The organism is Stenotrophomonas forensis, assembly GCF_028752115.1.
In the GTDB taxonomy this organism is placed as follows: Bacteria; Pseudomonadota; Gammaproteobacteria; order Xanthomonadales; family Xanthomonadaceae; genus Stenotrophomonas; species Stenotrophomonas forensis.
Genome location: NZ_CP082270.1, coordinates 3,345,539 through 3,459,201, shown reverse-complemented (window position 1 = coordinate 3,459,201; position 113,663 = coordinate 3,345,539). Strand labels below are relative to the sequence as shown.

General features: G+C 66.4%; 101 protein-coding genes and 4 tRNA genes (1 of these 105 cut by a window edge). 67 read left to right on the top strand and 38 right to left on the bottom strand.

Going from position 1 to position 113,663, the window contains the following annotated elements; genetic code table 11:
• The 9 genes from K5L94_RS16045 to K5L94_RS16005 form a co-directional block, all read right to left on the bottom strand.
• On the bottom strand, positions 1–917 hold the 5' portion of the coding sequence (locus tag K5L94_RS16045) for a phytoene desaturase family protein (protein WP_274510858.1). Its footprint begins 667 nt before the window's first position; only the first 917 of its 1,584 coding nucleotides appear in the window; the start codon lies at positions 915–917; its stop codon lies off the left edge, out of view.
• A gap of 76 nt (positions 918–993) precedes the next feature.
• A complete protein-coding gene (locus K5L94_RS16040) occupies positions 994–1,488 on the bottom strand; it encodes a VOC family protein (RefSeq protein ID WP_053450418.1) in 495 nt (164 codons plus the stop codon).
• Between the two features lie 124 nt (positions 1,489–1,612).
• Entirely contained in the window at positions 1,613–3,622 is a 2,010-nt protein-coding gene (locus tag K5L94_RS16035) for a M13 family metallopeptidase (protein WP_053450417.1), read from the bottom strand.
• 158 nt (positions 3,623–3,780) lie between these two features.
• Positions 3,781–5,883 (bottom strand): M13 family metallopeptidase, encoded by a 2,103-nt coding sequence (locus K5L94_RS16030; RefSeq protein ID WP_053450416.1) that lies wholly within the window; start codon positions 5,881–5,883, stop codon positions 3,781–3,783.
• A gap of 194 nt (positions 5,884–6,077) precedes the next feature.
• A complete protein-coding gene (locus K5L94_RS16025; protein ID WP_053450415.1) occupies positions 6,078–6,908 on the bottom strand; it encodes an SEL1-like repeat protein in 831 nt (276 codons plus the stop codon).
• Between the two features lie 135 nt (positions 6,909–7,043).
• Complete coding sequence (locus tag K5L94_RS16020; protein ID WP_274510857.1) at positions 7,044–9,053, bottom strand: alpha/beta hydrolase family protein; 2,010 nt, start codon at positions 9,051–9,053, stop codon at positions 7,044–7,046.
• A gap of 107 nt (positions 9,054–9,160) precedes the next feature.
• A complete protein-coding gene (locus K5L94_RS16015; RefSeq protein ID WP_053450414.1) occupies positions 9,161–12,070 on the bottom strand; it encodes a TonB-dependent receptor domain-containing protein in 2,910 nt (969 codons plus the stop codon).
• Between the two features lie 466 nt (positions 12,071–12,536).
• Positions 12,537–15,359: a TonB-dependent receptor domain-containing protein gene (locus K5L94_RS16010; RefSeq protein ID WP_274510856.1), complete on the bottom strand. Its 2,823-nt coding sequence runs from the start codon at positions 15,357–15,359 to the stop codon at positions 12,537–12,539.
• Positions 15,360–15,719: 360 nt separating this feature from the next.
• On the bottom strand, positions 15,720–18,527 hold the full coding sequence (locus tag K5L94_RS16005) for a TonB-dependent receptor plug domain-containing protein (protein WP_049457781.1): 2,808 nt from the start codon (positions 18,525–18,527) through the stop codon (positions 15,720–15,722).
• A 213-nt stretch (positions 18,528–18,740) separates the two neighbouring features.
• On the opposite strand from K5L94_RS16005, the gene apbC reads away from it, so the two are divergent.
• Both apbC and dcd read left to right on the top strand, forming a co-directional pair.
• On the top strand, positions 18,741–19,595 hold the full coding sequence (gene apbC, locus K5L94_RS16000; protein WP_006459367.1) for an iron-sulfur cluster carrier protein ApbC: 855 nt from the start codon (positions 18,741–18,743) through the stop codon (positions 19,593–19,595).
• A gap of 78 nt (positions 19,596–19,673) precedes the next feature.
• Positions 19,674–20,246: a dCTP deaminase gene (gene dcd, locus K5L94_RS15995; protein ID WP_053450411.1), complete on the top strand. Its 573-nt coding sequence runs from the start codon at positions 19,674–19,676 to the stop codon at positions 20,244–20,246.
• 75 nt (positions 20,247–20,321) lie between these two features.
• Here the strand turns inward: dcd and K5L94_RS15990 are convergent, their stop codons facing one another.
• Genes K5L94_RS15990 through K5L94_RS15980 form a run of 3 tightly spaced genes read right to left on the bottom strand, consistent with a single transcriptional unit; the run spans position 20,322 to position 21,595 of the window.
• Positions 20,322–20,489 carry a LiaI-LiaF-like domain-containing protein gene (locus K5L94_RS15990; protein WP_005410498.1) on the bottom strand — a complete coding sequence of 56 codons (168 nt, stop codon included), beginning with the start codon at positions 20,487–20,489 and terminating at the stop codon, positions 20,322–20,324.
• A gap of 15 nt (positions 20,490–20,504) precedes the next feature.
• Positions 20,505–20,927 carry an HIT domain-containing protein gene (locus K5L94_RS15985; RefSeq protein ID WP_006459301.1) on the bottom strand — a complete coding sequence of 141 codons (423 nt, stop codon included), beginning with the start codon at positions 20,925–20,927 and terminating at the stop codon, positions 20,505–20,507.
• On the bottom strand, positions 20,924–21,595 hold the full coding sequence (locus K5L94_RS15980) for a dienelactone hydrolase family protein (RefSeq protein WP_053450410.1): 672 nt from the start codon (positions 21,593–21,595) through the stop codon (positions 20,924–20,926). The genes K5L94_RS15985 and K5L94_RS15980 overlap by 4 nt, the downstream gene beginning before the upstream one ends.
• Before the next feature lie 204 nt (positions 21,596–21,799).
• On the opposite strand from K5L94_RS15980, the gene rimO reads away from it, so the two are divergent.
• Both rimO and K5L94_RS15970 read left to right on the top strand, forming a co-directional pair.
• The gene (rimO, locus tag K5L94_RS15975) at positions 21,800–23,161 is read left to right on the top strand and encodes a 30S ribosomal protein S12 methylthiotransferase RimO (protein WP_006459296.1); all 1,362 of its coding nucleotides are present in this window, start codon (positions 21,800–21,802) and stop codon (positions 23,159–23,161) included.
• Positions 23,158–23,985 carry a DUF3025 domain-containing protein gene (locus tag K5L94_RS15970; RefSeq protein WP_164087272.1) on the top strand — a complete coding sequence of 276 codons (828 nt, stop codon included), beginning with the start codon at positions 23,158–23,160 and terminating at the stop codon, positions 23,983–23,985. Before rimO ends, K5L94_RS15970 begins: the two co-directional genes overlap by 4 nt.
• 114 nt (positions 23,986–24,099) lie before the next feature.
• Here the strand turns inward: K5L94_RS15970 and greB are convergent, their stop codons facing one another.
• On the bottom strand, positions 24,100–24,606 hold the full coding sequence (greB, locus tag K5L94_RS15965) for a transcription elongation factor GreB (protein WP_049458814.1): 507 nt from the start codon (positions 24,604–24,606) through the stop codon (positions 24,100–24,102).
• A gap of 79 nt (positions 24,607–24,685) precedes the next feature.
• Positions 24,686–26,191 carry a helicase HerA-like domain-containing protein gene (locus K5L94_RS15960; RefSeq protein ID WP_164087271.1) on the bottom strand — a complete coding sequence of 502 codons (1,506 nt, stop codon included), beginning with the start codon at positions 26,189–26,191 and terminating at the stop codon, positions 24,686–24,688.
• Between the two features lie 123 nt (positions 26,192–26,314).
• Here K5L94_RS15960 and K5L94_RS15955 point away from each other — a divergent pair, with 123 nt between their 5' ends.
• Together K5L94_RS15955 and K5L94_RS15950 are read left to right on the top strand one after the other, a co-directional pair.
• Entirely contained in the window at positions 26,315–27,922 is a 1,608-nt protein-coding gene (locus tag K5L94_RS15955; RefSeq protein WP_180878480.1) for a transglycosylase SLT domain-containing protein, read from the top strand.
• A gap of 23 nt (positions 27,923–27,945) precedes the next feature.
• Complete coding sequence (locus tag K5L94_RS15950; protein WP_274510855.1) at positions 27,946–28,293, top strand: ribonuclease E inhibitor RraB; 348 nt, start codon at positions 27,946–27,948, stop codon at positions 28,291–28,293.
• Positions 28,294–28,384: 91 nt separating this feature from the next.
• On the opposite strand, the gene asd is transcribed toward K5L94_RS15950, so the two are convergent.
• Together asd and K5L94_RS15940 are read right to left on the bottom strand one after the other, a co-directional pair.
• Positions 28,385–29,227, bottom strand: coding sequence for an archaetidylserine decarboxylase (gene asd, locus K5L94_RS15945; RefSeq protein WP_274510854.1), 843 nt, complete (start codon positions 29,225–29,227; stop codon positions 28,385–28,387).
• On the bottom strand, positions 29,224–29,874 hold the full coding sequence (locus K5L94_RS15940) for an SCO family protein (RefSeq protein WP_006381470.1): 651 nt from the start codon (positions 29,872–29,874) through the stop codon (positions 29,224–29,226). The genes asd and K5L94_RS15940 overlap by 4 nt, the downstream gene beginning before the upstream one ends.
• 122 nt (positions 29,875–29,996) lie before the next feature.
• Here K5L94_RS15940 and prmB point away from each other — a divergent pair, with 122 nt between their 5' ends.
• The 13 genes from prmB to K5L94_RS15875 all read left to right on the top strand — a co-directional run bounded on the left by prmB (position 29,997) and on the right by K5L94_RS15875 (position 48,374).
• On the top strand, positions 29,997–30,926 hold the full coding sequence (gene prmB / locus K5L94_RS15935) for a 50S ribosomal protein L3 N(5)-glutamine methyltransferase (RefSeq protein ID WP_274510853.1): 930 nt from the start codon (positions 29,997–29,999) through the stop codon (positions 30,924–30,926).
• On the top strand, positions 30,923–32,026 hold the full coding sequence (gene aroC, locus K5L94_RS15930; RefSeq protein WP_008264593.1) for a chorismate synthase: 1,104 nt from the start codon (positions 30,923–30,925) through the stop codon (positions 32,024–32,026). The genes prmB and aroC overlap by 4 nt, the downstream gene beginning before the upstream one ends.
• Positions 32,019–33,056 carry a 2-hydroxyacid dehydrogenase gene (locus K5L94_RS15925; RefSeq protein ID WP_053450403.1) on the top strand — a complete coding sequence of 346 codons (1,038 nt, stop codon included), beginning with the start codon at positions 32,019–32,021 and terminating at the stop codon, positions 33,054–33,056. Before aroC ends, K5L94_RS15925 begins: the two co-directional genes overlap by 8 nt.
• A gap of 92 nt (positions 33,057–33,148) precedes the next feature.
• Positions 33,149–34,177: an aspartate-semialdehyde dehydrogenase gene (locus K5L94_RS15920; protein ID WP_274510852.1), complete on the top strand. Its 1,029-nt coding sequence runs from the start codon at positions 33,149–33,151 to the stop codon at positions 34,175–34,177.
• 104 nt (positions 34,178–34,281) lie between these two features.
• Positions 34,282–36,291, top strand: a complete 2,010-nt coding sequence (locus tag K5L94_RS15915; protein ID WP_274510851.1) for a motility hub landmark protein FimV — start codon at positions 34,282–34,284, stop codon at positions 36,289–36,291.
• A gap of 26 nt (positions 36,292–36,317) precedes the next feature.
• Positions 36,318–36,680, top strand: a complete 363-nt coding sequence (locus tag K5L94_RS15910; protein WP_053511610.1) for a VOC family protein — start codon at positions 36,318–36,320, stop codon at positions 36,678–36,680.
• A gap of 32 nt (positions 36,681–36,712) precedes the next feature.
• Positions 36,713–37,483: a tRNA pseudouridine(38-40) synthase TruA gene (truA, locus tag K5L94_RS15905; RefSeq protein WP_053450399.1), complete on the top strand. Its 771-nt coding sequence runs from the start codon at positions 36,713–36,715 to the stop codon at positions 37,481–37,483.
• On the top strand, positions 37,480–38,136 hold the full coding sequence (locus K5L94_RS15900) for a phosphoribosylanthranilate isomerase (protein WP_053450398.1): 657 nt from the start codon (positions 37,480–37,482) through the stop codon (positions 38,134–38,136). Before truA ends, K5L94_RS15900 begins: the two co-directional genes overlap by 4 nt.
• A gap of 187 nt (positions 38,137–38,323) precedes the next feature.
• The gene (locus K5L94_RS15895) at positions 38,324–38,995 is read left to right on the top strand and encodes an OB-fold-containig protein (protein ID WP_053450397.1); all 672 of its coding nucleotides are present in this window, start codon (positions 38,324–38,326) and stop codon (positions 38,993–38,995) included.
• Complete coding sequence (locus tag K5L94_RS15890; RefSeq protein ID WP_053450396.1) at positions 38,995–41,013, top strand: flotillin family protein; 2,019 nt, start codon at positions 38,995–38,997, stop codon at positions 41,011–41,013. The genes K5L94_RS15895 and K5L94_RS15890 overlap by 1 nt, the downstream gene beginning before the upstream one ends.
• Before the next feature lie 85 nt (positions 41,014–41,098).
• Positions 41,099–46,507, top strand: a complete 5,409-nt coding sequence (locus K5L94_RS15885) for a DNA repair ATPase (protein WP_274510850.1) — start codon at positions 41,099–41,101, stop codon at positions 46,505–46,507.
• A complete protein-coding gene (locus tag K5L94_RS15880; RefSeq protein ID WP_180878474.1) occupies positions 46,504–47,211 on the top strand; it encodes a hypothetical protein in 708 nt (235 codons plus the stop codon). Before K5L94_RS15885 ends, K5L94_RS15880 begins: the two co-directional genes overlap by 4 nt.
• A 44-nt stretch (positions 47,212–47,255) precedes the next feature.
• The gene (locus K5L94_RS15875; protein ID WP_053450393.1) at positions 47,256–48,374 is read left to right on the top strand and encodes a toxic anion resistance protein; all 1,119 of its coding nucleotides are present in this window, start codon (positions 47,256–47,258) and stop codon (positions 48,372–48,374) included.
• Positions 48,375–48,487: 113 nt separating this feature from the next.
• Here K5L94_RS15875 and K5L94_RS15870 read toward each other — a convergent pair whose 3' ends face one another.
• On the bottom strand, positions 48,488–49,372 hold the full coding sequence (locus K5L94_RS15870) for a LysR family transcriptional regulator (RefSeq protein WP_274510849.1): 885 nt from the start codon (positions 49,370–49,372) through the stop codon (positions 48,488–48,490).
• 97 nt (positions 49,373–49,469) lie between these two features.
• On the opposite strand from K5L94_RS15870, the gene trpB reads away from it, so the two are divergent.
• From trpB to K5L94_RS15840, 6 genes are all read left to right on the top strand, one after another.
• Positions 49,470–50,687, top strand: coding sequence for a tryptophan synthase subunit beta (trpB, locus tag K5L94_RS15865; RefSeq protein WP_274510848.1), 1,218 nt, complete (start codon positions 49,470–49,472; stop codon positions 50,685–50,687).
• Positions 50,684–51,373, top strand: coding sequence for a hypothetical protein (locus tag K5L94_RS15860; RefSeq protein ID WP_053450391.1), 690 nt, complete (start codon positions 50,684–50,686; stop codon positions 51,371–51,373). The genes trpB and K5L94_RS15860 overlap by 4 nt, the downstream gene beginning before the upstream one ends.
• Before the next feature lies 1 nt (position 51,374).
• Positions 51,375–52,184 carry a tryptophan synthase subunit alpha gene (gene trpA / locus K5L94_RS15855; RefSeq protein WP_274510847.1) on the top strand — a complete coding sequence of 270 codons (810 nt, stop codon included), beginning with the start codon at positions 51,375–51,377 and terminating at the stop codon, positions 52,182–52,184.
• Between the two features lie 214 nt (positions 52,185–52,398).
• Positions 52,399–53,274: an acetyl-CoA carboxylase, carboxyltransferase subunit beta gene (accD, locus tag K5L94_RS15850; RefSeq protein ID WP_005410473.1), complete on the top strand. Its 876-nt coding sequence runs from the start codon at positions 52,399–52,401 to the stop codon at positions 53,272–53,274.
• A complete protein-coding gene (gene glmM / locus K5L94_RS15845; RefSeq protein ID WP_164087263.1) occupies positions 53,274–54,635 on the top strand; it encodes a phosphoglucosamine mutase in 1,362 nt (453 codons plus the stop codon). The genes accD and glmM overlap by 1 nt, the downstream gene beginning before the upstream one ends.
• Positions 54,636–54,896: 261 nt before the next feature.
• Complete coding sequence (locus K5L94_RS15840) at positions 54,897–55,379, top strand: RcnB family protein (protein WP_049456111.1); 483 nt, start codon at positions 54,897–54,899, stop codon at positions 55,377–55,379.
• Positions 55,380–55,428: 49 nt separating this feature from the next.
• Here K5L94_RS15840 and K5L94_RS15835 read toward each other — a convergent pair whose 3' ends face one another.
• Genes K5L94_RS15835 through K5L94_RS15825 form a run of 3 tightly spaced genes read right to left on the bottom strand, consistent with a single transcriptional unit; the run spans position 55,429 to position 59,321 of the window.
• A complete protein-coding gene (locus K5L94_RS15835) occupies positions 55,429–56,286 on the bottom strand; it encodes a polysaccharide deacetylase family protein (RefSeq protein WP_274510846.1) in 858 nt (285 codons plus the stop codon).
• The gene (locus K5L94_RS15830) at positions 56,279–57,424 is read right to left on the bottom strand and encodes a glycosyltransferase family 4 protein (RefSeq protein ID WP_164241476.1); all 1,146 of its coding nucleotides are present in this window, start codon (positions 57,422–57,424) and stop codon (positions 56,279–56,281) included. Before K5L94_RS15830 ends, K5L94_RS15835 begins: the two co-directional genes overlap by 8 nt.
• 19 nt (positions 57,425–57,443) lie before the next feature.
• Positions 57,444–59,321 (bottom strand): DUF3413 domain-containing protein, encoded by a 1,878-nt coding sequence (locus K5L94_RS15825; RefSeq protein ID WP_053450386.1) that lies wholly within the window; start codon positions 59,319–59,321, stop codon positions 57,444–57,446.
• 151 nt (positions 59,322–59,472) lie between these two features.
• Between K5L94_RS15825 and K5L94_RS15820 the strand changes: the two genes are divergently transcribed.
• The 28 genes from K5L94_RS15820 (at position 59,473) to K5L94_RS15685 (ending at position 89,013) form a co-directional block, all read left to right on the top strand.
• Positions 59,473–60,450: an isopenicillin N synthase family dioxygenase gene (locus K5L94_RS15820; RefSeq protein WP_053450385.1), complete on the top strand. Its 978-nt coding sequence runs from the start codon at positions 59,473–59,475 to the stop codon at positions 60,448–60,450.
• A gap of 664 nt (positions 60,451–61,114) precedes the next feature.
• Positions 61,115–61,870, top strand: a complete 756-nt coding sequence (tpiA, locus tag K5L94_RS15815; RefSeq protein ID WP_053511568.1) for a triose-phosphate isomerase — start codon at positions 61,115–61,117, stop codon at positions 61,868–61,870.
• Between the two features lie 31 nt (positions 61,871–61,901).
• Entirely contained in the window at positions 61,902–62,339 is a 438-nt protein-coding gene (gene secG / locus K5L94_RS15810) for a preprotein translocase subunit SecG (RefSeq protein ID WP_274510845.1), read from the top strand.
• A gap of 51 nt (positions 62,340–62,390) precedes the next feature.
• Positions 62,391–62,475, top strand: a tRNA-Leu gene (locus K5L94_RS15805).
• A 111-nt stretch (positions 62,476–62,586) separates the two neighbouring features.
• Positions 62,587–62,943: an NADH-quinone oxidoreductase subunit A gene (locus tag K5L94_RS15800; protein WP_008265012.1), complete on the top strand. Its 357-nt coding sequence runs from the start codon at positions 62,587–62,589 to the stop codon at positions 62,941–62,943.
• Complete coding sequence (locus tag K5L94_RS15795; RefSeq protein WP_005410463.1) at positions 62,934–63,488, top strand: NuoB/complex I 20 kDa subunit family protein; 555 nt, start codon at positions 62,934–62,936, stop codon at positions 63,486–63,488. The genes K5L94_RS15800 and K5L94_RS15795 overlap by 10 nt, the downstream gene beginning before the upstream one ends.
• Before the next feature lie 33 nt (positions 63,489–63,521).
• Positions 63,522–64,271, top strand: a complete 750-nt coding sequence (locus K5L94_RS15790) for an NADH-quinone oxidoreductase subunit C (protein WP_005410462.1) — start codon at positions 63,522–63,524, stop codon at positions 64,269–64,271.
• A complete protein-coding gene (locus tag K5L94_RS15785; RefSeq protein ID WP_008264464.1) occupies positions 64,268–65,575 on the top strand; it encodes an NADH-quinone oxidoreductase subunit D in 1,308 nt (435 codons plus the stop codon). The genes K5L94_RS15790 and K5L94_RS15785 overlap by 4 nt, the downstream gene beginning before the upstream one ends.
• A gap of 97 nt (positions 65,576–65,672) precedes the next feature.
• On the top strand, positions 65,673–66,200 hold the full coding sequence (gene nuoE / locus K5L94_RS15780) for an NADH-quinone oxidoreductase subunit NuoE (RefSeq protein WP_006381132.1): 528 nt from the start codon (positions 65,673–65,675) through the stop codon (positions 66,198–66,200).
• 4 nt (positions 66,201–66,204) lie between these two features.
• A complete protein-coding gene (gene nuoF / locus K5L94_RS15775; RefSeq protein WP_006458704.1) occupies positions 66,205–67,545 on the top strand; it encodes an NADH-quinone oxidoreductase subunit NuoF in 1,341 nt (446 codons plus the stop codon).
• Positions 67,542–69,776, top strand: coding sequence for an NADH-quinone oxidoreductase subunit NuoG (gene nuoG / locus K5L94_RS15770; RefSeq protein WP_274510844.1), 2,235 nt, complete (start codon positions 67,542–67,544; stop codon positions 69,774–69,776). Before nuoF ends, nuoG begins: the two co-directional genes overlap by 4 nt.
• On the top strand, positions 69,773–70,867 hold the full coding sequence (nuoH, locus tag K5L94_RS15765; RefSeq protein ID WP_006458641.1) for an NADH-quinone oxidoreductase subunit NuoH: 1,095 nt from the start codon (positions 69,773–69,775) through the stop codon (positions 70,865–70,867). Before nuoG ends, nuoH begins: the two co-directional genes overlap by 4 nt.
• Before the next feature lie 4 nt (positions 70,868–70,871).
• Positions 70,872–71,360 (top strand): NADH-quinone oxidoreductase subunit NuoI, encoded by a 489-nt coding sequence (nuoI, locus tag K5L94_RS15760; RefSeq protein ID WP_005417924.1) that lies wholly within the window; start codon positions 70,872–70,874, stop codon positions 71,358–71,360.
• A gap of 9 nt (positions 71,361–71,369) precedes the next feature.
• Entirely contained in the window at positions 71,370–72,026 is a 657-nt protein-coding gene (locus tag K5L94_RS15755; RefSeq protein ID WP_006458640.1) for an NADH-quinone oxidoreductase subunit J, read from the top strand.
• Positions 72,023–72,328, top strand: coding sequence for an NADH-quinone oxidoreductase subunit NuoK (gene nuoK / locus K5L94_RS15750; protein WP_005410454.1), 306 nt, complete (start codon positions 72,023–72,025; stop codon positions 72,326–72,328). The genes K5L94_RS15755 and nuoK overlap by 4 nt, the downstream gene beginning before the upstream one ends.
• 7 nt (positions 72,329–72,335) lie before the next feature.
• Positions 72,336–74,516, top strand: coding sequence for an NADH-quinone oxidoreductase subunit L (nuoL, locus tag K5L94_RS15745; RefSeq protein WP_274510843.1), 2,181 nt, complete (start codon positions 72,336–72,338; stop codon positions 74,514–74,516).
• A gap of 23 nt (positions 74,517–74,539) precedes the next feature.
• Positions 74,540–76,048, top strand: coding sequence for an NADH-quinone oxidoreductase subunit M (locus K5L94_RS15740; protein WP_008268294.1), 1,509 nt, complete (start codon positions 74,540–74,542; stop codon positions 76,046–76,048).
• 15 nt (positions 76,049–76,063) lie between these two features.
• Complete coding sequence (gene nuoN, locus K5L94_RS15735) at positions 76,064–77,524, top strand: NADH-quinone oxidoreductase subunit NuoN (protein WP_049456506.1); 1,461 nt, start codon at positions 76,064–76,066, stop codon at positions 77,522–77,524.
• A 127-nt stretch (positions 77,525–77,651) separates the two neighbouring features.
• Positions 77,652–77,728, top strand: a tRNA-Met gene (locus K5L94_RS15730).
• Between the two features lie 82 nt (positions 77,729–77,810).
• Positions 77,811–77,887: transfer RNA gene (locus tag K5L94_RS15725), tRNA-Met, on the top strand.
• Between the two features lie 367 nt (positions 77,888–78,254).
• The gene (rimP, locus tag K5L94_RS15720) at positions 78,255–78,845 is read left to right on the top strand and encodes a ribosome maturation factor RimP (protein WP_053450381.1); all 591 of its coding nucleotides are present in this window, start codon (positions 78,255–78,257) and stop codon (positions 78,843–78,845) included.
• Between the two features lie 4 nt (positions 78,846–78,849).
• Positions 78,850–80,361, top strand: a complete 1,512-nt coding sequence (gene nusA, locus K5L94_RS15715; protein ID WP_006458580.1) for a transcription termination factor NusA — start codon at positions 78,850–78,852, stop codon at positions 80,359–80,361.
• Positions 80,362–80,453: 92 nt separating this feature from the next.
• Entirely contained in the window at positions 80,454–83,099 is a 2,646-nt protein-coding gene (gene infB, locus K5L94_RS15710) for a translation initiation factor IF-2 (RefSeq protein ID WP_053511689.1), read from the top strand.
• A 124-nt stretch (positions 83,100–83,223) separates the two neighbouring features.
• Positions 83,224–83,607 carry a 30S ribosome-binding factor RbfA gene (gene rbfA / locus K5L94_RS15705; RefSeq protein ID WP_005410447.1) on the top strand — a complete coding sequence of 128 codons (384 nt, stop codon included), beginning with the start codon at positions 83,224–83,226 and terminating at the stop codon, positions 83,605–83,607.
• Between the two features lie 105 nt (positions 83,608–83,712).
• A complete protein-coding gene (truB, locus tag K5L94_RS15700) occupies positions 83,713–84,621 on the top strand; it encodes a tRNA pseudouridine(55) synthase TruB (RefSeq protein ID WP_274510842.1) in 909 nt (302 codons plus the stop codon).
• A gap of 174 nt (positions 84,622–84,795) precedes the next feature.
• Entirely contained in the window at positions 84,796–85,056 is a 261-nt protein-coding gene (gene rpsO, locus K5L94_RS15695; protein ID WP_005417886.1) for a 30S ribosomal protein S15, read from the top strand.
• A gap of 151 nt (positions 85,057–85,207) precedes the next feature.
• Positions 85,208–87,316 (top strand): polyribonucleotide nucleotidyltransferase, encoded by a 2,109-nt coding sequence (pnp, locus tag K5L94_RS15690; RefSeq protein WP_006458359.1) that lies wholly within the window; start codon positions 85,208–85,210, stop codon positions 87,314–87,316.
• Positions 87,317–87,450: 134 nt separating this feature from the next.
• On the top strand, positions 87,451–89,013 hold the full coding sequence (locus tag K5L94_RS15685; protein ID WP_274510841.1) for a winged helix-turn-helix domain-containing protein: 1,563 nt from the start codon (positions 87,451–87,453) through the stop codon (positions 89,011–89,013).
• Here the strand turns inward: K5L94_RS15685 and K5L94_RS15680 are convergent.
• Together K5L94_RS15680 and K5L94_RS15675 are read right to left on the bottom strand one after the other, a co-directional pair.
• Entirely contained in the window at positions 88,982–90,049 is a 1,068-nt protein-coding gene (locus K5L94_RS15680) for a serine hydrolase domain-containing protein (RefSeq protein ID WP_274510840.1), read from the bottom strand. The two genes, K5L94_RS15685 and K5L94_RS15680, sit on opposite strands and share 32 nt — an antisense overlap.
• Positions 90,050–90,262: 213 nt before the next feature.
• Positions 90,263–91,258, bottom strand: a complete 996-nt coding sequence (locus K5L94_RS15675) for a tetratricopeptide repeat protein (protein WP_274510839.1) — start codon at positions 91,256–91,258, stop codon at positions 90,263–90,265.
• A gap of 222 nt (positions 91,259–91,480) precedes the next feature.
• Between K5L94_RS15675 and K5L94_RS15670 the strand changes: the two genes are divergently transcribed.
• A complete protein-coding gene (locus K5L94_RS15670; RefSeq protein WP_274510838.1) occupies positions 91,481–92,674 on the top strand; it encodes a glycoside hydrolase family 18 protein in 1,194 nt (397 codons plus the stop codon).
• A gap of 37 nt (positions 92,675–92,711) precedes the next feature.
• Here K5L94_RS15670 and K5L94_RS15665 read toward each other — a convergent pair whose 3' ends face one another.
• From K5L94_RS15665 to K5L94_RS15650, 4 genes are read right to left on the bottom strand one after another with little or no spacing between them, the layout of a single operon-like run.
• Positions 92,712–94,271 (bottom strand): PepSY-associated TM helix domain-containing protein, encoded by a 1,560-nt coding sequence (locus K5L94_RS15665; RefSeq protein WP_053510958.1) that lies wholly within the window; start codon positions 94,269–94,271, stop codon positions 92,712–92,714.
• A 10-nt stretch (positions 94,272–94,281) separates the two neighbouring features.
• The gene (locus K5L94_RS15660) at positions 94,282–94,545 is read right to left on the bottom strand and encodes a hypothetical protein (RefSeq protein ID WP_271260488.1); all 264 of its coding nucleotides are present in this window, start codon (positions 94,543–94,545) and stop codon (positions 94,282–94,284) included.
• Complete coding sequence (locus tag K5L94_RS15655) at positions 94,545–94,841, bottom strand: hypothetical protein (protein WP_040007368.1); 297 nt, start codon at positions 94,839–94,841, stop codon at positions 94,545–94,547. Before K5L94_RS15655 ends, K5L94_RS15660 begins: the two co-directional genes overlap by 1 nt.
• A 7-nt stretch (positions 94,842–94,848) precedes the next feature.
• Positions 94,849–96,975, bottom strand: a complete 2,127-nt coding sequence (locus K5L94_RS15650) for a TonB-dependent siderophore receptor (protein ID WP_274510837.1) — start codon at positions 96,973–96,975, stop codon at positions 94,849–94,851.
• A 362-nt stretch (positions 96,976–97,337) separates the two neighbouring features.
• Here K5L94_RS15650 and thrS point away from each other — a divergent pair, with 362 nt between their 5' ends.
• The 9 genes from thrS to K5L94_RS15605 all read left to right on the top strand — a co-directional run bounded on the left by thrS (position 97,338) and on the right by K5L94_RS15605 (position 105,145).
• Positions 97,338–99,239: a threonine--tRNA ligase gene (thrS, locus tag K5L94_RS15645; protein ID WP_274510836.1), complete on the top strand. Its 1,902-nt coding sequence runs from the start codon at positions 97,338–97,340 to the stop codon at positions 99,237–99,239.
• Positions 99,240–99,287: 48 nt separating this feature from the next.
• A complete protein-coding gene (infC, locus tag K5L94_RS15640) occupies positions 99,288–99,830 on the top strand; it encodes a translation initiation factor IF-3 (RefSeq protein WP_080357233.1) in 543 nt (180 codons plus the stop codon).
• Between the two features lie 266 nt (positions 99,831–100,096).
• Positions 100,097–100,294, top strand: coding sequence for a 50S ribosomal protein L35 (gene rpmI / locus K5L94_RS15635; protein ID WP_005410436.1), 198 nt, complete (start codon positions 100,097–100,099; stop codon positions 100,292–100,294).
• Between the two features lie 11 nt (positions 100,295–100,305).
• Complete coding sequence (gene rplT / locus K5L94_RS15630; RefSeq protein WP_005410435.1) at positions 100,306–100,665, top strand: 50S ribosomal protein L20; 360 nt, start codon at positions 100,306–100,308, stop codon at positions 100,663–100,665.
• Between the two features lie 193 nt (positions 100,666–100,858).
• Positions 100,859–101,854 (top strand): phenylalanine--tRNA ligase subunit alpha, encoded by a 996-nt coding sequence (locus tag K5L94_RS15625; protein ID WP_005417865.1) that lies wholly within the window; start codon positions 100,859–100,861, stop codon positions 101,852–101,854.
• An 85-nt stretch (positions 101,855–101,939) separates the two neighbouring features.
• The gene (gene pheT / locus K5L94_RS15620; protein ID WP_274510835.1) at positions 101,940–104,336 is read left to right on the top strand and encodes a phenylalanine--tRNA ligase subunit beta; all 2,397 of its coding nucleotides are present in this window, start codon (positions 101,940–101,942) and stop codon (positions 104,334–104,336) included.
• 27 nt (positions 104,337–104,363) lie between these two features.
• Positions 104,364–104,663, top strand: a complete 300-nt coding sequence (locus K5L94_RS15615) for an integration host factor subunit alpha (RefSeq protein WP_005410432.1) — start codon at positions 104,364–104,366, stop codon at positions 104,661–104,663.
• The gene (locus K5L94_RS15610; RefSeq protein ID WP_005410431.1) at positions 104,644–105,000 is read left to right on the top strand and encodes a MerR family transcriptional regulator; all 357 of its coding nucleotides are present in this window, start codon (positions 104,644–104,646) and stop codon (positions 104,998–105,000) included. Before K5L94_RS15615 ends, K5L94_RS15610 begins: the two co-directional genes overlap by 20 nt.
• Positions 105,001–105,068: 68 nt before the next feature.
• A tRNA-Pro gene (locus K5L94_RS15605) sits at positions 105,069–105,145 on the top strand.
• A 65-nt stretch (positions 105,146–105,210) separates the two neighbouring features.
• Here the strand turns inward: K5L94_RS15605 and K5L94_RS15600 are convergent.
• Complete coding sequence (locus tag K5L94_RS15600) at positions 105,211–105,660, bottom strand: GNAT family N-acetyltransferase (RefSeq protein WP_053450369.1); 450 nt, start codon at positions 105,658–105,660, stop codon at positions 105,211–105,213.
• Between the two features lie 86 nt (positions 105,661–105,746).
• A complete protein-coding gene (locus tag K5L94_RS15595) occupies positions 105,747–106,250 on the bottom strand; it encodes a DUF3011 domain-containing protein (protein WP_274510834.1) in 504 nt (167 codons plus the stop codon).
• A 241-nt stretch (positions 106,251–106,491) separates the two neighbouring features.
• Between K5L94_RS15595 and K5L94_RS15590 the strand changes: the two genes are divergently transcribed.
• On the top strand, positions 106,492–106,884 hold the full coding sequence (locus K5L94_RS15590) for a hypothetical protein (protein ID WP_337999986.1): 393 nt from the start codon (positions 106,492–106,494) through the stop codon (positions 106,882–106,884).
• 24 nt (positions 106,885–106,908) lie between these two features.
• Here the strand turns inward: K5L94_RS15590 and K5L94_RS15585 are convergent, their stop codons facing one another.
• Positions 106,909–107,601, bottom strand: a complete 693-nt coding sequence (locus K5L94_RS15585; protein ID WP_053450367.1) for an aspartate/glutamate racemase family protein — start codon at positions 107,599–107,601, stop codon at positions 106,909–106,911.
• A gap of 154 nt (positions 107,602–107,755) precedes the next feature.
• Here K5L94_RS15585 and K5L94_RS15580 point away from each other — a divergent pair, with 154 nt between their 5' ends.
• Both K5L94_RS15580 and K5L94_RS15575 read left to right on the top strand, forming a co-directional pair.
• Complete coding sequence (locus K5L94_RS15580; RefSeq protein ID WP_180878453.1) at positions 107,756–108,397, top strand: LysE family translocator; 642 nt, start codon at positions 107,756–107,758, stop codon at positions 108,395–108,397.
• A gap of 94 nt (positions 108,398–108,491) precedes the next feature.
• Positions 108,492–108,665, top strand: a complete 174-nt coding sequence (locus K5L94_RS15575; protein WP_006380555.1) for a DUF1328 domain-containing protein — start codon at positions 108,492–108,494, stop codon at positions 108,663–108,665.
• A 22-nt stretch (positions 108,666–108,687) separates the two neighbouring features.
• On the opposite strand, the gene K5L94_RS15570 is transcribed toward K5L94_RS15575, so the two are convergent.
• From K5L94_RS15570 to K5L94_RS15555, 4 genes are all read right to left on the bottom strand, one after another.
• Positions 108,688–109,020, bottom strand: coding sequence for an SMR family transporter (locus tag K5L94_RS15570; RefSeq protein WP_006457753.1), 333 nt, complete (start codon positions 109,018–109,020; stop codon positions 108,688–108,690).
• Positions 109,021–109,033: 13 nt separating this feature from the next.
• Entirely contained in the window at positions 109,034–109,603 is a 570-nt protein-coding gene (locus tag K5L94_RS15565; RefSeq protein ID WP_274510832.1) for a TetR/AcrR family transcriptional regulator, read from the bottom strand.
• An 86-nt stretch (positions 109,604–109,689) separates the two neighbouring features.
• A complete protein-coding gene (locus tag K5L94_RS15560; RefSeq protein ID WP_053450363.1) occupies positions 109,690–109,923 on the bottom strand; it encodes a DUF1653 domain-containing protein in 234 nt (77 codons plus the stop codon).
• Between the two features lie 12 nt (positions 109,924–109,935).
• Entirely contained in the window at positions 109,936–110,220 is a 285-nt protein-coding gene (locus K5L94_RS15555) for a hypothetical protein (RefSeq protein ID WP_274510831.1), read from the bottom strand.
• A 396-nt stretch (positions 110,221–110,616) separates the two neighbouring features.
• Between K5L94_RS15555 and K5L94_RS15550 the strand changes: the two genes are divergently transcribed.
• Positions 110,617–110,874 (top strand): hypothetical protein, encoded by a 258-nt coding sequence (locus tag K5L94_RS15550; protein WP_274510830.1) that lies wholly within the window; start codon positions 110,617–110,619, stop codon positions 110,872–110,874.
• Here K5L94_RS15550 and K5L94_RS15545 read toward each other — a convergent pair.
• From K5L94_RS15545 to K5L94_RS15525, 5 genes are all read right to left on the bottom strand, one after another.
• Positions 110,843–111,430: a response regulator gene (locus K5L94_RS15545; RefSeq protein WP_274510829.1), complete on the bottom strand. Its 588-nt coding sequence runs from the start codon at positions 111,428–111,430 to the stop codon at positions 110,843–110,845. The genes K5L94_RS15550 and K5L94_RS15545 overlap by 32 nt on opposite strands.
• Before the next feature lie 96 nt (positions 111,431–111,526).
• Positions 111,527–111,982 carry a pilin gene (locus K5L94_RS15540; RefSeq protein ID WP_274510828.1) on the bottom strand — a complete coding sequence of 152 codons (456 nt, stop codon included), beginning with the start codon at positions 111,980–111,982 and terminating at the stop codon, positions 111,527–111,529.
• An 85-nt stretch (positions 111,983–112,067) separates the two neighbouring features.
• Complete coding sequence (locus tag K5L94_RS15535; RefSeq protein WP_274510827.1) at positions 112,068–112,532, bottom strand: pilin; 465 nt, start codon at positions 112,530–112,532, stop codon at positions 112,068–112,070.
• Positions 112,533–112,701: 169 nt separating this feature from the next.
• The gene (locus tag K5L94_RS15530) at positions 112,702–113,148 is read right to left on the bottom strand and encodes a pilin (RefSeq protein ID WP_274510826.1); all 447 of its coding nucleotides are present in this window, start codon (positions 113,146–113,148) and stop codon (positions 112,702–112,704) included.
• A 110-nt stretch (positions 113,149–113,258) separates the two neighbouring features.
• Complete coding sequence (locus tag K5L94_RS15525) at positions 113,259–113,621, bottom strand: hypothetical protein (protein ID WP_008266506.1); 363 nt, start codon at positions 113,619–113,621, stop codon at positions 113,259–113,261.
• Between the last annotated feature and the right edge of the window lie 42 nt (positions 113,622–113,663).

Sequence of the window (113,663 nt, the reverse complement as noted above, 5' to 3'; positions counted from 1 at the left end):
TGTTCGTAGAGCAGTTTCGGGTTGACGTTGGCGATCACCGCGCGTGCGCGCAGGGTTTCGCCGTTGGCCAGTTCCACGCCCACCGCGCGGCCCTGCTCGATCAGCACGCGCTGCACGCCGGCCTCCACGCGCAGTTCCGCACCGGCCGCGCGCGCCGAGGCGGCGATGGCCTGGCTGATCGCGCCCATGCCACCAATCGCGTGGCCCCAAGCGCCCTTTACGCCGTTGCACTGGCCGAACACGTGGTGCAGCAGCACGTAGGCACTGCCCGGGGTATACGGGCTGGCGTAGTTGCCGACGATGCCATCGAAACCGAACAGCGCCTTGATCGGCTCGCTCTCGAACCAGCGGTCCAGATACTCCGCCGCCGACAGCGTGAACAGGTCCAGCAGTTCCTGCCGTAGCGAGGGATCCAGCGTCGACAGTTCGCGCCCGAGACGACCCATCTGCCACAGTGCGGGCAGGGCTCGCCAACCACCTGCAACGCCAATATCCGGCGGTGCGCGCAGGGCCCACGCGCGCAGCACGTCGGCAAAGATCTCCAGGCGTGCCTCATATTCGGGCAGGCGCTGCGCATCCCGCTCGGAGAACTTCGCGACTTCGGCCTGGGTGCGGCCGGGTGCCGAGAGCAGATAGCGGCCATCCGGCAATGGCAGGAAGTTGTTGGCGGGGCGCGCGACGATGCGCAGCCCGTGCGCATGCAGTTGCAGGTCGTCGATCACCTTGGGCTGCAGCAGTGACACCGTGTACGACGCCACCGAGTTGCGAAAGCCCGGATGGAATTCCTCGGTGACCGCCGCACCGCCGAGAACGCCACGACGTTCCAGCACCAGTACCTTCTTTCCGGCGCGCGCCAGATAGGCCGCGCAGACCAGGCCGTTGTGGCCACCGCCAACGACGATCGCATCCCAGGTCATCAGCGCCTCGGAAAAAGGGGACGGAGGGGATTAAGTCGCAATTCGCATTGCAGCGCAGGCAGTGGGGGAAAACGACTTAATCCCCTCCGTCCCCTTTTTTGATCGCCGCCTCAATGGTGGCGATGTCGATCTTCTTCATCGGCATCATCGCGTTGAAGGCGCGCTTGGCCAGTGCCTTGTCCTTGCTGGTCACCGCTTCGATCAGCATGCGCGGGCTGATCTGCCAGGAGATGCCCCAGCGGTCCTTGCACCAGCCGCATTGGCTCTCCTGGCCGCCGTTGCCGACGATCGCGCTCCACAGGCGGTCGGTCTCGGCCTGGTCTTCGGTCTGGATCTGGAAGGAGAATGCTTCGCTGTGCTTGAACGCGGTACCGCCGTTGAGGCCGACGCAGGGAATGCCACAGACGGTGAATTCGACGGTAAGCACATTGCCTTCCTTGCCGTCAGGATAGTCACCGGGCGCGTGATGCACGGCGGTCACCGCGCTGTCGGGCAGGATGCTGGCGTAGAAGGTGGCGGCCTCGAGCGCGCCGTTGTCATACCAGACGCAGATCGTGTTCTTGTGTGCCATGTCAGGGCTCCACGATGGACGAAGCAGCAGCGATAGCATGCCCGGTGTTAACCCCGGATCGTGCTGCACCCGCAAAAAAAAGGGCGCCCGAAGGCGCCCCTGTGTTACCGATTCATCAGCAGGCTCAGCGCCAGACCTTGATCTGCTCGGCCTCGCTGCGCTGCATCGGCTGGCCGGCCTTGCAGCTGAAGGTGGCACCGAAGGCCGGCAGGTTGGCCAGCGTGCCATTGCTGCGCCACAGGCCCGGCGCGCGGATGTCGGCGGTCAGGCGGCGCACGGCTTCGTTCGGCGACAGCTGCTGTGCCCACAGCGCCGACCAGGCGCGGAAGAAGCCCTGCTGCTGTGCCTGCTTGGCCTTCGGTTCCTGTGCGGTGTACGCGGCCCAGGCCAGTTCCAGGCCAGCGATGTCGGCCAGGTTCTCTTCCTGGGTGAGCGTGCCGTTGACCTTGGCACCCTTCACGCCGGGGAAGTCGTAGGCGCCGTACTGTGCGGCCACGCGGTTGCCGAGCAGGGTCCAGGCGGTCTTGTCGGCCGGGGTCCACCAGCTGCGCAGCTCGCCCTTGGCATCGACCAGTGCACCCTTGGCATCGATCGCACGGGTCAGCTCGTGGCCGACCAGGCCACCGAAGCTGCCGAACTTGTCGGCGGCGTCAGCCTTGGCGTTGAACACCGGGCCCTGCAGGATCGCGGCGGTAACGATCAGGCGGTTCTGCGCCAGGTCGTAGGCCAGCGACGGCTGCTGCGGCAGCACGTCCCAGCGACGGTCGGCGTTGCCCTTGCCGATGCGCTTCATTTCCTCGCGATGGCGCCAGGTCGAAGCGATCAGCATGTTGCCGCCGAACGAGCCACGGCCCATCGGCTGCACGCTGTAGTCCAGGTCGCGCAGCGGGGTGCCGATCTCGATCTTCAGCGCGGCCAGCTTGGCCTGCGCTTCGGTCTTGGCTTCGGCGCTCATCCAGCTGCTGTTCCTGACCGCTTCGATCTGCACTTCGCGGACCTTGTCGACGATCCACGCCGCCTGGCGACGGTCTTCGGCCGACAGGTAACGCGCGGCGTACTCGCGGCCGACCATCGGGCCGGCGGCCACGTTGATCGCGTCCAGCACGTCTTCCCAGCGCTGCGGCGGCAGGGTTTCGCCGCGCAGCACGCGGCCGCGGAATTCGAACTCGGCGTCGCGGTAGGCCTTGGACAGGTACGGCGCCATCGCGTCACCCACGCGCCAGCGCAGGTAGGCCTTCCACTGGTCCGGCTTGAGCTTGGTGACCATGCCGTCGAGCTGCTTGAACAGGCCCGGGTCGGCCAGCGAGACCAGGTCGTCATCCACGCCCTGGGCCTTCAGGAAGGCATCCAGCTGCAGGTTGCGGTAGCGGCTGTTGAGCTCCTTGGTGGAGATCGGCGCGTAGTTGTTGAACGGGTTGTTGATGCCGGCCAGCGACTGCGCATTGCGTGCCAGCTCGGTTTCCAGCGCGATCACCGACTGCGATTCGGCATCCAGCTTGGCGGCGGGGGTGCCGGTCAGTGCCAGGATCTGCTTGACGTAGGCGCGGTAGCGACCCATCAGCGCCACGGTGTCGGCGTCGGTGCGGGTATAGAACGCCGGGTCCGGCAGGCCCATGCCGCCCTGCATGAAGTAGCCGATGTGGCGATCCAGCGCCTTCAGGTCCACGTCGGGGCCGAAGTTGAAGGCCACCGGAATGCCAACCTGGTGCAGCGCGGCGATCGACGCCGGCACGTCCTTGGCCTTCTTGATGGCGTTGATGCGGGTCAGCAGCGGGGCGATCGGGTTGGAACCGTCGGCTTCCACCGCGGCTTCGTCCAGGCCGCTGGCCCAGAAGTCACCCAGCAGCTTCTGCACGTTGCCCTGCGGCGACTTCATCGCGGCATCGAGCAGTTCGCGCTGCTGCTGGCGGCTGCGATCGACCAGCTGTCCCAGTGCGGTGGTGGCACCGGTCTGCGGTACGGGGTTGGCCTTCAGCCAGCCTGCGTTGGTGGCGTCGTAGAAGTCGCTGCACTGGGCACTGACAGCCGGGGCGCGGGCGGCCTTCTTCTTGGCGGCGGCAAACGCATCGTGGGTCGGGACCAGGGTCGCCAGGCTGATGCCCAGGGCGATGGCAAGCGGACGGAAGTTGGGCATGTGGAACGAATCCGTGATGGATTGAGGGCGCGCGCACTATAGCAAGCCGGGCATCGACGCGGCATGCAGGCATCACGCTGCGTTCGCAGGGCGCCGCCAAAAACAAAGGCCCGGGAAATCCCGGGCCTTTGCAGGTCTGCCGCAGCGTCAGCCGTGGCTTACCAGATCACCACCTGCTGCTCGCCAGCGCGGGCCATCGGCGAACCGGCCTTGCACTGGAACGCAGCGGCGAAGGTCGGCAGGTTCGACGGCGCACCCATGGCGCGGAACTGCGCCGGGGCATGCGGGTCGGTGGCCAGGCGGACCTTGGCGTTTTCCGGGGTGTACTTGGTGCGCCACACGGTGGCCCAGTTGAAGAAGAAGCGCTGGTCGCGGGTGAAGCCGTCGACCTTCGGATCTTCCTTGCCGGCGGTGGCCTTCTGCAGGGCGTCGTAGGCGGTGGCCAGGCCACCCAGGTCGGCGATGTTCTCGCCCAGGGTCAGGTGGCCGTTCACGGCCTGGCCGTCGACCTTGTACTGGTCGAACTGCTTGACCAGCTTGCCGGTCAGGCCTTCGAAGTTCTTCTTGTCGGCCGGGGTCCACCAGTCTTCCATGTTGCCGGTCGGCCCGAAGCGTGCGCCCTGGTCGTCGTAACCATGGGTCATTTCATGGCCGATCACCGCACCGATGCCGCCGTAGTTCAGCGCGTCGTCGGCCTTCGGATCGAAGAACGGCGGCTGCAGGATGGCGGCCGGGAACACGATCTCGTTCTGCAGCGGGTTGTAGTACGCATTGACCGTCTGCGGGGTCATGCCCCACTCGGTCTTGTCGACCGGCTTTCCGATCTTGGACAGGTTGAACTTGTAGTTGAACTCGCTGGCCGCGCGCACGTTGCCCAGGTAGCTGTCGCGCTGGGTCTGCAGGCCGGCCCAGTCACGCCACTTGTCCGGGTAGCCGATCTTCGGGGTGAAGGTTTCCCACTTGGCGATGGCCTTGGCCTTGGTTTCCTCGCTCATCCAGCTCAGGCCCTGGATGCGTTCCTTCAGCGACGCGGCCAGGTTCTTCACCAGCTCTTCCATCTTCGCCTTGGCTTCCGGCGAGAAGGCCACCTTCACGTACAGCTGGCCGAAGGCTTCGCCGGCATCGTTCTCGATGGTGCCCAGCACGCGCTTCCAGCGCGGCTTCTGTTCCTTCTGGCCGTTGAGGGTCTTGCCGTAGAACTCGTAGTTCTCCTGCACGAAGGCGTCGGCCAGGTACGGCGAAGCGCTGTCCACGGTGTGGAAGCGCAGGTAGGCGCGCCATACCGACGGATCGGTGTCGCCCAGCGCCTTGCTCACTTCCTCATGGAAGGCCGGCATGGCCAGCGAGAACTTCTCCGGCGCGGCCACGCCCTGCGACTTGAAGAACTCGGTCCAGCTGAAGTTCGGGGTCAGCTTGTCGGCGTCGGCCAGGGTGACCGGGTTGTAGAACAGCTCGACGTTGCGCGACAGCTCGACGCGCGACTTGGAGGCCTTGGCCAGGCGGGTTTCGAACTTGACCACGTCCTCGGCCTGCTTGGCAGCATCGGCCGCGGCGACACCGGACAGTTCCAGCACCTTGGCGACGTGCGCCTGGTAGGCCTTCAGCTTGTCGGCGTTCTTGGCATCGGTGTAGTAGGTGGTGTCCGGCAGGCCCAGGCCGCCCTGGCTGGCGTAGGCCATGTTCACGGCCGAGTTCTTGAAGTCGGCTTCGGCGCCGAAGCCGAACAGCACGTTGTCGCCCTTGGCCGCGCTGGTGCGCAGGTAGTTGGCGATGGCGGCCTTGTCCTGCAGGCCGTCGATCGCGGTCAGGTCGGCCTTCAGCGGCTCGATGCCCTGCGCGTTGATCTTGGCTTCGTCCATGCCGGTGGCCCACAGGTCGCCGACGATCTTCTCGATGTGGTTCGGGTTCTTCACCTGTGCGACCTGCTCGGCCAGCTGGTGCTGCACAGCCACCGAACGCTCGTCGAGGATGGTGAAGGCGCCCCAGCTGGTGCGGTCGCCCGGGATTTCATTGGCGGCCAGCCACTTGCTGTTGACGTAGTCGCCGAAGGCGCCACAGGCGTCCTTGCTGGTATCCAGGTCGCTGGGCTGGAAGGCGTTGTAGGCCGGCAGCTTGCTTTCGTCCAGGGTGTACTGGGTGGCCTGGGCGGGGGCCGGCGTGGAGGCGGTGGCGTCCTTGGCCGGGGCTTCAGTCTTGCCGCAGCCGACCAGCGCGGCCGAAACGGCCAGGGTCAGCAGCACGATCTTGGGAGTACGGGTCACTTGAATGGCCTCCAGGCCGAGTGAGTCAGGGAAGGGCCGCAGGGCGGCCGTGGGCCGAACGATACGCCGCCGGCCTGCCCCGCAAGGGTGTCGAAGGTCATGGCGCTTGGCAAGGGTGCCTGTACAGGCACCGGTAGGGCAGCAACCGGGCAGGATCGGCACACTGGCCGCGCCTGTCCGCGCCGGCAGGCGGGTCAGTGTTGTTCCGGAATCGGTTGTGGCTGAGCATCGTCGGTCTTCGGCTCCGGGGCATCCGGCTGCGGAGCCACCTCCGGAATGCGGGACGGGCGGCCCGGTTCCGCAGGCAGCTGTGTCACGCTGCCGACGTCGACACGTGCCACCCGCGGCGTCGACCAGATGGTGTCCTGCCACTGGCGGTACTGCGCGGGATCCCAATAGCGGCTGTCGTAGAACTTGGTGCCATCGATCTGTTCGGTGGTGCCGTTCGGACCGGGTACGAGGATCTTCACGTTGCCGGCGAAACCGGTGCGACTGCCGGTCATGCGCTTCTGCTCGCGGCGCATGGCCAACGCCAGGCGGGGTTCCGCAGCAGCATCGCCGAAGCGCGCATAGACGGCTTCGCCCTCGGTCACGGCCTGGACCCGCTCGGCCTCGCTGAGCGCGGCCCAGTAGCGTTCACGCAGCTCGAGGAAGCCCTTGTAGCCACGCTCCGCAGCGAGATCCATCCAGGCATAGGCCAGCGGGCGGTTCACCGCGGTGCCCGTGCCGTTCCACAGCATTTCGGCAACCATCGCCTGTGACACCTTGTCGCCGTAGAAGCCCGCGCGCTGGAAGAAGCCGAAGGCCGCCTGCAGGTCGTTGGCACGCTGCTTTTCCATGCCCAGCATGCGGAAGCGAAGGTCGGGATGGCCATTGAGGAATCCTGCGCTGATCAGCAACGGGTCTTCGGTGGGATCGGACGGCAACGCCGAAGGCGCCTGGGGGGCCGGAGGCGCGGCGAGGGACGTGACAGGCACAGCCAGCGCGAGCAGCAGCGGTGCCAGCAGGGAGGTGCGGGATTTCATGTTCATCTTTCCTTGATCGAATCGTAGAGGCCCATGGATGAAAGGTCCTTCCAGTGCGGGACACTCTGCATGCGGCGTTGGTCACTATGCCAAAAGCAAGGGGGAGGGGGCGGGCGGCCCCCTCCTCCCGGTGCGCTAGGGGCTGCTGGCCCCGGCAGCGGCGCCGCTGCCGATATGGCGACCAAAGAAGTCCAGCATCTTCGTATACAGGTTCACGCGTGCCGGCACCTCGTAGAAGCCGTGCATTTCGCCAGACTGGATGATCACGCCCTCCGGGGCATTGCCGACTTCGGTGAGGGCCTTGGCCATCAGTTCGGTCTGCTCGGGCACCGCACGCACATCACGCGCGCCGGCGGCCAGGAACACCGGAATCTTCACTTCTGCGGCGCGGCGGGCCGGAGAGGCCTTGGTCCACTCGGCGACGTCGGTGCCATGGGTTCGACGCAGGTAACGCAGTCCGGATTCGCGCTGCGGAATGTCGCCCTTCTTGAACAGCATGTCCACGTCGTATACGCCGACGTAGCCAAAAGCGCACTTGAACAGGCCAGGCTCACGGATCGGCGCCATCAGCGCGGAATAACCGCCGAAACTGCCACCGTAGATGCACAGTCGATCCTTGTCGGCCACGCCCTGGTCGATCGCCCAGTGGGTCGCATCGAGGATGTCATTCTGGATGCCGTCGGCCCACTGCTTGTGGCCGGCTTCCTCGAAGGCCTTGCCATAGCCGCCCGAGCCACGGAAATTGACCTGCAGCACCGCGTAGCCGCGGCTGGCCAGCAGCTGCGCTTCGGGATTGAAGCCCCAGTTGTCGCGCGGTCCGATCGGGCCGCCGTGCGGGTTGACGATCATCGGCAGGCGCTTGCCTTCGCCTCCCTTGGGCAGGGTCAGATAGCCATGCAGCTGGCGGCCGTCGCGCGCCTGGACCATGAACGGTTTCACCGTAGCCATGCGCTTCGGATCGAGCCAGTCACGCCCCTGCAGCAGGAACCGAGCTTGGCCGCTGGCGCGGTCGAACAGGTACAGCTCGCCCGGATTGGTGTCGCTGTATACCGAGAGCAGGATCTTGGCGCCATCATCGGTATAGCTGGAAAACTGCACCATCTGCCCCGGGAACGCGTTGGCCAGCGACTGGTACAACGCCGCATCCGGATGGTCTTCCTGGACCAGCGTGACCTTCGGGCTGCCGGCCTGATTGACCACGCCGATCAGCTGCTTGTCGTCGGTGCTCCACATCAGCTGCGAGACTTCGGTGACCGGGTCCTGGAACAGTCGCTTGAACTGGCCGGTGGCCGTATCCAGCGTACCCACGGCGGCCGGTGCCTTGCCATCATCCTGCTCAGCGTAGACCGTGCCGTCAGCGGTGGTGCGCAACACGCGCAGGTGCTGGCCATCGGACTTGGATGCGTTGATCAGCGTCCAGTTGCTGCCATCGCGCCGATAGAGTTCGCTTCGTTCATCGTATTCGCCGCTTTCGTCGCGGCTGGAACTGCACACGGCGAAGCGCGGCTCCTTGCCGGCATCCAGTGCGATATCGCAGTTCTCCTTGGGCGCGCGTGCCAACGGGGTACGCCGGCCGCTGATGGTGTCCACGCTGACCACCTGGGTTCCCGCGCCCTCGGACGACCGCGGGTAGCGCACCTGCATGATCACGTTCTGGTCATCGCCGCGCAGAGTATCGAGCAGCGAGTACGATTCGTTGCCCACGCTCTTGCTGCGTTGGGTGGCATCGCGGGTGCCGTAGAAGATCACCGGCCGCGCCTGGCTGCCGTCGGCGTTGACGGCGAACCATTCGCCGGTGGGGAACGGCTGCGCATACCCGCCCTGCTTCTTCACGGCATTGAACATCAGCCGCTGGGGAGAGATCCAGTGGAACGCACCGACACTCTTCTTGTCGGGCAGCTGGTTGACCTTCAGTACCTTCAGATCGCTGGTGCGCAGGATGGTCAGCACATCCTGTTCGCCCAGGTCGACGCTGATCGCCAGGTAGTCGCCATTGGGCGAGATCCGGGCGGAATTGAACGTCGCGTGCTTGACGAAGTCTTCGATCGAGTAAGGCGTGGACGACGGCGCGGCAAACGTGGCCGGTGGCAGCAGCGCAGCCATGGCAATGGCCAGCGGGGTGAACAGCTTCGACATCTTCTGCATGGGCAGGTTCCTTGTCCGCTGCGGTGATCGCGTTCACCGCATTCAAAAAAAGGAAAGCCCGGTACGTGCCCGGGCTTTCCATCCGTGCTTACATCATCCGCAGATGATCAGAACTTGTACTGCAGGCTCATGTAGAAGCGACGGCCCAGCGGGTCGGCGCCAATGAACGGGTCATAGAACGGATAGGCGGTACGGCTGTTGTCCTTGCGGTACTGGTTGTCGAACACGTTGACCACCTGGAAGGTTGCCAGCACGTTCTCGCCGAACTTCTTGCCAACGCTCAGGTTCCACAGGAAGAACGGCGGCAGGCGACGCGGGTAGTAGCCGCCCGCGCTGTTGGTGCCCGCCGTGTCAAGGCTGCTGAATGCCGAGCCGTAGCGGGTACCGAACACGGTGGTTGCCCAGTCGCCCTTGGACCAGGTGACGCTGCCGCGGGCGCGGCTGCGTTCCGGGTTCCAGTACTCCGGCGGCAGATCGCGGTAGTCGATCAGCGGCTCATCCTTCAGCTGCTTGTACTTGTTGGTCAGGGTCAGCGAATAGCCCAGGTCGAAGTTGAAGCGACCCCAGCGATCGGTGTCCAGGTTGTACTTGTAGCTGGCATCGATGCCGCTGGTGTCCTGCAGCGCGGTGTTGATGTAAGCATTGTTGATGCGGCTGATGCGGCCGTTGTCCGGAGCGTCCGGCTGGTTGACGCGGGTGATCAGGGTCGACAGCTGCGAGCACAGTGCAGCGCTCGGCATCGGGCGCGACGGGTCGCTGGTGCTGCCCAGGCGGCAGGCGGCGTCGGAGCGCAGCAGGTAGTCGTTGCTGAGCTGCGCAGCGGCGTCTTCCAGGCGGATGCGGTAGTAGTCAACCGTCAGCGACATGCCATCGGTCACGTCCCACACGAAGCCCGCGCCCCACGACTTGCCCTTCTCTTCGGTCAGGTTGGGGTTGCCTGCCACCAGGGTCTGCACCGAGTACTTGGTCGGATCGTTGGCGGTGGCATTACAGGCGGCACGGGTACGCGGACCCTGCGCTGCGCCGGCACCGGTACCCGAGCGGCACGCATACTCGTCGAGCTCGGTGGTGTAGGACGCCGCACCCTGTGCGTAGATCAGCTGCATGTCCGGGGCGCGGAAGCTGGTGGCGTAGCTGCCGCGCACCAGCAGGTTGCTGAACGGACGCCATTCCAGGCCGAAGTTGTAGGTGGTGGCCGCATCGACCGACGAGATGTCGTCGTACTTGTCATAGCGGGCCGCGGCGTTGGCGCTGAGGCTGCTGAAGATCGGCACGCGGAACTCCGCACCAATGGCGTAGCGGTCGCGGGTACCGTGGGTTTCGCCCGAGCTGGTCAGGTTGTAGATGGTCTGGCTGTCGATCGGACGCAACTGATCGGTGCGCGGATCGCTGACCATGTCCATCTTCTGCCGGTTCCATTCCAGCACACCCGCGAAGCCGAGGGCGCCGGCCGGCAGATCGAACAGATCGCCACTGACGTTGAAGTTGGCGTTGGCGACGCTGGTCTCCGAACGGTTGATCACGCGCGTCGAGAACGAGCGGTAGATGTCCGGCGTGATCGGCGACGTCCAGCGATCCTGGTTCAAGGCGTAGACCGGATAGATCGCGTTGCCGGTGGTACCGCCGGTGGAGTTGAGGTAGCCCAGGCGTGGGCCGAGGAAGTAGTCATGCACGGCCTGCGCGAGCAGGCGCGGGCGATCCATCTTGTAGTCGTAGTAGCCGTAACCGGCGCTGGCTTCCCAGTCGAAGCGGTCGGCGAAGTTGCCACGCACACCGACGTTGAAGTCGTAGGTGTACTCGTCATACAGGGTGCTGGCTGCTTCGTTGCCGCCCAGCTCCTGCGGAGTGAAGATGCGCTGCAGCGACACCATATCCTTCAGGTTCGGGTCCCAGAAGTACTGGGTGGCTGCACCGGCACTGGTCTGGTTGAAGCGGTCGCCCGACGTCGCCCAGAACTCCGTACCCGCGCTGGCCTTGGCCTTGGTGGTGTAGTAGTTGACGCTGGCGAAGCCCTGGGTGGTATCGGTGAAGTCGAAGGTACCGTAACCGTAGGCCGAGTAGAACTGGCGCTTGTTGGAGATCGAACGGGCGGCGTTGCTGGTGTATGAGCCGCAGTACTTGCCGCGGGACGCGGTGGTGACCGTGTCGAAGCCCAGTGCGTCGCACTTCTCCTGGCCCGGGTACAGGACGTTGTGGTTGAGCGGGCCATTGGCGGAGGCCAGGCCACGAATGACGGCCATCGAAAGGTTCGGGGTCGCCGTACTGCCCAGCGGACCCTCGCGCAGGTCGGACAGCCACTTGCGCTGGCTGGCGAACACCGGCTCGCGGTCGCTGTACTGCAGCGCCCACACCGCGCTCCAGCGGTCACCGGTACGGCCACCGGTCAGTTCCACGTTGACCGTGTCACCGCCGCCTTCGGCAGTCGTGCCGGCGGTCACGCGCACCAGGTTGCCGTCGTAGTGCTCACGCAGCACGATGTTGACCACGCCCGCCACGGCGTCGGAGCCGTAAATGGCCGATGCACCACCGGTCAGCACTTCCACGCGCTCGACGATGCTGCTCGGGATCGAGTTGATGTTGGCGACGTTGTTGTCGCGGTTGTACGGCTGCGGGTACTGCGCCGGGCGGCGGCCGTTGACCAGGGTCAGCGTGTAGCCGGGGCCAAGGTTGCGCAGGTTGACCACCTGGGCATTGGGGGTGAAGCCGGTAACGGCCAGGTCGCCGGTGAAGGACGACGTGGTGTTCTGGGTCAGCGTCTGCAGCATGTCACCGACGGTCTGGAAACCTTCGCGGTCGATGTCGGTGCGGGTGATCACGGTCACCGGCGCCGGGCCTTCGACATCAGAGCGCTTGATGCGTGAGCCGACCACCGAGACGCGGTCGAGATTGGTTGCGTTCTTGCCGCCTGCTTCGTTGCCAGCTTCCTGGGCGAAGGCCGGAGCGATGCCGGTGGCCAGCAGGGCCGTGGTGAGCGCAAAGCTCAGCGGGTGGCGGCTGAGCGCCTTGCGGATGGTCATGTGTAGATCCCCTGATGAATCAAACATCGGTCGGCTCCCTGGAGGCTTGCCGCCGTCCCTGATGGGCTGTAGCCCACTTCTCACCGGCTTCACAAGCCGATGAACCAAAGTTAACACAGACTTAACTTGGCCTGTCAACTGTTCATGCGGCCGTCATGAAGCCAAGGTAGGCAAAGCCTTGATTTCTCCGCGATTTCTTCGCAACTCATTGATATGAAAGAAGTTGCAAAGCCTTCCTGAACGGGCGGCCTGGACCGTCGCTTGCTTGGGTGCGGGAACGTTGCGTTCAGGGAACAGAAGGGAAAAGGGGCCGCTGGCAAGAAGACCCGTGCCTTGGGCAGGGGGCAGGGCGGGTAGACGGTCTCTGTCGCCACCCGGTACGAACAGTGATGCAGTTCGCACTTGCCGGGTGCAGGAAAGGACGGACCCCGCCGAAGCGGGGTCTCCTCTGGCACGGCAGGGCGCCTTACTTCGCGCCGAAGTCGTACTGCGCCTGCACGTAGATCGCGCGCCCGTAGGCGTTGTACAGGGCGTTGTTGTACGGCACGTCGATGTTGCCCGCGTAGGAGTGCTGCTGGTTGTCCGGCACCTTGTTGAACAGGTTGTTGACCATCAGCGAGAACGTCAGGTTGTCCATCGCGCGGTAGTTCACGCTCAGGTTGTACGTGGTGTGCGAGCCCCACTTGCCGGCCTTGTAGCCGGAGGTCGGGTCAACGTAGTCGTAGCCGCGTCCCACGTAGGACATGTAGTTGGGCGTGCGGCCGATGTAGTTGAAGTACAGCGTGGTGGTGAACCTGTCGATTGCCCAGCCCACCGAGCCGTCGGCCCGGACCTTGGCATAGGAGTCGTACACCCACATCGCATACGGGTTGCCCAGCAGGTCCAGGAACGGGTCGTTGAGCTGCGGCTGCAGTTCACGCTTGAGCATGTTGGTGTAGTTGCTGGAGAACTGCAGCGAGCCGAAGCGGCCGATGTCCTGCACGTACTTGAAACTGGCGGTCACCGCTTCCAGGTTCTGCCGTGCCACGTTGAGCTTCGGCGTGTAGATTTCCTCCAGCGCACCGGTGGCATCACGGGTGACCCAGTTGGCCACATCCTCGCAGGAGGCACCGGCGGTGTTGGACAGGCCGTTGCGGCAGTAGTACTCGGCCAGCAGCAACTGGTCGGAACTGAGGGTGTTGACCTCGTTCTTGATCTTCCAGTTGTAGTAGTCCAGCGACACGGAGAGATTGCTGATCGGCGCCCAGACCAGGCCCGCGTTCCATACGTCGGCAGTGATCGGCTTCAGCTCCGGATTGCCCGACTGCGTGCCGAACACCGACACGCTGCCGTAGCGGCAATCGACCGTGTTGGACGGATCGAAACCGAGCTGGCCGCAGCGGTAGTAGTCCTTGGAGCCATTGGCGTAGTAACCGCTCTTGCCCTGGAAGGCGTCGGGCAGGGAGGGTGCGCGGAACGCAGTGCCGTACTTGCCGCGGACCAGCAGGCTTTCAAACGGACGGAACTCCAGGCCGATGCTGTAGGTCGGCTTGTCGACGGTGTGGCCGGCAATCTTGAAGTTGTCGTAGCGACCGGAGGCGGTGACCGTCAGCATGTCGTGCAGGGGCAGGCGCAGCTCGCCAGTCACCGCATAGTTGCTGCGATGGCCGTTGCCCGCCACGGCAGTGGTGGCGAACACCGTGCCGTCGGTCAGGCGCGCATCCGGGGTGTAGGTCCAGCCTTCGCTGCCGCCTTCAACCACGGCGGCGAAGCCAGCGTCGCCACCGGGCAGCTTGAACAGCGAACTGTTGGTGAGCTGGGCGCGGGTCTGGGTCTGCCAGGTGCGGCTGCGGCTGGTGGTGAAACCGGTGAAGCTCTGGAAAGCGCCCTCCGGCAGCTTCGAATAGAAGGCACCCCAGTTCGGGTTGTAGATGTTGTAGCCGTCGTCGGTCTCACCCAGCACCGGGCCCAGCACGTTGTCGGCGAACCAGTTGTTGATCGGGTCGTTCCAGCGCGCGTAGCCACGCTCGTTCAGTTTGTACTCGCCGCGGGTGATGCTGGCCTCGTAGTCCCAGTTGCTGCCGATCGCACCGCGTGCGCCCAGCGTGACCTGGTAGGACTTGCTGCGGTCGGTATTCATGATGTCGCGGTAGCCGCCACCGCCGATGTCTTCGGGGGCGAATACGCGCTGCAGGCCGAGATAGCGGCCACTGGACTGATCGAAGAACGGACCCATGCTGATGTCCGTGCCCCAGTAGTTGTAGCCGGAACCGGTGTTGTACTTGACGGTCTCGTAGCTGTAGAGCACATCGCCGAACAGCTGCAGGTTGTCATTCACATCGTAGGTCAGCGCCGAATAGAACTGGCTGCTTTCCTTGCTGTTCTTGATCGTCTTGTAGCCGGCACCGAACGCCGAGCCGCAGGACTGGCCGGCCCGGCGCGTGCCCAGGATGGTGGTGCCATCGAACTGCCCGGCAACGCTGGCGCAGTTGCTCGGATCCATCATCAGGAAGTCATCGGTGTCAGCATCGAAGACCAGGAAGTCGTTCGAGGGCAGCTGGCGGGTATAGCCGCGCGGATTGTTCTGCTTGGTGATGTCGCGCTGGTAGCCCCAGATCGGGTTGGTCTTCTCGTACTGCACGTTGACCAGCGCGCGGAAGCGATCATCGCGGCTGTTGAAGCCATTTGCCCCGCTCACCCGGAAGCTGGCGCCGCCACCATCCGAATAGGCGCCGCCACGGACATTCAGCGTGCCGCCGTCCATGCGCTCCTTCAGGATGATGTTGACTACGCCGGCAATGGCGTCCGAACCGTACAGCGACGACTGGCCGCCCGGCAGGACTTCGATGCGGTCGACGATATCGATCGGGATGCCGCTGATGTTGTTGAACGCGTCGCTGCCGTTGTACAGCGCCGGGTAGGACAACATCGGGCGGCCATTGATCAGGTACTTGGTGTAGCCCGGGTTGAGGCCGAACATCCCGGCCGCTTCGGCGCCCTGGGTGAACGATGCGGAGGTCTGGCCGCCCTGCAGGCCGCCAGTAGTGAGCGAGGACTGCTGCAGCACTTCGGCAACGCTGGAGAAGCCGCGCGCCTGGATCGCCTCGGCGCTGATGGTCAGCACCGGCGTCTGGTTTTCGATCTGGGTCTGCGGGATCAGCGAACCGGTGACGGTAACCCGGTCGAGGTTGGTGGCTGCACTCTTGCTGTCCTGCGCGAGCGCACCGGTGCTGGCGCTGGCAAGGAGCAGGCCGCTGAGCACGGCGCAGGTGAGCGGATGGCGTGGGAACAAGAAGCGACTGCGAGACATGCGATTACTCCGTGTGATCGTAAGAACGCGTTTCCCCTTCCCGGGGCTCGATTTCTGTCCGGCCGCTCTGCAGGCATGCGGGGCGGTGTGCCTGAAACCTAACATGGGCTTAACTTGAAATGCGCAGATGTGTAACCGCATTTGACTGGCTTTGTCACAGTTCTGTGGATGTGTTCTTTGAAAACAACAATTTGCGGATATTGTCCTGTTTTGCTGAATCTGGCGAAATGAATGAATGCAAAATGATCGGTCATTAACAATCGGGACGCCCTTTCATTTTCTGACCGGTTTTCCCAGGCAAAAAAAAGGCCCCGCCGAAGCGGGGCCTGGTCCAGACACGAAGTCCGGAAAACGACGGGATCAGAAGTTGTACTTGACCTGGGCCGAGATCTGGCGGCCGTAGACGCTGTAGAAGCCGTCATTGAACGGGGTCGATTCGTTGCCCGGGTAGTTGTAGCGCTGGCCTTCCGGCAGCTTGTTGAACACGTTGTTGACCATCAGCGACAGCACCAGATCGTCCTGTGCCTGGTAGTTCATGCTCAGGTTGTACGTGGTGTACGAACCCCACTTGCCCGCCTTGGCGCCGGAAGAGTGGACGTAGCCGTAGCTGCGGCCGGTGTAGGCCAGGTAGTTCGGGGTGCTGCCGACGTAGTTGGCGTACACGGTGGTGGTGAACTTGGCGATGTTCCAGGCCACCGACAGATCGCCACGGACCTTGGCGAAGTTGTCGTAGTACCACATGTTGTACGGATCGCTCAGCAGGTCGAGCTTGGCGGCGCCCGGCATCGGCTGCACTTCACGCTTGAGCATGTTGGTGTAGTTGCCGGAGAACATCAGCGAGCCGAAGCGGCCGATATCCTGCTGGTACTTCGCCGCCACGGTCACCGCTTCCAGGTTCTGGCTGGCAACGTTCAGCTTCGGCGTGTACACGCGGGTCAGGTTGCCACCGGCATCGCGGGACACCCAGTCGGTCACGTTCTGGCAGCTGGCCGAGGTGTTGTTCGGCAGGCCGTTGCGGCACTGGTACTCGGCCAGCAGCAGCTGGTCGGTGCTCAGGGTCTTGACCTCGTTCTTGATCTTCCAGTTGTAGTAGTCGGCCGACAGCGAGAAGTTGCTCACCGGGGCCCACACCACGCCTGCGCTCCACACGTCGGCGGTGATCGGCTTCAGGTCCGGGTTGCCGGACTTTTCGCTGTACACCGAGGTGTTCTTGTAGAACGAGCAGGCCTCGTCACGCAGCGCGTAGCCCAGCTGGCTGCAACGGTAGTAATCGTTCTGGCCGGATGAGTACGAGCCGCTCATGCCCTGGAACGCATCGGACAGGGTCGGTGCACGGAAGGCGGTGCCGTACTTGCCGCGCAGCAGCAGGCTTTCGATCGGACGGAATTCCAGGCCGATGCTGTAGGTGGCCTTGTCGACGGTCTTGTCGGCGATCTTGAACGCGTCATAGCGGCCCGAGGCGCTGACGGTCAGCTTCTCGAACAGCGGCATGCGCAGTTCGCTGGTGACCGCGTAGTTGCTGCGGTGACCGGCGCCGGCGACGGCGGTGGTGCCCCACACGTTGCCATCGATGAAGGCCTGGTCCGGCGAGTAGTCCCAACCTTCGCTGCCGCCTTCCAGGACGACGGCCAGGCCGGCGTCGCCGCCCGGCAGGCTGAACAGCGAGCCGTTGGTCACCTGCACGCGACCCAGGTTCTGCCAGGTCTTGCTGCGGTGGGTGCCGTAGCCGGTGAAGCTGGCGAACTGGTCCGGGGTGATCGGCGAGTAGAACGCAGCGTAGTTCGGGTTGTAGATGCCGAACGTGGCAGTCGGGTCCTTCGGATCGGTGTAGGTGCCCAGGCGCGGGCCCAGCACGGTCTGGCCGAAGAAGTCCTCGATCTTGTCCTTGAAGCGCACGAAGCGGTTCTGGTCCAGGCGGTATTCGCCGCGGGTGAAGCTGGCGCTGTAATCCCAGTCGCCGACCATGCCCTTGCCGCCCAGGGTGACCTGGTAGGCGCGGCTCTCATCGGAGTTCAGGATGTTGTTGTAGTGGCCCGGGCCGATTTCTTCCGGTGCGAAGGCGCGCTGCAGGTTGACGACCTTGCCGATGCCCTGGTCATAGAAGCCACCCATGACCGACTTGGTGCCCCACCACAGGGCGCTGGAGCCGGAGGTGAATTCGGTCTTTTCCTTGCTGTACAGCACGTCGGCGAACAGCTGGAAGTTGTCGTTCACGTCGAAGGTCATCGACGAGTAGAACTGGCCGCTGTTCTTGCCGTTCTTCAGGGTCTTGTAGCCGGCGCTGTACACCGAACCGCAGGACTCGCCCGAGGTGCGCTTGCCGACAACGGTGGTGCCGTCGTACAGGCCTGCGACGTTGGCGCAGCGGCTCGGATCCATCATCAGCAGCTTGTTGTCTGCGTTGGTGATGACGGCGAAGTCGTTCGACGGCACCTGTGCGGTGTAGCCGACCGGGTTGTTCTGCTTGGTGATGTCACGCTGGTAGCCCCAGATCGGGCTGCCGTTTTCGATCTGCACGTTGACCAGCGCGTGGAAGCGGTCGTCGAACGCGTTGAAGCCCTTGGCTGCGCTGAAGCGGATGTTGCTGCCGCCGCCTTCGGTGTAGGTGCCGCCACGGACGGTCATCGTGCCGCCGTCCATGCGCTCCTTCAGGATGATGTTGACCACACCGGCGATGGCGTCCGAGCCGTACAGCGAGGACTGGCCACCCGGCAGCACTTCGATGCGCTCGACGATGTCGATCGGAATGCCGCTGATGTTGTTGAAGGTGTCGCTGCCGTTGTACAGCGCCGGATACGAGAGCATCGGGCGGCCGTTGATCAGGTACTTGGTGTAGCCCGGGTTCAGGCCGAACATGCCGGCTGCTTCGGCGCCCTGGGTGAACGAACCCGAGGTCTGGCCGCCCTGCAGGCCGCCGGTGGTCAGCGACGACTGCTGCAGCACTTCAGCAACGCTGCTGAAGCCGCGGGTCTGGATGTCTTCGGCGGTGATGGACATCACCGGGGTCTGGGTTTCAACCTGGGTCTGCGGGATCAGCGAACCGGTGACGGTGATCTTGTCCAGGTTGGTCGCCTTGTCCTGGGCCATTGCCGGGGCGGCGGCCATCAGAGCGGAAATCAGGGCGACGGCGAGCGTGTTGCGACGTGCGGTGTTGCTTACGTATTTCATGTAGTTCCAATAGAGAGCAGAAACAAAAATCGGCACTGCGCATGCGCCATCGTGCGTGCTGGAGACCAGCCCCGCAGCCCAAAACAGTGCTTCAGGAACGTAACATGAACTTAACAATCTGTGCACGAATCCGTAGCAATCCTGAATTTCAGTCAGGCTACGTCCAGCTTGTATGATGTTGGGTTATCCCCCCTGATTCCGCTGGTGCCCGTTGTGAACAGTTCTCTCCGCCGTCCCCATGCCAGCCAGGTCCAGAAGGGGCTGACGCCGCATGCCCGCATCCGCAACGTGATCGCGGTTGGTTCGGGCAAGGGCGGCGTCGGCAAGTCGACGACCGCGGTCAACCTGGCCGTTGCGCTGCAGCAGTTGGGTGCGCGTGTAGGCGTGCTGGATGCGGACATCTACGGTCCCAGCGTACCGGCCATGCTGGGCCTGTCCGGCCGTCCGGAAAGCCCTGACAACAAGAGCATCGAGCCGCTGCGCGCGTTCGGCGTGGATACCATGTCGATCGGCTACCTGATCGAAGAGGACACGCCGATGATCTGGCGTGGCCCGATGGCCACCTCGGCGATGACCCAGCTGTTCAACGACACCCTGTGGGATGACCTGGACTTCCTGCTGATCGACCTGCCGCCGGGCACCGGTGACATCCAGCTGACCCTGACCCAGAAGATCCCGCTGGCCGGTGCGGTGATCGTCACCACGCCGCAGGACATCGCCACGCTGGATGCGAAGAAGGCGCTGAAGATGTTCGAGAAGGTCGAAGTACCGGTGCTGGGCATTGTCGAGAACATGGCCGTGCATACCTGCAGCAACTGCGGGCACGTCGAGCACCTGTTCGGCGAAGGCGGTGGCGAGCGCATGGCCGCGCAGTACGGCGTGCCGCTGCTGGGATCGCTGCCGCTGCAGATCGGCATCCGCGAGCAGGGCGACGCCGGTACCCCGATCACCGTCGCCCAGCCCGATTCGGTGCCGGCCCAGGCCTATCGCCATGCCGCGCAGCGCCTGGTCGAGGAAGTCGGCAAGCGCCCGCGCGCGTCGATCCCGATCCTGTCTTCGCTGCTGTAAGTGCCTGCGCAGGGGCCGCCGGCCACGCCCGGCCCCCTGCTAGAATCCTCGCGCCCCCTCGCATTCCCAGGACAAAGCATGAGCATCAAGAGTGACCGTTGGATCCGCCACATGTCCGAGCAGCACGGCATGATCGAGCCGTTCGAGGCCGGGCAGGTCAAGCAGGCCAACGGCGAGCGCATCGTCAGCTATGGCACCTCCAGCTATGGCTACGACGTGCGCTGCTCGCGCGAGTTCAAGGTGTTCACCAACATCAACTCGACGATCGTCGATCCCAAGCACTTCGACCCGGGCAGCTTCGTGGATATCGTCGGCGACGAGTGCATCATCCCGCCGAACAGCTTCGCGCTGGCCAGGACCGTCGAGTACTTCCGCATCCCGCGCGACACCCTGGTGGTTTGCCTGGGCAAGAGCACCTACGCGCGCTGCGGCATCATCGTCAACGTGACCCCGCTGGAGCCGGAATGGGAAGGCCACGTGACCCTGGAATTCAGCAACACCACGCCGTTGCCGGCGCGCATCTACGCCAACGAGGGCGTGGCCCAGATGCTGTTCTTCCAGGCGGCATCCGATGACGTCTGCGAAACGTCGTACAAGGATCGTGGCGGCAAGTACCAGGGCCAGACCGGCGTGACCCTGCCGCGGACCTGATGACGGTGGGCCGTTTGTGGAGCCGAGCCATGCTCGGCTCTACATGAAGGAAGGCGGCGCAATGCGCCGCCTTCGTCATTTTCCGCGACCGAACAGCATGGCGATGCCGACGCCCACCAGTGCCACCGGCCACCACGTCAGCAGCAGCTTGGACAGGTTCAGGTGCGTCCAGCCGAGGTTGCTGGCAAGCATGAACAGGCCGATCAGGATCAGCAGGATGGCGGCAACGAGGTTGAATCGCATCGGGTCGGCGAAGGCTCAGGAGTGGGCCGGATATCCTAGCCGGTCCTTCCAGTAGGCGACATGCTGGTCCAGTGCCGACGGCTCGTAGCGGTGTGCCGGGCCGCTGCCCCAGACCGGGCCCGGCCAGGCCGGATCGCCGTCATGGCGGCCGATCACGTGGAAATGCAGCTGGCGCACGATGTTGCCCAGCGCGCCGATGTTGATCTTCTCCACGCCGTCGGCGCCCTTCAGGGCCTTGCAGGCGCGGTTGAGCTCGGTGCGCAGCTTGTCCTGCTGCTCGCCGTCCAGCTCGATCCACTCGGTCACCCCGGCCAGGCGCGGTACCAGCACCAGCCAGGGGAATCGTTCGTCGTTCATCAGTCGCACTTGCGACAACGGTCCTTCGGCCACCAGCACGCTATCGGTGGCCAGGCGTGAATCGAGTTCGAATTCGCTCATCCAAGATGCTCCGAGAAGAAGTCCAGGGTGCGTTGCAGCGCCAGGGTGGCGCTGTCTGGATCATACGCATGTCCGACCTCGCGGTTGAAGGCATGATCGGCCGGATAGACGAAGGTGGCCATCTGCGGCAGCTTCTCGCGGTGGGCCTGCACCGCCTCCGGCGGGATGCTCTTGTCCTGGGCACCGAAGTGGAAGATCACCGGGGCCTTGGGCGTCTCATCGAGGAACTGCACGTTGCGCGCACCGTAGTAGCTGACCGAGGGCAGGCCCAGGCGCACTGCCGACAGCATCGCCACGGTGCCGCCCCAGCAGTAGCCGACCGTGCCGACCTTGCCGTAGGGGGCCAGTCGGGTTGCCGCGGCGCGGACCACTTCCAGTGCCTTCTCCATGCCCAGCGCGGCGACCCGTTCCAGGCCGTCCTTCACGCCCTCGGGGCTGTAGGGAAGGGCGTCCGGGTCGGCATCGGGGCCGTCGACCAGGTCGAAGAACGACGGCGCCAGCACCGCGTAGCCCTCGGCGGCGAAGCGCTCGGCCACGCTGCGGATGTGCGGGTTGGCGCCGAAGATTTCCTGCACCACCACCAGCCCGCCGCGCGGGGTGCCTTCCGGCAGGGCCTGCCAGGCCCGTACCGGGCCGTGATGGGTATCCAGGGTGATCCACTCGGCCATCGTCATCTTCCTCGTTGCAGGGAACAGGACTGCATTGTCGGCGCTGCGCGGGTTAGCGGCGTGTCAGCGGCTGTGCGGGATCGGGCGGCTGGCCGTTCAGAGCGCGGCGCCCAACCCCGGTATACTGGCGCCCTTTCAGGCCCCGGCCCCCAGGAACCCCTGCCACGCCGGCAGGGGCCCAGGCCCCCAGAGTCCCGCGATTCCATGTCCCAGCTGAACCCCAAAGTCGGCTTCGTCAGCCTTGGCTGCCCGAAGGCCCTCGTCGATTCCGAGCGCATCCTCACCCAGCTCCGCTCGGAGGGCTACGACATCGTCCCGTCCTACGATTCGGCCGACGTGGTGGTGGTCAACACCTGCGGCTTCATCGATTCGGCAGTGACCGAGTCGCTGGACGCGATCGGCGAGGCGATGAACCAGAACGGCAAGGTCATCGTCACCGGCTGCCTGGGCAAGCGCCCGGAGCAGATCCGCGAGGCGTACCCGAACGTGCTGGCGGTGTCCGGCCCGCAGGACTACCAGAGCGTGATGGAAGCGGTGCACGAAGCGCTGCCGCCCAAGCACGATCCGTTCGTGGACCTGGTGCCCGACTATGGCATCAAGCTGACCCCGCGCCACTATGCCTACCTGAAGATTTCCGAGGGCTGCAACCACAAGTGCAGCTTCTGCATCATCCCGTCGATGCGCGGCAAGCTGGTCTCGCGCCCGGTCGACGAGGTGCTGCGCGAAGCCGAGCGCCTGGTGCGTGGCGGCGTGCGTGAACTGCTGGTGGTGTCGCAGGACACCTCGGCCTACGGCGTGGACGTGAAGTACGCCGAGAAGATGTGGCGCGACAAGGCCTACCAGACCCGCCTGAAGGCGCTGTGCGAAGGCCTGTCCGAGCTGGATGCGTGGGTGCGCATGCACTACGTCTACCCGTATCCGCACGTGGACGAAGTCGTGCCGCTGATGGCCGAGAACCGCATCCTGCCGTACCTGGACATCCCGTTCCAGCACGCCAGCCCGCGCATCCTGCGCCTGATGAAGCGTCCGGGCGCGGTCGAGAAGACTCTGGAGCGCGTGCAGAACTGGCGCCGCATCGCGCCGGACATCACCGTGCGTTCGACCTTCATTGTCGGCTTCCCGGGTGAGACCGAGGCCGAGTTCGAAGAGCTGCTGTCGTTCCTCGACGAAGCACAGCTGGACCGCGTGGGTGCGTTCGCCTACTCGCCGGTCGAGGGCGCCACTGCCAACGATCTGCCCGACGCCGTGCCGGAGGAAGTGAAGCAGGAACGCCTGGCACGCTTCATGGAGAAGCAGGCGCAGATTTCCGCCGCGCGCCTGGAAGCCAAGATCGGCACCGTGCAGCAGTGCCTGGTCGATGCCATCGAAGGCGACATCGCCGTGGCCCGTTCCAAGGCCGATGCGCCGGAGATCGACGGCCTGGTGCACATCCAGAACGCCGACCAGGTGCCGCTGCGCGTAGGCGAATTCGTCGACGTGGAGATCACCGAGAGCGACGAGCACGACCTGTATGGTGACGCGCTGGCGGCCGCCACCCGCCCGGCGTTCGATCTCAAGATGCTGTGACCGCCGCCGCCGGTGACAACGGCGGCCCCCGGCGCTTCGTGCCGCCGCCGCGTGCGGCGGTTGATCCGCAGGCATTCAGGCATCCGCTGTTTGGCGGGCTGCAGGACTTCCGTGACCTGCTGGGCGGCACTGCATGGCCGTCCATCGCTGCGCTTGATGCGCGGCTGGCGCTGCCCGGCAAGCGCCTGCTCGAGCAGGACGCTGCGCTGCTGGCCGACGGCCTGCACTACGAGGTGCGTATCGCGCAGGGACGCATCGCTACCCGTGCCGACAACTGGCATGACCTGTTCAATGCACTGGTGTGGGCCCGTTTCCCGCAGCTCAAGCAAGCACTCAACGCGCAGCAATGCCGGCATATCGAGACAATGCCGCCGGGCCAGCGCAACCGCGCGCAGGCGGCACTGACCCAGTTCGACGAAACCGGCGTGATCGTGCGCGTGTGCGATGACGCGTTGCTCGCGGCATGGGATGGGCATGACTGGCCTGCGTTGTTCGAGCCGACGCGCTGGCACAGCGGTGACATCGCCATCGCTGCGGTATTCGGCCATGCGCTGATGGAGCAGGCACTGCTGCCGGGCCGCCTGCTGGTGGGCAAGTGCGTGGTGGTGCAGGGGGATGATGATGATCGCTGCATCGCCGAGGTGGCCGCGGCCATCGGCGAGGGCAGGGCGATCACCGATCCAGCGCAGCTGCGGCCGCTGCCGTTGGCGGGCATTCCCGGCTGGCATGAAAGGCAGGATGCCGCCTTCTACGCCGACGCCGACTACTTCCGTCCGCTGCGTGCCGGCCGCGCGTACCCGCCGCCGTTGCACGCGGCCCAGTAGAGTCGAGCTCGCTCGACTGCCCCGTTGCGTAGCGTCGAGCTTGCTCGACTGGCTGCAGGTGTAGTCGAGCAAGCTCGACTCTACAACGGCAACGCAGTCGAGCATGGCTCGACTCTACAACGGTGCGTATTCCACCCCGATCACCGCGAAGGTGAACTGCCCGCCGGGCAGCTCCACCGAAAATTCATCATCCAGCCGCTTTTTCAGCAGCGCCCGCGCCAGCGGCGAATCGATGCTGATCCAGCCCAGGCCGGCGTCGGTCTCGTCCGGGCCGACGATGCGATAGCGGCTGGTGTCGCCGCTGTCGACATTCTCCAGCTCCACCCAGGCGCCGAAGAACACCGCCTGCGGATCGGTCGGGGTGGTGTCGACCACGCGCAACGCTTCCAGCCGCTTGGTCAGGTAGCGCACGCGGCGGTCGATCTCGCCCAGCTGCTTCTTGCGGTAGGTGTACTCGGCGTTTTCCGAGCGGTCGCCTTCTGCAGCGGCTGCCGCCAGTGCCTTGACCACCTCCGGCCGTCGCACCCGCCATAGCTCGTCCAGTTCGGCCTTCAGCCGGGCGTGGCCGGCGGCGGTGATCAGGGCGGTGCTCTTTTCTGCGGGGGGACGCCAACGGGACATGCAGCACGACTTCTCTTGCGATGGGGAACGGGCGCGTCGCACCAGGCCTGGCGCGACGCGCGGAAACAGCAGGTGGTCCTCAGCGCTTGCCGCCGAAGATGCCGCCCAGGATGCCACGCACGATCTGGTTGCCCAGCTTGGTGCCGACGGTGCGCGTGGTCTGCTTGGCCATGGTCTCGATCATGCCCTGGCGGCGCTTGGTGCCGAAGATCGCGTCCTTGATCGACTGGCCGAAGCCTCCTTCCTGCGCCTCGTCCTGCTCGCGGCTGCGTGCGGCAGGGGCCTGCGCCTGCTCGGTCGCCTTCTGCGCGCGCTGCGCCAGCAGCTCCGCCGCCGATTCACGGTTGATCGCGGTGTCGTAGCGGCTGCCGACCGGGCTGCCGGCGCGCACCTGGGCGCGTTCGGCGTCGGTGATCGGCCCCATCCGGCAGCGCGGCGGCGCGATCATCGTCTGCTGCACCGGCATCGGTATGCCCTTGTCCTGCAGCGTGGAGACCAGCGCTTCACCGGTGCCGAGCTGGCTGAGCACCTTGGCCACGTCCAGTTTGGGATTCGGCACGAAGGTTTCGGCCGCGGTCTTCACCGCCTTCTGGTCACGCGGGGTGAACGCACGCAGCGCGTGCTGCACCCGGTTGCCGAGCTGGCCGAGGATGTTGCCCGGCACGTCATCGGGGAACTGCGAGCAGAAATATACGCCCACGCCCTTGGAACGGATCAGGCGCACGACCTGCTCGATGCGCTGTACCAGCGACGGCGGCGCATCGTCGAACAGCAGGTGCGCCTCGTCGAAGATGAAGACCAGCTTCGGCTTGTCCAGGTCACCCACTTCCGGCAGCTGCTCGAACAGTTCCGACAGCAACCACAGCAGGAACGTGGAATACAGCTTGGGCTTGAGCACCAGCTGGTCGGCGGCGAGGATGCCGATCATACCGCGGCCGTCGTGATTGACCCGCATGATGTCGGCCAGCTCCAGTGCCGGTTCGCCGAAGAAGTGCTCGCCGCCATCCTGGGCCAGGCGCAGCACCGAGCGCTGGATCGCGGCGATCGACTGCGCGCTGACCAGCCCGTATTCGGTGGAGATGTCCTTGCGCTCCTCGGCCACCAGGCCGAGCAGGGCACGCAGGTCGTCCATGTCCAGCAGCAGCAGGCCACGGTCGTCGGCCAGCTTGAACACGATGTCGAGCACGCCGGCCTGGGTGTCGTTCAATTCGAGGATGCGCGACAGCAGGGTCGGGCCCATTTCGCTGACGGTGGTGCGCACCGGATGGCCGAGCTTGCCGTAGAGATCCCAGAAAATGGTCGGGCTGGCGGCTGGGGCATAGTTGGCCACGCCGATCTCGGCGGCACGCTGCAGCAGGTTATCGGCGCCGGTGCCGGGCACGGCCAGGCCGGATACATCGCCCTTCACATCGGCCAGGAACACCGGCACCCCCAGCCGCGAGAAGCCTTCGGCCAGGGTCATCAGGGTCACCGTCTTGCCGGTGCCGGTGGCGCCGGCCACCAGGCCGTGGCGGTTGCCGAGTTTCGGCAGCAGGGTGACGGCAATATCGTCGGTGATGCCTTTGCCGAGCAGAATCGGATCCATGGTCCAGCCCTTGTAGTGAATAGCCCAATGTTAACGGGCAGGGGTGACGGTCCGAAGGTCCGGCTTGCCCCGACCTTGGCGGCGCCGCTACTCTGCCTGCCTGTTTCGCACACAGTGCCATCAATGCCCGTTCCTGTCCTGATTTCCCGCGGTTGGCCGCTGCTGGCCCTGGCCGGCCTGGTTTCCCTGGCGCCTGACGCCCATGCGCAACGGGTCTCGGCCCGGGACAAGGTGAAGGTCGATGCGCTGCAGCAGCGCATGACAGCCGCCGAGAAGCGCTACAGCGACGCCCTGCTGCTGGTCGCCAATGCCGACCCCAAGGGCAGCAACGAGGCCGACGCCGCGCTGGAGGACATGGAAGATGTCCTCAACGACTGCGTGAAGCAGAAGGGCTGCCAGATGGGCACGCTGCTGGCCAGCTACAAGCGCCTGCTCAAGCATGACGCCGATGCGGCGGCCAGCGATGACGTGGCCGATGAGGGCGGCGACCGCCTGGAAGCCGACCCCGACCATATCGGTCCGCTCACCGCAGACGTACCCGAGGCGGCCCGCGCCGCCGCACTGCTGAACGACAAGCGGCACGCCTTCGACACGATGGTCGAGTACAACCCGGCGGTGCAGGCCGGCATCCGCCGCTGGCTGACCGACATGCGCCCGGCGCTGCTGACCAGTTACGAGAACTACCAGAACCTGCGCGCGGTGATGTGGCCGGAGTGGGAAAAGCGCGGGCTGCCCGAGGCGCTGCTGTTCGGCATCATGGCCAAGGAATCCAACGGCCGCGTGCATGCCTCATCGCGCGCGGGTGCCGCCGGCCTGATGCAGTTCATGCCGGCCACCGGCCGCCGCTTCGGGCTGGGCCCGGACGGCACCGGTTTCGACACGCGCTTCGATGCGCGCAGCGCCGCCGAAGCCAGTGCCAGTTACCTCAACGAGCGCCTGCGCGAGCTCAACAACAACGTGGAAATGTCGGTGGCCGCCTATAACGGTGGCGAAGGCCGCGCCGCGCGGGTGTTCAAGCAGAGCGGCGGCCAGAGTTTCTGGACCGACAGCGTCTACAACCAGTTCCCCGGCGAGACCAAGGACTATGTGCCGATGGTGATCGCCGCGGCCTGGATCTTCCTGCACCCGCAGCAGTACGGCGTGGAGTTCCCGAAGATCAGCGCGCAGCCGGCCACGCTGCGCCTGGCCAGGTCCACCACCATCTACGAACTGACCATCTGCCTGGGCAGCCACGGCACCCGTGATGGCTACATGCGCGCGCTGCGCAACCTCAACCCGCGCTATGAAGCCGATGGCTGGATTCCGGCCGGCACGCTGATCAACGCCACCACCCGCATCGCCGGCCTGTACCAGCGCAACTGCGTCAGTGGCCCGCGTGCGGACCTGGCCCGCACCCTGATCACCGCCGACCTGAACGCGGCGATCAAGCGCCCGACCGCGGCCAGCTACACCGGCAGCGTGGCGGTGGGCGGTGTGGTGCCGGTGGCCGATGCCGCAGCCTCGACCAGCGTGCCGACGACACCCGTGGCGGCGGTGGCGACCCCGCGTCCGGCGCCCGCCCGGGCAAAGCCGGTGCGCAGCCACAAGGTGGGCAAGGGCGAGACCCTGGGCGCCATCGCTGCGAAGTTCCAGTGCGACGTGCCGACCCTGGCCCGCGCCAACGGCCTGAAAGCCCCCGCCTACAGCCTGCGCCACGGCCAGACGCTGAAGCTGCAGGGCTGCGACAAGTAATCCCCACGACCCCTGGAACCCGCATGGACCTCGAAGACACCCGCAACCTGTTCGCCAACCTCCGCGAGAACACCGACTGGGACATCAGCGGCCCGTTGCTGTGGGGCTATTTCTTCGTTCACTCGACCGCCGAGCCGCTGCAGGCCCTGGCCGACCACCTGCAGGCGCAGGGCTACACCTTCGTCGAACTGTTCGAGCAGGAGCCGGAAGAAGGCGACGCGCCGTTCCATGTGCTGCACGTGGAGCGCGTGGAGATCCACGACGAAGCCTCGCTGGACCGCCGCAACCAGGGATTCGCGGCCCTGGCCACTGAAAAGGGCGTGGAAGACTACGACGGCATGGACGTCGGCCCGGCCCCGGCCCTGCAGTAACGCGCGTACCGGTAGTGCCGGCCGCTGGCCGGCAATGCCCGACGCGTTGGATCAACGGAGATGCCGGCCAGCGGCCGGCACTACCGAAGCCTCAGCGCAGCGTGGCCAGCGCCTGGCCCAGCTGCACCGGGCTTTCAGCGCCCAGCTGCGGGGCGAACTCGGCCACGCCCGGCGGCAGCAGCACGATCACGGTCGAGCCATAGTTGAAGCGCGCCATCTCGGCGAATCGCTCCAGCCTGATGCCCTGGCCACGGTAGTCCTTGCGGGTGATGTGGTCGCCGTAGGCCGGGATCTCTTCGCCGCTCCACACGGTTTCCACGCCGGATACCAGCAGTGCGCCGACCATCACGCTGACCATCGGGCCGAAGCTGGTGTCGAAGTGGCAGACCAGGCGCTCGTTGCGCGCGAACAGGCGTGGCACGCCGTTCACTGCAGCCGGGCCGACGCTGAACAGACGGCCCGGCACGTGCACGGTTTCACGCAGGGTGCCGGTCCAGGGCATGTGCACGCGGTGGTAGTCGCGCGGCGACAGGTAGACGGTGGCGTACAGGCCGTCGTTGTACGGCTTGGCATCCTCGTCGCTGCCCAGCAGCTCGGCCGCGGTGAACGACTGGCCCTTGGCCTGGAAGATGCGGCCGGCCTCGATCTTTCCCAGCTGGCTGATGCGGCCGTCGGCCGGCATCACCAGGCTGCGCGGATCGGCATCGGCCACCCGCGCGCCCGGCTTCAATGCACGGGTGAAGAACTGGTTGAAGGTGGCATAGCTGCGCGGGTCCGGGTTGGCCGCCTCATCCAGGTTGACGTTGAACTTGCGGGTGACCGTGTCGATCAGCCAGCGTGACACGCGCGGGTCGTCCGAGTACGCCAGCGAACGCGCCATCGAGGACAGCAGGCGGTGGGGCAGGACGTACGTCAGGGCGGTGGTGAGACTCATGGGGCGGTTTTCTCGGTCAGCTTCTGCAGGTCGCGGGCGATCGCCGGCGCGTTGAACGGGGGGCGCACCAGGCCGGCGAGGCGGCCCTGCGGGTCGAGCACGGCCAGGCTGGCCGAATGCTCGACGGTGTAATCCTCGGGGTTCTCGTCGAAGTGCTTGCCCGGCACCTTCTGGAACACAAAGCCCAGCGAGGTGGCGAAGCGCTCCAGCGAGGGAACGTCGGCGGTGGCGGCCAGGGTGTCCTTGTGGAAGCCGTGCACGTATTCGCCCAGGCGGGTGGCGCTGTCGCGGTCGGGGTCGACCGAGATGAACAGCACGCGCGGGCGCAGGCTGTCGGGCAGGGCCTCCCACTGGTTCTGCGCGCCGGCCAGCTCGGCCAGGGTGGTCGGGCACACGTCCGGGCAGAAGGTGAAGCCCAGGAACACCAGGGTCCAGTGGCCCTTCAGTTCGCCGGGGATCAGGCGGGTGCCGTCGGATTGGGCCAGGTTGAAGTCAGGCAGTTCACGCGGTTGCGGATACAGGGTGATCGCTTCGGTAGCCGGGGCGTTGGCCGGCGGCTTCGGCGCGAACACCTGCTGGGCGGCCAGCAGGCCGAGCCCCGCCGCCAGGGCGATCAGCAGGATGATGCCGGCGTTGCGATTGAACATGGGGGCTCCCGCGCGAAATGGGTTCCATCATACCGGCTGTGGCCCGATCGTTTCCGCCGCAACGGATGCCGCCACGGGCGCCAGCCCCTATAATCGGGGGCCACTTTGCCCGCAGTACCGCCATGACCGCTGAAACGGCCGCCGAACTCCACACGATCATCGATCTGATCCGCTACGGCACCAGCCGTTTCAACGAAGCCGGGCTGACCTTCGGGCACAGCTACGACAACGCGCTGGACGAGGCCACCCAGCTGGTGCTGCACAGCCTGCACCTGCCGCACGACCTCGGCCCGGCGTACGGCCAGGCGCGGCTGCTGCAGGCCGAGAAGCAGCGCGTGCTGGAGCTGTTCCAGCGCCGCATCGACGAACGCATCCCGGCCGCCTACCTGACAGGTGAAGCCTGGTTTGCAGGTTTGAGCTTCAAGAGCGACAAGCGCGCGCTGGTGCCGCGCTCGCCGATCGCCGAACTGATCGAGTGCGGCTTCGAGCCGTGGCTGGCCGGCCGCGACGTGTACCGTGCGCTGGACCTGTGCACCGGTTCGGGCTGCATCGCCATCGCCATGGGCCACTACTACCCGAACTGGCAGGTGGACGGCGTCGACCTGAGCGACGACGCGCTGTCGCTGGCTGAAGAGAACCGGGAGCGGCTGCAGGCATACAACGTCAACCTGGTGAAGTCGGACCTGTTCAATGGCCTGTCCGGCCGCCACTACGACCTGATCGTCACCAATCCGCCGTACGTCACCAACGACGAGACCGATGCGCTGCCGCAGGAATACTCCTACGAGCCGGACATGGGCCTGCGTGCCGGCGACGACGGCCTGGACCTGGTGCTGAAGATCCTGCGTGACGCGCCGCTGCACCTGAGCGAAGACGGCCTGCTGATCTGTGAAGTGGGCGAGTCCGAACAGCATCTGATCAAGCTGCTGCCGGAAGTCGATTTCGCCTGGATCGAATTCAAGGTCGGCCAGATGGGCATCTTCGCGGTCGAATGCCGCGAGCTGATCGCCCACAGCGCGCGCATCACCGAACTGGCGGCGCAGCGCCCGTGAGTTCCAATTCGTTCGGCAAACTGTTCACCGTCACCACGTTCGGCGAGTCGCACGGGCCGGCCATCGGCTGCGTGATCGATGGCTGCCCGCCGGGGCTGGCGCTGGACGCGGCCGAATTCGCCCACGACCTGCAGCGCCGCGCCACCGGCAAGAGCCGGCACACTTCGGCGCGCCGCGAGGCCGATGAGGTCGAGATCCTGTCCGGCGTGTACGAGGGCCTGACCACTGGCACGCCGATCGCGCTGCTGATCCGCAACACCGACCAGCGCAGCAAGGATTACGCCAACATCGGCCAGCAGTTCCGGCCGGGCCACGCCGACTACAGCTACTGGCACAAGTACGGCATCCGCGACCCGCGCGGTGGCGGCCGTTCCTCGGCGCGCGAGACCACCATGCGCGTGGCCGCCGGCGTGGTCGCCAAGAAGTGGCTGGCCGAGCGTTTCGGCGTCACCGTGCGTGGCTACCTGTCGCAGCTGGGCGACATCACCCCGGCCGGCTTCGACTGGTCGGCGGTGGAAGACAACCCGTTCTTCTGGCCGCACGCCGCGCAGGTGCCCGAGCTGGAGGCGTACATGGATGCGCTGCGCAAGTCCGGTGATTCGGTCGGTGCCTGCGTGGACGTGGTCGCCGACAACGTGCCGCCGGGTTGGGGCGAGCCCATCTACGGCAAGCTCGACGGCGAACTCGCCGCCGCGCTGATGAGCATCAACGCGGTGAAGGGCGTGGAGATCGGCGACGGTTTCGCCAGCGCCGCGCAGAAGGGCACCGAGCATCGTGACCTGCTGACCCCGCAGGGCTTTGCCAGCAACCATGCCGGCGGCATCCTCGGCGGTATTTCCACCGGCCAGCCGGTGGTCGCTTCGATCGTGTTGAAGCCAACCTCCAGCCTGCGCCTGCCGGGCCCGTCGCTGGACACCGCCGGCAACGTGGTGGAAGTGGTCACCACCGGCCGCCACGATCCCTGCGTCGGCATCCGTGCCACCCCGATCGCCGAGGCGATGGTGGCGATGGTGCTGATGGACCAGGCGCTGCGCCATCGTGCGCAGTGTGGCGATGTCGGCACGATCACCCCGCGTATCCCCGGGCAGATCGATGGCTGACACGCGGCCGACGGTGTGGGTGAGCCAGCCGCTGATCGATGCGGCCATCGCGCCGCTGCGCGATCGCGTGCAGCTGCGCGTCACCGACACCGTTACCGCCTGGTCGCCCGAGCAGATCGCCGCGCAGCTGGCCAGCGCCGAGGGCGCGATCATCACCCTCAACGAGCGCATCGGCGCGGCCCAGGTGGCCGATGCCGCGCAGTTGCAGGTGATCGCCAACGTCGGCGTCGGCTACAACAACCTGGATGTCGACGCGCTCAGCGCGGCCGGCATCCTCGCCAGCAACACCCCGGACGTGCTCACCGAGACCACGGCCGACCTCGGTTTCGCCCTGCTGATGGCCACCGCGCGCCGCATCACCGAATCCGAGCGCTGGCTGCGTGAAGGCCAGTGGCAGCAGTGGTCGTTCCAGACCATGCTCGGTGCCGACATCCACGGCAGCACGCTCGGCATTCTCGGCATGGGCCGCATCGGCCAGGGCATCGCCCGCCGCGGCGCACTCGGTTTCGGCATGAAGGTGCTCTACCACAACCGCTCGCAGCTGCCGGCCGACACCGAAGCGGCGCTGGGTGCCACCTACGTGGACCTGGATACGCTGCTTGCGCAGTCCGACCACCTGCTGCTGGTGCTGCCGTACACCCCGGCGTCGCATCACCTGATCGATGCCGCCGCGCTGGCGAAGATGAAGCCGTCGGCCACGCTGGTGAACATCGCCCGTGGCGGCCTGGTCGATGAGATCGCATTGGCCGATGCACTGGCCAATGGCCGCCTGGCGGCGGCCGGCCTGGATGTGTACGAGGGCGAGCCGGCAGTGCGCCCGGAACTGCTGGCGCTGCGCAACGTGGTGCTGACCCCGCACATCGGCAGCGCCTCGCTGGCCACGCGAACGGCGATGGTACAGCTGGCCGTGGATAATCTGGTTGCCGGGCTCGGCCTGGACGGCGATCCGTCGCGCATGCCGAGCGCGATCAACGCTGACGCGGCGATGGCCGCGCGCGTGACTCTGGGCAAAAAAACCGGGAAACGATAGGGAACCTCCGCGCGCCCCGCTTGAGGAGGTTCCCCGAACCCTGCTGTCGTGCGTGATTTTTCCCATCCCCGTTTTCGTGAGAGTTTCCCCCCATGAGCAATGCACAGCGCAGTTTCCACGTCGCCGTCGTCGGTGCCACCGGCGCGGTTGGCGAGACCATGTTGTCGATCCTTGAAGAACGTGATTTCCCGGTTGGTACCCTGAGCGTCCTGGCCTCCGAGCGTTCGGCCGGTGGCGAGATCGAGTTCAACGGCCAGAAGGTCACGGTGCAGGACCTGGCCACTTTCGACCCGACCGGCGTCGAGATCGCCCTGTTCTCGGCCGGTGGCAGCGTGTCGAAGGAATACGCGCCGAAGTTCGCTGCCGCCGGTGCGGTGGTGATCGACAATTCTTCGGCCTTCCGTTACGACGACGACGTGCCGCTGGTGGTATCCGAGGTCAACCCGGAACAGGTTGCCAACCGTCCGCGCGGCATCATCGCCAATCCGAACTGCTCGACCATGCAGATGCTGGTGGCGCTGGCGCCGCTGCACCGCAAGTACGGCATCGAGCGCATCAACGTGTCCACCTACCAGTCGGTGTCCGGTGGTGGCCGTTCGGCGATGGAAGAGCTGGGCAAGCAGACCGGCCAGCTGCTCAGCTTCCAGGAAATCGATCCGCAGCGCTTCCCGGTGCAGATCGCCTTCAACCTGATCCCGCACATCGACGACTTCCAGGACAACGGCTTCACCAAGGAAGAGATGAAGCTGGTCTGGGAAACCCGCAAGATCCTCGGCGACGACAGCATCCTGGTGAACCCGACCGCAGTGCGCGTGCCGGTGTTCTACGGCCACTCCGAATCGGTGGCGATTGAGACCCGCGACAAGGTGACCGTGGCCGAAGCGCGTGCGCTGCTGGAGCAGTCGCCGGGCATCGAAGTGGTGGATCGCCACGAAGCGGGTGGCTACCCGACCCCGGTGACCCACGCTTCGGGCACCGACGCGGTGTACGTCGGTCGCATCCGTGAGCACCTGTCGCACCCGCGCGGCCTGAACCTGTGGATCGTCTCGGACAACGTGCGCAAGGGCGCGGCACTGAATGCCGTGCAGCTGGCCGAGCTGGTCGCCGCCGAACAGCGCTGAGCAGCGCGGTTGCTTCACCGGTAGTGCCGGCCGCTGGCCGGCATTGCCGCAGGTCGTCCATCGGTGGGTGCGGACCTTGGTCCGCACGCTTTATAGTGTCGCCCATGAATAAACGGGCCAGGGGCGCAACGCGCCCGCTCAGCTATCTTTCCGCCGCGCTGCTGGCCCTGGCCAGCAGTTCGGCGCTCGCCCTGGGGTTGGGCGACATCCGTGTCCTGTCCAAGCCGGGCCAGCCCTTGCTGGCCGAGATCCCGGTAGTCTCGGCCGACCCGTCCGAGCTGGAAAACCTGCGTGTGGCGCTGGCTTCGCCGGTCACCTTCGAGCGCGTCGGCCTGCAACGGCCGACCGGCCTGGTCAGCGAACTGCAGTTCGAACTGACCCGCAACGCGCAGGGCAGGGCGGTGGTGCGGGTGACCTCGCAGGCGCCGGTCGAGACGCCGTCGCTGAGCTTCCTGATCGAGGCCGACTGGGGCCAGGGCCGGCTGGTCCGCGAATACTCGGCGCTGGTCGATGCGCCGTCCAGCGCACTGGCCGTGGCCGAGCCGGAGATCGTCGCACCGGCTGGCACCCTGTCCAATACCATTGCCCGCGAGCCGGCAGCGGCACCTGTGGCAGAGGCGCCGGGCACGCCACCGTCCGCGCCGGCGCCCACGCCGGCACCCGCACCAGCACGGTCGCGTGCGGTGCCTCCACCGGTTGCGGCCATACCTGCCGATGGCAGCGTCACCGTGCAGCGCGGCCAGACCTTGTCGCAGATTGCCAGCGCGGTGGCGCGTGGCAACCAGGTCAGTCGTGATCGCGCGATGATCGCCCTGCTGCGCGCCAATCCCGAAGCCTTCATCCGTGGCAACGTGAACCTGCTCAAGCAGGGCGCAGTGCTGCGCATGCCAGGCAGCGATGCGCTGGCGGCGGTCGATGCTGCCGAAGCGGCTGCGCTGGTGCGCGAACACGCGGCGCAATGGCGCCAGGCACGCACCGTGCCGCAGCCGGCGGGTACCGTCGCAGCAGTGGCCAAGGCACAAACCACGAACGCAGCGTCCCCGTCGGGGGCCAGCGGCGCGCGGCTTGAAATCGCTCCGGCGCTGGCGTCCGACGCCGCGAAAGCGGGCACAACCACCGGCACCGCTGCCGGCAGTGAGGGTGACATGATGGGCAACGAGCAACTGCGCCAGGCGCGTGAGGACATCGCTACCCGCGATGCAGAGATCGGCGAGCTGAAGCAGCGCGTGGCCGACCTGGAGAAGCTGAAGGAACAGCAGCAGTCGCTGATCGCGATGAAGGACAACGACCTGGCTGCCGCGCAGCAACGCCTGGCCCAGGCGCCGGGCAGCCGCGACGCGGCAACACCGTGGTACTGGCTGGGCCTGCCCGTGCTGCTGCTCGCCGCGGCGGCAGCCTGGCTGCTGCGCCGGCGCAAGCCGTCACCGTTGCCGCCGCTGCGCGAAGAAGGCGATGCGGCTGGCCTGGCCGCGGCGGTGCCGGCGGGTGCGGCGCTGGATACGCTGGCCGAGCAGTCCTCGTGGTCGTCGGTGGTGTCCGACAGTGGCCGCCAGGAGCCCGCGATGCCGGCCTGGGCGACCGCAACCGAGGTGCAGGATGACGTGGCTGCCGAACCGATCGCCGACGTCGCCGCCCAGGCTGACTGGCAGGCGCAGACGCTGCGCGATGACGAAGTGGGGGAGCTGCCCGAGGCCGTGACCGATCTGCCGCGCTGGGACGAGCCGGTGCCCACGCAGGACACCCCCGTGCCGGATGAGCCGGTCGCGCAGGCGGTCGCTGACGAGATCGCGGTGCCGGACTATGCGCTGCACGCCGAACAGCAGCCGCAGTTCCGCGGCGTGTTCGACCTGCCGGCCGAGCACCATGACAACGGTGATTCCAGCGGTGCGCCACACGACGCGATGGCCACGGCCGCGCACGAAGAACACACCGCGGCACCGGCCGGTGATGCCGGCTGGGCACCGCGTGCCGGCCAGGAGCGGCTGGAGCTGGCCATTGCCTATCTGGACCTGGGCGACGCGCAGACCGCGCGTACCCTGCTGCAGGAAGTCGCCGAGGGCGGCGATCTGCACAGCCAGGCGCAGGCGCGCGAGCTGTTGGCGCGCCTGCCGTGACCGAACCCGCTGACAAGGACCGTGCCATGAGCCGCGAGCGCCGCATCGATTACGTTGAATTCGCCTCCGCTGATCCGGCGGCCAGCCGCGCCTTCTTCGAGAAGGTGTTCGGCTGGTCGTTCGTCGACTATGGCGGCGACTACACCGCTTTCGACGATGGCCGCCTGCAGGGCGGCTTCTTCCGTGGCCAGCCGCAGCGCGCCAGCGATACCGGCGCACCGCTGCTGGTGCTGTATGCCGACCACCTGGCGCCGATCGAGGCAGCGGTGCGTGACGCCGGCGGCGAGATCGTGCGCCCGGTGTTTTCCTTCCCCGGGGGCAGCCGCTTCCAGTTCGTCGAGCCCGGTGGCAACGAACTGGCGGTGTGGTCCGAACGCGACCCGGCCTGAGCGCCGCCCCACACGCAGCATCGAGGTAGCACATGCGTTACGCGCTTGGCGTCGAGTACGACGGCAGCGATTTCAGGGGCTGGCAGAACCTGGGCGAAGGTGGTCCCAGCGTGCAGGCCAGCCTTGAACTGGCCCTGTCGTCGGTCGCCGATGCGCCGTTGCAGGTGGTCTGCGCCGGCCGCACCGATGCCGGCGTGCACGGCCAGTGCCAGGTCGTGCATTTCGACACCGAGGTGGTGCGCGATCCGCGCGCCTGGATGCTCGGCACCACCACCCGCCTGCCGCGCTCGATCGCGGTGCGCTGGTGCGTGCCGGTGGCCGATGATTTCCACGCCCGTTTTTCCGCGCGCGCGCGCCGCTACCGCTATCGGCTGCTCAACCGCGAAGTGCGACCGGCGCTGGGCCGCCAGACCCTGAGCTGGGAGCGGCGGGCCCTGGACGAAACCCTGATGCATGCCGCCGGCCAGGCGCTGCTTGGTGAGAACGACTTCAGTGCGTTCCGTTCCGTGCAGTGCCAGGCGCTGCATGCACGGCGCGAGCTGCAGTCGCTGCAGGTCAGCCGCCAGGGCGAGGTGATTGAGGTGGCCGTGCAGGGCAATGCATTCCTTCATCACATGGTCCGCAATATCGTCGGATCCTTGATCCTGGTGGGCAGCGGCGAAAAACCGGTGGAATGGATCGCCGAACTGCTGGCAGGGCGCGATCGCACCGTAGCCGGTCCCACCGCACCGCCGCAGGGCCTGGTGTTCCTTGGGCCCCTGTACCCCGACAACTGGCATCTGCCCGCCGAGGTCACGCTATGAGCCGCTCCTACTACCGCACACGCATCAAGTTCTGTGGCATGACCCGGGCCGGCGACGTCCGCCTGGCCGGTGAGCTGGGCGTGGACGCAGTGGGTTTCATCTTTGCCCGCGAGAGCAGCCGTCGGGTTGCTCCGGCCGAGGCGCGCGCGATGCGCCAGGCGATCGCGCCGATGGTCGACGTGGTGGCGCTGTTCCGCAACAACAGCAAGGAAGAGGTGCGCGAGGTGCTGCGCACGGTGCGGCCGACCCTGCTGCAGTTCCATGGAGAGGAAGACGAGAGCTTCTGCCGCAGTTTCAACATGCCGTACCTGAAGGCGATCGCCATGGGCGGGCGCGAAGAGGTCAACGCCCGTACCCTGCAGCTGCGCTACCCCAGCGCGGCGGGATTCCTGTTCGACAGCCACGCGCCCGGCGGCGGTGGCGGCACGGGTGTCGCCTTCGACTGGGGGCGCATCCCGACCGGCCTGCACCGCCCGTTCCTGCTGGCCGGCGGCCTGAACCCGGAGAACGTGAAGGACGCCATCCTCGCCACCCTGCCGTGGGGCGTTGACGTGTCCAGCGGCATCGAGGTCGAGCCGGGCATCAAGGACGGCTACAAGATGCGCACGTTCGTCGAAGAGGTGCGCAGCGCCGACTGCACCGTGCTGGAGTGACCCGGCACGACCCCGCGCGCGTCGCCGCCTGCGGTCGGCGCGCGTCTTCACATTTGTCCCTGTACACCCTCTTCACATAGGATGAAGGGGAAGCCATGGCCATGAGGGCCGTGGCGGGATCGACGGAACCGCTCCCGGCGGATTCCGAACGGGGCGTCACGCGCCCATAGCCCAGGAAGGCAAAGCGATGCAGGAATTCCTCACCGTCGTGTTCGGCTACCCGACCCTGCCGTACAGCGTCCTGCTGGCGGTGTCGCTGGTCTATTGGGGGCTTGCCGCTTTTGGCCTGGTCGATGACGGGTTCGGCGATCTCGGCGCCGATGGTGCGCTGGACAGTGACACCGATCTCAGCGGCCTCTCGGCCCTGCTGCAGCGCTTCGGCCTCGGTGGCGTGCCGGTCATGGTCGTGGTCACCCTGCTGGGCTTCTTCGGCTGGGCCTTGACCTATTTCATCCATCTGTTCGTACTGTTGCCGCTGCCGGACCTGCTGCGCTGGGGTTTCGGCACGCTCGTGGCCGTGCTCGCGCCGCTGCCGGCGGTGCCGATCACCGCGCTGCTGCTGCGGCCCATCCGCACCTTCCTGCAGCGCCTGCAGCCGGTCGCACAGGCCTCCCTGCTGGGGCGCGTGGGCGTGGTCGCCTCGCCCCGGGTGGATGCGCGCAGCGGCCATGCCACGGTCGATGACGGCGGTGCCGGGCTGGTGCTGCAGGTGCGCAGCGACGTCGAACTGCAGCGTGGCGAGCGCATCGTGCTGGTCGAGCACGTGGCCGAACACCATTACTACCGGGTGGTCCGCGCTGATGCGGTCGCCCTCGATTTCCAGGACAACCTGCTTCCGGGCAACAAGGAGAATCTCTGATGAGTTTTGCTGGCGCGGCCCCCTTCCTGATCGGGATCATCGTCCTCGTAGGCCTGCTGCTCGGCCTGGCGGGACTGTTCAAGGCGTTCTACCGCAAGGTCGACCAGGGCGTGGCCCTGATCGTCAACGACATGAGCGCCACGCCCAAGGTGCACTTCACCGGTGCGCTGATCATCCCGGTGCTGTACCGCGCCGAGCTGATGCGGATCAGCCTGATCACCCTGCAGATCGACCGCCGCGGCAAGGAAGGCCTGATCTGCCGCGACAACATGCGCGCCGACATCGCCGTGGCGTTCTACCTGCGGGTCAACGAGACCCAGGCCGACGTGCTGCGTGTGGCCAAGGCCATCGGTGCCGACCGTGCCTCGGACAAGCACGCCGTCGATGAGCTGTTCAACGCCAAGTTCTCCGAAGCGCTGAAGACGGTCGGCAAGAAGTTCGACTTCACCGAGCTGTTCGAGAAGCGCCAGGAATTCCGCGACGAGATCATCGCGGTCATCGGCAACGACCTGAACGGCTATGTGCTGGAAGACGTGGCCATCGACTACCTGGAGCAGACCCCGAAATCGCTGCTGGACCAGTTCAACATCCTCGACGCGCAGGGTATCCGCAAGATCACCGAGCTGACCGCCGCGCAGAACGTGGTGACCAACGAGCTGGAGCAGAACGAGAAGCTCGCCATCACCAAAAAGAACGTGGAAGCGCGCGAAGCGCTGCTGGCCCTGGAACGCCAGCAGGCCGAGGCCGAGGCGCGGCAGAAGCGCGAGATCGAGACCATCCGTGCCCGCGAGGAAGCCGAGACCGCCAAGGTGCAGGAAGAACAGCGCCAGCTGTCCGAGAACGCACGCATCGAAGCGCAGCAGTTGATCGATATCCGTGACCAGAACCGCCTGCGCGAGGTGGAAGTGGCCGAACAGAACCGCCAGCGTGCGGTGGCCATCGAAGCCGAGCGCGTGGAGCGCGCGCGCCAGCTGGAACAGGTCACCACCGACCGCGAAGTGCAGCTGCAGGGCGTGGAGCGTGACAAGGTGGTCGAGCAGGGCAAGATGGACGTGGCCAACATCACCCGCGAACGCATCTCCATCGACAAGACCGTGGCCCAGGAAGAAGAGCGCATCAAGGAAGTGCGCGAGGTCTCCGAGGCCGACCGCCAGAAGCAGGTGCTGATTCTGGAAGCCGAAGCCAAGGCGCAGGAATCGCTGGTGCGCGAAGTGAAGGAAGCGCAGGCCCGCGAAACCGCCTCCAAGCACCGCGCGGTGGAACTGACCACCCTGGCCCAGGCCGAACACGAAGCGGCCGGCAAGCAGGCCGAAGCCAAGCGCCTGCTGGCCGACGCCTTCCGTGCCGAGCAGGCGGCGCCGGGCCTGGCCGAAGCGCAGGTGCGTGAAGCCTCCGCACTGGCCATCGAGAAGGTCGGTATCGCCGAAGCCCGCGTGATCGAAGCCAAGGCCGAAGCCAACCTGAAGCAGGGCAGCAACGAGGCCCGCGTGCTGGCCGAAACCCTGCAGGCGCAGGCCCAGGGCGAAGAGAAGATGGGCCTGGCCCGTGCCACCGCCACCGAATCGCTGGGCAACGCCGAAGCCGGCGTGGTGCAGAAGAAGCTGCTGGCCGAAGCCGAAGGCCTGGTGCGCAAGTTCGAAGCCATCGCCTCGCTGAGCGACCAGGCACGTGGCCACGAAGAGTTCCGCATGATGCTGGACAACAGCCTGAAGCAGGCACTGGCCTCTATCGAAGCGGGCAAGGAAGTCTCGCGCGAGAACGCCAACGTCATCGCCAGCGCGCTGCGCAATGCCGACATCGACCTGGTCGGTGGCGACGGCGGCATGTTCGAGAACCTGGTCAAGGCCGTGTCGCTGGGCAAGTCGATCGAAGGCTTCGCCGGCAAGAGCCCGATCGTGCAGGAGCTGATGCAGCGCTACCTGGGCGTGGCCGTGGCCGAACCGGCACCGCGGCAGATCGCCGAGGACGCCGACGCGGCGCCGACCGTGTCGGCCGCCGTGGTCGACAGCGCCCGTTGATGCACCGGGCGGTGGCCGCTGCGGCCACCGCCCGCCCGCGCCGGCCGCAACCACGGCCGGCCGTCCGTAAGCCGGAAGCCTGCTGATGTCTGAAACCCATCCGTCCGCCGAAACCACAGCGCCGGAGGCCGGCGGCAACACCGTCGACCAGGCCGTTGCCCAGGGCGGTGCCTACGAAGTTCTGCGCCGCCGCCTTGGCGAACAGGGCCAGCGCCTGCAGGCGTTGGCCGAAGCCCTCAACCGCCAGCGACTGGCCGAGTTCGGCGACAGCCGGCTGGAGGTGGTCGGTCGCTTCCGCATCCGCAGCGAGAACAACTGCGTCGGCCGTGACATCGTCCAGGTCGGGCCTGACCGCCTGCTGTTCGGCTACAACGTCTATATCGGGCTCAAGACCCATACCCGCATCGAGGATGTGTTCGGCCTGTACCGGCTGGTGCAGGGCAAGGACGGCTACGATGTGGCCGCGCTGGAGCTGAAGGGCAGCTTCCTCGACCAGCCCGGCTTCGTGCACGACTTCAACGAGCTGTACGCCTACTACAAGCATGCGCGCCTGCTGCAGCTGATCGTGGTCGGCGACAAGCTGCTGGCCTCGTTCCAGATCGGCGAGCGCAGCAGCGACGTGCGCGTGTTCCGCTGGGCGCTGTCGCGCGAAGGTGAGCTGACCTACCTCGATGCGCGCGGCGAACGCGATATCGCCCTGCCGCCGCCGTTCGACTTCGAATGGACCAAGGCCACCCGCGATCTCGCGGTCAACGGCCGCCACTCGCACCTGAACATCCTCGACACCCTGTTCGTGGAAACCACCGGTGGCGACCTGACCATCAAGGTCGAGAACAACACCGAAACCGGGCAGGGCATCTACAGCGAACCGGTGGAGGACAGCACGCAGTCGCTGGACGACGCCCAGTTCGAATTCGCGCGCGTCGGTTCGCTGCTGCTGCTGAAGGTGTTGCCGTACCGCGAGACCGTCTGGCGCGGGCTGATCTACAACACGCTCACCGGCGAAATCGTGCGCAACGACGCCATCGTCCAGGCCTGCGTGCAGCTGCCCGAAGACCACGGCGTGATCTTCCCCGGCGGTTACTACCTGCAGGGCGGCGAGCACAAGGCCTTCGATGCCTCGATGGCCGGCATGCAGTTCAAGCGCAGCATCCGCTCGCCCAACGGCGAGGACGTGCTCTACATCTTCTACGAGCGCGAAGGCGGGCGCTCGGCGCTGTTCGTCTACAACACCATCCAGCGCGTGCTGCAGAACCCGGTGTTCGGCCACGGCTATGCCTTCATGCAGGATGGGCGCATGGTGCTGTTCCATGCCGAAGGCGCCGAACCCACCCGCATCCATCCGATGCAGGTCTGGCAGACGCCGTTCAGCAGCGACGAGTTCGCCGCCAGCCGGCCGCCCGGCAACACCTTCATGGGCCGCATCGGCAATGCCGAGCTGGTGCGCGGCATCTCCAACCTGTTCAACCTGTCCCGCGAGATCGACGGCCAGGATGTCTCGGTGCAGCGCTACCAGCGCCTGGTGGCCGATACCCGCCGCCTGTTCGATACCCACCACTGGCTGGGGGACGAGGCCTGCGACGGCGCCGAAGCGCTGCTGCGGCAGATCAGCGCCACCGGCGAGTCGGTGCTGGACGAGTACGAGAAGGTCCAGTCCATCCGCGAGCAGTCGGCGCAGGCGATGGTCGAGGCGGAAGCGAACTACAAGGCGCTGCTGGGCCGCCTGCAGCCGCAGAACTGGAACGAGGTGCAGGCCTTCGTCGAGGCCCTGAACGAGATCACCGCGCTGCGCGGGCGGCTGCTGACCATCCGCGAGCTGCGCTACATCGACACCGCGCGCATCGAGGCGATGACCGCCGAACTGGTGCAGGCGCAGGATCGCGTGGGCGCCGCCACCGGCGAGTTCCTGGCCGGCGATGCGGCACTGGCACCGCTGGGCAGCCGCCTGCAGGCACTGGATGAAGCGGCCCAGCAGGCCAGCAGTGCGCGCCAGCTGGATGAGCAGCTGGACGGCATGCGTGGCATGGCCGCCGACCTGGACATGCTGTCCGAACTGATGGCCGGCCTGAAGGTGGACGATGCCACCGCGCGCACCCGCGTGGTCGAATCGATTTCCGCGCTGTACGGGCGGCTGAACCAGGCGCGCACGCGTGCCGAACAGCGCCGCCGCACGCTCGGCTCGGCCGAGGCCGTGGCCCAGTTCGCTGCACAGTTCGCGTTGTTCTCGCAGTCCATCACCAGTGCGCTGGCGATGGCCAACGATCCGGAAAAGGCCGACGAACAGCTGTCGCGCCTGCTGGTGCAGCTGGAGGAACTGGAAAGTCAGTTTGGCGAGCACGAGCAGTTCCTCGGCGACATCCTCAGCAAGCGCGAGGAACTGGTCGAAGCCTTCGAGACGCACAAGCAGGCGTTGCTGGACGACCGCCAGCGCAAGGCGCGCTCGGTGCTCGACGCGGCCAACCGCATCCTCGATGGCCTGGCCAAGCGCACCGAGCGCTTCGCCACCGCCGACGAGCTCAACGCGTTCTTCGCCGGCGACCCGCTGATCCTCAAGCTGCGCGAACTGGCCGAGCGGCTGCATGCGCTGCGCGACAACGTCAAGGCCGATGACATCGAGGCGCGCCTGAAGGGCGTGCGCGACCAGGCCGTGCGCCAGCTGCGCGACCGCAGCGACCTGTACGAAGCCGGCGGCAACGTCGTCCGGCTCGGCCCGCGCCACCGTTTCAGCGTGAACACCCAGGCGCTGGACCTGACCCTGCTGCCGCGCGGCGACACGCTGGCCATCCACCTCACCGGCACCGATTTCCTGGAAACCCTGCACGACCCCGAGCTGGAGGCGCTCAAGCCGTTCTGGCCGGTGACCCTGGATTCGGAATCCGATGCGATCTACCGCGGCGAGTACCTGGCCGGCAGCCTGCTGCTGGCCGCGCAGGACGGCCGCGATGGCCTGGACATGGCCCAGCTGCAGCACGATCTCGCCAGCCCCGAGGCGCTGGACCAGCGCGTGCGTGCGTTCGCCGCGCCGCGCTACCGCGAGGGGTATGAGCGCGGCATCCATGACCACGATGCGGCGCTGATCCTGCACGCCCTGCTGCCGCTGCAGCAGGCCGCCGGCAGCCTGCGCCATGCACCGCGTGTCCGCGCACTGGCCATGCTGTTCTGGGCCGCCGAGCAGCGCAACGAGGCCGTGGCGCAGTGGCCGGCGCGCCAGGCCGGTGCCGATGCCATCGCCCGCCTCTTTGGTTCCGACGAAGGGCGCCAGGCGCTGCGCGCGGAGATGGCCGCTGCGCTGGATGCGTTCGTGCAGGCGCAGGCCCTGCCGTTCGACGCCGCCGCGATCGAAGGTGCCGCTGCCTACCTCGGTGACGAACTGAGCGCGGGCGATCCGGTATTCGCCAGCAGCCGCCATGCGCTGGCATTGCTGGAGACATTGCAGCAGCAGCTGGAGCAGGCAGGACAGCGTGAGGCACTGGAACGCGCGCTGCAGCGTGGACAGGATCCGCTGCCGCTGCGCTGGGCGTTGGCCGGGCAGTGGCTGCGCGCGCTGGGCCGGCTGCCGGCGCAGGCTGCCCATGCCGGTTACACCGATGAGGCTGCCGCACTGCTGCTGGTGCAGCGGCAGCTGCGCACGCGCGCCAGCGATGCCACGCTGCGGGTGGAAGTGAACGGCCTGCTCGGCGAGCATCCGCGCATCGTGCAGGGCACCCTGGCGCTGTCGCTGGATGATTTCCTGGCCCGCCTGCACGCCCACCTGCAGCAGTTCGTGCCGGCATTCCACGCCTACCAGGCGGTACGCCAGGGCATCATCGGCCGTGAGCGGCAGGCCCTGCGCCTGTCCGAGTTCAAGGCGCGGCCGCTGTCCTCTTTCGTGCGCAACAAGCTCATCAACGACGTTTACCTCGGCGTGATCGGCGACAACCTCGCCAAGCAGATGGGCACGGTGGGCGAGAACAAGCGCAGCGACCTGATGGGCCTGCTGATGATGATCTCGCCGCCGGGCTACGGTAAGACCACGCTGATGGAATACGTGGCGCACCGGCTGGGCCTGGTCTTCATGAAGATCAACGGCCCGGCACTGGGCCACGACGTGCGTTCGCTGGATCCGGAGCAGGCGCCCGACGCCACCTCGCGGCAGGAGCTGGAAAAGCTCAATCTGGCCTTGGAGATGGGCAACAACACCATGCTGTATGTGGATGACATCCAGCACACCCATCCCGAGTTCCTGCAGAAGTTCATTTCGCTGTGCGATGGCACCCGCCGCATCGAAGGCGTGTGGCGCGGCCGCACGCGCACCTACGACATGCGCGGCAAGAAGTTCTGCGTGGTGATGGCCGGCAACCCGTATACCGAGTCGGGCGAGGTGTTCAAGATTCCGGACATGCTGGCCAACCGCGCTGACATCTACAACCTCGGCGACGTGCTGGGCGGCATGGAAGCGGCGTTCACCCTCAGCTACATCGAGAACAGCCTGACCTCCAACCCGGTGCTGGCACCGCTGGCGACCCGTGACATGGCCGACCTGTACCTGCTGGTCGATCGTGCGATGGGCAAGGACGTGTCGACCAACGGGCTCAGCCATGCCTACAGCGGTGCCGAGATCAACGAGATCACCGCCACCCTGCAGCGCATGCTGCGCGTGCGCGACGTGGTCTACCGGGTCAACCAGCAGTACATCGCCAGCGCTGCGCAGGATGACCGCTACCGCACCGAGCCGCCGTTCCGCCTGCAGGGCAGCTACCGCAACATGAACAAGCTGGCCGAGAAGATCTCGCCGGTGATGAACGAGGACGAGCTGCAGCAGCTGATCTCCGACCATTACCTGGGCGAGGCGCAGCTGCTGACCACCGGCGCCGAGGAAAACCTGCTGAAGCTGGGCGAGCTGCGCGGCGTGCTGGACGAGGCGCAGGTGCAGCGCTGGACGCAGATCAAGCGCGATTTCCTGCGCAACAAGGCCATGGGTGCCGACGACAGCGATGTCGGTGGGCGCGTGGTCGCGCAGCTGGCCGACATCGCCAGTGCACTGCAGCTGCCGCCACCGGCTGCGCCGCTGGTGGAGGCTGATCCGGCACCGTGGCCGGCCTTGCTGGAAGCGCTGCAGCGCTTGGCCGAAGCACGCCCAGAAGCACCGGCCGCCGTGCAGCCTGCCGAGCCGGTGGTGATTGCCGCGCCCAGCCCCCCGGCCACGCCGCTGGCCGAGGACCTGCAGGCCGGGCTCGCTCCGCTGGTCCAACTGCTGGTGGCCTCGCAGGCACAGCAGGAACAGGTATCGCAGACCCTGGCGGCGTTCGCCGGGTGGGCGCGGCAGCAGGTCGAAGGCGCGGCCGGTGCCAGCACCACCACCGCGCGTCGTCCGCGCGTGCGGCGGGCCAGCACGCCGGAGGAGCGCGCACTGGATGAGGCGCTGATGCGCCACTTCTACGGCGAGTCGCTGCCGCCGGAAGCCACTGACGACGCCCCGTCGGGAAGCGCGCCGATGCGGCCGCCGTTGCCATGACCGACGCGGCGCCCCTGCCGACGCCGCAACGGCCGGACACGGCGGATGTTGCACGCCTGGCCGACTACGGCGCGCCGCTGCTGCAGGCGTTGGCCGCGCGCGACGTCGCGTTGCCGGCGACCGCCGGCGATGGGCTGGTCGAGGCGCTGGCACGCATCGCGCTGGCGCTGCAGGCTGCCGACCCGGCACGCCTGCGCCGGCAGGAAAGCTGGTGGGGCCGCCTGCTTGGCCGCGATGTCGAGCGTGAGGCCGCAGGCCGCGGCCTGCAGTCGCGGCTGGGGGTCCTCGCCCTGCAGGCACGCGAGCAGGCCCAGCAGCTGCAGCAGCACATGGCCGTGCGTGCCACCGCGATCAGCGCGACCGGCCAGGCCGCCGAAGCACTGCAGGCCTGGGCGGACGCGGCCGCCGCGGACGTGCCAGCGATGCAGGGCGCCGGCCAGGAAGCACTGGCGGCGCGCATCGACCACCTGCAGCGGCTGGCGGCGCTGCGCCGCATCGAAGCCGGGCAGTGGCAGCTGCTGCAGCAACAGGACGAGGTGCTGCTGCAGCGCTTCGCCCGCATCCACGATGTCCTGCTGCCAGCGTGGCGGCAGGCCGCACTGGCCGCGCAGGCCGCCACCGGCGCGGTCCGTGCCGGCCAGGCGGCCACGCTGCACGCACAGATCGACGACGAGGTCGCGGCGGCTCAGGCTAGACTGCGCTGAGCCGGCCGCCGCTGCCGCCAACCCACCTGCAAGGAGACTGCCCGATGACCCAGGACAGCCAGCACCCCGGCACCCTCGTGCCCACCCCGGCCACCCCTTCCGCACTCGACGAAGGCGCGCTGCAGGCGTTGGGCCTGGTCCGCGAGGACCTGCCGCGCATCGCCGAGATCCGCATGGAACTGGACGACCTGCGCCCGGGCAACCTGCAGGTGTTCGGCCGCGAGGCCGCGACGCGCACGGCAGCGTTTTCCAGCCAGCTGCTGGACCAGGTGCGCAACCGCGACCTCGATGCCAGCGGCGACAAGCTGGGCGAAGTGGTGCGCATCGCGCGCAGCCTGAAACTGGACGGTTTCGCCCAGCGTTCGAAGGTGCCGGTGATCGGCGGTCTGATCGATCGCCTGCGCGTGTCCAAGGGCGAACTGGTGCAGAAGTTCAGCGATACCAACGCACAGATCGAGCAGCTGCTGGGCGACGTGGGCGTGCAGCAGGCGCTGATGGGCAAGCGCGTGGGCGAGTTCGACCGCATGCACGAGATCGTGCGCGAGGAGCGCCACGCGCTGGGCCTGTACGCAGCCGCCGGCAAGCAGCGCCTGGCCGAACTGCAGGCCGAGCAGCTGGCAGGGCAGGGCAGCGACGACCCGCAGCAGCGCATCCGCCAGAGCGAGGTCGACAATGCGATCCGCCTGATCGAAAAGCGCGTGTCCGACCTGCAGCTGATGCAGCACGCGGCCGACCAGTCGCTGCCGATGATCCGCCTGATCCAGGCCAACGCGCTGCAGCTGATCGAAAAATTCAACACGGTGCGCGAGATCACCATCCCGTCGTGGAAGCGCCAGTTCGCCATCCAGCTTTCGCTGGGCGAGCAGAAGGCCGCGGTCGAGCTGTCCACCGCCATCGACGATGCCACCAACGAGCTGATGCGCCGCAATGCCGATCTGCTGCGCCAGGCGTCGGTGGATACCGCACGCAGCAACCAGCGCGGCGTGATCGACGTGGCCACGCTGCGCCATGTGCACGAACAGCTGATCGCCACCGTGGAGGAAGTGCGCAGCATCCATCGCGAAGGCATGCAGCAGCGCCAGCAGGCCGAAGTCGAACTGTCGCGCCTGCGCGACGACCTGCAGCAGCGGCTGGCCGCACCCACGGCACTGAGGGAGTCGTAGCGTCGAGCTTGCTCGACCGAGGTAGGCGTAGAGTCGAGCTTGCTCGACTGAGGTAGTCGTAGAGTCGAGCTTGCTCGACTGAGGAGATCGATGCCAGTCGAGCAAGCTCGACGCTACAGTTGCGCCATCGCCCACTCGGCCAGTGCATCCACGCGCGGGTCGGCCGGGCCGTCCGGCCGCGCCAGCACCCAGAACCCGCCTGTCGCCGAGAATCCCCAGGGCGCGATCAGGCGCCCGGCGGCCAGGTCTTCGGCCACCAGCGGCTCGGGCGCGATTGCCGGGCCCAGCCCGGCTACCGCTGCCTCCAGCAGGTAATACAGATGCTCGAAGGCGGTGCCCAACGGGAGCTTCGAGGTGTCCAGATCATGCGCCCGCGCCCAGGCCGGCCACGCCTGCGGTCGTGAGCTGGTGTGCAGCAAGGTTTCCTGCAGCAGTGCCGAGGGCGGGACATGCCGCAGGCGTTGCGCCGCCGGGTGGGAGGGGGCCACCACCACGCCGACCCGTTCCGGCGCCAGTTCGCGCACCTGCCAGCCGCGCGGCCACGGCCCCTGCGCCAGCAGCAGGACCGCATCCAGCGCTGCCTGCGCCTCGGTGAAGCTGCCGTCCAGTGCCGACCACTGCAGGCGCACGCCGGGCAGGGCGGCCTGCAGCGCGGGCAGTCGCGGGATCATCCAGCGCGCCAGTACGCTGCCACTACAGCCCAGCACCAGTGCCGGGGATGCCGTCGGCCGCCGCAGTTCACGCACGCAGTCTTCAATGCCGATGAACGCCTCGCTGCATGCCACCTGCAGGCGGCTGCCTGCGGCGGTCAGGCGCAGGCCGCGACCGGCACGCTGGAACAAGGCCATGCCCAGATGATCCTCCAGCAGCTTCAGCTGCCGGCTGACCGCACCGTGGGTGACATGCAGGTCCTGTGCGGCGCGGCCGACCCCGCCCAGGCGGGCGGTGGCCTCGAACGCGCGCAGCGCATTGAGCGGCGGAAGCGATGAGCTGCCCATGTGAGATTTCCTGACAAGATACGCCAGATAATATCCATTTTCCGGTCACGACCCGTGCGCTAGAGTATCCACCTGTCTTGAACCACCGGTCGTCTCCATGTCTGCCTCCCCCATCGCCGACTATCACGCCTTCCCGGATGCCCAGGGCCACTTCGGCCGCTACGGCGGCAGTTTCGTCGCCGAAACCCTGGTCGGCCCGCTGCAGGAACTGGCCCAGGCCTATGACAAGGCCCGCCAGGACCCGGCATTCCAGGCTGCCTACGACCGCGACCTGGCCCATTACGTGGGCCGGCCGAGCCCGATCTACCACGCCCAGCGCCTGAGCGACCATGTCGGTGGCGCGCAGATCCTGCTCAAGCGCGAGGACCTGAACCACACCGGCGCGCACAAGATCAACAACACCATCGGCCAGGCCCTGCTGGCCGCGCGGATGGGCAAGAAGCGCATCATCGCCGAGACCGGCGCCGGCCAGCATGGCGTGGCCAGCGCTACCGTCGCCGCGCGCCTGGGCCTGGAATGCGTGGTGTACATGGGCGCCACCGACATCGAGCGGCAGAAGATCAACGTCTACCGCATGAAGCTGCTCGGCGCGACGGTGGTGCCGGTCACCTCCGGCTCGGCCACCCTGAAGGATGCGCTCAACGAAGCGATGCGCGACTGGGTGACCAACGTGCAGGACACCTTCTACATCATCGGCACCGTCGCCGGTCCGGACCCGTACCCGCGCATGGTGCGCGATTTCAACGCCATCGTCGGGCGCGAGGCACGCGAACAGATGCTGGCCGAGTACGGCCGCCTGCCCGATGCGATCACCGCCTGCGTCGGCGGCGGCAGCAACGCCATCGGCCTGTTCCATGCCTTCCTCAACGACCGCCAGGTCGAGATCGTCGGCGCCGAAGCGGCAGGTGATGGCATCAGCACCGGTCGCCATGCCGCGTCGATCGCCGCCGGTCGCCCGGGCGTGCTGCATGGCAACCGCACCTACGTGCTGTGCGACGACGACGGCCAGATCATCGAGACCCATTCGGTGTCGGCTGGCCTGGATTATCCGGGCGTCGGCCCGGAGCATGCGTTCCTGGCCGATACCGGCCGCGCGCGCTACCTCGGCATCACCGATGAAGAGGCCCTGCAGGCGTTCCATCTGCTGGCGCACACCGAGGGCATCCTGCCCGCACTGGAATCCAGCCACGCGCTGGCGCAGGCGATCAAGCTGGCGCGCGAGCGTCCGCGCGACCAGATCGTGCTGTGCAACCTGTCCGGCCGCGGCGACAAGGACGTGCATACCATCGCCGCGCGCGAAGGCCTGGTGCTGTGAATTGCATGCTGCGCCATGGTGGGGCGTGGGTGCTGGCGGTCGGCCTGGGGGGTTGCGCGCCGCCCGATCCGCCGGTGCTGGCGCCGGCGCCGGCGTCCCCGGCGGCGATCGCCCCGGCACGCCAGGTTGCCAGCAACGACGATGCTGCAGCACATCGTCCGATCGAAGACGCACCGTTGCCAGGCGCAGACGATGCTGCCGATGACGACAGTGCTCCGGCGGTGGTTTCGGTGGCACTGGACCATGCCGGCGAGGTGCTGATCGGCCAACCTTTCAGTGAACTGCAGAGCGAGGGGCAGTGGCACTCGGCCGGGCTGAGCGAGGCGACCTCCGGGCGCTGCGAGTATTACGAGCGCGGCACGCTGCCTGAAGGCGTGGCGATGATGGTGCAGGACGGTGACGTGGTGCGTTTCGACCTGGCCCCCATCGACGATTCGGGCCAGGTGGTGGTCCAGCCGGGGCCGTTCGGCCTGCACCTGGACATGCCGCGCGCGCAGGCCCTGCAGCTGCTGCCCAAGGGCGTCTCCGCCCAGCCTTATGGCAAGGATGTGGAGGCCGGCGAGACCCTGCTCTGGCAGGACCCCGGTTCCGACCTGGCGATCCGCGTGGAGATCGTCGACGGCACCGTATCCCGAATGTACTGGGGCGCCAGCGGCGCCGTTGACCTGATCGAAGGATGTACCTGACATGCCCGTATCCCGACTTGATGCCTGTTTCCAGCGCCTGCGCGAGCAGCAGCGCAAGGCGTTGATCCCCTTCATCACTGCCGGCGATCCCTCGCTGGAGGCTACCGTGCCGGTCATGCACGCACTGGTCGAGGCCGGCGCCGATGTGATCGAACTGGGCGTTCCGTTCTCCGATCCGATGGCGGACGGACCCACCATCCAGCGCAGCTCCGAGCGCGCGCTGGCGCGCGGTGCCGGCAGCCGTTACGTGCTGCAGGCCGTGGCGCAGTTCCGGGAGCGTGATGCGCAGACCCCGGTGGTGCTGATGGGCTACCTGAATCCGGTCGAGATCCATGGCTACGCAGCGTTCGCCGACGCCGCAGTGAAGGCCGGCGTGGACGGCGTGCTGCTGGTCGATCTGCCGCCTGAAGAAGCCGGTGATGCACAGCAGGCGTTCGAGGCCGCTGGCCTGGCGTTGGTCCTGCTGGCGTCGCCGACCACCAGTGAAGCGCGTGCCGACAAGCTGATGGCCCTGGCGCGTGGCTACCTGTACTACGTCAGCTTTGCCGGTGTCACCGGTGCGTCCGAGCGGCTGGACAGCGATGTTGCCAGCGCCCGCCTGCAGGCACTGCGCAAGCGTGCCTCGGTGCCGGTCGTGGCGGGCTTCGGCATCAAGGACGCGGCCAGTGCCGCGGCAATGGCGCGGCAGGCCGACGGCGTGGTGGTAGGCAGCGCACTGGTGGCGGTGCTGGCAGAGGCGGGCTCGGCGGAAGACGCCGCGCAGCGCGCCGCAGCCTTCCTCGCACCGTTGCGGCAGGCGCTGGACGCGTGACGGTCGTGCCGGCCACGGGCCGGCATCCTCCGCGCCCGCCTGCGTGCAGGGGCTGGCGGCCGGCGGCCGGCACGACCCGGACCTAAACGTACGTCCCAGCATGGTTTTTTCCAGCTGGCCCGGGCACCGCAAGGGGTGCACGGGCGGGGGCAGCGGAGCTAGACTGTCCGCCTTTGCGGCCCCCGGGCCGCCCTGAACGGAAGTGTCCTCCCGCATGAGTTGGCTCAGCAAGTTGATGCCGTCCGGCATCCGCACCGACAACACCCCCAGCAAGAAGCGCAGCGTCCCCGAGGGCCTGTGGGAAAAGTGCAGCAACTGCGGCAGCGCGTTGTACCGTCCTGAGCTGGAAGAGAACCTGGAGGTCTGCCCGAAGTGCGGCCATCACATGGCGATCCGCGCGCGCGCGCGGCTGGCGGCGCTGTTCGACGCCGACAGCACCACCGAGATCGGTGCGCGCCTGGGGCCGACCGACCTGCTCAAGTTCAAGGACCAGAAGAAATACAGCGAGCGCATCAAGATCGCGCAGAAGAACACCGGCGAGTACGACGCGCTGATCGCCATGCGCGGCCTGCTCAAGGGGCGAGCGCTGGTGGCTTCGTCGTTCGACTTCGCCTTCATGGGCGGCTCGATGGGCTCGGTGGTCGGTGAGCGCTTCGCGCTGGCTGCCGAAACCGCAGTCGAGATCGGCGCCCCTTATGTGTGCTTCTCGCAGAGCGGCGGCGCACGCATGCAGGAAGGCCTGTTCTCCCTGATGCAGATGGCCAAGACCTCGGCCGCGCTGGGCAAGCTGCGTGAAGCCGGTCTTCCCTACATCTCGGTACTGACCCATCCAACCACCGGTGGCGTGTCGGCGTCGTTCGCGATGCTGGGCGACATCAACATCGCCGAGCCGCAGGCACTGATCGGCTTTGCCGGCCCGCGCGTGATCGAGCAGACCGTGCGTGAGAAGCTTCCGGAGGGTTTCCAGCGTTCGGAGTTCCTGCTGGAGCATGGTGCCATCGACCAGATCTGCGACCGCCGCGAAATGCGCGACCGCCTGTCCGACCTGCTGGCGATGCTGGGCCGCCAGCCGGCGCCGGAGGTGGCTTGATGGGAGGCCGCAAGTACTTCGGTACTGACGGCATCCGTGGGCGGGTCGGCCAGGGCGTGATCTCGGCGGACTTCGTGCTGCGCCTGGGCAATGCCCTGGGGCGCGTGCTGGTCGCCCAGCGCGGCCAGGACGGGCGCCGGCCGATCGTGCTGATCGGCAAGGACACCCGCATTTCCGGCTACATGTTCGAAGCGGCACTGGAAGCCGGGCTGGTCGCCGCCGGCGCCGACGTGCAGCTGCTCGGCCCGATGCCGACTCCGGCGGTCGCGTTCCTGACGCGTACCCTGGGCGTGGACGCCGGCATCGTCATCAGTGCTTCGCACAATCCGCACTACGACAACGGCATCAAGTTCTTCTCCGCCCAGGGCGAGAAGCTCGACGACGCCACCGAGCTGGCGCTGGAAGCGGCACTGGATGTTCCGTTCGCCACTGCCGAATCGGAAAAGCTGGGCAAGGCGTCGCGCGCACGCGAGGCGGTCGGCCGCTACATCGAATTCTGCAAGGCCAGCGTGCCGCGCGCCTTCGACCTGCGCGGCCTGCGCCTGGTGCTGGATTGCGCGCACGGCGCCACCTACCAGATCGCACCGCTGTTGTTCCGTGAGCTGGGCGCCGAGGTGATCGGCATCGGCGCCGAACCCAACGGCATCAACATCAACGCAGGGGTCGGCTCCACCCATATCGACAACCTGGCGGCCAAGGTCCGCGAGACCCGCGCCGATCTCGGCATCGCCTTCGATGGTGACGGTGACCGCGTGCTGATGGCCGACGACCAGGGCAATCCGGTTGACGGCGATGACCTGCTGTACATCCTGGCGCGCGCGTGGAAGGCCGAAGGTCGCCTGCATGGCCCGGTGGTCGGCACGCTGATGAGCAACTACGGCGTGGAGAAGGCCTTCGCCGACCTGCAGATTCCGTTCGTGCGCAGCAACGTCGGTGACCGTTACGTGCACCAGGCGCTGATCGAGGGCGGTGGCGTGCTGGGTGGTGAAGCCTCCGGCCACCTGCTGTGCCTGGACCGGGCAACCACTGGCGATGGCATCATCAGCGCCCTGCAGGTACTGGTGGCGCTGCGCAGCAGCGGGCAGACCCTGCGCCAGGCGCTGAAGGGGCTGGTGCGGGTACCGCAGAAGACGGTCAACGTGCGGCTGGGCAATGTCTCGGCCAAGGCCACGGTGCAGGCCGACCGCGTGCAGGCCGCGCTGGCCGTCGCGCAGCAGTCGGTGGCTGGTCGTGGCCGTGCGTTCCTGCGCCCGTCCGGTACCGAGCCGGTGGTGCGGGTCACGGTGGAAGCCGATGACGCAGCACTGATGCAGGAAACGCTGGACCGCCTGTCCGCGGCGGTCCGTGAAGCCGCTGCCTGAAGCCGGCGACCGTACAACGTGATGCCACGACATGGCCGCTTTTGCGGCCATGTTGTTTTCCAGCGAGGGTGACTGAACCGATCACGACCGGCGACCACGTTCAGCTGCGGCTGTGCGCTTTGTGACATCGCGTGAACGATACGCGGCGTATTCCCGGGATCAGGATCTCTTGCCTGCATGCATGCAGGCGCTACGCAGGCCGGGACCCGGTCGGAGCCGTTCGTGCTCCATCCTTTCACTGTTGTTGCAAGGACCATGACCATGAACACTTCATTGCGCTGCAGCCGCTGCCTGCTGGCAGGTGCGCTGCTGGTGCTGCCGTTGCTGGGTGGCGTCTCCATTGCCAGCGCCGAACGTCGTCCCGAAGGTGGGCCGCATATGTCCGCTCCGCGCGAGGAGCCGATGCGCGCGCCGTGGGGCTACCCAAGGATGGAGCGCCCGCGCGAGCTGGGTAATGCACGGCCGGCATTCCGCGAGGAGTACCGGCACAACTTCCGCGCCGACCATGCGTTCCGCATCGGGCCCTACCATCCGCCGGTGGGCTATGCGTACCAGCGCTGGCACTACGGCCAGTTCCTGCCGCGCCCGTACTGGATCGGCGACTACATCCTCAACGACTTCTGGCTGTTCGGCCTGGACATGCCGCCGATGGGCTACGAATGGGTGCGCTATGGGCCGGATGCGCTGCTGATCAACACCGGCAACGGCGAGATCGTGCAAGCCGTGTACGGGCGCTTCTTCTGAGACCGACATGGGCCTCCCGCGCCGCAGCGGGCGGGGGAGGCCCTTGCGCTCAGGGCCCCGGCACCATCTTCTTCTGGCGCGCCTTGAAGCCATTGAACAGCGGTGCGATCAGCGGGTTGTAGCTCTGCGCGATGCGCTTGCGCAGCCAGCTGGCCGGGCGGTTGCGGATCGCAAACCGGTAGATGCGTTCCGGATCGCCGCCCACCACGTTGCGGCCGAACGGGTGGGTGGTGTGCAGGTAGCGGAAACCCTGCTCGCGTGCCACTTCAATGTGGTCCTGGTCGAAGTCGCCATACGGCCAGCACAGCGTGTCGGACACTTCGCCAAGCTTTTCCTGCAGCACGTCGCGCGAGATCGCCAGGTCGCGGCTCAGGCCGGCGCGGCGCTGTGCACGGTCCAGGTCGTCGCGGCGCAGCCAACGGGTGTGGGTGTGGGTGTGGCAGTGCACTTCGAAGGTGCCGGCGGCGATGGCCGCACGTGCTTCGCTCCAGCGCATCATCACATCATCGCTGCGGTTCTGTTCGTAGATCGCCGCTTCGCAGCCGCGGTGGTCCGGGGTGGCGGGCAGCGACACTCCGGCGATGCCGGCGTGCGGCCGCTCCGGGCCTTCACCCATCCAGCCGGTGACCACGAACACCACGGCGTGCATGCCGTACTTCTGCAGGATCGGGTGTGCGTAGACCCAGTTGTCCAGGTAGCCATCGTCGAAGGTGATCACGATCGACTTGCGTGGCACCGGCCTGCCGGCCAGAAAACCGGCGTACTGGTCCAGCGTCAGCGAGGTCCAGCCGTTGCCGGCGAGCCAGGCGATCTGGCTTTCGAAATTCTCCGGTGACACGGTGATCATGCCCGGCGATGGACTCACGTGGTGGTGCATCAGCACCGGAACAGTTCGCGCGTCAGCCATGTCCCAGCTCCTTCAGCCACTGGTGGTAATAGTGTTCGGTGGCCTCGCCATGGCCAGCCGGGGTGAAACGGTGTGCGCCGTGCATCCAGTCCCAGCCGGCGCGGCCCATCTGCCGTCGCCGTTCCGGATCGTCCACCAGCAGGCGCAGGGCGCCGGTCAGGGCTGCATTGTCGCCCAGCCGGGTGAGGATCGCATTGCTGCCGTCGACCACCATCTCCGGTACGCCACCGACGCGGGTGGCCACGATCGGCACGCCGACATAGGCCGCTTCCAAGAACACGGTACCGGCGGCCTCCTTGTGCGAGGCCAGCGCGAAGATGTCGAAACCGGCCATCAGCCGGCAGGCACCATCGCGGTAGCCGAGCAGATGCACCTGCGCCTGCAGCCCATGCGCGTCGCGCATCGCCTGCAGTCGATCCATCACCACCTGGCCGTCGCCCACCACCACCAGGTGCAGGTGGGGGTTGGTCTTGCACAGCGGCACCATCGCCTGCAGCAGATCGGCATGGCCCTTGGCCTCGCGGAGCACCGCCACGCACCCCACCACCACGTCCTGTTCGCCGAAGCCCAGTTCGGCGCGGACTTCGGCGCGGACTTCCTGCAGTCGCTGCCACGGGTTGTCCAGGTGGATGTCGCTCCAGCGCGGCGGCACCGCGATCGGCGGCACGATGCCGATGTGCTCGGCTGGAATGCCGCGGTCGGCCAGCAGCTGCTTGACGAAGCTGCTCACGGTCAGCACCCGGTGCGGGAGCCGGGTATAGGTCAGCAGTGAATTGACCGGGCTCATCAGGTGGCGCGAGCGCACCACCAGTGGAGTTCCTCCCAGTCGTGCACCGGCGGCGGCAATCAGCGCATCGCGGCGGCTGGTCGTGTTGACCACGTCGTAACGTTCGCGGCGCACCAGCCGCGACACCGACCAGATGCCGCGCAGCAGCCGGGCCAGGCCGCCCATGCGCAGGGTGTGCACGGTGAAACCATCATCGCGTGCCAGGGTGGCCAGGCGAGCATCGGGCTGGCACAACAGCGATACGTCATGGCCGCGCGCCCGCATCACCTGCATGTGGCGGAAGATGTAGATCTCCTGCCCACCCATGCCTTTGGCGGCTTCGGTGTGCAGGATGCGCAGCGGACGGTTCATGCGGTTCGGTCCTTGAGGCTCAGCGGTTGCGGAAGCGGGTCAGCGCTTCCCATGCAGTGCGGACAGCGGCCGCATCGGGGGTCTGCTGTGGCAGCGGGCGGTAATGCAGGTCCAACGCGGTTGCGTTGCCGAACTTGTCGAACACGTAGATGGCATCGCCATCGCGCACCGCGCGCTGCGACCAGCTTTCGACCACCAGCGCGCGCCTGCCCTGCGGTTCGGCAAGCAGGTCGTGGCCGGTGCTGTAATCGGTCAATGCGTTCTCGCAGCCCAGTGCATGGCGCATCAGGGTCGGCACCCAGTCCTCGTGCGAACTGGTGCGCGATTCATGGCCGCTGGCCTGGCCCGGCCAATGCAGCACGAAGGGCACCTGCAGCTGGTAGTCGGAGAAGTTGCCGTTGTGACCCCAGTAATTCAGCTTGAGGTCGTTGAATTCCTCGGCGTGGTCACCGGTGACCAGCACGATGGTGTCCTGCTCCAGGCCCTGTGCGCGCAGATCGTCCAGCAGCGTGCCAACCAGGCTGTCAGCGTAGTGCACGGCAGTCCGGTAGCGGTTCAACTCGGGGGTCGGGTCGTGGTCAGGGCCGAATTTCAGGAAGTCGATTTCCCGTGCCATCGGCGTGGCCAGCGGCGGATAGCCCTTGGGGATGTGGTACGGGGCATGGGTCGAATCAAGGAAGACGAAGCCGAACCACGGCGTATGCGCGGCCTGGCTGGCGCGGATGTCCTTCCGCAGCGAGGCCACGATGTGGCTGTCGCGCGCTTCCGACCCCAGCCCCGCCGGCCCCTGGTGCAGCTGCTCGCGAACGTCGGCGAAGGCGGTGCGGTCGAATTCAGGGCTGTACAGCGGCGCGCTGCCGTACAGGTGCAGGTCGTAGCCCTGTTGGCCAAGCACCTTGAACAGCTGTGAACCGCGCTGCTCATCCAGCATGCTTGGCCAATAGCCCCCCGGAAGGCCGTACAGCAGCCCGAACAGTCCATAGCGGGTGGCGTTGCCGGTGCTGAAGTGACGCTCGTATACGCGCGCGGACTCGGCCAGTGCCGCCGTGTTCGGCATGACCTGCGGGGTGAGAGCGTCGTGGCGCAGCGATTCCAGCACCACCATGAGCACGTTGGGCCGGTGCGGGTTCTGGCAGCGCAGCGGCTGCAGCGGATAGACAAGCTGGGCATGGCGCGGATCAGGCAGGCCCACCTGCTGTTCGCTGACCACGCCCAGCCTGCGCATGAAACTCTTGGCGGTGATCGGCTGCGCCCACGGCAGGTAGTTCCACTGCGTGATCACATCGCGGTCGCCGCGGGCGTCGTAATAGGCGGTGGCGACCTGGCCGCCCGCCATCAGCAGTGCCACCACCGCCCAGGCCTGCAGCACCCGGCGCCGGCGCGGCGCGGCCGGCAGCAGCTTCCAGCACGCCCAGGCCAGCAGGCCCTCGGCGGTGAACACCGCGGCAGCCAGCAGCGCGACCTGCAGCCAGGTCTTCCAGGACAGGGCCACCTGGTCCTGCAGGGCGCCGCCGAACACCATGTTCACGACCATGGCATTGAGGTGGAAGCGGTACAGGGTGAAGACCTTGGCGTCGACCAGCAGCAGGCACAGCCACAGGCCCTGCAGCAGTACGGCGCTGATGCTCAGCGTACGCGCACTGCGCGGCCACAGGCCCAGCAGCAACGGCAGCAGGCCGGCCAGCGCGCCGAAGGCGAGCAGGTGGCCGGGCAGGGCGATCGCCAGATAGGCCAGACCGGCGCCGCCGCCCGGATTGTCACGCAGCGGTACATTGCCCAGCGCGATCGCGGCGGCCAGCACGGCATTGCCGACGACGAACAGCGACCACCACGCCAGCCGGCGCCAGCGCCGGGCGGAACCTTCTATGGCGGGGGCGGCAGGGGCAGCTGCGGGCATGGCGGGACAGGTTCAGGGAGCGCGGGAAAGGGGCGGGGCCCACGTGACGGACGCGTTGCTCCGCGCGCGGGTCGCGCATTGTATCGGTTTGTTTCTTCGTATCGAGTGGCGTCGCCCGGGCGATCTGTCACAATGTTCAGGCGGGCCATGAATGCGCTGGCCCCCCAGACCCAACGACAAGCCAGGAACCGCTGTGAGCCAGATCCCCACCCTCGACATCACCCGTTTCGACAGCGACCGCGAGGCCTTCGTGGCCGAGCTGGGCGCGGCCTACCGCCAATGGGGATTCGCGGGCATCCGCAACCATGGCATCCCGCAGGCCGACATCGATGCGGCCTACGATGCCTTCAAGGCCTTCTTCGCCCTGCCGGACGAGGTCAAGCGCAAGTACCACGTGGCCGGCAGCGGCGGCGCCCGCGGCTACACCCCGTTCGGTGTGGAGACCGCCAAGGGCTCCAAGCATTTCGACCTGAAGGAGTTCTGGCACATCGGCCGTGAAATCGCCGACGACTCCAAGTACCGCGACGTGATGGCGCCGAACCTGTGGCCGACCGAGGTCGAGGGCTTCCGTGAGCGCGGTTACGGTCTGTATCAGGCGCTGGATAACCTGGGTTCGCGCGTGCTGTCGGCGCTGGCCCTGCACATCGGGCTGCCGGAAGACTTCTTCGCCGACAAGACCAACTTCGGCAACTCGATCCTGCGTCCGATCCATTACCCGCCGATCACCACCGACGACATTCCGAACGTACGCGCCGGTGCCCATGGCGACATCAACTTCATCACCCTGCTGGTGGGCGCCAGCGCCGCCGGCCTGGAAGTGCAGTCGCACGAGGGCGAGTGGGTGCCGTTTACGTCAGACGCGGACACCATCGTGGTCAACATCGGCGACATGCTGCAGCGCCTGACCAACCACGTGTATCCGTCGACCATCCACCGCGTGGTCAATCCCCCGGGTGAGCTGGCGCGCCAGCCGCGCTACTCGGTGCCGTTCTTCCTGCACCCGAACCCGGACTTCCTGATCGACGTGCTGCCCTCGTGCATCACCCCGGAGAACCCGAGTCGCTACCCGGAGGCAATCACCGCCCACGGCTTCCTCGAGGAACGCCTGCGCGAGATCAAGCTGAAGTAACAAGAAGTGAAGGCCGCCGAAAGGCGGCCTTTTTCTTTGCAGGGCTGCGCCCTGCACCCGCAGAGGCCAAAGCCAAAGCCAAAGCGGCTCTGGGATGTTCCGCGGGGAGGCGGGGAGGTGTCGGATGGCGGGGACGCCGTGAACCCGTCCCTGGGGGCTTGGCCGCGGCATCCATGCCGCGGACACCCCGCCATCCGACACCTCCCCGCCTTCGACAGTTTCCCGGTGACGGTGGGTAAATCAGGATTTCCGGTAGGTGTCGACCTTGGTCGACACGATTTCACGCCATGCGTGGATGAGATCCGTCAGATCGAAGTGGGGCAGGGGGCGCTCGGGATGCCGATCTTGCTCTTGCTCTTCTTTTTTCTTTCCGTGGCGGGCGGAACCGCCGGAATGTGTCAGAGGCCGGGTGGGTGGGGATGGCGGGGGTGTCCGCGGCATGGATGCCGCGGCCAAGCCCCCAGGGACGGGTTTACGGCGTCCCCCGCCATCCTCACCCGCCCGGCCAAGCTCCAAAACCCACCGGGCCTTATGCGACCAACCCCAAACCCGCCACGAGGGGCTGCGCCGTTGGCTGAAAATCCATGTAACCGCTTACACGGAAACGGATTTTTGCCGTAGCGGGTATCATGACCGGCTGACTTCACACAGGAGCCACCCGCTCATGCGCCGCAAGATCGTCGCCGGAAACTGGAAGCTGCATGGCAGCCGTCAATTCGCCAATGAACTGCTGGGGCAGGTCGCCACCGGGCTCCCGCTGGAGGGGGTGGACGTGGTGATCCTGCCGCCGCTGCCGTATCTGGGCGAGCTGGTCGAGGATTTCGGCGAAACCGGCCTGGCCTTCGGCGCACAGGACGTGAGCAGCAACGAGAAGGGCGCCTACACCGGCGAGGTCTGCGCCGCCATGCTGCACGAGGTGGGTGCCCGCTATGGCCTGGTCGGCCATTCCGAGCGTCGCCAGTACCACCACGAAAGCAGCGAACTGGTCGCGCGCAAGTTCGCCGCGGCCCTGCATGCTGGCCTGGTGCCGGTGCTGTGCGTAGGCGAGACCCTGGAGCAGCGCGAGGCAGGCCAGACCGAAGCGGTCATCGCCAGCCAGCTGGCGCCGGTGCTCGAGCTGGTCGGCGCGGCCGGTTTCGCCCAGGCCGTGGTGGCCTACGAGCCGGTCTGGGCAATCGGCACCGGCCGTACCGCCAGCAAGGAGCAGGCGCAGCAGGTGCACGCGTTCATCCGTGGCGAAGTCGCGCGCATCGATGCTAGAATCGCTGATTCACTGCCCATTGTTTACGGCGGTAGCGTGAAGCCCGACAATGCCGGGGAACTGTTCGCGCAGCCGGATGTCGATGGTGGGCTGGTCGGTGGCGCCTCCCTGGTGGCCGCAGACTTCCTGGCCATCGCAAGGGCGGCGGCCGCGAACTAATCCTAGAAGTATTGTCCGAGGGCGGTTTCCAATGCTGATGTTGATCCTCAATGTCGTCTACGTGCTGGTCGCTGTGGCCATGATCGCGCTGATCCTGATGCAGCGTGGCTCGGGTGCGGCGGCGGGTTCGGGCTTTGGTGCCGGTGCCTCGGGTACGGTGTTCGGTGCGCGCGGCGCCTCGAACTTCCTGTCCAAGTCGACCAAGTGGCTGGCCGTGGTGTTCTTCGGTATCAGCCTCTTCATGGCCTGGTATGCCGGTCACGGCACCCGCCCGGCGGCCGACCAGGATCTTGGCCTGATGTCCGCTCCGGCGGCCAGTGCCCCGGCGGCTCCGGCCGGCGAACTGTCGGCCGTTCCGAAGGCCGATGCGGTCCCGGCTGCCCCGGTTCCGGCCGCGAATGTGCCGGCCAAGGCGGAATCTTCGAATTCTGGTGAAGAAAAGCCTTCGGAAGGCTCCCAGAAAGACTGAAGCCGGTTACAATACGCGGCGCATCGGGAAGATAGTCTGATGTGATCGTTTGCCCAGGTGGCGGAATTGGTAGACGCACTACCTTGAGGTGGTAGCGACGCAAGTCGTAGGGGTTCGAGTCCCCTCTTGGGCACCATTTGTAAGTAAAGCGGGTTCGTCTGGCGCGCAAGGCGCCAGGCAGATTCCCGTCCACTCCCCCATGCCAAAGCGCCTGCAGGCGCGGCGGCAGAGGCAAGAGAGAATCGCTGTGCTGGCCGAATATTTGCCGTCTCTGCTGTTTCTGATCGTTGCCACCGGTATCGGCATTACGCTGATGCTGGTTGGTCGATTCCTCGGTCCCCGCCGCCCCGATCTGGAAAAGCTGTCGCCGTATGAGTGCGGCTTCGAGGCCTTCGAAGACGCGCGCATGAAGTTCGACGTGCGCTACTACCTGATCGCGATCCAGTTCATCGTCTTCGACCTGGAAATCATCTTCATCGTGCCGTGGACCCAGGTCTTCATGGAACTGGGCGCCCGTTCGCTCATCACCATGGGCCTGTTCGTTGGCATGCTGTTCCTCGGTTTCATTTACGTCTGGAAGAAGGGAGCGCTGGAATGGGAGTGATTCAGACTCTCGATGGCCTCATGAACAACCCCACGCCGGAAGGCCGGGTTGATGACATCCTGCGGCCGGAAGGCGACAACCCGCTGCTGGAAAAGGGCTTCGTCACCACCAGCGTCGACGCACTGCTGAACTGGGCACGCACCGGTTCGATGTGGCCGATGACCTTCGGTCTGGCCTGCTGCGCGGTCGAGATGATGCACGCCGGCGCCGCGCGCCTGGACCTTGACCGCTACGGCGTGGTGTTCCGCCCGTCGCCGCGTCAGTCCGACGTGATGATCGTGGCCGGTACCCTGGTCAACAAGATGGCCCCGGCGCTGCGCAAGGTCTACGACCAGATGCCGGACCCGAAGTGGGTCATCTCGATGGGTAGCTGCGCCAACGGCGGCGGCTATTACCACTACTCCTATTCTGTCGTGCGCGGCTGTGATCGCGTGGTGCCGGTGGACGTCTACGTCCCGGGCTGCCCGCCGACCGCCGAGGCGCTGGTGTACGGGATCCTGCAGCTGCAGAAGAAGATCTGGCGTACACAGACCATCGCCCGCTGACCCCTTCACCTGACAAGAGCGCGCCAAGCCCCCATGGCAGAGCAAGCATCCTTCATCGACCGACTCTCCGCACGTTTCGCAGGTGCGAAGGTCATCGTGGTCGAACCCCGCGGCGAAGTGACGCTGGAAGTGCCTGCCGCCGAGTGGCACGCCACCGCCCTGGCGCTGCGTGACGAGTTTGGTTTCGAGCAGGCCGTGGATCTCTGCGGCGTCGACTACCTCGGTTATGGCTCCGACGAATGGGACACCGCCGACGTGTCCTCGCAGGGCTTCAGCCGTGGCGTCGAAGGCAAGGCCCAGGGCCGCTTCGCGTGGGGCGAGTTCCCCACCGAGGAGAACGGTGCCGACGGTGCCCGCCCGCAGCACATGCCGACCCAGCGTTTCGCCGTGGTCGCGCAGCTGCGTTCGTACCAGCATAACCTGATGATGCACCTGCGCTGCTTCGCCCCTGACGAAGCGCTGCCGGTGGTGTCCTCGCTGACCGGCATCTGGCCGGGCCTGAACTGGTTCGAGCGCGAAGCGTTCGACCTGTACGGCGTGATCTTCGAAGGCCACCCGGACCTGCGCCGGATCCTGACCGACTACGGTTTCGTCGGCCATCCGTTCCGCAAGGACTTCCCGCTGATCGGCAATGTCGAAGTCCGCTACGACGAAGAAAAGAAGCGCGTGATCTACGAACCGGTCACCTCGGTGGAGCCGCGTGTCGGCGTGCCGCGCGTGATCCGTGACGACGCCCGTCTGCAGACCGCAGAAGGTGAGCGCGCGCAGGAGGCAGTGAAGTGAGCCACGTACACCAGGCCGGCGAAGCCTTCGCCAGCAACGCCGCCGAAAGCCGGCAGGAAATCCGCAACTACACCATGAACTTCGGCCCGCAGCATCCGGCCGCTCACGGTGTGCTGCGCCTGATCCTGGAAATGGACGGCGAAACCATCATGCGCGCCGACCCGCACGTGGGTCTGCTGCACCGTGGTACCGAGAAGCTGGCCGAGTCCAAGCCGTTCAACCAGTCGATCGGCTACATGGATCGCCTGGATTACGTGTCGATGATGTGCAACGAGCACGCCTACGTGCGCGCGATCGAGACCCTGATGGGCATCGAGGCGCCGGAGCGTGCGCAGTACATCCGCACCATGTACGACGAAATCACCCGCATCCTCAACCACCTGATGTGGCTGGGCTCCAACGCGCTCGACCTGGGTGCGATGGCGGTGATGCTGTACGCCTTCCGCGAGCGCGAAGAGCTGATGGACTGCTACGAAGCAGTCTCCGGCGCGCGCATGCACGCGGCGTACTACCGTCCGGGCGGTGTCTACCGCGACCTGCCGGACCACATGCCGAAGTACAAGGAGTCGCGCTGGCACAAGGGCAAGGCGCTGAAGCAGCTCAATGCTTCGCGTGAAGGTTCGCTGCTGGACTTCCTGGAAAACTTCACCAACGAATTCCCGGGTCGTGTCGACGAATACGAGACCCTGCTGACCGACAACCGTATCTGGAAGCAGCGTACCGTCGGCATCGGCGTGGTCACTCCGGAGCTGGCCCACCAGTGGGGCATGACCGGCGTGATGCTGCGCGGCTCGGGCATCGCCTGGGACCTGCGCAAGAAGCGCCCGTACGCCAAGTACGATGCCGTCGATTTCGACATCCCGCTGGGCAAGGAAGGCGACTGCTACGACCGCTACCTGGTCCGCGTTGCCGAAATGCGCGAGTCCAACCGCATCATCAAGCAGTGCGTGGCGTGGCTGAAGGCCAACCCAGGCCCGGTCATGGTCAAGAACTTCAAGGTCGCTCCGCCCAAGCGTGAGGACATGAAGGACGACATGGAAGCGCTGATCCACCACTTCAAGCTGTTCAGCGAAGGCTATTGCGTGCCGGCCGGTGAAACCTACGCGGCAGTGGAAGCGCCCAAGGGCGAGTTCGGCTGCTACCTGGTCTCCGATGGCGCCAACAAGCCGTTCCGCGTTCACCTGCGCGCACCGGGCTTCGCCCACCTGTCCTCGATCGATTCGGTCGTGCGCGGCCACATGCTGGCCGACGTGGTGGCGATGATCGGTACCTACGACCTGGTGTTCGGCGAGGTTGACCGGTAATGCCGTCCGCCACGCCAACGCCCGCTGCAGGCAGCCGGCGCAAGCCGGCGCCGCAGTTTCTGCAATTTCACGTTATGCATTTCGCTGAGGTCGGCCGATGAAGGCGACAGGTAATTTCGAGGCGGCGCGCGACGTCGACCCGATGGTGGTGCTGAGCGACAAGACCCGCGCTCACATCGATCACTGGCTGTCCAAGTTCCCGCCGGACCGCAAGCGCTCTGCCGTGCTGCAGGGCCTGCATGCGGCCCAGGAGCAGAACGAGGGTTGGCTGACCGACGAGCTGATCGCCGGCGTGGCCAAGTACCTTGATCTGCCGCCGGTGTGGGCCTACGAGGTCGCCAGCTTCTACTCGATGTTCGAGACCGAGAAGGTGGGCCGCAACAACGTGGCCATCTGCACCAACATCAGCTGCTGGCTCAATGGCGCCGAGGACATCGTCCGCCATTGCGAGAAGAAGCTGGGCATCAAGCACGGTGAATCGACCCCGGACGGCCGCGTCTACCTCAAGCGCGAGGAAGAGTGCCTGGCCGGCTGCGGTGGCGCGCCGATGATGGTCATCAACGGTCACTACCATGAGCGTCTGACCCTGGAAAAGGTCGACGAGCTGCTGGACGGGCTGGAGTAAGGGCATGGCACATCACCACGAATCCAAGGGTCCGGTCGGCCCCGCGCCGCTGCCGCACCAGGTGGTCTACACCACCCTGCATTACGACACCCCGTGGTCGTACGAAAGCTACCTGAAGACCGGTGGCTACGCCGCCCTGCGCAAGATCCTCGAAGAGAAGATCCCGCCGGAGCAGGTCATCGAGATGGTCAAGGCCTCGGGCCTGCGCGGCCGCGGTGGCGCGGGCTTCCCGACCGGCCTGAAGTGGTCCTTCATGCCCAAGGGCAACATGCAGAAGTACATCCTCTGCAACTCGGACGAATCCGAGCCGGGCACCTGCAAGGACCGCGACATCCTGCGCTACAACCCGCATTCGGTGGTGGAAGGCATGGCGATCGCCTGCTACGCCACCGGTTCGACCGTGGGTTACAACTACCTGCGCGGTGAGTTCCACCACGAGCCGTTCGAGCACTTCGAGCAGGCCCTGGCCGACGCCTATGCAAATGGCTGGCTGGGCAAGAACGTGATGGGCTCGGGCGTGGACATCGACATCTATGGTGCGCTGGGCGCCGGCGCGTACATCTGCGGCGAAGAAACCGCGCTGATGGAATCGCTGGAAGGCAAGAAGGGCCAGCCGCGCTACAAGCCGCCGTTCCCGGCGAACTTCGGCCTGTACGGCAAGCCGTCGACGATCAACAACACCGAAACCTACGGTTCGGTGCCGGCGATCATCCGCAACGGCCCGGAGTGGTTCAAGGGCCTGAGCCTGACCGCCAACGGCGGCCCGAAGTGCTTCTCGGTGTCCGGTTGCGTGCAGAACGGCGGCAACTTCGAAGTTCCGTTGGGCACCACCTTCGACGACCTGCTGGAAATGGCCGGTGGCCTGCGTCCGGGCCGCACCCTGAAGGGCGCGATTCCGGGTGGCGTGTCGATGCCGGTGCTGACCGCGGCCGAGCTGAAGGGCCTGCCGATGGACTACGACACCATCCGTGCCCTGGGCTCGGGCCTGGGTTCGGGCGCCGTCGTGGTGCTCGATGACAGCGTCTGCTGCGTCAAGTTCGCCTGCCGCATCAGCCAGTTCTTCCACAAGGAATCCTGCGGCCAGTGCACCCCGTGCCGTGAAGGCACCGGCTGGATGCACCGCGTGCTGGAGCGCATCGTCGCCGGCAAGGCCACGATGGAAGACCTGCACCAGCTGAAGGCAGTGGCCGGCCAGATCGAAGGCCACACCATCTGTGCGTTCGGCGAAGCGGCTGCATGGCCCATCCAGGGCTTCCTGCGCCAGTTCTGGGACGAGTTCGAGTACTACATCGTCAACGGTCATTCGATGGTTGACGGCAAGAAGGTGGAGGCAGCCGCTGCATGAGCGCGCAACCCGTAAATCCGAGCGTCCCACCCGATCACGTCACCATCGAGATCGATGGCAAGTCGCTGGTCGTGCCCAAGGGCTCGATGATCATCCAGGCCGCCGACAAGGCCGGCATTTCGATTCCGCGCTTCTGCTACCACGAGAAGTTGCCGATCGCCGCCAACTGCCGCATGTGCCTGGTGGACGTGGAGAAGTCGCCGAAGCCGGCGCCGGCCTGCGCCACTCCGGTGATGGACGGCATGAAGGTCGCCACCCGTAGCGAGAAGGCACTGAAGTTCCAGCGCTCGGTGATGGAGTTCCTGCTCATCAACCACCCGCTGGACTGCCCGATCTGCGATCAGGGCGGCGAGTGCGAGCTGCAGGACGTGTCGCTGGGCTATGGCCGTTCGGTCAGCCGCTTCAACGAGCGCAAGCGCGTGGTGCCGGACGAGGACATGGGTCCGCTGGTCGCCACCGAAATGACCCGCTGCATCCAGTGCACGCGCTGCGTGCGCTTCACCGCCGACGTGGCTGGCACCTATGAACTGGGTGGCATGTACCGCGGCGAGAACCTGCAGATCGGTACCTACGACGGCAAGCCGCTGACCACCGAACTGTCCGGCAACGTCGTCGACGTCTGCCCGGTCGGTGCGCTGACCAACAAGGTGTTCCAGTTCCGCGCCCGTCCGTGGGAACTGACCGCACGCGAGTCGCTGGGTTACCACGACGCGATGGGTTCGAACCTGTTCCTGCACGTGCGTCGCGGCGAAGTGCTGCGCACCGTGCCGCGCGACAACGAAGCCGTCAACGAATGCTGGCTGTCCGACCGTGACCGCTACTCTCACCAGGGCCTGTACAGCGAAGACCGTGCGGTCAAGCCGCTGCGCAAGGTCAATGGCGAGTGGAAGGAAGTGAGCTGGGCCGAAGGCCTGGCCGCGGCTGCCGAAATCCTCAAGGCCAACCAGGGCGACACCCTGGGCGTGCTGGTGCATCCGTCGACCTCGAACGAGGAGGGCGCGCTGCTGGCCTGCCTGGCCAAGGGCCTGGGTTCGAGCAACATCGACCACCGCATCAACAACCGCGATTTCTCCGACGCCGCAACCGCCGAAGTGTTCGGCCTGCCGCTGGCCGAGATCGAAGGCGCCGACCGCATCGTCGTTCTGGGCAGCAACATCCGCCACGAACTGCCGCTGCTGCACGCCCGCCTGCGCAAGGCGCAGACCACTAATGGCGCCAAGATCCACGTCGTCAACCCGGTGGACTTCGACTTTGCCTTCAGCATTGCCGGCAAGCAGATCGTCGCGCCGTCGAAGTTCGTCGACGCGCTGGCCAACGCCGAGCTGCGTTCGGCAGTGCAGGGCGGCAACAACACCGTGTTGATCGTCGGCGGCATCGCCGAGAACCACCCGCAGGCTGCCGCGATCCGCGCCGCCGCGCGTGACTTCGCTGCCGCCACCGGTGCCAAGCTGTGCCGCATCCCGCAGGGCGCCAATGCCGTTGGCCTGACCCGTGCCGGCGTGCTGCCGGCCGGCAAGGACGTCGCCGCGATGCTGGCGCAGCCGCGCCAGGCCTACGTGGTGTACGGCCTGGAGCCGGGCCTGGACTTCGCCGATGCTCCGGCTGCGCGCAAGGCGCTGGTCGGTGCCAAGGTGGTGGCCTTCAGCCAGTTCGCCTGTGTCTCCACCCGCGACGTCGCCGATGTGATCCTGCCGATCGGCGCGCTGCCGGAAATCGACGCCACCCTGACCAACCTCGATGGTCGCGAGCAGTCGGCCCGTGCCGGCGGCAAGCTGCCGGGCGAGGCGCGTGAAGGCTGGCGCGTGCTGCGCGCACTGGGCGGCGAAATGGCGCTGGCCGGTTTCGACTTCACCGACCTGGCCGGCCTGCGCGCCAGCCTGGCCCCGGTGTCGGTCAGCGTTGCCGCTTCGGCGCAGCCGGCGGTGACCGGCGAAGGCCTGGAAGTGGCTTCGACCGCCGCGATCTACCGCACCGATGCGGTGGTCCGTCGCGCCCCGGCGCTGCAGTCGCATCCGCTCAACAACGCCCCGCGCATCGTGCTGAACGCTGAAGATGCCGCTCGCCTGCAGCTGCAGGAAGGGCAGATGGCCAAGGTCGGCACCGATGCCGGCAAGGCCACCCTGCCGGTGGTGGTCGACGCCCGCGTCGCTGCGGGTTCGGTCTGGATTGAATCGGGCCACGGCGCGACCGCGCCGCTGGGTGCCGCTCGCGTAACGGTGGTGGCTGCATGAACGAATTGCTGTTGAACGCGGTCGACCCGCTGCACCAGTGGCTGCTTGGCCTCGGTGACATCGGCGCGCTGATCTGGATCATCCTGAAGATCCTGGTGATCACCGTTCCGGTGATCATCTCGGTGGCCTTCTACGTGGTCTGGGAACGCAAGCTGATCGGCTGGATGCACGTCCGCCACGGCCCGATGTACGTCGGCATGGGCATCTTCCAGGCCTTCGCCGACGTCTTCAAGCTGCTGTTCAAGGAAGTGGTGCAGCCGAGCAGCGCCAACAAGGCGATCTACCTGCTGGCCCCGCTGATCACCCTGGCCCCGGCCTTCGCGGCCTGGTCGGTGGTGCCCTTCGATTCGCAGATCGTGCTGTCCAACGCCAACGCCGGCCTGCTGTACCTGCTGGCGATGACCTCGCTGGGCATCTACGGCATCATCCTGGCCGGTTGGGCCTCCAACTCGAAGTACGCGTTCCTGGGTGCCATGCGCGCCTCGGCGCAGATGATCAGCTACGAAATCGCCATGGGCTTCGCCCTGGTCGGCGTGATGATCGCCTCGGGCAGCCTGAACCTGAGCAACATCGTGATGGCGCAGGCCGGCAGCTCCGGTTTCTTCGACTGGTTCCTGCTGCCGCTGTTCCCGCTGTTCGTCATCTACTGGGTGTCGGGCGTGGCCGAAACCAACCGCGCGCCGTTCGACGTGGTGGAAGGCGAGTCGGAAATCGTTGCCGGCCACATGGTCGAATACTCCGGCGGTGCCTTCGCGCTGTTCTTCCTGGCCGAATACGCGAACATGATCCTGATCAGCTTCCTGATCTCGATCTTCTTCCTCGGCGGCTGGCTGAGCCCGGTCCAGGGCTGGGTCAACTTCGGCGATGTCTCGCCGCTGGTCGACTGGATCTGGAAGGGCGGTGCACCGTGGCTGTTCGTCAAGGTGTTCTTCTTCGCCAGTGCCTACATCTGGTTCCGTGCCAGCTTCCCGCGCTTCCGCTATGACCAGATCATGCGCCTGGGCTGGAAGGTCTTCATCCCGCTGGCCATTCTGTGGATCGCGGTTACCGCCGTCATGGTGTTCTTCGGCGTGATTCAAAAGGGCGTCTAAAGTGATGAACAGGATTACCCATTACTTCAAGAGCCTGCTGCTGCTCGAACTGCTGGCGGGCCTCTGGCTGACGCTGAAGTACAGCTTCAAGCCGAAGTACACGATGATGTACCCGATGGAGAAGTTCCCGCAGTCGCCGCGCTTCCGTGGCCTGCACGCCCTGCGCCGTTATCCCAACGGTGAAGAGCGCTGCATTGCCTGCAAGCTGTGCGAAGCGGTGTGCCCGGCGCTGGCCATCACCATCGACTCGGCCAAGCGCGAAGACGGCACCCGCCGTACCACGCGCTACGACATCGACCTGTTCAAGTGCATCTTCTGCGGCTTCTGCGAAGAAAGCTGCCCGGTGGACTCGATCGTCGAAACCCACATCCTCGAGTACCACTTCGAGAATCGTGGCGAAAACATCGTTACCAAGCCGCAGCTGCTGGCCCTGGGCGACCGTCTCGAATCCGAGATCGCCGAGCGTCGCGCCGCCGATGCCGCTTACCGCTGAGGTCGAGAGATGGATTGGGTAAATATCGCTTTCTGGGTGTTCGCCATCGCGGCAACGGTTTCGGCCGGTGCGGTGATCAGCGTGCGCAACCCGGTTCACGCCGTGCTCTGCCTGGTGCTGACCTTCTTCTCCATCGCCTGCGTGTGGCTGCTGGTGGGCGCCGAGTTCCTCGGTGTTGCCCTGGTGCTGGTCTACGTCGGCGCGGTGATGGTGCTGTTCCTGTTCGTGGTGATGATGCTGGACATCGACCCCACCAAGCTGCGTGAGGGCTGGGTGCGCTACCTGCCGGTCGGACTGATCGTCGCGGTCGCGATGCTCGTGCAGATGCTGATCCTGATCGGCGTCAAGGCCCGCTCGGTCACCCCGTTCCCGGCCGACAACGCCGCTGCGGTCGCCGCCGACAGCTCCAACGTCACCTGGCTGGCGCGCACGCTGTTCACCGAGTACCTGCTGCCGTTCGAGTTCGCCGCCGTCATCCTGACCGTGGCCGTCGTCGCCGCCGTGATGCTGACCCTGCGCCGCCGTACCGGTGTGAAGAGCCAGAACCCGGGCGAGCAGACCATGGTCAAGGCCGGCCAGCGCCTGCGCATGGTCAAGATGGGCGCCGAAGCACCGGTCGTGCACAGCAACAGCAAGCCGGCCGCCGGCGAGGAGACCCAGCCGTGATTACCCTTGGCCACATGCTTGCGCTCGGCGCGGTGCTGTTCGCCATCAGCCTGGCCGGCATCTTCCTCAACCGGAAGAACGTCATCGTCCTGCTGATGTCGATCGAACTGATGCTGCTGTCGGTGAACATCAATTTCGTCGGCTTCTCGCGTCAGCTGGGCGATCCGTCCGGCCAGCTGTTCGTGTTCTTCATCCTGACCGTCGCCGCCGCGGAAGCCGCCATCGGCCTGGCGATCCTGGTGACCCTGTTCCGTACCCGCCGCACGATCAATGTCGGCGAAGTCGATTCGCTGAAGGGCTGATCCACAGATGGAAATCACTCTCTCCAAGAGTCTGTTGATCGCAGTGGTGCTTGCACCGCTGTTCGGCAGCATCATCGCCGGCCTGTTCGGTCGCCAGGTCAAGCGCTTCGGCGCGCAGACCATCACCATCCTCGGCGTCGCGGTTGCCTGCGGCCTGTCGATGTACACGCTCTACCAGCTGCTGTGGGGCGGTGCGCAGCCGTTCAACCAGAACATCTACACGTTCTTCGAAGTCGGCCAGTATTCGGCCCACGTCGGCTTCATGGTCGACAAGCTGACCGCGATGATGATGGTGGTGGTGACCTTCGTGTCGCTGCTGGTCCACATCTACACGATCGGCTACATGCAGGACGACCCGGGCTACCAGCGGTTCTTCAGCTACATTTCGCTGTTCACCTTCTCGATGCTCACCCTGGTGATGAGCAACAACTTCCTGCAGCTGTTCTTCGGCTGGGAAGCGGTGGGCCTGGTGTCGTACCTGCTGATCGGCTTCTGGTTCAAGCGCCCGACCGCGATCTTCGCCAACATGAAGGCGTTCCTGGTCAACCGCGTCGGTGACTTCGGCTTCCTGCTGGGCATCGCCGGCGTGCTGTGGGTGTTCGGCACCCTGGACTACTCGCAGGTGTTCTCGCAGGCCGGCATGCTGGCCGACCCGCGCGCCCAGCTGCAGATCTGGGACGGCACGATCCTGGGCATGCAGCTGCTGAACGAGCCGGTGATCTGGTCGATCGCCACCGTCATCTGCATCTGCCTGTTCATCGGCGCCATGGGCAAGTCGGCCCAGGTCCCGCTGCACGTGTGGCTGCCGGACTCGATGGAAGGCCCGACCCCGATCTCGGCACTGATCCACGCCGCGACGATGGTGACCGCCGGTATCTTCATGGTCACCCGCATGTCGCCGCTGTTCGAGCTGTCGCAGACCGCGCTGAACTTCATCCTCTTCATCGGTGCCACCACCGCGTTCTTCACCGGCCTGATCGGCATCGTGCAGAACGACATCAAGCGCGTCGTCGCGTACTCCACGCTGTCGCAGCTGGGCTACATGACCGTGGCGCTGGGCGTGTCGGCCTATTCGGCCGCCGTGTTCCACCTGATGACCCACGCCTTCTTCAAGGCCCTGCTGTTCCTGGGCGCCGGCTCGGTCATCATCGCGATGCACCACGAGCAGGACATGCGCAAGATGGGCGGCCTGCGCAAGTACATGCCGATCACCTTCGTCACCATGTGGATCGGTACCCTGGCCCTGGTCGGTACGCCGTTCTTCTCGGGCTTCTACTCGAAGGACACCATCATCGAGGCGGCCGAGATCCACGCCCACATGCAGAACAACTGGGTGGCCACCTATGGCTACTGGGCGGTGCTGGGTGGCGTGCTGGTGACCAGCTTCTACAGCTTCCGCCTGCTGTTCATGACCTTCCACGGCAAGGAGCGCTTCCGCGACGCGCATGATGACCATGACCATGGCCACGGCCATGACGATCACCACGCCGCAGACGCACACCATGCCGATGCCCACCACGGCGATGCCCATGACGACCACGGCCATGGCCACGGTCCGCATGAGCCGCATGAAACCCCGTGGGTGGTGACCCTGCCGCTGATCCTGCTGGCCATCCCGTCGATCGCCATCGGTTTCTTCAGCATCGGTCCGATGCTGCATGGCACCGACTGGGCCGGCCACCACGCCCACGCGGCGATCCAGGGCCAGGTCAACACGTTCTTCACCGGTATCGTGAACTTCTACGATCCGGCCAAGAACACCGTTGCCTTCCTGGGTGAAGAGTTCCACGGGCCGGTGGCGTTCGCGCTGCACGGCATGATGCTGCCGCCGTTCTGGCTGACCCTGGCGGGCTTCCTGCTGGCTGCACTGTTCTACCTGTGGAAGCCGGACCTGTCGGGCAAGGCGCGCAAGACCTTCGCCCCGCTGGTGTCGGTGCTGGAAAACAAGTACGGCTTCGACAAGCTGTGGATCGATGGCTTTGCCGGCGGCAGCGTCAAGCTGGGCAAGGTCGCACGCTGGATCGACAGCAACATCGTCGACGGCGTGGTCAATCTCTCGGCACGTGTTGTGGACGTCGCAGCCGGCGTGCTGCGTCGTACCCAATCCGGTTTCCTCTATCACTACGCCTTCGCGATGATCATCGGCCTGATTGCCCTGCTGGGCGTGCTGATGCATTACCTGCGTTGATGACCTGTACGGAATAAGAAGACGTGTCGAACTGGCCTCTACTCAGTGTCCTCATCTGGCTGCCGATCCTCGGTGGCGCCCTGATCCTTGCGATCCGTGATGCGCAGACCGCCCGCTGGGCGTCGCTGGGCGTCGCGGTGCTGACCTTCGTGGCGAGCCTCTCGCTGCTGAGCGGCTACAACGCGGGCATCGACGGTCTGCAGTTCGTCGAGACCCATGCCTGGATCCCGGCGTACAAGATCGGCTACAACCTGGGCGTGGACGGCATCGCCGTGGCGCTGATCCTGCTGACCACCCTGGTCAGCGTGCTTGCCCTGATCGGTGCCTGGAGCGCCATCGACAAGCGCGTCAACCAGTACGTGGCCGCCTTCCTGATCCTGGAAGGCGTCACCGTCGGTATCTTCTCGGCCACGGACGCGATGTTGTTCTACGTGTTCTTCGAGGCGATGCTGATCCCGATGTTCCTGATCATCGGTGTCTGGGGTGGCCCGCGCCGCATCTACGCCGCGCTGAAGTTCTTCCTGTACACCTTCCTCGGCTCGGTGCTGATGCTGGTGGCGCTGATCTACCTGTACCTGAAGGGCGGCAGCTTCCAGCTGGCCGACCTGTACGCGCTGCCGCTGTCGGCCAAGGAACAGACCTGGATCTTCTTTGCCTTCCTGATCGCCTTCGCGGTCAAGGTGCCGATGTTCCCGGTCCACACCTGGCTGCCGGATGCCCACGTGGAAGCGCCGACCGCCGGTTCGGTGATCCTGGCCGCCATCGCCCTGAAGATCGGTGGCTACGGCTTCCTGCGCTTCAACCTGCCGATCGTCCCGGACGCATCGCAGGAATGGGCCTGGCTGGTGATCGCGCTGTCGCTGATCGCGGTGATCTACGTCGGCCTGGTCGCCCTGGTGCAGGACGACATGAAGAAGCTGATCGCGTATTCGTCGATCGCGCACATGGGCTTCGTCACCCTCGGTACCTTCATCGCCCTGTGGCTGGTGCGTGAAGCCGGCAACGCCGATGCGGCCCGCCTGGGCCTGCAGGGCGCCATGGTGCAGATGATCTCGCACGGCTTCGTGTCCGGCGCGATGTTCTCCTGCGTCGGCGTGCTGTACGACCGCATGCACAGCCGCCGCATCGCCGATTACGGCGGCGTGGTCAACGTGATGCCGTGGTTCGCCACCTTCGCCATGCTGTTCTTCATGGCCAACGCGGGCCTGCCGGGTACCAGCGGCTTCGTCGGCGAGTTCATGGTCATCCTGTCGGCGTTCCAGCGTAATCCGTGGATCGCGCTGGGCGCGGCCACCACCCTGATCATCGGCGCCGCCTACACCCTGTGGCTGTACAAGCGCATCTTCTTCGGCGAAGTGGCCAACAGCCACGTTGCCGAACTGAAGGACATCAACGGCCGCGAATGGCTGGTGCTGGGCGTGTTCGCCATCGGCGTGCTGGCCCTGGGCATCTACCCCAAGCCGCTGACCGACCTGATGGAGCCCTCGATCGCGAAGCTGGCGATGCAGATCGCATCCAGCAAGCTGCTGTAATTCCAGGATTTGATGATGACCACCTCGCCGCTGCTGCCATTGACCGCCGCTGACCTGCCACCGCTCGCTCCCGAGCTGGTGCTGATCGGCAGCGCCTTCGCCCTGATGATCCTCGACCTGTTCGTCAGCAACCGGAACAAGATCGTCACCCACCTGTTCTCGCTCGCTGCGCTGGCCGTGGTGCTGTTCATGCTGGCCACCGGCGTGGGCGGGCAGGGGGAGGTCTTCCATGGCATGTTCGTGCGCGATACCGCCGCGGACGTGATGAAGACCGGGATCGTGCTGCTCAGCGGCCTGACCCTGGTCTATGGCTGGCGCTACCTGCGTGATCGCAACCTGTTCCAGGGCGAGATCCCGGTGCTGATCCTGTTCGGCACCGCCGGCATGATGATCCTGGTCTCGGCCGGCAGCCTGCTGATGGTCTACCTGGGCCTGGAACTGCTGGCGCTGTGCTCCTACGCGCTGGTGGCCAGCAACCGCGAGAACGGCCTGGCCTCGGAAGCGGCGATGAAGTACATCGTGCTCGGTTCGCTGGCCTCGGGCCTGCTGCTGTACGGCATGTCGCTGATCTACGGCGCCACCGGCAGCCTGCACCTGGACGTCATCCGCGATGCCATCCCGCATTCGGAAGAACGCGTGCTGCTGATCACCGGTGCGGTGTTCATGATCGCCGGCGTCGCCTTCAAGCTGGGTGCCGCGCCGTTCCACATGTGGCTGCCCGACGTGTACCAGGGTGCCCCGGCGCCGATCGCGCTATTCATCAGCTCGGCGCCGAAGCTGGCCGCCTTCGGCATGGCCTACCGCCTGCTGGAAATGGGCGTGGGCCCGTTGTCGACCGAACTGCAGTTGCTGATCGCCGGCCTGGCTGCGGTGTCGCTGGTCATCGGCAACCTGATGGCCATTGCGCAGAGCAACCTCAAGCGCATGCTGGCGTTCTCCACCGTTTCGCACATCGGCTTCCTGCTGATGGGCATCGCCGGTGGTGGCGCGCAGGGCTATGCCGCCGCGCTGTTCTACGCACTGGCCTACGCCATCATGTCGACCGCCGCCTTCGGCGCGATCATCGCGCTGTCGCGTGCCGGCTTCGAAGCCGAGAACATCGAAGACTTCAAGGGCCTGAACGCCCGCAACCCGTGGATGGCCGGCCTGGTGCTGTGCATCATGGCGTCGCTGGCCGGCATCCCGCCGTTCCTGGGCTTCTGGACCAAGCTGGCCGTGCTCGGCGCGGCGGTCAACGGCGGCCTGCTGTGGCTGGCGATCCTGGGCGTGCTGTGCGCCGTGGTCGGCTGCTTCTACTACCTGCGCGTCATCAAGGTCATGTATTTCGATGAGCCGGTGGGCGAGGCCATGCCGCGCAGCAACGACCGCGTACTGGGCCTGGTGCTGGGCGTGAACGCACTGGCGCTGCTGGCGCTGGGCATTGCCTGGAACCCGATCATGGTCTGGTGCCAGCAGGCATTTGCGCATCTTGCATAAAAGTTGACACAAAGCTGCGCGATTCGTGTAATATGCGCAGCCTGAGTTGTCACTGCAGCGGTTCAGCCAGAACATCGTTGCGGTAGCCCTCCTCGAAAGAGCAGGGCAGCAGTTCAAACACTTCCGGTGCGGGGTGGAGCAGTCTGGCAGCTCGTCGGGCTCATAACCCGAAGGTCGCAGGTTCAAATCCTGCCCCCGCTACCAACATCGAATCGGCGCCAACCGGTTTGATGAATGAGGGAAAGCTTGCATTTTTCGCAGCAATGCCTCATGATTCCGCTTCTGATGCGGGGTGGAGCAGTCTGGCAGCTCGTCGGGCTCATAACCCGAAGGTCGCAGGTTCAAATCCTGCCCCCGCTACCAAGTAAAGAATGCGCCTTCGAAGTCCTGCTTCGAAGGCGTTTTTCTTTGGGTCCTGCGGCGTTTCCGCGCGATCGGGGTCAGATCCCTTTTCCTGCGGAAAAGGGATCTGACCCCGGGCTCGCACCTTGCACCAGTGCGGTGCAGCCGCTATCATCAGCGGCCTAGCAGTACCCCTGAAGGCGGCCTCCCAGCGGGAGTCCGGATCCGGAAGGAGGGCCGCAACCGGCAGGCACTGCAGGTTGCAACCGGAATCCAGTCACCGGAGTCTTTCCGGAAAAGGGGCCCAGCGGGCCCTTTGTCGTTTCCGGGGCGTCATGTTTCCACGCTGGCCAAGGCCGGCACCCAACCATAGAGATCAAGGCAGGCTGTGAGCGACAAGGCAACCGACATCGCGAATCTGCTCGCCCCGACCGTTGTGTCGCTGGGCCTGGAGCTGCTGGGCGTTGAGTATCTGCCGGCCCCCGGCGGTGCGACCCTGCGCCTTTACATCGACGTGCCGCTGGCTGAACAGCCCGAGCGCATCATCAATGTCGACGACTGCGAGCGCGTCAGCCGCGAAGTGTCGGCGCAGATGGACGTCGAAGACCCGATCAGCGGCAACTACACGCTGGAAGTGTCTTCGCCGGGCGTGGACCGTCCGTTGTTCAACCTGGAGCAGTTCGGCCGTCACCTCGGCGAAATGGCCAAGGTCACCCTGAAGCTGCCGCAGGACAACCGTCGTCGCCTGCAGGGCCGCATCGAAGCAACCGACGAGGCCGCGGACACCATCACCTTCGTTGTCGACAAGACCGAAGTGGTCGTGTCGGCCGACAACATCGACAAGGCACGGATCATGCCCGACTGGGTGGCGCTGGGGCTGGCCCCGAGCAAGCCGACCGGTCCGGCACCGAAGCGTCCGAAGCCGAACAAGAATTCTTCTTCCAACGAGCCGGCGGCAAAGAAGCCGCGCGCGGAGTGAGCCAATGAGCAAGGAACTGTTGCTGGTAGTGGACGCAGTCGCCAACGAGAAGGGCGTGCCGCGTGAAGTGATCTTCGATGCCATCGAGGCCGCCCTGGCCTCGGCGGCGAAGAAGCGCTATCCCGACGAGGAAGTGCTGACCCGCGTGGTCATCGACCACAAGGATGGCAGCTACGAAACCTACCGCCGCTGGGAAGTGGTGGCCGATGACGTGGTGATGGAATCGCCGGATCGCCAGATCCGCCTGATGGACGCCGTCGATGAAGCCGAGGGCGTGGACGTCGGCGACTACATTGAAGAGCAGATCGAGAACCCGGACTTCGGCCGCATCGCCGCCCAGGCCGCCAAGCAGGTCATCGTCCAGCGCGTGCGCGAAGCCGAGCGCCAGCAGGTCGTGGATGCGTGGAAGGATCGCGTCGGCGAACTGATCACCGGTGTGGTCAAGCGCGCCGAGCGCGGCAACATCTATGTCGACCTCGGTGGCAACGCCGAAGGCTTCATTCCGAAGGACAAGGGCATTCCGCGCGACGTGCTGCGCGCCGGTGACCGCGTGCGCGGCTACCTGGCCGAAGTGCGCTCGGAGCCGCGTGGCCCGCAGCTGTTCATCAGCCGCGCCGCCCCGGAATTCATGATCGAGCTGTTCAAGCTGGAAGTGCCGGAAGTCGGCCAGGGCCTGGTGGAAATCAAGGCCTGTGCCCGCGATCCGGGCGACCGCGCCAAGATCGCCGTGCTCGCCCACGACCAGCGCACCGATCCGATCGGCGCCTGCATCGGCATGCGCGGTTCGCGCGTGCAGGCCGTGTCCAACGAGCTCAATGGCGAGCGCGTGGACATCGTGCTGTGGAACGACAACCCGGCCAACTTCGTCATCAACGCGATGGCACCGGCCGAAGTGCAGTCGATCATCGTCGATGAAGACAAGCACTCGATGGACCTGGCCGTGGCTGAAGACCGCCTGGCCCAGGCGATCGGCAAGGGCGGCCAGAACGTGCGCCTGGCCAGCCGCCTGACCGGCTGGCAGCTCAATGTGATGACCCAGGACCAGGTCACCGCCAAGTCGGAGGCCGAGCAGGCTTCGGCCCGCCAGCTGTTCATGGACAAGCTGGAAGTGGACGAAGAGATCGCCGGCATCCTGGTCAGCGAAGGCTTCGGCACCGTCGAGGAAATCGCTTATGTCCCGGTCGGCGAACTGCTGGCCGTGGAAGGTTTCGACGAGGACATCGTCGAAGAGCTGCGCGCTCGTGCCCGCGATGCGCTGCTCAATGAGGCCCTGGCAGTCGAGGAAGGCCTTGAAGACGGCCAGCCGGCGCAGGACCTGCTGTCCCTGAAGGGCATGGACGAAGCCACCGCGTATGCGCTGGCCGGCCACGGCGTGCGTACCAGCGAGGACCTGTCCGACCTGGCCGCCGACGAGGTCATGGACTTCGGCATCGAAGGACTGGATCAGGCGCGCGCCGCTGCGCTGATCCTGGCCGCCCGCGCCGAAGAGATCGCCCGACTGGAACGCGGCGAATGAGCCGGCAATGAACAGGGCCCTGAGCCGCTCAGGGCGTAGAATCCGCGCCACCTCCAGATGCGGGGGGGCGCCCACAAGATCATAGGATCCGAATGTCGCAGCAAACCACCATCCGCAAGCTTGCCGAACTGGTCAACACGCCGGTCGAAAAACTGCTGGAACAGCTGGCCGGTGCCGGCATGAAGTTCAGCGGTCCCGACCAGGTCGTGACCAGCTCCGAGAAGGTGAAGCTCCTGGGCTTCCTTCGTCGTTCGCACGGCAAGCCCGAGCAGGCCCCGGAAGAGACCGATCAGTCTGCAAAGAAGATCACGCTCAACCGCCGGAAGCAGCAGGAAGTGACGGTCAGTTCCGGTCGCAGCAAGACGACCGTGAATGTCGAGGTGCGCCAGAAGCGTACCTACGTCAAGGATGGTGCTCGCGCCATGACGCCGGACGAAGAGCGCGCCGACATCCTGCGCAAGCTGGAAGAGTCGCGTGCGCGCAACCTTGCCGAACAGCAGGCCCTGGCCGAGAAGGATCGTCTGCGCGACGAAGCCATCGTCCGTGCCCGTGAGGAAGAGGTTGCCGCCAAGGAGCGCGCCGAGGCCGAAAAGAAGGCTGCCGAAGAAGCTGCGGCCGCCGCCAAGGCTGCCGAGGCGCTGGCGGCCAGCAAGCCCAAGCGTGCTCCCATCGATGAAACCGCGCCGCGCCCGCCGCGTGCCCCCGCCGCCGCCCCGGCTGCGCCGCGTGGCGCACCGCCGCCGCCGCGCAACGACGACCGCAACAATCGCAGCGCGCCGCGCAACGAGCGTGGCCCGGGCGATCGCTTCGCCGGCCAGATGCACCTGTCGGCCGCTGACCGCGCGCGTCGTGGCAACAGCAACAACAGCAACACCCGGGGTCGTCCGGGCGGCCGCAACCAGTCCGGTGGCCGTCGCGACATGTCGCGCGGTGGCAACAATGCCGGCCCGCACGCCTTCGAGCGTCCGACTGCACCGGTGGTGCGTGAAGTGGCGATCGGCGACACGATCACCGTGGCCGACCTGGCGCAGAAGCTTGCGTTGAAGGGCGGCGAAGTGGTCAAGGCGCTGTTCAAGATGGGCGTGATGGCCACCATCACCCAGTCCATCGACCACGACACCGCCGCACTGGTGACCGAGGAACTCGGCCACAAGGCGATCCGTGCCAACGACAACGACGCCGAAGACGCACTGCTGGCCTCGACCGGTGAGAACCAGGGCGAAGCCACCCAGCGTCCGCCGGTGGTCACCATCATGGGCCACGTCGACCACGGCAAGACCTCGCTGCTGGATTACATCCGCCGCACCAAGGTCGCCACCGGCGAAGCCGGCGGCATCACCCAGCACATCGGTGCCTACCACGTGGATACGCCGAAGGGCGTGATCAGCTTCCTGGATACCCCGGGCCATGCTGCCTTCACCTCGATGCGTGCCCGTGGCGCCAAGCTGACCGACATCGTGGTGCTGGTCGTGGCCGCCGATGACGGCGTCATGCCGCAGACCAAGGAAGCGATCCAGCACGCCCGTTCGGCGGGTGTGCCGCTGATCGTGGCGATCAACAAGATCGACAAGTCCGACGCCGACCCGATGCGGGTCAAGAACGAACTGCTGTCCGAGCAGGTCGTGGCCGAAGACTTCGGTGGTGACACCCAGATGGTGGAGATCTCGGCCAAGACCGGCCTGGGCATCGACGACCTGCTGGACGCCATCTCGATCCAGGCCGAACTGCTTGAACTGAAGGCCGTCGACGAAGGCCGCGCCTCGGGCGTGGTGATCGAATCGTCGCTGGACAAGGGCCGTGGCCCGGTCGCTACCGTGCTGGTGCAGCAGGGCCGCCTGAAGAAGGGCGACTACCTGGTGTGCGGCATCCAGTACGGCCGCGTGCGTGCGCTGTTCGACGAAACCGGCAAGCAGCCGGAGTTCGCCGGCCCGTCCATCCCGGTGCAGGTCCTGGGCCTGTCCGGCGTGCCGGAAGCCGGTGACGACTTCGTGGTGGTCGAGGACGAGCGCCTGGCCAAGGACGTTGCCCAGCAGCGTGAGACCAAGCGCCGTGAATCGCGCCTGGTCGCCACCGCCGGCAGCCGCATGGAAGACATCATGGCGACCCTGGGCAAGGGCGAGGGCCAGCAGGTCCTCAACCTGGTCATCAAGGCCGACGTGCAGGGTTCGGTGCAGGCGCTGAGCCAGGCACTGGTCGCGCTGTCCAACGAAGACATCCGCATCAACGTGATCCACTCCGGCGTGGGCGGCATCACCGAGTCGGACGCCAACTCGGCCGCCGCTTCGAAGGCCACCGTCATCGGCTTCAACGTGCGTGCGGATGCTTCGGCCCGTCGCATCATCGAATCCAACGGCGTGGACCTGCGTTACTTCTCGATCATCTATGACGTGATCGATCAGGTGAAGCAGGTGGCTTCCGGCCTGCTGGGCGTGGAGATCCGCGAAGAGATCATCGGTATCGCCGAGGTCCGCGATGTCTTCCGCAGCTCCAAGCTGGGCGCCGTTGCCGGCTCGATGGTCATCGAGGGCGTGGTCAAGCGCAACAAGCCGATCCGCGTGCTGCGCGACAGCGTGGTGATCTTCGAGGGCGAGCTGGAATCGCTGCGCCGCTTCAAGGAGAACGTCGAGGAAGTCCGCAACGGTACCGAATGCGGTATCGCGGTGAAGGCCTACAACGACGTCAAGCCGGGTGACCAGATCGAGTGCTTCGAGCGTATCGAAGTGCCGCGCACCCTGTAATGCTGCGTGGCGGCCCGACCAACGGTCGGGCCCTACCGGCATGCAAAGCCCGACCCACGGTCGGGTACCATGTAGATGTAGCGCCCGACCGTTGGTCGGGCGACAACTGAACCAAGAGCTCCTCGTGCCCAAGACTTTCCATCGAACCGACCGTGTCTCCGCCCAGCTGCGCCGTGAACTCGGCACCCTGGTGCACAACGCCGTGCGCGAGCACGGGTTGCCCTCGGTGAGCGTGTCCGACGTGGAAATCACCCGCGACATGGCCCATGCCAAGGTGTTCGTCACCGCGCTGATGCCGGAACGCTCGGCTGAAGCCGTGGCTGGCCTGAAGGAGCTGGGCTACCGCCTGCGCATGGACCTGGCCCGTGCCATGAAGCTGCGCCACGTGCCGGAGCTGCATTTCCACTACGACGACTCGGTCGACCGTGGTGAGCACATCGACAACATCCTGCGCGACCTGCCCGATACGCTGGCCGCGGAGAAGCGTCGCGAGAGCGACGAAGAATAAGGCAGCGCCGGGCCCGTGCCCGGCGTCTTTCCGTTCCGGCAACGCGATGCCCGTGCGGGCCGCGCTGCGGCAGCCGGGCATGGCTCGGCTCTACAACATCCTGTCATGACCCGAATTCAGTTCCGCCGCCTGGATGGCATCCTGCTGCTCGACAAGTCGACCGGCATGAGCTCCAACGCCGCCCTGCAGGTGGCCCGTCGCCTGTTCCGCGCCGAAAAGGGCGGTCACACCGGCAGCCTCGACCCGCTGGCCACCGGCCTGCTGCCGCTGTGCTTCGGCGAGGCGACCAAGATCGCCGGCCTGCTGCTGGGCTCGGCCAAGGCCTACGACGCCGAGATCGTGCTTGGGCAGACCACCGATACCGACGATTCCGAAGGCCAGGTGCTGCTGCAGCGCCCGGTGCCGGCAGTCAGCGCGCAGGCCCTGCAGGCCGCGCTGGCGCCGCTGACCGGCAGCATCCTGCAGCGGGCGCCGATCTATTCGGCGCTGAAGCAGGGCGGTGAGCCGCTGTATGTGAAGGCCCGCCGTGGCGACGTCATCGAGGCGCCCGAGCGCGAGGTGCAGGTGCACGCCATCGAGGTGCTGGAGCAGCAGCCGGAACGGCTGCGCCTGCGCATCACCTGCGGCTCGGGTACCTACATCCGCAGCCTGGCCCGCGACCTCGGCGAAAGCCTGGGCTGCGGTGCCCATATCAGCGCGCTGCGCCGGCTCTGGGTCGAACCGTTCCGGGCGCCGGCGATGGTCACCCTGGACCAGCTGCGGGCGATGGTCGAGGCGGGCGACGAGGCCGCCATGGATGCGCTGCTGCTGCCCCTGGCCGCCGGCCTGGCCGAGTACCCGCGGGTCGACCTCGACGCCGACCAGGCTCACCGGTTCTGTGTCGGCCAGCGCCAGCGCGACCTGTCCTGGCCGCGCGGCCTGGTCGCCGTGTTCGGCCCGGACGATGCTGTCCAGGGGCTGGGCCAGGTCGATGACAGTGGCCTGCTGGCCCCCCAGCGCCGTTTCAACCTCTGACCGGGGCCCGCCGGTTCAGCCCCGGTCCTTGTCCCGGAAGCCCCCGACCGTTACAATTTCGCGGCCGTTTTCCGGCAGCCTGCCTCGCGCAGGTTTCATCCTCGTAGTCCACGGCGAGCCTGGCGGTGCGCGAAGCGCGTTCCTGCCGGCCACGCATCACAGAGAAAAAAGAAAATGTCGATCGACACCCAGAAGGTCATTGAAGACAACAAGCGCAGCGCCGCCGACACCGGCTCCCCGGAAGTCCAGGTGGCCCTGCTGACCGCCCGCATCGAACTGCTGACCGGCCACTTCAAGACCCACAAGAAGGACCACCACAGCCGCCGCGGCCTGCTGCAGATGGTCAACCGCCGTCGCAGCCTGCTCGACTACCTGAAGAAGAAGGACGTCGAGCGTTACAAGGCCCTGATCGAAAAGCTTGGCCTGCGTCGCTAAGCAACGAATCCCCCGCGGCGCAGCGATGCGCCGCGGTTTTGTTTTGTAGCACCGCAATCCCCGATTCAGGCCGGAACGATCCGGCCACCCGCAGGCGGCAAGGGTCGCCGACGGTCCAAATTCGCAGACAGCATCCCCAAGGACACCCTCCGTGGCAAAAATCACCAAAACCTTCCAGTACGGCAAGCACACCGTCACGCTTGAGACCGGCGAAGTCGCCCGCCAGGCCAGCGGTGCCGTCATCGTCAAGATGGACGACACCGTACTGCTGGTCACCGCCGTCGCCGCCAAGAGCGCGCGCGAAGGCCAGGACTTCTTCCCGCTGACCGTCGATTATCAGGAAAAGTTCTACGCCGGCGGCCGTATCCCGGGTGGTTTCTTCAAGCGCGAAGGCCGTGCGACCGAGAAGGAAACCCTGATCTCGCGTCTGATCGACCGTCCGATCCGCCCGCTGTTCCCGGAAGACTACAAGAACGAAGTGCAGATCATCGCCACGGTCATGTCGCTGAACCCGGACGTGGACGGTGACATCCCGGCCCTGATCGGTGCCTCGGCTGCGCTGGCCCTGGCCGGCACCCCGTTCATGGGTCCGATCGGCGCTGCCAAGGTCGGTTACAAGAACGGCGAGTACATCCTGAACCCGACCGTCAGCGAACTGGCTGACTCGCAGCTGGAACTGGTCGTCGCCGGTACCTCCAACGCCGTGCTGATGGTCGAATCCGAAGCTGCGCTGCTGTCCGAAGAAGTGATGCTGGGCGCCGTGACCTTCGGTCACCGCGAGATGCAGAAGGTCATCAACGCGATCAACGAGCTGACCGTCGAAGCCGGCACCAAGCCGTCGACCTGGGAAGCCCCGGCCAAGAACGACGCGCTGATCTCCGCCCTGAAGGAAGCCATCGGCCCGCGCCTGGGCGAAGCCTTCCAGGTGCGCGACAAGCTGCAGCGCCGCGACGCCATCTCGGCGATCAAGAAGGACGTGGTCGAAACCCTGGCCGGCCGTGTGGCCGCCGAGGGCTGGAACCCGGCCGAGCTGTCGAAGGAATTCGGCGAGCTGGAATACCGCACCATGCGTGACTCGGTGCTGGACACCAAGGTCCGCATCGACGGCCGTGCGCTGGACACCGTCCGCCCGATCGCCGTGAAGACCGGCGTGCTGCCGCGTACCCACGGTTCCTCGCTGTTCACCCGCGGCGAAACCCAGGCCATCGTGACCATCACCCTGGGCACCGCCCGTGACGGCCAGGTCATCGACGCCGTTGCCGGTGAGTACAAGGAAAACTTCCTGTTCCACTACAACTTCCCTCCGTTCTCGGTGGGTGAGTGCGGCCGCATGATGGGCCCGAAGCGCCGCGAAATCGGCCACGGTCGCCTGGCCAAGCGCGGCGTGCTGGCTGTCATGCCGTCGCTGGAAGCCTTCCCGTACACCATCCGCGTCGTCTCGGAAATCACCGAGTCGAACGGTTCCTCGTCGATGGCCTCGGTCTGCGGTTCGTCGCTGGCCCTGATGGACGCCGGCGTGCCGGTGAAGGCGCCGGTTGCCGGTATCGCCATGGGCCTGGTCAAGGAAGGCGAGCGCTTCGTCGTCCTGTCCGACATCCTGGGTGACGAAGATCACCTGGGCGACATGGACTTCAAGGTGGCCGGTACCGCTGAGGGCATCTCCGCCCTGCAGATGGACATCAAGATCGAAGGCATCACCGAAGAGATCATGAAGCAGGCCCTGCAGCAGGCCAAGGCTGGCCGTCTGCATATCCTGGGCGAAATGGCCCACGGCCTGACCGCCCCGCGTTCGGAGCTGTCCGACTACGCGCCGCGCCTGCTGACCATCAAGATCCACCCGGACAAGATCCGCGAAGTGATCGGCAAGGGTGGTTCGACCATCCAGGCCATCACCAAGGAAACCGGCACCCAGATCGACATCCAGGATGACGGCACCATCGTCATCGCTTCGGTCAACGCCATCGCTGCCCAGGCCGCCAAGGCCCGCATCGAGCAGATCACCTCGGACGTCGAGCCGGGCCGCATCTACGAAGGCAAGGTCGCCAAGATCATGGACTTCGGTGCGTTCGTCACCATCCTGCCGGGCAAGGACGGCCTGGTCCACGTCTCGCAGATCTCCAGCGACCGCGTCGAGAAGGTCGGCGACGTGCTGAAGGAAGGCGATGTGGTCAAGGTCAAGGTGCTGGAAGTCGACAAGCAGGGGCGTATCCGCCTGTCGATGAAGGCCGTGGAAGAAGGCGACGCCGTCAGCGCCGAGTAATCGACCTCCGGTCGATTACGGTGGGTGTCAACCTTGGTTGACACGCTTCTGGAATCGCTGAAATGAAAAAGCGGGCTTCGGCCCGCTTTTTCTTTGCCCGCGATCCGCGGCCGGCGTGCCGCTATGCTTCGCCCATGGACACCCTTCGCCTGCTCGATCTGGACATTGACCGCCCGGCACAGCGGGTCAGCCGCGCCGGCCAGGTCCTGCCGGTCAGCGGCCTGAGCTGGACGCTGCTGGACGTGATGCTGGCGCACGGCGCCGAGGTCGTCGATTTCGACACCCTGGCGGCGCAGGTCTGGGCGCCGGCCGTGGTCGGCGAAGATGCGGTCAGCCAACGGGTCAAGCTGCTGCGCCAGGCACTGGGCGATGACAGCCGCCGGCCGCGCTACATCCGTTCGGTGCGTGGGCGCGGCTACCAGCTGTGCGCGCAGCCGTTGCCGGGTACCGCACAGCCTGCCCGGTCACGTTGGCGCGGCAGGGCAGGGTGGGGCCTGATGGCGGCCGTGGCGCTGGGCGTCGCCGCAACGCTGGTGTGGTGGCCGCGGCCGCCTGCACCGGGTGCGGCGCAGGCGGCGCTGCAGCGCGCCGATTATTACGCAGGCATCGGCCAGGCCAGCAACAACGAGCGGGCGATCAGCCTGTACCGGCACGCGCTGCAGGTCGATCCGGAGTCCGCGCCGGCGCGGCGGGGACTGTCGCGTGCGTTGGCGGCGCAGGGCTGCCTGTTCAACGGCTCGCCGGCACAAGTGAAAGAGGCGCTGGCCCTGGCCAGCGAGGAGCGCAGGCGGGCGCCGCGCGATGCCGCCGCCCATGCGCTGTGGGGCTATGCGCAGGACTGCCTCGGCGACATGCCGCAGGCGATGGCCGGTTACGCGCGTGCGCTGGAACTGGATCCCGCCGACGAACGCAGCCGCGCGTCGCTGGCGTATCTGCGGCAGGAGCGCGGCCAGGTGGTGACGGCGCTGCGCGAGAACCTGTCATTGAAGGCGCCTGAGCGCGTGCGTTTCCGCGACGTGCAGGTGGCGCGCGAGCTGGAACTGCTGGGCTTCACCCAGGCTGCAGCGCAACGCCACGCGCGCAACTTCCAGCTCTACCCGGACAACGTCTTCTCCAATATCGCCTGGCCACGCAGCCTGTATCTGGCCGGCGCGCCGCAACAGGCCAGGCAGGCGCTGGACGAGGCGCTGGCGCGGGGCACGCCACACCCGCAGCTGCTGCGGATGAAGGGAGAGCTCGCGCTGCTGGCCGGTGACCCGGTGATGGCGGCAGAGGCGTTTGAGCGCGGCCGCCAGCTGCGGCCCCAGCAATCACTGGGGCAGACGCTGGCGGGCCTGTACGGCGCGCAGCCGGCGCAGGACGCGTGGCTCGGGCAGCGTCTGCAGCAGCTCGACGCCAGCGCGGGCGATGGCTGGTCCGACACGGGCGTGGAGCGGGCATTGCTGCTGCAGGCTGCTGGACGTACAGATGCGGCCGTCGCCGCATTGCATCAGGCCGTCGATGATGGCTTCCGCGACGTGGCGTGGCTGCGCGCCACGCCGCTGTTGGCGCCCCTGCACGACGCCCCGGGTTGGCCCGCGTTGCTGGAGCGCATCGATACCGACATCGCCCGGCAGCGCGCGCAGGTGTTGGCCGCCGCCTGGCGGCCGAAGGACCTGGCCGCCCTCAGCGCAGCGCCGGCAGCAGGAACTCGGTGAGGATGCGCCGCGACTGCGGATGGGCGAAGGAGCGGTTGAAGGCCTGGCTGGTGACCACGGCCACCACGCGCTGTTCGGGCAGCACGAACACATAGTTGCCGCCATTGCCGGACATCGCCCACACGGTGCGCGACGCACCCTGCACATCGAGCTTCAGGCCCCACCACTGGTAGCCATAATCGCTGCCATCGGGCGTCGTGGCCTGCGCCTGCACCATCGCCGCGATGTAGTCCCTGGGAACCAGCTGGCGACCCTGCCAGCGTCCACCGTCCAGTACCAGCTGGCCGAACCGGGCCAGGTCACGCGTGCGGTAGCGGGTGCCGCCGCCGCCCATGCCGATGCCCTCCGGCGAACGGTTCCACTGGCTTTCACTGATGCCCAGCGGGCGTTCCAGCACGCGCGCGGCGTAGTCTGCAAGGGGCTGCCCGCTGGCCTGTTCAAGCACGGCACCGAGCACGAACGGGTTGGCGGTGCAGTAGGCGAACGCGCGGCCATGCGGGCTGTCCTGCGGCCGCTGCATCCAGGGCGCAAAGCCCTTCACCGGCAGCGCCAGCGCGAAGTCCAGCCACCGCTCGGTGACGTACATGCGTTCTTCGTGGCCGGCCGAGAACGGGTTCTCGTCATCGCACTCCCACAGGCTGCTCATGGTCAGCAGGTCCTGCAGGGTAGTGGCGCGCAGGCGCGGGTCGACCGCGTGCTGCGCGGTGAACGCCGGGAAGTAGTCGTACACCCGGGCCTGCACGCCGGGTACGCGTCCCTCGCCGATGGCGGCGCCGACCAGCAGTGCCGTCACGCCCTTGCTGGCCGATCGCACGTCGTGCAGGGTCTGTGCGTCGGCGCCGTTGAAGTAGCCCTCGTAGACCACCTGGCCATCGACCTGCAGCAGCACGCTGCGGATCTGCTTGAGTTCATCGCGGGCGATGGCCTGCTGCAGCGCCAGCAGGCGTGCCGGATCTGGCGGCGCGGCGCGAGCGGTGAGCGGCGGCGCGGCACACACGGCGCAGAGCAGGGTCAGGACGGGCAGGATCGAACGCATCGGCGGGCTCCATCGAAAGGGAGCCCGATTGAGCCATCACCGCATCTGAAGTGCTGGAAAGCCGCCTGAAGAATTCTGAAGGCCTTGTGCGACAACGCTCTGCGCTTTGCCCCGGTAGGTGTCAACCTTGGTTGACACGCTCGCGCCCCGGGTGGGTGTCAACCTTGGTTGACACGCTGTTGGAGGCATCGCCGGAGTCGAACATGCTCGGCGTTACCCGGCATCTTCTTCCTCTTCTTCCTCCCCCAGCCACCAGACCTGTCCCGGCTCGGGCTCACTCAGCGGATGCTCGCGCTGTTCGATGGCTTCCAGCACGCGTCCCGGTGCCGCAGCGGTCCATGTTGCCAGCAGCTTTTCCACCGCGGCACGCCCTTGCGCGGCAATGCCGAGATCGCGCGCGCGCGTCCAGCCGTCCGCGCGCTCCGCTGCGTCATCGTGCTGGTGCGGCGTTCCGTAGCTGCAACGGCGGCACAGCCTGCGCACGGTCGCGGTCCAATCCTCGACCATGCCGATCCCGGGCAGCTGCATGGCTTCCAGGGCAGCGATGTCATCGGCGGAATCGCACTGCACGAACACAGTGAAGGTGGCCATGTCCGATGGCTGCAGGCGCTGCATCGCATTGAACACCGGCACACTCTGCTCCCGGTAGGTGCGGTGGCCGGTCGAGGCGCCGTCATGCAGCACGATGTCACCGAAGCGGAAGCCGCTTTCTGGCAGCGGCACATTGTCGATGCGGGCGCGTACCGGATCGATGCGGCGCATGTAGACCACCTCGGCGGTGGACCACGGCGCCAGGCGCAGGCAGGCCACGCCGAAATCGCCATCGATCGGCCCCGCGTCGCCGGGCACGGTGATGCCGCAGCGGCTCCATTGGCGCCGGGCCTCGGTCCAGTCACCCAGTGCAGTGGCGGCGATACCGGCATTCCATGCGGTGGCTACATCGAACGCGTCGCGCAGCTGTTCCGACTGCAGGTTGTCCCGCAGCGAGGCCGGCCACTCGCGCAGGTACTTGTGGGCGAGCCCGCGCATGTAATGCAGGTAGGGAACCTCCGGGGCATGCCCGGTCAATTCACCGAACAGGGCCACGGCCCGCGCGAGGTCGCCTTCGTGGAATGCGGCATAGGCACGGGCTTCCAGCGCCTGCAGTTCGTCGAGCGTGGCGTCGTCCGGCCGTGCGCCGTCGTCGGTGTTGTCGTGGTCGCTGCTCATGTCCATGCGGGGTTGAAGATCCGCGGCTACCTTAGCCGATGCGGGGAAGGGATAGCGCGGCGTCGGCGGTTGTCCTGTTGCGGCGCACGATGGCAGTGGCGTGACCGCTGGGGTGTCGTCCTGGGAGGGAGCGCGCGTGTCCACTGGACGACATGCCGCGACATCCGTACCGCAGGCACATCGGTTTGCTAACGTGGCTGCGCCTTCGAACCGGGAGATCCCATGTTGCGCCAGACCGTGGCTGTCCTTGCCGTGCTGATTGCCGGCACCCTGCCCACCGCTGCACACGCCGCTGCGGCACCGCAGGCGCCGATCTTCGGTGCCTACTATCCCGGCGGGTCGGCCGAGCGCTATCAGGTGTCGAGCATTCCGGCCGAACGCCTGACCCACCTGTTCTATGCGTTTTCCACCATTGAAGACGGCCGCTGCACGGTCGGTGCCGAAGCGCCGGCCAACTTCGCTGCGCTGGCCGAACTGAAGAAGGCGCATCCGCACCTGCGCACGCTGATTTCCATCGGCGGCTGGGGCGCGGGCGGTTTCTCCGATGCGGCGCTGAGCGAGGCCAGCCGCAAGCGCCTGGTCGATTCCTGCATGGCGCTGTTCTTCGATCGCCACGCCGGCAGCTTCGATGGCGTGGACATCGACTGGGAATTCCCGGTCAGTGGTGGGCCGAAGGAGCTGGCGCACCGCCCGCAGGATCGCGCCAACCTGACCAGGCTCGCGCAGGCGTTCCGCGTCGCACTTGACGCGCGCGGGCGCAAGCAGGGGCAGCCGATGCTGCTGACCGCTGCGCTGGCCGCCGGTCGCCTGCAGACCGATGGCCCCTACGATCCGGCGGCCAGCTACGACCTGCCGGCGCTGGCCAGGGTGTTCGATTTCATCAACCTGATGAGCTACGACATGGGCACCGGTTTCTCGGCGGTGTCGACCTTCAACGCCCCGCTGCATGAAGTGCCAGCCGATCAGCTGGCACCGGAACTGCGGCGCTGGAACAACGTGGCCGGCGCGGTGCAGTACTACCGCGACCACGGTGTGCCGGCCCACAAGCTGGTGCTGGGCGTGCCGTTCTATGGCCGTGGCTTCAAGGTCACCGGTGACGCCGCCGATGGGCTGTACCAGGCCTACAGCGCACCGACCGACGCGGGCGACTGGCGGGTGATCAAGGCGCGCTATCTGGACCAGCCTGGCTGGACGAAGCATTGGCAGCCGCAGGCGCAGAGCCCGTGGCTGTACAACCCGCAGCAGAAGATCTTCATCAGCTACGAAGACCCGCGCTCGATCGGGCTGCGCGCGCAGTTCGCCCGCGAGCAGGGCCTGGCCGGGGTGTTCATGTGGGAGCTGACCGGCGATGACGAACAGGCCAGCCTGCTCAACGCCATGCTTGGCCCGTGGCAGAAGGCCCGCATCGGCGATTGAGGGTTGGCGGTAGTGCCGGGCCATGCCCGGCGCTACCTCAATTGGCCCAGACGCTGTTGGGATCGCCGTTGCGCGCGCGACGCTGGCTGGCCAGGGCCAGCCGGGCAAAACCGAACGCCATGGCCAGTGCGATCGCATCGACCCAGAACAGCGGCCAGTGCCCATGCGCGGCCGCGCGCCACAACCAGTCACCGCTGAGGGCGCCATGCAGCACCGGCACCAGCGCGGTGCTGATCGCGGCGGCCCAGAGCAGCTCGCGTGCCGCCTGGGCCGGGCGGCGCAGTGCTGCCCACAGCGCACACGCGGCCCAGCTGCCGAAACAGGCCCAGCGGATGCCGTGATCAACGGCGGACGGTGCCACCCGTTCCAGCACCAGTGCGCTGGCGAACGCGACCGAGATCGCCACGCACAGGCCGATGCACACGCCCACCGTGGCCCGCGCCATGTTCACCCCGGAGCGCGGCTGTTGTGGTTGCCGGCGCTTGCGCCGCGATTCGATCCACAGCAGGTTGCCCGAATAGAACAGGAAGGCACCGCCCAGGCCCAGCAGGAAGTACAGCCAGACCACCACGCCATTGCCGAACTCACCAAAATGCAGCGCATAGGCCGCGCTGAGCGTGGCGTGGTTGGCATCACGGTGGCCGGGCAGCTGGCTGGCCAGCAGGCGTCCACTGGCGACGTCCAGCGCGACCGAGCCGAGTGGGCCGAGGGTGCCGCTGGATTCACCGGTGATCTCGATGGTGGCATTGGCATCACCGCCGTTGGCCAGTTTCAGGTAGGCCGGTTCGAAATCGGTCACGCCCTGCGCGCGTGCCACTTCCAGCGCGCGCGCATGCAGTTCGCGCAGGCTGCCCGGAGCGGCCGGCACGCCGCTGGCGGCGCGCACGGGCGCGGTGTCCATCGCCGTCGGCACCGCCTGCAGGGCCTTGCCTTCGAAGATGAGCGGATTGAGCAGGGCGATCTGGATGAACACCAGGCAGAGCAGGGCACCGGTCACCGCGAACATCAGGTGGAACGGCAGGCTGAGCACACCGATCACGTTGTGTGCGTCCTGCCACAGCTGCTTGAGGTTGCGGCCCGGGCGCAGCGCGAACAGGTCGCCGAGCAGTTTCGGCAGATGGATCACCAGGCCACTGAGCAGGGCCATGCCATACAGCAGGCTGACGATGCCCATCACGTAGATGCCGGCCACCGGCAGGCCCAGGCTGTAGTGCAGCTCGTTGACCAGTTCGGCCAGGCCCGACTGCGGCGGCGTCGGGCTGCCGGCGGTCTGCCCCGGCCAGGCATAGCGCCACCCCCCGTCGTCGGCCTGCCAGTAGGCCAGCGGCTGCGGATGCTCGGCACCGGGGAAGGTCATGCCGACATGCCGGCGTGCTTCCGCATGTGCGGCCAGCACGTCCTCCAGCAGGTACTGCGCGTCATCCAGGCTGGCGGGCAACGCAGTGGCCGCGCCCGGCGTCTGCCACAGCGGCAGGTCGTGGTGGAACAGGGTCAGCGCACCGGCATAGAAGGCCACGAACAGCCCGAAGCCGGCCACCAGGCCGACCCAGGTGTGCAGGGTGGTGAACGTGCGCAGGGTCTGCGAGCTGAACTTCATGCGATTGATCTCATTGCACGGCGCCGGCCATGCGCAGCAGCCCGAGCACACCGAAACCGGCCGCCGCGCTGCCGGCCAGGGCCAGCCAGGCATACCCAGCGCGGCGGAAACTGAAGGCCCACAAAGCCGCCAGCATCCACAGCGGCACGAAGGCGATCAGCGCAGGCACCAGGGCGTTCTGCCACGGGCCCGGTGGCAGCCAGGTGACCAGTCCGGTGGCGGCGGCCGCCAGGAAGAAGCCGGCGAATATGCCGGCAAACGCGCGCGCCCACATCACGGTGTCTCCGCGCCGGGGCGATGCCACGCGGCCAGTGCCGGCAGCAGCATTGCCGACAGCATCCAGGTGCACAGCATTGCGACCAGGCCAGCGGCGAAGCCCAGCTCGGCCATCCACAGCCACAGCGATGCGGCGGCGGCAACCAGGCCGATCTGGTGGCCGAGGCGTCCGGCGCGGCGCAGGCGTGGCCAGCGGCAGTGCGGCGAGGCGGCATAGAACGCCAGCGCCGAGAACATCGCCGCCAGCATGCCCAGGCTGCAGAATCCCAGCGTCGACAGGCCTACCGTGATCATCGCGGGCTCACCATTGGTAACGCAGGCTGGCGGTGACGGTACGCGGGTAGCCGTAGTAGCACCAGGTCGCGCTGTTGCAGGCCGACACGTACTTCTTGTCGGCGGCGTTGGCGGCATTGACCTGCAGGCGCCACGGGCCGCGGTCGTAATGCACGCTGGCATCGATGAGGGTGAACGACGGCGTGTACCAGTCGTTGTAGATGTCGCCATAGATGCCGCCGTTGTAGCGGACGCCGGCACCGAAGCCGAACCCGCTCAGCGCGCCGGCGGTAAAGGTGTAGTCGGCGCCCAGCGACGCGCTTTCCTTCGGCACCAGGGCCACCCGCTTGCCTACCGAAGCGGCATCGGTACTGCGCCGGACCTTGGCGTCGAGGCGGGTGTAGCTGCCGTACACGCTCAGGCCCTGGCCGATGTTCCAGCGCCCTTCCAGCTCGGCACCGCGCACGCGGGTCTGGCCCTGCTGGATCGAGAACAGGGTGTGCTGCGGGTCGACGGTGAGCGTGTTGTCCTGCTCGATCTGGTACGCCGCGGCGGTCAGCAGCAGGCGGCCACCCTCGGGCTGGTACTTCACGCCGGCCTCGAACTGCTCGCCGGTGGTCGGCACGAACGCGCGCCCCGCGTAGTCGGTACCGATGGTGGTCTGGAACGACTGCGACCAGCTCACGTAGGGGCTCACGCCATTGTCAAACAGGTAGTTCACGCCCACCCGGCCGGAGAACCTGTCATCGCTCTGGTGGGCGCGGCTGGCGGTGCCGATGCGCTGCTCGGTATCGGTACCGACCCAGTCCTGGCGGCCGGCCAGCGTGACCAGCCAGCGGTCGATGCGGATCTGGTCCTGCAGGTACAGGCCCAGCGTGCTCTGCGTCTGCACCTGGCGCGAGGTGTAGTCGGGCACCTGCACCGGCGCGCCATACACCGGGTTGTAGGCATCGATGCCGGGCGCGCCGAACAGGAATGCCGAGGCGTAATCGTTGCGCGCGCGACGGTAGTCCAGCCCCGCCAGCACCGTGTGCTCGGCACGGCCGCTGCGGAAGCGGAAGGTCAGGTTGTTGTCGATGGCCACGCTTTCGGACTTGTCCAGGCGCGGGTAGTAGTAGCGCACCAGCTCGGTGCTGTCCGGCGACACCAGGCCGAACAGGCCCAGGCTGCCGCGGCTGGCGTCCACTTCGGCCCAGCTGTAGCGCGCGTTCTGGTTGAACACGGTGCCATCGCCGAAGTCATGGCGGAATTCATAGCCGAGCGCGGCGCTTTCCTTGGTGTAGTCGTTCACGCCCGGCTCGCCGCTGAAGAAGTGGCGGGAGATGTAGCGGCCGTTGGCGCCGGGCACCACCGTGCCCTGGTAAGGCAGGAAGCCGCCGGTTTCGACCGTGTCGTTCTTCTGGTAGCGCGCCAGCACGGTCAGCGCGTTGGCATCGTCCGGCGTCCAGGTCAGCGAGGGGGCCAGGTAGTAGCGATCGTCATGGACGTGGTCGATCACGTTGTCGCTGTTGCGGGCCAGGCCGACCAGCCGGTACAGCACGCTGCCGCTGTCATTGAGCGCACCGCCGATGTCGAAGGCGGCCTGCTTCAGGCCGTAGTTGCCGACCTGCAGCTCCACTTCCTGCAACGGGTTGGCGTGCGGCCGCTTGCTGACGAAGTTGATCAGGCCGCCCGGCGGCATCGCACCGTAGTTGACCGAGGCCGGGCCCTTCAGCACATCGATGCGCTCCAGGCCATAGGGCTCCAGGCGCGATTCGCCGGTCCAGGTGCCTTCCACCGTGGCCAGGCCATCAAGGTAGCGGGCGGGTTTGAAACCACGGACCAGCAGCCAGTCGCTGCGCGTGTCTTCGCCGTACTGGCCGCCCTGGGCGCCGGCGGTGTACCACACCGCCTCTTCAACGCCATGGATGCCACGGTCACGCATCTGCCGGTCGGTGATGACCGAGATCGACTGCGGGATCTCGCGCAGCGGGGTATCGGTCTTGGTCGCGCTGCCGCTCTCGGTGGCGATCGGGGCAGTCACCTGTACGGTGTCGAGCGTACGCGCCTCGTCGGCCGCGGCCAGGCCCGGAAGCATGCCGGAGACGGCAAGGGCGAGGGCGGAGAGTGGGGCACGGAGCAGGCCGGCACGGGCCGGCAGCGACAGCGTATACATGGGTGGGTCCAGGGCCAGGAAGGGGCGCCTCACACGCGAGTGAGAAACGCCTGCGTATGGTAATCATTGATATTTGGCCCCGCCAGCGGCGGCCATTCAGCCGCGATTGCCGGCGGGAGGCCCCGGCCGGCTTGGGCTTTCCTCCCTGCTGGTTTAAGATCGTCGCAGACCCCTGACTGGAACAAGGTGGCCCGCGCCCAGCGCCGGCCGAGCGTGCGACATGAGCACTACCACCGCCCACTGTTGACCTGCCCCCGAAGGCCCTGCGTTCCAGGCGCCCTCGCGGCGCTTTTTTATTGCCCGGGCCATGGCCCGGGAACGCTTTCCAGCCCGCCCGGCGGGCCCCGCACGAAGCCACTGCGATGATCAATATCACCCTTCCCGACGGCAGCTGCCGCGAGTTCGAAAACCCCGTCAGCGTCATGGACGTCGCCCAGTCGATCGGTGCCGGCCTGGCCAAGGCCACCATCGCCGGCTCGGTCGATGGCGTGCTGGTCGATGCCAGCGATGTCATCGACCACGATGCCAGCCTGCGCATCATCACCGCCAAGGACGAGGAGGGCGTGGAGATCATCCGCCACTCCTGCGCCCACCTGGTCGGCCACGCCGTCAAGCAGCTGTACCCGGACGTCAAGATGGTCATCGGCCCGGTGATCGCCGAGGGCTTCTACTACGACATCTACTCCGAGCGCCCGTTCACCCCGGAAGACATGGCGGCGATCGAGAAGCGCATGGGCGAGCTGATCGCCCAGGACTACGACGTCATCAAGAAGATGACGCCGCGCGCCGAAGTGGTCGAGATCTTCAAGGCCCGTGGCGAGGACTACAAGCTGCGCCTGATCGAGGACATGTCCGACGACATCCAGGCGATGGGCATGTACTACCACCAGGAATACGTGGACATGTGCCGTGGCCCGCACGTGCCGAACACCCGCTTCCTGAAGGCCTTCAAGCTGACCCGCATCTCCGGTGCCTACTGGCGCGGTGACGCGCAGAACGAGCAGCTGCAGCGCATCTACGGCACCGCCTGGGCCGACAAGAAGCAGCTTGAGGCGTACATCAAGCGCATCGAAGAAGCCGAAATGCGCGACCACCGCCGCATCGGCAAGCAGCAGGACCTGTTCCACCTGCAGGAAGAGGCCCCGGGCCTGGTGTTCTGGCACCCCAAGGGCTGGGCGCTGTGGCAGGTGGTCGAGCAGTACATGCGCAAGGTCTATCGCAAGACCGGCTACGGCGAAGTGCGCTGCCCGCAGATCCTGGACGTGAGCCTGTGGCAGAAGTCCGGCCACTGGGACAACTACCAGGACGCGATGTTCTTCACCGAATCGGAGAAGCGCACCTACGCGCTCAAGCCGATGAACTGCCCGGGCCACGTACAGGTGTTCAACCAGGGCCTGCACAGCTACCGCGACCTGCCGATCCGCTATGGCGAGTTCGGTGCCTGCCACCGCAACGAGCCCTCCGGCGCGCTGCACGGCATCCTGCGCGTGCGTGGTTTCACCCAGGACGACGGCCACGTGTTCTGCACCGAAAACCAGGTCGAGGCGGAAGTGACCGCGTTCCACCAGCAGGCGCTGGCGGTCTACCAGCACTTCGGCTTCGATGAGATCCAGGTCAAGATCGCCCTGCGTCCGGAATCGCGCCTGGGCGACGACGCCACCTGGGACAAGGCCGAAGGCGCGCTGCGCTCGGCACTGTCCAGCAATGGGGTGGAGTGGCAGGAACTGCCGGGCGAGGGTGCCTTCTACGGCCCGAAGATCGAGTACCACCTGAAGGACGCCATCGGCCGTACCTGGCAGCTGGGCACCATGCAGGTCGACTTCATGATGCCGGGCCGCCTCGGCGCCGAGTACGTGGACGAGAACAGCCAGAAGAAGCACCCGGTCATGCTGCACCGGGCCATCGTCGGCTCGATGGAGCGCTTCCTGGGCATCCTGATCGAGCACCACGCCGGCCAGTTCCCGGCCTGGCTGGCGCCGACCCAGGTGGTGGTGGCCAACATCACCGACGCCCAGGCTGAATACGTCTCGGGCGTGACCAAAACCCTTGCGGAGCAAGGCTTCCGCGTCAGCTCGGATTTGCGTAACGAGAAGATCGGCTATAAAATCCGCGAGCATACGTTGCAGCGCGTGCCGTACCTGCTGGTCATTGGTGACCGCGAGAAGGAAAACGGCGCTGTAGCGGTGCGTACGCGTTCTGGCGAAGACCTGGGCAGCATGAGCCTGCAGGCCTTCATCGAGCGGCTCCACGCCGAGGGCGCGTAAGCAAAGGTCCGGTCCGGGCGCACAGGCACCCGGACCGGTTCGATACCCTTGGGAGAACGTAATATCAGCACCCCTGACAACAAACAGAACCGCAAGAATCAGGAAATCCGTGTGCCGCGCGTCCGCGTGATCGGCAGTGACGGAGAAATGATCGGCGTGTTGTCGCGCGACGAAGCGCTGTCCATGGCCGAAGATGAAGGCCTGGACCTGGTCGAGATCCAGCCGCAGGCCGATCCGCCGGTCTGCAAGATCATGGACTTCGGCAAGTTCAAGTTCGAAGCGCAGAAGAAGGCCAACGAGGCCAAGAAGAAGAGCAAGCAGGTCGAGATCAAGGAAGTGAAGTTCCGTCCGGTCACGGACGAGGGCGACTACCAGATCAAGCTGCGCAAGATGCGTGAGTTCCTCGAAGATGGTGACAAGATCAAGGTCAACATCCGTTTCCGTGGCCGTGAAATGAGCCACCAGGAACTGGGCCGCGAAATGGCCAACCGGATCGAGGCCGATCTGGGCGAGGACATCGTCATTGAATCCCGTCCGCGCCTGGAAGGGCGTCAGATGGTCATGATGATCGCACCGAAGAAGAAGACCTGAGGCCTGACCGGCCGCCTTCCGGGGCGCCTGGCTGAATGGTTCAGGGTGAAGGGGCGCCGATGGCGTCCCTTTGCTTTTGCGGCATCCCGGTGAATTGCCGGTGAAAGGGTTGCAGGGGCTGGTGACAGGGCGGTTTTGCCTGTATCATGCCCGGCTCGACCCACCCAGGACGGGTCGTACGCCGATCATGGCAGGACGGAAAGAGCGGCCCAGGCCGCCGCCAGATCAGTCAGAAACCAGGGTCAAATCCCATCAAGGACATTGCAATGCCCAAGATCAAGACCAACCGGGCAGCGGCCAAGCGTTTCCGCAAGACCGCCTCGGGCAAGTACAAGTGCGGCCACGCCAACCGTAGCCACATCCTCACGAAGAAAGCGACCAAGCGTAAGCGTAATCTGCGTCAGACGGGCCATGTCCGTGCAGAAGACGCAGGCCGTCTGGACCGCATGCTCCCTTACCTCTGAGGAACTGAAAAATGGCACGAGTTAAGCGTGGCGTACAGGCGCGTCGCCGCCACAAGAAAATCCTGGATCTCGCCAAGGGCTATTACAACGCCCGTCGCAAGGTCTTCCGCGTCGCCAAGCAGGCGGTCATCAAGGCACAGCAGTACGCCTACATCGGCCGTAAGCAGAAGAAGCGCAACTTCCGTTCGCTGTGGATCACCCGTATCAATGCGGCTGCCCGCATCAACGGCCTGAGCTACAGCCGCTTCATGAACGGCCTGCTGAAGGCTGGCATCACCCTGGACCGCAAGGTCCTGGCTGACATCGCCGTGCACGACGCAGCCGGTTTTGCCGCGCTGGCCGAAAAGGCCAAGGGCGCGCTGGCGGCATAAGTCCTTCCCGATGCCGTAACCGTTCACTCGGAACGGTGTCAGGTCAAGGCAATGCATGGGGAAGGGCGCAAGTCCTTCCCCATTCTTTTTTGGGTCCCGGCGCGGCCACAGCGGCAGCGCAGGGACGGCGGTGGCGACAGGGGTCGGCCCTTCGCGCATCGCGATGGCAGATCGACTGGAGTTCCGGCCCCCCATGAGCGACATCCAATCCCTCACCACCCAGGCGCTGGCCGATGTGGCCGCCGCACAGAGCCCCGACGTGCTGGAACAGCTGCGCGTGGCCCTGCTTGGCAAGAGTGGCAGCATCACCTCGCAGCTCAAGCAGCTCGGCGCCCTGCCGGCCGACGAGCGCAAGGCTGCCGGTGAAGCGATCAACCAGGCCCGCGATGCGCTGACCCGCGCGCTGGGCGAGCGCAAGGCGCTGCTGGAAGACGCGGCGCTGGACGCGCGCCTGGCGGCCGAAGCCATCGACATCACCCTGCCGGGCCGCAATGGCGATCGCGCCGGCCTGCACCCGATCACCCGCACCCTGGAGCGCATCACCGGCATCTTCGGCCGCCTGGGCTACGAGCTGTCGGAAGGGCCGGAGATCGAGGACGACTGGCACAACTTCGAGGCGCTGAACTTCCCGCCGCACCATCCGGCGCGCGCGATGCATGACACCTTCTACTTCGGCGACGGCCGCCTGCTGCGCACGCATACCTCGGGTGTGCAGGTGCGCTACATGGGCGACCATGCGCCGCCGCTGCGCATGATCGCCGCGGGCAAGGTGTACCGCAGCGACAGTGACCAGACCCACTCGCCGATGTTCCACCAGGTGGAAGGCCTGCTGGTGGACGAGCATTCGACCTTCGCCGACCTGAAGGGCACGCTGGCCGAGTTCGTGCGCGCCTTCTTCGAGCGCGATTTCGAGATGCGCTTCCGCCCCAGCTATTTCCCGTTCGTTGAACCGGGTGCGGAAGTGGACATCGCCTGGCAGCAGCCGGATGGCAGCACCCGCTGGCTGGAAGTGCTCGGCTGCGGCATGGTTCATCCGAACGTGCTGCGCAACGTCGGCATCGATCCGGAGCGCTACACCGGCTTCGCCTTCGGCATGGGCGTGGAGCGCTTCGCGATGCTGCGCTACGGCGTCAACGACCTGCGCGCGTTCTTCGAGAACGACGTGCGCTTCCTGAAACAGTTCGCGTAAGCGCCGGTCCGTAGCGTCGAGCTTGCTCGACGGCTCTTAAATTCGCAGGCCCAGGCGCATGCGCCGGGCCCACCAGGATGACACCATGAAATTCTCCGAAAACTGGCTGCGCAGCCACGTCCCGACCAGCGCTTCGCGCGATGAACTGAGTGCGGTGCTGACCGCCATCGGCCTGGAAGTGGAAGAGGTGACCGCGCTGGGCGAAGGCCTCGATCACGTGGTCGTGGCGCGCATCGTCGAGGCAGTCCGCCATCCGGAAGCCGACCGCCTGCAGGTGTGCAGGGTCGATGCCGGGCAGGGCGAGCTGCTGCAGATCGTCTGCGGTGCGCCGAACGCGCGCCCGGGCCTGGTCGCGCCGCTGGCGATGGTCGGTGCGCAGATCGGCGAGCTGAAGATCAAGCCGGCCAAGCTGCGCGGCGTCGAGTCCAACGGCATGCTGTGCTCGGCCAAGGAGCTGGGCCTGGACAACGATGCGTCCGGCCTGCTGGAATTGCCCGATGACGCTCCGGTCGGCCAGGCTCTGGTCGATTACCTGGGCCTGCCCGATGCCAGCATCGAGATCAAGCTGACCCCGAATCGCGCCGACTGCTTCAGCCTGCGTGGCATCGCCTTCGACGTTGCCGCTGCGACCCGCAGCGAAGTGCTGGATTTCGCCGCCGACGCCATTGCGGCCGTCGGCAGCCGTGAACTGTCGATCCAGCTGGATGCCGGTGCCGAAGCGCCGCGTTACCTCGGCCGTGTCATCGAGGGCGTCAACGCCGCGGCGAAGACCCCGCTGTGGATGGCCGAGCGCCTGCGCCGCAGCGGCGTGCGCCCGGTGTCGCTGCTGGTCGACATCACCCAGTATGTGATGCTGGAACTGGGCCAGCCGATGCATGCCTACGACCTCGGCACCCTGCAGGGCAGCATCGCCGTGCGCCGTTCGCGCGCCGGCGAGACGCTGAAGCTGCTGGACGGCCGCGATGCTGCGTTGGACGACAGCTTCCTGGTGGTGACCGACGCTGACCGCGCGGTCGGCCTGGCCGGCCTGATGGGCGGCTTCGACACCCGCGTCACCGACGCCACCACCGCCGTGTTCCTGGAGGCCGCGCACTTCGCACCGGCCGCGATCATGGGCCGTGGCCGCAAGCTGGGCCTGCACACCGATGCCGGCCACCGCTTCGAGCGTGGCGTCGATCCGGCACTGCCGCGCACCGCCATCGAATACGCCACCCGCCTGGTGCTGGACCTGGCCGGCGGCACCCCGGCACCGGTCACCGAGGCCGTGCGTGAGGCCGATCTGCCGCAGCCGGCAACCATCGCGCTGCGCCGCGCACGCATCACCCGCGTGCTCGGCATCACCATCGAAGACGCCGAAGTCGAGCGCATCCTGCGCGCGCTGGGCATGGACGTGGTCGCCACCACCGATGGCTGGCAGGTGGCCGCGCCGAGCCGCCGCTTCGACATCGCCATCGAAGAAGACCTGATCGAGGAGCTGGCCCGCATCCACGGTTACGAGCAGATCCCGACCACGCTGCCGGGCGGTGCCTCGCGCGTGGCGATGCCGAGCGAAACCCAGCTGGATGCGCTGAGCGTGCGCCGCCAGCTGATCGCCCGTGACCAGCAGGAAACCGTCAATTTCGCCTTCGTCGACGACGCGCTGCTGACCCAGTGGCAGCTGCGCGACGGCCTGGTGCCGCTGGCCAACCCGCTGTCGGCCGAACTGGCGGTGATGCGCCCGTCGCTGCTGCCGGGCCTGGTCGCCACGCTCGGCCGCAATGCCGCCCGCCAGCTGGGCCGGGTGCGCCTGTTCGAGCTGGGGCGGGTGTTCGCCCAGCAGGCCGGCGACGCGTCGCCCGGCGAAAGCCGGCCGGCACCGCTGGAAACCGCGCGTGTGGCCGCCGCGGTCTGTGGCGATGCGCAGGCGGTGCAGTGGGGCCTGCCGAGCCGCAAGGTCGATTTCCATGACCTGAAGGGCGACCTGGAGTCGCTGGCCGCCGCCAGTGGCGCGCAGCTGGAGTTCCGCTCGTCGGCCCGTGCCTACGGCCACCCGGTGCGCTCGGCCGAAGTGCTGCGCGATGGCGTGGCGATCGGCTGGATCGGCCAGATCCACCCGCGCCTGGCCAAGGCGATGGAGATCGAGGCCGATGTCTATGCCTTCGAGCTGGACCTGGAGCCGCTGACCGCCCGCCGCCTGCCGCGTGCCGGCGAGCTGTCGCGCTACCCGGCGGTGCGCCGCGACCTGGCGTTCCTGGTGCCTGAACAGGTGGCCTGGGCCGATCTGGCCGCCACCGTCCGCCAGGCCGCCGGGCCGCTGCTGCGCGACCTGAACCTGTTCGACCGCTATGTCGGCCAGGGCGTCGAGCCGGGATTCAAGAGTCTCGCTATGGGCTTGATTTTGCAGGACAAGTCGCGCACTCTGACGGACCGCGACGTGGATGCGGTGGTGGCCGAGGCGGTCACTGCCATCGAGCGTGAACACCACGCCCGGATCCGCGGCTGAGCGGGCAGCACTCGGGGGTAGCAGGCAATGGCATTGACCAAGGCGGAGATGGCGGAAAAGCTGTTCGACGAAGTCGGTCTGAACAAGCGGGAAGCCAAGGAATTCGTCGACGCGTTTTTCGATGTGCTGCGTGAAGCATTGGAACAGGGACGTCAGGTGAAGCTGTCGGGCTTCGGTAATTTCGACCTGCGGCGCAAGAACCAGCGCCCGGGTCGCAACCCCAAGACCGGCGAGGAAATTCCGATTTCCGCCCGTACGGTGGTCACCTTCCGTCCGGGCCAGAAGCTCAAGGAGAGGGTGGAAGCTTATGCTGGATCCGGGCAGTAACCGCGAACTACCGCCGATCCCGGCCAAGCGCTACTTCACCATCGGTGAAGTCAGCGAGCTGTGCGACGTCAAGCCGCACGTCCTGCGCTACTGGGAAACCGAGTTTCCCAGCCTTGAGCCGGCCAAGCGCCGAGGCAACCGTCGCTACTACCAGCGCCACGATGTGCTGATGGTGCGGCAGATCCGCAGCCTGCTGTACGAACAGGGCTACACCATCGGTGGTGCACGCCTGCGCCTGGACGGTCCCGATGCTCGCGAGGAATCGGCGCTGAGCAACCAGATCATCAAGCAGGTGCGCATGGAGCTGGAAGAAGTGCTGCAGTTGCTGCGCCGCTGATCCCATTTCCTTCGTAATCCGCTATACTTCACGGCCCGCCGCACTGGCGGGCACATCGCAGCATCAGTCGGGGCGTAGCGCAGCCTGGTAGCGCATCTGCCTGGGGGGCAGAGGGTCGTCGGTTCGAATCCGGCCGTCCCGACCACTGTGATGAATCAAGAAGCCTGCGCAGCGATGCGTGGGCTTTTTTGTGCGCGTGGCGCAGCGCGATCAATCACCCGCGAAGCGATAGATCCGTTCCGCATCGCCCTCGTCCAATCCGTGCACGATGCCGCTGTCGACGAAGCCCGACGCAGCAAGCAGGCGCTGCATGCTGCTGTTGGAGCTGTTGGTGGAGGTGAACAGCTTGCCGCCGCCGCGTCGCGCAATGGCGTGGCGAAGCAGGGCGGCACCGATGCCCTGGCCGCGCCGTGCCGGGCCCACCCTCAGCATTTCAACGAAGGCTTCGCCGAAGAAGTGGTGATGGATGACCAGGTAGCCGACAGCCACGCAATCCTGCTCGGCCACGTGCACATGGCCCTGCGCAAGCCACTGGCCGATCTGCGTCGCCCGTCGCGGATCATGTGCCGCCACGCTGTCCAGCGCGATCAGCGCGGCGGCATCGCCGGGGCGGGCGTCGCGGATCTGCAGCGTCGTCGTGGAGGGATCCGGCGGTGTCATCAATCGTTCCTCGGGCGGTTGCATGCAGTCTATCGGTCACGCCGGTTGCGATCACTGATCCGCCGCAGCCAGCGCGTGCTCGGCAGTCAATAGACCCGGAACTCGGCACGGCAGCCGTCGCTGACCCAGATGCCACGGCGGTCCCAGCCCCAGTTGCGGTCCTCGACACAGGTCGTCACCGACTTCTGCTTGACCAGGCGCACTTCGTGGCGCACGCGGATGCGGCATTCCTTGTCCTTCTTCTCGTACGACTCGCAGACCAGGCGTTCGCCCTCGCCGTCGCGATCACGACCGCGCCCGGGCCAGCGACCGTACTCGTCGGCGACGAACTCGGCGCGGCAGCCGTCAGTGACCCACAGCATGCGGCGGCGCTGGCCCCAGTTCTGGTTCTCCACGCATCGGGTAACCGACAGCTGCCGGGCCAGCCTCATCGGGCCTTCGATGGCGCACTGCTGGGTCTTGTTGAACTGCGATTCGCAGCGCAGCACTGGAATGTGATCCGTGTCGTAATCCTGGGCGGCCACGGTGGTGGCAGCCAGCAGCAGGACAAGCGCGGTGGCGGTGATCGGCAACAGCAGGCGGTGGGTCATCAGGGGCTCGGGCGGTGGATCGGGCGGCAAGAATGACCCAGCCCGGGACCGCCGGAACGCACCGTTCCGGAACCGGCTCAGTGGGGGTTTACTAGTACGCGCGGGCCCATGCAGAGGCTTACATCCCGTATCATCTCTGCACATCCGATCGCATCGGTTTACACCTTCTTACATGTCTTCCACGCCTGTCGGCGCAGCCTGCGGCTGCCGTCGCTGGTGTGAGGGCGGCCTGTGGGGGAGGATGCGCGGACCACGACGACCACAGGGGGTTGCGTTGATCAGCAGTACTGTCATTCATCGCTCGGCCGACACAGGCGCCGAGGTGCAGGTCCTGGACACCACGTTCAAGGGCAAGCATGTGTTCATTGCGTGGGGCCTGCGCGGGCCGGAACTGACCCGCAGCGCGGACCCGGCCACGACCGTGGCCGCGCGCAACGCGTTGCATGCCGTGGCCGGGCACAGTGAAGGGCCGCGCAGCCCGGAAGTGTTCATCGCCAACCAGTCGGCGGTGGCGATCACCGTGTATCGCCTGCTCACCGAAGCGCGCTCCGGCGATGCCATCTTCTTCCTGTGCGATTCGCAGGCGGTGGTCGACTGGCTGATCACAGCGCTGGAAGTGCAGGGCGCGGACTGATTCCGCGCCGCATCGCACGTGGGGTCAGGCCAGTGCCGCGTCCACCGCGGCCCGCGCATGCAGGGTGGTGGTATCGAACAACGGCACCGCGCTGTCCTCCGGCCGCACCAGCAGCATGATCTCGGTACAGCCGAGGATGATCGCCTCTGCGCCGCGCGCGACCAGGCGCGCGATGACCGCGGCATAGATCTGCCGTGACTGCTCGCTGACCACGCCGGCGATCAGTTCCTGGTAGATGATGTCGTGCACGCTGCGACGATCTTCGGCATCGGGCACCAGCACCTCCAGGCCGAAGCGCTCCTGCAGCCGCCCGCGGTAGAAGTCCTGCTCCATGGTGAAGGCGGTGCCGAGCAGGCCCACCCTGCGCGCACCCGCCTGCACGATCGCGTTCGCGGTCGGGTCGGCGATATGCAACAGCGGCAGGGGGCAGGCGGCTTCGATGCGGTCGGTCAGCTTGTGCATGGTGTTGGTGCAGATCAGCAGCAGATCGGCGCCGCCGGCCTGCAGGCGCCGTGCGGCATCGGCCATGTGGTCGCCCAGCGCATCCCAGTCACCGTCGTGCTGCAGTTGCTTGATGCCGGCGAAATCCACCGACCACAGCAGCAGTTGCGCCGAGTGGGCGCCGCCCAGGCGATCACGGATCTCCTCGTTGATGAGCCGGTAATACTGCGCCGAGCTCTCCCAGCTCATGCCACCGATCAGGCCAAGGGTCTTCATGCACCGCTCCATGCCAGGGGCCTCCATTGCAGCACAGAAGGCGCGCGGCTGCCGATCCCGGAATCTGTAACCACTGCATCCACGGTGGGCTGTATGTTCCGTGCGCTGCGGGCACGCCCTATGCTGGTGCGGTCTTCTGGAGTGGATGTACGCGATGGCCCTGCATACCTGGTGGTGGTTCCTGGCCACTGTGTTCGTGCTGTGTGGCACCCCGGGGCCGAACATGCTGCATATCCTGGGCCGCAGCGTCGGGCTGGGTTTCCGTGGCAGCGTGCCGGCAATGGCGGGCTGCCTGCTGGCGATGCTGCTGGTGCTGGCCGCGTCCGCGGCGGGCCTGAGCGCGCTGTTGCATTCCTCGCCGATGCTGTTCGAAGTGCTGCGTTACCTGGGCGTGGCCTACCTGGCCTGGCTGGGGCTGAAGGCATGGCGTGACAGCGGCCGCCCGGCGCCGCCGGTGACCGTGGATGCAGGGCTGGCGGTCGCGCCGGCACTCGGCGCATGGGCAGTGTTCCGCGGGGGACTTCTGGTCGGCCTGAGCAATCCCAAGCTGCTGCTGTTCGCGACGGCGTTCCTGCCACAGTTCGTCGACCCTTCGCGCGGCCAGGCGCTGCAGTACAGCGTGCTGGTGGCTACCTTCGCCGGCTGCGAGCTGTTCTGGTACGTGATGTATGCAGCCGGTGGCCATGGCCTGCGCCGCTGGCTGGCAAAGCCGTTTGCACGGCGCTGGTTCGAGCGGCTGGTGGGCAGCGTGTTCCTGGCGTTCGCGGTGGCCCTGCTGCGTTTCCGCCCGCGCTGATTCACGCCGCGCACGCGGCCTGTTCACGAATGCCGCATCGGCCACGGCCTAGCCTGATCATCCAGTACGCAGTCCCCGCGGGGAAAGGTTTGACATGATCAAGTGGGCCATCATCTTCGCCATCATCGGCGTCATCGCAGGCGTGCTCGGCTTCGGCGGCATTGCCGGCGCGGCGGTCGGCATCGCCAAGTTCCTGTTCTGGGCCGGCATCATCATCGCCGTGGTGCTGTTCCTGCTGGGCATGACCGTGGCCAAGAAGGTCAGCTAGCGCGTGACGCGCGGCAGCGTGCTCAGTGTGCGCTGCTGCGCGAGAACAGGTTGATCACCAGCACGCCGGCGCAGATCAGCCCGATGCCGATCAGTGCCGGCGCATCCAGGCGCTGCTTGAACACCACCAGCCCGATCACCGAGATCAGCACGATGCCGATGCCGGACCAGATGGCATAAGCGATGCCGGTCGGTATCGATTTCATGGTCACCGACAGCAGGTAGAAGCACAGCCCGTAGCCGACCAGCGCACCGAGCGTGGGCAGCAGTCGGCTCATGCCGTCGGAGGCCTTGAGCAGCGACGTGGCGATCACTTCCAGCACGATCGCGGCGGCGAGGTAGACGTAGGGATTCATCGCAGGCTCCGGCTTACACAGGGTCACACAGCTTCAGGGCCTGCTCGGCCATGGCCAGGGCATTGATGCGTTCTTCCTCGTCCAGCGGCCGGCCGTAGGCGGTGGCCCAGTAGCCGTCGGCGACACAGCGCGCCGCATACAGGCGGGGATTGGCGGCTTCCTCCGGGAACTCGGCCAGCATGCGCCGCAGCCAGGCGCCCCACTGCGCAAGCAGTGCAGGTTCAAGCATGTTGCCCAGGGTCAGCCCGATGTCGTTCACCCGTTCCTGCTGCAGCAGGTGGTCGAAGTTGGCGCGCACATAGGCGCGGCTGAAGCAGCCGTGGTGCGCACTGCCTGCCATCAGGCCACGTACCTGCGCTTCGAACTCAGCGATGAGCGTGGCGATGGCGGCATCGACCAGCGCCTGCTTGCTGGCGAAGTGATGGAATAGTGCGCCCTTGCTGACGCCAGCCGCCTGTGCGATGTCCTGCACGGTCACTGCGGCCAGTCCCTGCCGTGCGATCACGTCGATGGTGGCCTGCAGCAGCGACTGGCGCACGCTGTCGGGCGCCTTGCGGCGCGAACGGGAGGAAGATGCGGACATGGCGGGAAGAAACCGACTGGACGGTACGATTGTAGCGCAGGCCCGGCGCCGGGCAGCCACTGCCGGCCGTGGCCGGCAATGCGGATTCAATCGCCGATACGCGCGAAGCGCGGCTGCGGGCCGTGTTCGCCCGGTACCTGCTCGACGAACATCGGGTAGGGGCGCACCCACAGCCCACCTTCGCCATAGAGCGCGCGATACAGCACCAGCGGTTCCAGCGTTTCGCTGCTGCGGACGATGTCGATCACTTGGTACTCGCCGCCCTTGAAATGGCGGTAGCGGCCGGGTGCGAGAGTGGGCAGCGGACTGAGCTCAGCCATGGTGCGCGCGGCTCACTTGCGCGCCGGACTGGCCGGCTTCGCGCAGTAGGCATCGATCGCTTCGGCGGTATTGGCCAACCCCTGGGCCTGTGCCAGTTCCCACGGCCGCTCGCAGCGTTGGCTGTGTTCGCACCACTGGTAGCCAGCCGAGCCGATGCAGCCGTGGGCGTCGCGATCAGCGCCGACCCTCGGCGTGGCCGGCGAGCTGGCCGCAGCATCGGCGCTGGCGGCCACCTGATGCTGGTTGGCGCACGCGGACAGTACCAGCAGCGCTGGAATCAGAAGAAGCGCTTTCATCGGCAAACTCCATACCTTGGAGCAACAGTTTCTGCTGGCGCCGTGCTGCCAGCAAGCGCTCAATGCATGGCGGCGCGGATCAGTTCTTCGATCAGCACCAGATAGCTGGCCCCGAAATAGAACTTGAGCAGCGTCCCGCGCTGCTGCGAGAAGAAGGTGCGCATGTGGAAGGGGCCCCTGTTAGTGACGGTAGTGTGAAGCTGAACCGACTCCGTGACAAGGATCACGGAATGAACAGGCTAAACAGGCTCAGGGATGTGATGAGCGTGGAGTTCTGACACCCGGGCGCGGCTTTTTCGTACTTATCTGATAGGACCGCGCTGATGGGCTGGCTACGGTGACGTCATCAGCAGAGGGTCATGCGCCCCTGCGCCGTTTCCCCACAAGGAGCCTCCCATGGTCATTACCGTCAAGTGCAGTGCCGCACAGTGGTCGCTGCTGGACCCCGCCGCCGGCGTGGCCGAAGCCTTCAGCAGCGGCGCCGCCGCCTTCGATGCCGCGGTTGGCCGGGCCAGCGCCCACCACCGACGCACTGGCCAGGGCAGCACGGTGCGCGTGGAAGCGCTGGGCAACAGCGTGGACGCCGTGCATTTCGAGGCGCTGCCCGCCGCCGTCGCGCCGGTCAGCGGGCTGCATCCTGCGCCAGTGGTGTAACGCCAGTCGATTCATCGCGCAGTGCCTGGTTGATGAAACGGCACAGCCACAGTGGGTTGACCGTCTTCGCATAGACATGCCCGACCTGGGCTGGCAGGGCGCGATCCTGCAGCAGGCGCAGGGGTTGCTGGGCCAGGACCAGGATGAGCAGGTCCCTGCGCAGGCAGCAGATCTGGCGCAGCAGCGGCATGCCATCGGTCTGGCCTACGGTGGGCATGCACGGATCGATGACCAGCACCTTGCAATGCGGGTGGGCGATCTGCATCAGAACCTCGGCGGGCGAGCGGGCTTCGCTCAGCGCCTTGCCATCCAGATGGGGCTGGACGCTGCGCACCAGTTCACGACGGACCCAGGGGTTGGGATCGGCGATGACGAGGGTGGGGTCTGGCAACGCAGATCCATTACGGATGCTGTTGCCTGAAGCGAGCAGATCTTCATTGACTGTTCGAAGCGCGGGCATCTTGGCGCTTGGAGAGCGCTCTGCGAACCGCTTGTTGAATATATCCATACGGTCGAGGACGTCCGTGGCTGGATGATCCCAGCCCGGTGGCTGCAAGGGTGTGTTGGGCCTGTCTGTGGCGGGTCTTGATCACATGCGTGTCGACTTCCAGCGGTGGAAGCCGCGCCAAACCTGGATGGCGCGGCGCCATGATCAGGTTTTGCATTCGTTGGGCAGCAGGCTCTTGTCGGTGACGTTGCTGGTGCAGCTCCACGCTCCATCGCTATCACGATTGAGTGACAGCCTTTCCGAGTCCTGGTCGCCATACATCAGCGCGCAACTGATCTCTGCACGGGAGTAATCGGACGGGTCCAGGTTGATATCTATTCTGGCGCAGCGTTTGGTGTAAAGGCGGATGCCAATATCTGAGTAATGGATGCCTGGCGAGACGCCCCCCTCTGTGAGAAGGACTTCGAAGCCTGCCTTGCCCGGCGCAATTTCTGCCAAGGCAGCAGTGAATTTGGCCTTGGTCGCGAACTTCTGGTACTGCGGCAATGCGATCATGGCAAGGATGCCAATGATGGCTACTACAACCATCAGTTCGATGAGTGAAAATCCGCGTTGAGTTGAGCCGGGCGATGTGCTGCGGCATTCGGGGGTGGTCGCCATGATGGATTCCTGTCATTCGCGGGCGTGCGAAGAAGCAGGGGCCGCAATTCGCTTATGCGCTGCCCCTGCTCCTGCGTCAAAAGGTCTAGGCCTTGCAGGCTTCCGGCAGAACGGTCTGCTCATAGATCGAACTTGAGCACGTCCAGCGACCCTCCTGGTCTCGTTCCAGGCTCAGGGTCTGGCTCTTGCCGTAATTGGCGTCGTCCGTCAGATTGCAGGTGAGGTTGCCCTCGCCAGCGTCATTCACGCTGACATCGAAGCTCGAGCACCTCTTGGTGGAATACCCCGGCATTCCCAGTGCTACTGCGTCCACATTCTTGAGGTCTGAACCCTCAGCCAGCAGCGCTTCAACGCCAATCTTGCCGCTTGCCAGCTCGGCCAGTGCCGCAGCGACTTTCGACTTGGTCGAGAATTTCTGGTACTGCGGCAGCGCGATCATCGCCAGGATGCCGATGATCGCCACCACAACCATGAGTTCAATAAGAGAGAAACCCTTCTGCCGGGAAGCGCGCATGCCTGTGCGCGGTACTGGGACGAATGCGGTATTCATGATGATCCTCTGTGACGTGGGTGATTCATGGGTAATGGCCGCGAAAAGATGCTTCGTGGCGCAGCCCTAGAAAATCACGCATGCCGCAAGGTGGATATTCCAGAATTCGTAAAATGGAATGGATCAGGTGCCTTGAATTGCTTTTTACAAATAATCAGACGCCGCGCTTTCATTCCGCAGGGCATTGCAGCGGAAATGGACGCACGCCGGGAATGCGCGCATGGCACCGCCACTTGCCGGAAGCGGTACGCGACCACCTGACACTGCCGCGCAGGGCGGCCGTTTCGCGCAGCTCGCAGGACAGCACGGCATGTCCTGTATCCGGCAGCGAGGCACGCAGATGGCTGCAGTACGCGGCACTGGCAGGCAAGCCCAGGTGCTGGTCGGTCAAGGTGAGATCGCCCGCGGCGTAACTGGCTTCGACGGTGGTGATGGCGTTGCCCAGCGCGTTGGCCGCGTCACGCAAGCGCACGCGGCTGGCATGGCCGTCCATGGCGGGGGCAAGCAACAGAATCGCGTAGACGGCGACCAGTGCGACGGTGATGCCCGTCGCGGCCCAGGGCGGGTAACGCGGTGACACATCGCGTGCCGCACGTGCTGACGATCCAGCTGGCATGCAAGGGACTCCCGATGGCAAGTGGGGTGTGCGGGGCGCACTCGCAGGCCGGGGCCGCTCTCCCCAGAGCAGCCCCGGCGCTTCCATCCCCTGTCTGTCGTTGCCGGGTGTTACAGCGCCAGCGAACTTTCCACGTCCAGCACCATGCGCCGTGCGAGGGCGAGATTGGCCTTCTGCCGGTCCAGTACCACGTAGAAGAACAGCCCCTTCTTGGCCGACACCGGGCGCAGCACGTGGTACGCACGTCCCAGCGTGATCAGCACGTCTTCGATGTTGTCGTTGAGGTTCAGTGCTTCGGCGGTCTTCATTTTGGCGCGCAGCACTTCGGTGTTGCCTGCGGCCGCCAGTTCCATGTCCACGCCCGAGCCGGCTTCACCCAGCAGCATGCCGCTTTCGTAGTCGACCAGGGCAACGGCTTGCGCGCCGTTGATCTGCATGAGCGTGTCCAGGCATTTGTTGATGGCGATATTCATTTCAGTGGTCCGTTGCGGGTGTGAGGGGGTGAACAGCCGTCT

What these genes read in the sequence shown, in the direction of transcription:
- K5L94_RS15960 (WP_164087271.1), bottom strand. Translation starts at nt 26,191, where the DNA reads ATGGATCCGATTCTGCTCGGCAAAGGCATCACCGACGATATTGCCGTC.
- rpmI (WP_005410436.1), top strand. Translation starts at nt 100,097, where the DNA reads ATGCCCAAGATCAAGACCAACCGGGCAGCGGCCAAGCGTTTCCGCAAG.
- nuoH (WP_006458641.1), top strand. Translation starts at nt 69,773, where the DNA reads ATGAACGAATTGCTGTTGAACGCGGTCGACCCGCTGCACCAGTGGCTG.
- K5L94_RS15655 (WP_040007368.1), bottom strand. Translation starts at nt 94,841, where the DNA reads ATGATCACGGTAGGCCTGTCGACGCTGGGATTCTGCAGCCTGGGCATG.
- nuoF (WP_006458704.1), top strand. Translation starts at nt 66,205, where the DNA reads ATGGCACATCACCACGAATCCAAGGGTCCGGTCGGCCCCGCGCCGCTG.
- K5L94_RS15880 (WP_180878474.1), top strand. Translation starts at nt 46,504, where the DNA reads ATGACCGACGCGGCGCCCCTGCCGACGCCGCAACGGCCGGACACGGCG.
- nuoI (WP_005417924.1), top strand. Translation starts at nt 70,872, where the DNA reads ATGAACAGGATTACCCATTACTTCAAGAGCCTGCTGCTGCTCGAACTG.
- pheT (WP_274510835.1), top strand. Translation starts at nt 101,940, where the DNA reads ATGAAATTCTCCGAAAACTGGCTGCGCAGCCACGTCCCGACCAGCGCT.
- K5L94_RS15940 (WP_006381470.1), bottom strand. Translation starts at nt 29,874, where the DNA reads ATGTTCAATCGCAACGCCGGCATCATCCTGCTGATCGCCCTGGCGGCG.
- trpB (WP_274510848.1), top strand. Translation starts at nt 49,470, where the DNA reads ATGTCTGCCTCCCCCATCGCCGACTATCACGCCTTCCCGGATGCCCAG.
- nuoE (WP_006381132.1), top strand. Translation starts at nt 65,673, where the DNA reads ATGAAGGCGACAGGTAATTTCGAGGCGGCGCGCGACGTCGACCCGATG.
- accD (WP_005410473.1), top strand. Translation starts at nt 52,399, where the DNA reads ATGAGTTGGCTCAGCAAGTTGATGCCGTCCGGCATCCGCACCGACAAC.
- K5L94_RS15610 (WP_005410431.1), top strand. Translation starts at nt 104,644, where the DNA reads ATGCTGGATCCGGGCAGTAACCGCGAACTACCGCCGATCCCGGCCAAG.
- K5L94_RS15755 (WP_006458640.1), top strand. Translation starts at nt 71,370, where the DNA reads ATGGATTGGGTAAATATCGCTTTCTGGGTGTTCGCCATCGCGGCAACG.
- K5L94_RS15590 (WP_337999986.1), top strand. Translation starts at nt 106,492, where the DNA reads ATGCGCGGACCACGACGACCACAGGGGGTTGCGTTGATCAGCAGTACT.
- K5L94_RS15840 (WP_049456111.1), top strand. Translation starts at nt 54,897, where the DNA reads ATGAACACTTCATTGCGCTGCAGCCGCTGCCTGCTGGCAGGTGCGCTG.
- K5L94_RS15680 (WP_274510840.1), bottom strand. Translation starts at nt 90,049, where the DNA reads ATGCGTTCGATCCTGCCCGTCCTGACCCTGCTCTGCGCCGTGTGTGCC.
- trpA (WP_274510847.1), top strand. Translation starts at nt 51,375, where the DNA reads ATGCCCGTATCCCGACTTGATGCCTGTTTCCAGCGCCTGCGCGAGCAG.
- K5L94_RS15980 (WP_053450410.1), bottom strand. Translation starts at nt 21,595, where the DNA reads ATGGCCGAGTGGATCACCCTGGATACCCATCACGGCCCGGTACGGGCC.
- K5L94_RS15615 (WP_005410432.1), top strand. Translation starts at nt 104,364, where the DNA reads ATGGCATTGACCAAGGCGGAGATGGCGGAAAAGCTGTTCGACGAAGTC.
- K5L94_RS15625 (WP_005417865.1), top strand. Translation starts at nt 100,859, where the DNA reads ATGAGCGACATCCAATCCCTCACCACCCAGGCGCTGGCCGATGTGGCC.
- K5L94_RS15550 (WP_274510830.1), top strand. Translation starts at nt 110,617, where the DNA reads ATGGTCATTACCGTCAAGTGCAGTGCCGCACAGTGGTCGCTGCTGGAC.
- K5L94_RS15870 (WP_274510849.1), bottom strand. Translation starts at nt 49,372, where the DNA reads ATGGGCAGCTCATCGCTTCCGCCGCTCAATGCGCTGCGCGCGTTCGAG.
- K5L94_RS16015 (WP_053450414.1), bottom strand. Translation starts at nt 12,070, where the DNA reads ATGACCATCCGCAAGGCGCTCAGCCGCCACCCGCTGAGCTTTGCGCTC.
- K5L94_RS15595 (WP_274510834.1), bottom strand. Translation starts at nt 106,250, where the DNA reads ATGACCCACCGCCTGCTGTTGCCGATCACCGCCACCGCGCTTGTCCTG.
- K5L94_RS16020 (WP_274510857.1), bottom strand. Translation starts at nt 9,053, where the DNA reads ATGCAGAAGATGTCGAAGCTGTTCACCCCGCTGGCCATTGCCATGGCT.
- K5L94_RS15540 (WP_274510828.1), bottom strand. Translation starts at nt 111,982, where the DNA reads ATGGCGACCACCCCCGAATGCCGCAGCACATCGCCCGGCTCAACTCAA.
- dcd (WP_053450411.1), top strand. Translation starts at nt 19,674, where the DNA reads ATGAGCATCAAGAGTGACCGTTGGATCCGCCACATGTCCGAGCAGCAC.
- K5L94_RS15675 (WP_274510839.1), bottom strand. Translation starts at nt 91,258, where the DNA reads ATGAGCAGCGACCACGACAACACCGACGACGGCGCACGGCCGGACGAC.
- K5L94_RS16010 (WP_274510856.1), bottom strand. Translation starts at nt 15,359, where the DNA reads ATGTCTCGCAGTCGCTTCTTGTTCCCACGCCATCCGCTCACCTGCGCC.
- infB (WP_053511689.1), top strand. Translation starts at nt 80,454, where the DNA reads ATGTCGCAGCAAACCACCATCCGCAAGCTTGCCGAACTGGTCAACACG.
- K5L94_RS15600 (WP_053450369.1), bottom strand. Translation starts at nt 105,660, where the DNA reads ATGACACCGCCGGATCCCTCCACGACGACGCTGCAGATCCGCGACGCC.
- rpsO (WP_005417886.1), top strand. Translation starts at nt 84,796, where the DNA reads ATGTCGATCGACACCCAGAAGGTCATTGAAGACAACAAGCGCAGCGCC.
- nuoL (WP_274510843.1), top strand. Translation starts at nt 72,336, where the DNA reads ATGGAAATCACTCTCTCCAAGAGTCTGTTGATCGCAGTGGTGCTTGCA.
- K5L94_RS15790 (WP_005410462.1), top strand. Translation starts at nt 63,522, where the DNA reads ATGGCAGAGCAAGCATCCTTCATCGACCGACTCTCCGCACGTTTCGCA.
- K5L94_RS15895 (WP_053450397.1), top strand. Translation starts at nt 38,324, where the DNA reads ATGCAGGAATTCCTCACCGTCGTGTTCGGCTACCCGACCCTGCCGTAC.
- K5L94_RS15950 (WP_274510855.1), top strand. Translation starts at nt 27,946, where the DNA reads ATGGACCTCGAAGACACCCGCAACCTGTTCGCCAACCTCCGCGAGAAC.
- K5L94_RS15990 (WP_005410498.1), bottom strand. Translation starts at nt 20,489, where the DNA reads ATGCGATTCAACCTCGTTGCCGCCATCCTGCTGATCCTGATCGGCCTG.
- K5L94_RS15795 (WP_005410463.1), top strand. Translation starts at nt 62,934, where the DNA reads ATGGGAGTGATTCAGACTCTCGATGGCCTCATGAACAACCCCACGCCG.
- secG (WP_274510845.1), top strand. Translation starts at nt 61,902, where the DNA reads ATGCTGATGTTGATCCTCAATGTCGTCTACGTGCTGGTCGCTGTGGCC.
- K5L94_RS15670 (WP_274510838.1), top strand. Translation starts at nt 91,481, where the DNA reads ATGTTGCGCCAGACCGTGGCTGTCCTTGCCGTGCTGATTGCCGGCACC.
- K5L94_RS16040 (WP_053450418.1), bottom strand. Translation starts at nt 1,488, where the DNA reads ATGGCACACAAGAACACGATCTGCGTCTGGTATGACAACGGCGCGCTC.
- K5L94_RS15565 (WP_274510832.1), bottom strand. Translation starts at nt 109,603, where the DNA reads ATGTCCGCATCTTCCTCCCGTTCGCGCCGCAAGGCGCCCGACAGCGTG.
- K5L94_RS15585 (WP_053450367.1), bottom strand. Translation starts at nt 107,601, where the DNA reads ATGAAGACCCTTGGCCTGATCGGTGGCATGAGCTGGGAGAGCTCGGCG.
- rimO (WP_006459296.1), top strand. Translation starts at nt 21,800, where the DNA reads ATGTCCCAGCTGAACCCCAAAGTCGGCTTCGTCAGCCTTGGCTGCCCG.
- nuoG (WP_274510844.1), top strand. Translation starts at nt 67,542, where the DNA reads ATGAGCGCGCAACCCGTAAATCCGAGCGTCCCACCCGATCACGTCACC.
- K5L94_RS15900 (WP_053450398.1), top strand. Translation starts at nt 37,480, where the DNA reads ATGAGCCGCTCCTACTACCGCACACGCATCAAGTTCTGTGGCATGACC.
- tpiA (WP_053511568.1), top strand. Translation starts at nt 61,115, where the DNA reads ATGCGCCGCAAGATCGTCGCCGGAAACTGGAAGCTGCATGGCAGCCGT.
- K5L94_RS15825 (WP_053450386.1), bottom strand. Translation starts at nt 59,321, where the DNA reads ATGCCCGCAGCTGCCCCTGCCGCCCCCGCCATAGAAGGTTCCGCCCGG.
- truA (WP_053450399.1), top strand. Translation starts at nt 36,713, where the DNA reads ATGCGTTACGCGCTTGGCGTCGAGTACGACGGCAGCGATTTCAGGGGC.
- K5L94_RS15920 (WP_274510852.1), top strand. Translation starts at nt 33,149, where the DNA reads ATGAGCAATGCACAGCGCAGTTTCCACGTCGCCGTCGTCGGTGCCACC.
- K5L94_RS15875 (WP_053450393.1), top strand. Translation starts at nt 47,256, where the DNA reads ATGACCCAGGACAGCCAGCACCCCGGCACCCTCGTGCCCACCCCGGCC.
- K5L94_RS16035 (WP_053450417.1), bottom strand. Translation starts at nt 3,622, where the DNA reads ATGCCCAACTTCCGTCCGCTTGCCATCGCCCTGGGCATCAGCCTGGCG.
- K5L94_RS15650 (WP_274510837.1), bottom strand. Translation starts at nt 96,975, where the DNA reads ATGTATACGCTGTCGCTGCCGGCCCGTGCCGGCCTGCTCCGTGCCCCA.
- K5L94_RS15915 (WP_274510851.1), top strand. Translation starts at nt 34,282, where the DNA reads ATGAATAAACGGGCCAGGGGCGCAACGCGCCCGCTCAGCTATCTTTCC.
- prmB (WP_274510853.1), top strand. Translation starts at nt 29,997, where the DNA reads ATGACCGCTGAAACGGCCGCCGAACTCCACACGATCATCGATCTGATC.
- nusA (WP_006458580.1), top strand. Translation starts at nt 78,850, where the DNA reads ATGAGCAAGGAACTGTTGCTGGTAGTGGACGCAGTCGCCAACGAGAAG.
- K5L94_RS15925 (WP_053450403.1), top strand. Translation starts at nt 32,019, where the DNA reads ATGGCTGACACGCGGCCGACGGTGTGGGTGAGCCAGCCGCTGATCGAT.
- K5L94_RS15830 (WP_164241476.1), bottom strand. Translation starts at nt 57,424, where the DNA reads ATGAACCGTCCGCTGCGCATCCTGCACACCGAAGCCGCCAAAGGCATG.
- K5L94_RS15530 (WP_274510826.1), bottom strand. Translation starts at nt 113,148, where the DNA reads ATGCCAGCTGGATCGTCAGCACGTGCGGCACGCGATGTGTCACCGCGT.
- nuoN (WP_049456506.1), top strand. Translation starts at nt 76,064, where the DNA reads ATGACCACCTCGCCGCTGCTGCCATTGACCGCCGCTGACCTGCCACCG.
- asd (WP_274510854.1), bottom strand. Translation starts at nt 29,227, where the DNA reads ATGAGTCTCACCACCGCCCTGACGTACGTCCTGCCCCACCGCCTGCTG.
- K5L94_RS15560 (WP_053450363.1), bottom strand. Translation starts at nt 109,923, where the DNA reads ATGGCTGAGCTCAGTCCGCTGCCCACTCTCGCACCCGGCCGCTACCGC.
- K5L94_RS15910 (WP_053511610.1), top strand. Translation starts at nt 36,318, where the DNA reads ATGAGCCGCGAGCGCCGCATCGATTACGTTGAATTCGCCTCCGCTGAT.
- K5L94_RS15955 (WP_180878480.1), top strand. Translation starts at nt 26,315, where the DNA reads ATGCCCGTTCCTGTCCTGATTTCCCGCGGTTGGCCGCTGCTGGCCCTG.
- K5L94_RS15570 (WP_006457753.1), bottom strand. Translation starts at nt 109,020, where the DNA reads ATGAATCCCTACGTCTACCTCGCCGCCGCGATCGTGCTGGAAGTGATC.
- K5L94_RS15580 (WP_180878453.1), top strand. Translation starts at nt 107,756, where the DNA reads ATGGCCCTGCATACCTGGTGGTGGTTCCTGGCCACTGTGTTCGTGCTG.
- thrS (WP_274510836.1), top strand. Translation starts at nt 97,338, where the DNA reads ATGATCAATATCACCCTTCCCGACGGCAGCTGCCGCGAGTTCGAAAAC.
- K5L94_RS15575 (WP_006380555.1), top strand. Translation starts at nt 108,492, where the DNA reads ATGATCAAGTGGGCCATCATCTTCGCCATCATCGGCGTCATCGCAGGC.
- K5L94_RS15885 (WP_274510850.1), top strand. Translation starts at nt 41,099, where the DNA reads ATGTCTGAAACCCATCCGTCCGCCGAAACCACAGCGCCGGAGGCCGGC.
- K5L94_RS15535 (WP_274510827.1), bottom strand. Translation starts at nt 112,532, where the DNA reads ATGAATACCGCATTCGTCCCAGTACCGCGCACAGGCATGCGCGCTTCC.
- K5L94_RS15985 (WP_006459301.1), bottom strand. Translation starts at nt 20,927, where the DNA reads ATGAGCGAATTCGAACTCGATTCACGCCTGGCCACCGATAGCGTGCTG.
- K5L94_RS15555 (WP_274510831.1), bottom strand. Translation starts at nt 110,220, where the DNA reads ATGAAAGCGCTTCTTCTGATTCCAGCGCTGCTGGTACTGTCCGCGTGC.
- rplT (WP_005410435.1), top strand. Translation starts at nt 100,306, where the DNA reads ATGGCACGAGTTAAGCGTGGCGTACAGGCGCGTCGCCGCCACAAGAAA.
- K5L94_RS15890 (WP_053450396.1), top strand. Translation starts at nt 38,995, where the DNA reads ATGAGTTTTGCTGGCGCGGCCCCCTTCCTGATCGGGATCATCGTCCTC.
- truB (WP_274510842.1), top strand. Translation starts at nt 83,713, where the DNA reads ATGACCCGAATTCAGTTCCGCCGCCTGGATGGCATCCTGCTGCTCGAC.
- K5L94_RS15665 (WP_053510958.1), bottom strand. Translation starts at nt 94,271, where the DNA reads ATGAAGTTCAGCTCGCAGACCCTGCGCACGTTCACCACCCTGCACACC.
- K5L94_RS15660 (WP_271260488.1), bottom strand. Translation starts at nt 94,545, where the DNA reads ATGTGGGCGCGCGCGTTTGCCGGCATATTCGCCGGCTTCTTCCTGGCG.
- K5L94_RS15685 (WP_274510841.1), top strand. Translation starts at nt 87,451, where the DNA reads ATGGACACCCTTCGCCTGCTCGATCTGGACATTGACCGCCCGGCACAG.
- K5L94_RS15525 (WP_008266506.1), bottom strand. Translation starts at nt 113,621, where the DNA reads ATGAATATCGCCATCAACAAATGCCTGGACACGCTCATGCAGATCAAC.
- glmM (WP_164087263.1), top strand. Translation starts at nt 53,274, where the DNA reads ATGGGAGGCCGCAAGTACTTCGGTACTGACGGCATCCGTGGGCGGGTC.
- K5L94_RS16005 (WP_049457781.1), bottom strand. Translation starts at nt 18,527, where the DNA reads ATGAAATACGTAAGCAACACCGCACGTCGCAACACGCTCGCCGTCGCC.
- K5L94_RS15835 (WP_274510846.1), bottom strand. Translation starts at nt 56,286, where the DNA reads ATGGCTGACGCGCGAACTGTTCCGGTGCTGATGCACCACCACGTGAGT.
- K5L94_RS15820 (WP_053450385.1), top strand. Translation starts at nt 59,473, where the DNA reads ATGCGCTGGCCCCCCAGACCCAACGACAAGCCAGGAACCGCTGTGAGC.
- greB (WP_049458814.1), bottom strand. Translation starts at nt 24,606, where the DNA reads ATGTCCCGTTGGCGTCCCCCCGCAGAAAAGAGCACCGCCCTGATCACC.
- K5L94_RS16025 (WP_053450415.1), bottom strand. Translation starts at nt 6,908, where the DNA reads ATGAAATCCCGCACCTCCCTGCTGGCACCGCTGCTGCTCGCGCTGGCT.